The organism is Bacteroides luti, from assembly GCF_900128905.1.
Taxonomy (GTDB): Bacteria; Bacteroidota; Bacteroidia; order Bacteroidales; family Bacteroidaceae; genus Bacteroides; species Bacteroides luti.
This window is the reverse complement of record NZ_FQTV01000007.1, coordinates 57,672-173,014: the sequence shown is the minus strand read 5'-3', so window position 1 is coordinate 173,014 and position 115,343 is coordinate 57,672. Positions and strand designations below refer to the sequence as shown.

At 36.5% G+C, this 115,343-nt stretch carries 79 protein-coding genes, 4 tRNA genes and 1 pseudogene (2 of these 84 cut by a window edge); 52 read left to right on the top strand and 32 right to left on the bottom strand.

Annotation, left to right across the window (positions count from 1 at the left end; genetic code table 11):
• Positions 1-268: the final stretch of a glycosyltransferase gene (locus tag BUC21_RS08300; protein WP_073401139.1), read on the top strand. 1,001 nt of this gene lie to the left of the window's left edge; 268 of the gene's 1,269 nt are visible here — the last part of the coding sequence; the start codon falls outside the window, past its left edge; its stop codon occupies positions 266-268.
• Between the two features lie 18 nt (positions 269-286).
• Positions 287-1,687, top strand: coding sequence for a glycoside hydrolase family 57 protein (locus BUC21_RS08295; protein ID WP_073401137.1), 1,401 nt, complete (start codon positions 287-289; stop codon positions 1,685-1,687).
• Positions 1,688-1,741: 54 nt separating this feature from the next.
• Here the strand turns inward: BUC21_RS08295 and BUC21_RS08290 are convergent, their stop codons facing one another.
• Positions 1,742-2,560, bottom strand: a complete 819-nt coding sequence (locus tag BUC21_RS08290) for a glycogen/starch synthase (protein ID WP_073401135.1) — start codon at positions 2,558-2,560, stop codon at positions 1,742-1,744.
• A 249-nt stretch (positions 2,561-2,809) separates the two neighbouring features.
• On the opposite strand from BUC21_RS08290, the gene panC reads away from it, so the two are divergent.
• The gene (panC, locus tag BUC21_RS08285) at positions 2,810-3,658 is read left to right on the top strand and encodes a pantoate--beta-alanine ligase (protein ID WP_073401133.1); all 849 of its coding nucleotides are present in this window, start codon (positions 2,810-2,812) and stop codon (positions 3,656-3,658) included.
• 17 nt (positions 3,659-3,675) lie between these two features.
• Positions 3,676-4,029 (top strand): aspartate 1-decarboxylase, encoded by a 354-nt coding sequence (gene panD / locus BUC21_RS08280; protein ID WP_073401131.1) that lies wholly within the window; start codon positions 3,676-3,678, stop codon positions 4,027-4,029.
• A 74-nt stretch (positions 4,030-4,103) separates the two neighbouring features.
• Here the strand turns inward: panD and BUC21_RS08275 are convergent, their stop codons facing one another.
• Genes BUC21_RS08275 through BUC21_RS08255 form a run of 5 tightly spaced genes read right to left on the bottom strand, consistent with a single transcriptional unit; the run spans position 4,104 to position 7,416 of the window.
• On the bottom strand, positions 4,104-4,676 hold the full coding sequence (locus BUC21_RS08275; RefSeq protein WP_073401129.1) for a manganese efflux pump MntP: 573 nt from the start codon (positions 4,674-4,676) through the stop codon (positions 4,104-4,106).
• A gap of 2 nt (positions 4,677-4,678) precedes the next feature.
• On the bottom strand, positions 4,679-5,395 hold the full coding sequence (locus tag BUC21_RS08270; RefSeq protein WP_073401127.1) for a DUF6048 family protein: 717 nt from the start codon (positions 5,393-5,395) through the stop codon (positions 4,679-4,681).
• Entirely contained in the window at positions 5,364-5,843 is a 480-nt protein-coding gene (locus BUC21_RS08265; protein ID WP_139261340.1) for a DUF6452 family protein, read from the bottom strand. Before BUC21_RS08265 ends, BUC21_RS08270 begins: the two co-directional genes overlap by 32 nt.
• A gap of 18 nt (positions 5,844-5,861) precedes the next feature.
• Entirely contained in the window at positions 5,862-6,812 is a 951-nt protein-coding gene (locus BUC21_RS08260) for a glycosyltransferase family 2 protein (protein WP_073401123.1), read from the bottom strand.
• 4 nt (positions 6,813-6,816) lie between these two features.
• Entirely contained in the window at positions 6,817-7,416 is a 600-nt protein-coding gene (locus tag BUC21_RS08255) for a DUF4199 domain-containing protein (RefSeq protein ID WP_394332754.1), read from the bottom strand.
• Positions 7,417-7,755: 339 nt separating this feature from the next.
• Between BUC21_RS08255 and BUC21_RS08250 the strand changes: the two genes are divergently transcribed.
• The 18 genes from BUC21_RS08250 (at position 7,756) to BUC21_RS08165 (ending at position 27,665) form a co-directional block, all read left to right on the top strand.
• Positions 7,756-7,829, top strand: a tRNA-Thr gene (locus tag BUC21_RS08250).
• Positions 7,830-7,894: 65 nt separating this feature from the next.
• Positions 7,895-7,968: transfer RNA gene (locus BUC21_RS08245), tRNA-Thr, on the top strand.
• Positions 7,969-8,095: 127 nt separating this feature from the next.
• The gene (gene crcB / locus BUC21_RS08240; protein ID WP_073401121.1) at positions 8,096-8,473 is read left to right on the top strand and encodes a fluoride efflux transporter CrcB; all 378 of its coding nucleotides are present in this window, start codon (positions 8,096-8,098) and stop codon (positions 8,471-8,473) included.
• Between the two features lie 2 nt (positions 8,474-8,475).
• Positions 8,476-8,844 carry a DUF190 domain-containing protein gene (locus tag BUC21_RS08235; RefSeq protein WP_073401119.1) on the top strand — a complete coding sequence of 123 codons (369 nt, stop codon included), beginning with the start codon at positions 8,476-8,478 and terminating at the stop codon, positions 8,842-8,844.
• Positions 8,845-9,216: 372 nt separating this feature from the next.
• Entirely contained in the window at positions 9,217-9,426 is a 210-nt protein-coding gene (locus BUC21_RS08230; protein WP_073401116.1) for a DUF6132 family protein, read from the top strand.
• Positions 9,419-9,664: a hypothetical protein gene (locus tag BUC21_RS08225; protein WP_073401114.1), complete on the top strand. Its 246-nt coding sequence runs from the start codon at positions 9,419-9,421 to the stop codon at positions 9,662-9,664. Before BUC21_RS08230 ends, BUC21_RS08225 begins: the two co-directional genes overlap by 8 nt.
• Before the next feature lie 203 nt (positions 9,665-9,867).
• A complete protein-coding gene (locus tag BUC21_RS08220; RefSeq protein WP_073401112.1) occupies positions 9,868-11,940 on the top strand; it encodes a VapE domain-containing protein in 2,073 nt (690 codons plus the stop codon).
• A 349-nt stretch (positions 11,941-12,289) separates the two neighbouring features.
• Positions 12,290-12,685: an HU family DNA-binding protein gene (locus BUC21_RS08215; RefSeq protein WP_073401110.1), complete on the top strand. Its 396-nt coding sequence runs from the start codon at positions 12,290-12,292 to the stop codon at positions 12,683-12,685.
• A gap of 83 nt (positions 12,686-12,768) precedes the next feature.
• Positions 12,769-15,306 carry a DEAD/DEAH box helicase gene (locus tag BUC21_RS08210; protein WP_073401109.1) on the top strand — a complete coding sequence of 846 codons (2,538 nt, stop codon included), beginning with the start codon at positions 12,769-12,771 and terminating at the stop codon, positions 15,304-15,306.
• A complete protein-coding gene (locus BUC21_RS08205; protein WP_139261338.1) occupies positions 15,257-15,625 on the top strand; it encodes a hypothetical protein in 369 nt (122 codons plus the stop codon). Before BUC21_RS08210 ends, BUC21_RS08205 begins: the two co-directional genes overlap by 50 nt.
• Positions 15,626-15,771: 146 nt before the next feature.
• A complete protein-coding gene (locus BUC21_RS08200) occupies positions 15,772-18,651 on the top strand; it encodes an SNF2-related protein (protein ID WP_073401105.1) in 2,880 nt (959 codons plus the stop codon).
• A 2-nt stretch (positions 18,652-18,653) separates the two neighbouring features.
• Positions 18,654-20,570 carry a DNA methyltransferase gene (locus BUC21_RS08195; RefSeq protein ID WP_073401103.1) on the top strand — a complete coding sequence of 639 codons (1,917 nt, stop codon included), beginning with the start codon at positions 18,654-18,656 and terminating at the stop codon, positions 20,568-20,570.
• A gap of 209 nt (positions 20,571-20,779) precedes the next feature.
• Positions 20,780-22,516, top strand: coding sequence for a hypothetical protein (locus BUC21_RS08185; protein ID WP_073401099.1), 1,737 nt, complete (start codon positions 20,780-20,782; stop codon positions 22,514-22,516).
• A gap of 51 nt (positions 22,517-22,567) precedes the next feature.
• On the top strand, positions 22,568-25,264 hold the full coding sequence (locus BUC21_RS08180; RefSeq protein ID WP_083547648.1) for a DEAD/DEAH box helicase family protein: 2,697 nt from the start codon (positions 22,568-22,570) through the stop codon (positions 25,262-25,264).
• Between the two features lie 279 nt (positions 25,265-25,543).
• Positions 25,544-25,726 carry a hypothetical protein gene (locus BUC21_RS08175; protein WP_073401097.1) on the top strand — a complete coding sequence of 61 codons (183 nt, stop codon included), beginning with the start codon at positions 25,544-25,546 and terminating at the stop codon, positions 25,724-25,726.
• A gap of 131 nt (positions 25,727-25,857) precedes the next feature.
• A complete protein-coding gene (locus BUC21_RS16460; protein WP_175550501.1) occupies positions 25,858-26,028 on the top strand; it encodes a hypothetical protein in 171 nt (56 codons plus the stop codon).
• 204 nt (positions 26,029-26,232) lie between these two features.
• On the top strand, positions 26,233-26,565 hold the full coding sequence (locus BUC21_RS08170; protein ID WP_073401095.1) for a type II toxin-antitoxin system RelE/ParE family toxin: 333 nt from the start codon (positions 26,233-26,235) through the stop codon (positions 26,563-26,565).
• A gap of 11 nt (positions 26,566-26,576) precedes the next feature.
• Complete coding sequence (locus BUC21_RS08165; RefSeq protein WP_073401093.1) at positions 26,577-27,665, top strand: ImmA/IrrE family metallo-endopeptidase; 1,089 nt, start codon at positions 26,577-26,579, stop codon at positions 27,663-27,665.
• A gap of 91 nt (positions 27,666-27,756) precedes the next feature.
• Here BUC21_RS08165 and BUC21_RS08160 read toward each other — a convergent pair whose 3' ends face one another.
• The 4 genes from BUC21_RS08160 to BUC21_RS08145 all read right to left on the bottom strand — a co-directional run bounded on the left by BUC21_RS08160 (position 27,757) and on the right by BUC21_RS08145 (position 36,274).
• Positions 27,757-28,095, bottom strand: coding sequence for a hypothetical protein (locus BUC21_RS08160; RefSeq protein ID WP_073401091.1), 339 nt, complete (start codon positions 28,093-28,095; stop codon positions 27,757-27,759).
• A gap of 815 nt (positions 28,096-28,910) precedes the next feature.
• On the bottom strand, positions 28,911-30,485 hold the full coding sequence (locus tag BUC21_RS08155; protein ID WP_073401088.1) for a glycoside hydrolase family 43 protein: 1,575 nt from the start codon (positions 30,483-30,485) through the stop codon (positions 28,911-28,913).
• 134 nt (positions 30,486-30,619) lie between these two features.
• Positions 30,620-32,071, bottom strand: a complete 1,452-nt coding sequence (locus tag BUC21_RS08150) for a DUF4153 domain-containing protein (protein WP_073401086.1) — start codon at positions 32,069-32,071, stop codon at positions 30,620-30,622.
• Between the two features lie 117 nt (positions 32,072-32,188).
• A complete protein-coding gene (locus BUC21_RS08145) occupies positions 32,189-36,274 on the bottom strand; it encodes a hybrid sensor histidine kinase/response regulator transcription factor (protein ID WP_073401083.1) in 4,086 nt (1,361 codons plus the stop codon).
• A gap of 177 nt (positions 36,275-36,451) precedes the next feature.
• Here BUC21_RS08145 and BUC21_RS08140 point away from each other — a divergent pair, with 177 nt between their 5' ends.
• The 5 genes from BUC21_RS08140 (at position 36,452) to BUC21_RS08120 (ending at position 46,584) form a co-directional block, all read left to right on the top strand.
• Positions 36,452-37,888 carry a hypothetical protein gene (locus tag BUC21_RS08140; protein ID WP_073401081.1) on the top strand — a complete coding sequence of 479 codons (1,437 nt, stop codon included), beginning with the start codon at positions 36,452-36,454 and terminating at the stop codon, positions 37,886-37,888.
• Positions 37,889-37,905: 17 nt separating this feature from the next.
• Positions 37,906-40,923 carry a SusC/RagA family TonB-linked outer membrane protein gene (locus BUC21_RS08135; RefSeq protein WP_073401079.1) on the top strand — a complete coding sequence of 1,006 codons (3,018 nt, stop codon included), beginning with the start codon at positions 37,906-37,908 and terminating at the stop codon, positions 40,921-40,923.
• 11 nt (positions 40,924-40,934) lie between these two features.
• Positions 40,935-42,566: a RagB/SusD family nutrient uptake outer membrane protein gene (locus tag BUC21_RS08130; RefSeq protein ID WP_073401077.1), complete on the top strand. Its 1,632-nt coding sequence runs from the start codon at positions 40,935-40,937 to the stop codon at positions 42,564-42,566.
• A 92-nt stretch (positions 42,567-42,658) separates the two neighbouring features.
• Positions 42,659-44,248, top strand: a complete 1,590-nt coding sequence (locus BUC21_RS08125; RefSeq protein ID WP_073401074.1) for a glycoside hydrolase — start codon at positions 42,659-42,661, stop codon at positions 44,246-44,248.
• Positions 44,249-44,256: 8 nt separating this feature from the next.
• Positions 44,257-46,584, top strand: coding sequence for a beta-galactosidase (locus tag BUC21_RS08120; RefSeq protein WP_073401072.1), 2,328 nt, complete (start codon positions 44,257-44,259; stop codon positions 46,582-46,584).
• 282 nt (positions 46,585-46,866) lie between these two features.
• Here BUC21_RS08120 and BUC21_RS08115 read toward each other — a convergent pair whose 3' ends face one another.
• Positions 46,867-47,334, bottom strand: coding sequence for a hypothetical protein (locus BUC21_RS08115; RefSeq protein ID WP_139261336.1), 468 nt, complete (start codon positions 47,332-47,334; stop codon positions 46,867-46,869).
• A 223-nt stretch (positions 47,335-47,557) separates the two neighbouring features.
• Between BUC21_RS08115 and BUC21_RS08110 the strand changes: the two genes are divergently transcribed.
• The gene (locus BUC21_RS08110; RefSeq protein WP_083547646.1) at positions 47,558-48,184 is read left to right on the top strand and encodes a class I SAM-dependent methyltransferase; all 627 of its coding nucleotides are present in this window, start codon (positions 47,558-47,560) and stop codon (positions 48,182-48,184) included.
• Positions 48,185-48,356: 172 nt separating this feature from the next.
• Here BUC21_RS08110 and BUC21_RS08105 read toward each other — a convergent pair whose 3' ends face one another.
• From BUC21_RS08105 to BUC21_RS08050, 12 genes are all read right to left on the bottom strand, one after another.
• Positions 48,357-50,696 (bottom strand): glycoside hydrolase family 2 protein, encoded by a 2,340-nt coding sequence (locus BUC21_RS08105; RefSeq protein WP_073401068.1) that lies wholly within the window; start codon positions 50,694-50,696, stop codon positions 48,357-48,359.
• Positions 50,697-50,792: 96 nt separating this feature from the next.
• The gene (locus BUC21_RS08100; protein ID WP_073401066.1) at positions 50,793-52,403 is read right to left on the bottom strand and encodes a RagB/SusD family nutrient uptake outer membrane protein; all 1,611 of its coding nucleotides are present in this window, start codon (positions 52,401-52,403) and stop codon (positions 50,793-50,795) included.
• A 21-nt stretch (positions 52,404-52,424) separates the two neighbouring features.
• Positions 52,425-55,589, bottom strand: coding sequence for a SusC/RagA family TonB-linked outer membrane protein (locus tag BUC21_RS08095; protein WP_245797078.1), 3,165 nt, complete (start codon positions 55,587-55,589; stop codon positions 52,425-52,427).
• 140 nt (positions 55,590-55,729) lie between these two features.
• On the bottom strand, positions 55,730-59,668 hold the full coding sequence (locus BUC21_RS08090; protein ID WP_073401210.1) for a hybrid sensor histidine kinase/response regulator transcription factor: 3,939 nt from the start codon (positions 59,666-59,668) through the stop codon (positions 55,730-55,732).
• Between the two features lie 145 nt (positions 59,669-59,813).
• Positions 59,814-63,185 carry a glycoside hydrolase family 2 gene (locus tag BUC21_RS08085; RefSeq protein ID WP_073401064.1) on the bottom strand — a complete coding sequence of 1,124 codons (3,372 nt, stop codon included), beginning with the start codon at positions 63,183-63,185 and terminating at the stop codon, positions 59,814-59,816.
• A gap of 260 nt (positions 63,186-63,445) precedes the next feature.
• Positions 63,446-65,839, bottom strand: a complete 2,394-nt coding sequence (locus BUC21_RS08080; protein ID WP_083547644.1) for an alpha/beta fold hydrolase — start codon at positions 65,837-65,839, stop codon at positions 63,446-63,448.
• Between the two features lie 10 nt (positions 65,840-65,849).
• Positions 65,850-67,883, bottom strand: a complete 2,034-nt coding sequence (locus BUC21_RS08075; RefSeq protein ID WP_073401061.1) for a beta-galactosidase — start codon at positions 67,881-67,883, stop codon at positions 65,850-65,852.
• 20 nt (positions 67,884-67,903) lie between these two features.
• The gene (locus BUC21_RS16455) at positions 67,904-70,471 is read right to left on the bottom strand and encodes a carboxylesterase family protein (protein WP_073401059.1); all 2,568 of its coding nucleotides are present in this window, start codon (positions 70,469-70,471) and stop codon (positions 67,904-67,906) included.
• A gap of 1,045 nt (positions 70,472-71,516) precedes the next feature.
• Positions 71,517-73,868 carry a beta-galactosidase gene (locus tag BUC21_RS08065; protein ID WP_073401057.1) on the bottom strand — a complete coding sequence of 784 codons (2,352 nt, stop codon included), beginning with the start codon at positions 73,866-73,868 and terminating at the stop codon, positions 71,517-71,519.
• A 9-nt stretch (positions 73,869-73,877) separates the two neighbouring features.
• Entirely contained in the window at positions 73,878-77,159 is a 3,282-nt protein-coding gene (locus tag BUC21_RS08060; RefSeq protein ID WP_073401207.1) for a DUF5107 domain-containing protein, read from the bottom strand.
• A gap of 19 nt (positions 77,160-77,178) precedes the next feature.
• Entirely contained in the window at positions 77,179-80,019 is a 2,841-nt protein-coding gene (locus tag BUC21_RS08055; protein WP_073401055.1) for a sugar-binding domain-containing protein, read from the bottom strand.
• Positions 80,020-80,082: 63 nt separating this feature from the next.
• Positions 80,083-81,471: a sugar porter family MFS transporter gene (locus BUC21_RS08050; protein ID WP_073401053.1), complete on the bottom strand. Its 1,389-nt coding sequence runs from the start codon at positions 81,469-81,471 to the stop codon at positions 80,083-80,085.
• A gap of 135 nt (positions 81,472-81,606) precedes the next feature.
• On the opposite strand from BUC21_RS08050, the gene BUC21_RS08045 reads away from it, so the two are divergent.
• The 3 genes from BUC21_RS08045 to BUC21_RS16705 all read left to right on the top strand — a co-directional run bounded on the left by BUC21_RS08045 (position 81,607) and on the right by BUC21_RS16705 (position 83,263).
• Complete coding sequence (locus BUC21_RS08045) at positions 81,607-82,503, top strand: AraC family transcriptional regulator (RefSeq protein WP_245797081.1); 897 nt, start codon at positions 81,607-81,609, stop codon at positions 82,501-82,503.
• A gap of 169 nt (positions 82,504-82,672) precedes the next feature.
• The gene (locus tag BUC21_RS16450) at positions 82,673-82,810 is read left to right on the top strand and encodes a hypothetical protein (protein ID WP_175550500.1); all 138 of its coding nucleotides are present in this window, start codon (positions 82,673-82,675) and stop codon (positions 82,808-82,810) included.
• A 318-nt stretch (positions 82,811-83,128) separates the two neighbouring features.
• On the top strand, positions 83,129-83,263 hold the full coding sequence (locus BUC21_RS16705; RefSeq protein WP_262483233.1) for a hypothetical protein: 135 nt from the start codon (positions 83,129-83,131) through the stop codon (positions 83,261-83,263).
• 427 nt (positions 83,264-83,690) lie between these two features.
• Here the strand turns inward: BUC21_RS16705 and BUC21_RS08040 are convergent, their stop codons facing one another.
• From BUC21_RS08040 to BUC21_RS08030, 3 genes are read right to left on the bottom strand one after another with little or no spacing between them, the layout of a single operon-like run.
• On the bottom strand, positions 83,691-84,635 hold the full coding sequence (locus BUC21_RS08040; RefSeq protein WP_073401049.1) for a DMT family transporter: 945 nt from the start codon (positions 84,633-84,635) through the stop codon (positions 83,691-83,693).
• 3 nt (positions 84,636-84,638) lie between these two features.
• Positions 84,639-86,012 (bottom strand): aminopeptidase P family protein, encoded by a 1,374-nt coding sequence (locus BUC21_RS08035; protein ID WP_073401047.1) that lies wholly within the window; start codon positions 86,010-86,012, stop codon positions 84,639-84,641.
• 24 nt (positions 86,013-86,036) lie between these two features.
• Positions 86,037-87,863 carry an LTA synthase family protein gene (locus BUC21_RS08030; RefSeq protein ID WP_073401045.1) on the bottom strand — a complete coding sequence of 609 codons (1,827 nt, stop codon included), beginning with the start codon at positions 87,861-87,863 and terminating at the stop codon, positions 86,037-86,039.
• A gap of 140 nt (positions 87,864-88,003) precedes the next feature.
• On the opposite strand from BUC21_RS08030, the gene BUC21_RS08025 reads away from it, so the two are divergent.
• The 5 genes and pseudogenes from BUC21_RS08025 to BUC21_RS08005 all read left to right on the top strand — a co-directional run bounded on the left by BUC21_RS08025 (position 88,004) and on the right by BUC21_RS08005 (position 93,334).
• Positions 88,004-90,094, top strand: a complete 2,091-nt coding sequence (locus BUC21_RS08025) for a M3 family metallopeptidase (RefSeq protein WP_394332753.1) — start codon at positions 88,004-88,006, stop codon at positions 90,092-90,094.
• Positions 90,094-90,546: a DUF4847 family protein gene (locus BUC21_RS08020; protein ID WP_073401043.1), complete on the top strand. Its 453-nt coding sequence runs from the start codon at positions 90,094-90,096 to the stop codon at positions 90,544-90,546. The genes BUC21_RS08025 and BUC21_RS08020 overlap by 1 nt, the downstream gene beginning before the upstream one ends.
• A gap of 49 nt (positions 90,547-90,595) precedes the next feature.
• Positions 90,596-91,042 carry a dCMP deaminase family protein gene (locus tag BUC21_RS08015; protein WP_073401041.1) on the top strand — a complete coding sequence of 149 codons (447 nt, stop codon included), beginning with the start codon at positions 90,596-90,598 and terminating at the stop codon, positions 91,040-91,042.
• A 27-nt stretch (positions 91,043-91,069) separates the two neighbouring features.
• A complete protein-coding gene (locus BUC21_RS08010; RefSeq protein ID WP_073401039.1) occupies positions 91,070-92,725 on the top strand; it encodes a S41 family peptidase in 1,656 nt (551 codons plus the stop codon).
• 52 nt (positions 92,726-92,777) lie between these two features.
• A pseudogene (locus BUC21_RS08005) lies at positions 92,778-93,334 on the top strand (5-formyltetrahydrofolate cyclo-ligase).
• Here BUC21_RS08005 and BUC21_RS08000 read toward each other — a convergent pair.
• Both BUC21_RS08000 and recF read right to left on the bottom strand, forming a co-directional pair.
• A complete protein-coding gene (locus BUC21_RS08000) occupies positions 93,321-93,611 on the bottom strand; it encodes a DciA family protein (RefSeq protein ID WP_073401037.1) in 291 nt (96 codons plus the stop codon). The pseudogene BUC21_RS08005 and the gene BUC21_RS08000 sit on opposite strands and share 14 nt — an antisense overlap.
• A complete protein-coding gene (gene recF / locus BUC21_RS07995; protein WP_073401203.1) occupies positions 93,598-94,719 on the bottom strand; it encodes a DNA replication/repair protein RecF in 1,122 nt (373 codons plus the stop codon). Before recF ends, BUC21_RS08000 begins: the two co-directional genes overlap by 14 nt.
• Before the next feature lie 192 nt (positions 94,720-94,911).
• On the opposite strand from recF, the gene BUC21_RS07990 reads away from it, so the two are divergent.
• From BUC21_RS07990 to secG, 15 genes are all read left to right on the top strand, one after another.
• The gene (locus BUC21_RS07990; RefSeq protein WP_073401035.1) at positions 94,912-95,595 is read left to right on the top strand and encodes a tetratricopeptide repeat protein; all 684 of its coding nucleotides are present in this window, start codon (positions 94,912-94,914) and stop codon (positions 95,593-95,595) included.
• 84 nt (positions 95,596-95,679) lie between these two features.
• Positions 95,680-96,174 carry a 6,7-dimethyl-8-ribityllumazine synthase gene (ribH, locus tag BUC21_RS07985; RefSeq protein WP_073401033.1) on the top strand — a complete coding sequence of 165 codons (495 nt, stop codon included), beginning with the start codon at positions 95,680-95,682 and terminating at the stop codon, positions 96,172-96,174.
• A gap of 30 nt (positions 96,175-96,204) precedes the next feature.
• Positions 96,205-96,287, top strand: a tRNA-Tyr gene (locus BUC21_RS07980).
• Positions 96,288-96,300: 13 nt separating this feature from the next.
• Positions 96,301-96,376, top strand: a tRNA-Gly gene (locus BUC21_RS07975).
• 131 nt (positions 96,377-96,507) lie between these two features.
• Positions 96,508-97,539 carry a dual-specificity RNA methyltransferase RlmN gene (gene rlmN / locus BUC21_RS07970; RefSeq protein WP_073401031.1) on the top strand — a complete coding sequence of 344 codons (1,032 nt, stop codon included), beginning with the start codon at positions 96,508-96,510 and terminating at the stop codon, positions 97,537-97,539.
• Positions 97,540-97,613: 74 nt separating this feature from the next.
• Complete coding sequence (pdxA, locus tag BUC21_RS07965; RefSeq protein WP_073401029.1) at positions 97,614-98,714, top strand: 4-hydroxythreonine-4-phosphate dehydrogenase PdxA; 1,101 nt, start codon at positions 97,614-97,616, stop codon at positions 98,712-98,714.
• A 16-nt stretch (positions 98,715-98,730) separates the two neighbouring features.
• Positions 98,731-100,281: a sugar phosphate nucleotidyltransferase gene (locus BUC21_RS07960; protein WP_073401027.1), complete on the top strand. Its 1,551-nt coding sequence runs from the start codon at positions 98,731-98,733 to the stop codon at positions 100,279-100,281.
• Positions 100,265-101,173: a CDP-alcohol phosphatidyltransferase family protein gene (locus tag BUC21_RS07955; RefSeq protein ID WP_073401025.1), complete on the top strand. Its 909-nt coding sequence runs from the start codon at positions 100,265-100,267 to the stop codon at positions 101,171-101,173. Before BUC21_RS07960 ends, BUC21_RS07955 begins: the two co-directional genes overlap by 17 nt.
• 11 nt (positions 101,174-101,184) lie before the next feature.
• The gene (locus BUC21_RS07950) at positions 101,185-102,210 is read left to right on the top strand and encodes a lysylphosphatidylglycerol synthase transmembrane domain-containing protein (protein WP_073401023.1); all 1,026 of its coding nucleotides are present in this window, start codon (positions 101,185-101,187) and stop codon (positions 102,208-102,210) included.
• Positions 102,194-102,910, top strand: a complete 717-nt coding sequence (locus tag BUC21_RS07945; RefSeq protein WP_073401021.1) for an HAD family hydrolase — start codon at positions 102,194-102,196, stop codon at positions 102,908-102,910. The genes BUC21_RS07950 and BUC21_RS07945 overlap by 17 nt, the downstream gene beginning before the upstream one ends.
• Positions 102,911-102,967: 57 nt before the next feature.
• Entirely contained in the window at positions 102,968-104,266 is a 1,299-nt protein-coding gene (locus tag BUC21_RS07940; RefSeq protein ID WP_073401019.1) for an inositol-3-phosphate synthase, read from the top strand.
• 134 nt (positions 104,267-104,400) lie between these two features.
• Positions 104,401-105,621, top strand: a complete 1,221-nt coding sequence (locus BUC21_RS07935; RefSeq protein ID WP_073401017.1) for a sigma-54 interaction domain-containing protein — start codon at positions 104,401-104,403, stop codon at positions 105,619-105,621.
• Positions 105,605-106,129: an LPS assembly lipoprotein LptE gene (lptE, locus tag BUC21_RS07930; protein WP_073401015.1), complete on the top strand. Its 525-nt coding sequence runs from the start codon at positions 105,605-105,607 to the stop codon at positions 106,127-106,129. Before BUC21_RS07935 ends, lptE begins: the two co-directional genes overlap by 17 nt.
• Before the next feature lie 5 nt (positions 106,130-106,134).
• Entirely contained in the window at positions 106,135-106,908 is a 774-nt protein-coding gene (locus BUC21_RS07925) for a hypothetical protein (protein WP_073401013.1), read from the top strand.
• 4 nt (positions 106,909-106,912) lie between these two features.
• Positions 106,913-107,338, top strand: coding sequence for a preprotein translocase subunit SecG (gene secG / locus BUC21_RS07920; RefSeq protein WP_073401011.1), 426 nt, complete (start codon positions 106,913-106,915; stop codon positions 107,336-107,338).
• Between the two features lie 544 nt (positions 107,339-107,882).
• On the opposite strand, the gene secA is transcribed toward secG, so the two are convergent.
• From secA to BUC21_RS07900, 4 genes are all read right to left on the bottom strand, one after another.
• Positions 107,883-111,173, bottom strand: a complete 3,291-nt coding sequence (secA, locus tag BUC21_RS07915; protein WP_073401009.1) for a preprotein translocase subunit SecA — start codon at positions 111,171-111,173, stop codon at positions 107,883-107,885.
• 94 nt (positions 111,174-111,267) lie between these two features.
• Complete coding sequence (locus tag BUC21_RS07910) at positions 111,268-112,857, bottom strand: alkaline phosphatase family protein (protein ID WP_073401007.1); 1,590 nt, start codon at positions 112,855-112,857, stop codon at positions 111,268-111,270.
• Positions 112,854-114,068 carry a lipoprotein N-acyltransferase Lnb gene (gene lnb, locus BUC21_RS07905; protein WP_073401201.1) on the bottom strand — a complete coding sequence of 405 codons (1,215 nt, stop codon included), beginning with the start codon at positions 114,066-114,068 and terminating at the stop codon, positions 112,854-112,856. The genes BUC21_RS07910 and lnb overlap by 4 nt, the downstream gene beginning before the upstream one ends.
• 2 nt (positions 114,069-114,070) lie before the next feature.
• Positions 114,071-114,787, bottom strand: a complete 717-nt coding sequence (locus tag BUC21_RS07900; RefSeq protein ID WP_175550499.1) for an archaeosortase/exosortase family protein — start codon at positions 114,785-114,787, stop codon at positions 114,071-114,073.
• A 170-nt stretch (positions 114,788-114,957) separates the two neighbouring features.
• Between BUC21_RS07900 and BUC21_RS07895 the strand changes: the two genes are divergently transcribed.
• Positions 114,958-115,343, top strand: the 5' portion of a protein-coding gene (locus tag BUC21_RS07895) for a type III pantothenate kinase (RefSeq protein ID WP_073401003.1). It continues 346 nt past the right edge of the window; only the first 386 of its 732 coding nucleotides appear in the window; its start codon is at positions 114,958-114,960; its stop codon lies off the right edge, out of view.

Below are 115,343 nucleotides of genomic sequence, written 5' to 3'. Positions count from 1 at the left end.
TATCTCTCCACTGGAAGCAATGCAGGTTAGTGTACCAACAATTATCTCGAAACAATCGGGATGTGCTGAGATTTTAGACAATTGTATCAAAATAGACTATTGGGATATTCATGCTATGGCCGATGCTATTTATTCCATCTGTACCTATCCTGCTATGTATGAATACTTAAAGACAGAAGGTAAAAGAGAAGTTGATGCAATAAAATGGGAAAACGTAGGCTATAAAGTACGTTCCATTTACGACAATATTTTACAGAATTATAGATAATAAAAAAATATAATCAATATGAAAACAATCTGTTTATACTTTCAAATACACCAGATTTTTCATCTGAAGAGATATCGATTCTTTGACATAGGCACTGATCACTATTATTATGACGATTACGCCAATGAAACTAAATTAAGTGATACTGTTGAGCGTTCTTATAAACCTGCAATCGACACATTAATTGAGATGGTTAAAAGCTCAAACGGAGCTTTCAAAGTAGCCATTTCTCTATCCGGAGTAGCAATGGAGCTATTGGAAATGCATGCTCCCTGCGTTATCGACAAACTAAAAGAATTGGGCAAAACAGGCTGCTGCGAGTTCTTGGCCGAAACATATTCCAACGGACTCTCTTCATTGATCGATGAACAAAGTTTCCGTGAGGAAGTTCAGCACCAATGCAGAAAAACAAAACAACTCTTTGGTCAGGCACCAACTGTATTCAGAAATACAGGACTTATTTATTCAGATGAAATTGGCAGCACAATCGCCGATATGGGATTTAAAGGAGTGCTCACTGAGGGAGCAAAACATATTCTAGGATGGAAGAGTCCTCATTATGTATATCATTGCAATCAGGCACCCGAGCTTAAAATATTATTCAGAGACTACAAGCTTTCAGATGATATCAGCCTTCGGTTCTCCAATCATGAATGGAGCGAGTATCCTCTGTTTGCTGATAAATACATCAGTTGGATTGACTCACTGCCAAAAGAAGAAAAAGTGATCAATATCTTCATGCCTTTAGATGCTATAGGTATAGCACAGCCTCTATCTTCAAACATTCTGGAATTCTTGAAAGCGTTACCGGGTTGTGCCAGTGAAAAAGGAATAACATTCTCTACTCCTTCTGAGATTATTTCCAAATCCAAATCAATCTCTCCTATTGAGGTTCTATATCCAATATCCTGGCTGGACGAAGAAAGAGATATAAGTGCCTGGTTAGGAAACGGTCTTCAGCGTGAGGCCTTTAATAAGCTATATAGTTTATCAGAGCGTGTAAGACTATGCCATGATAAAAGGATCAAGCAAGACTGGGACTATTTACAGGCTTGCCACAACTTCCGTTTCATGTCAACTAAACATACCGGTCTTGGTATCGACAGAGATAGTTACGACTCAGCCTACGAGGCTTTTTCAAATTATATGAATGTTCTGGCCGACTTTATCAACAGAGTAAACTCCCTTTATCCGGAAGATTTGGATAATGAAGAATTGAACTCCCTGCTTACAACGATAAAAAATCAAGGAGATGAGATTGAGACCTTACGTAAGAAGATTGATATGCTGGAACTTAGTAAAGTGAATAAAGAAACAACAGCAACTAATACAACTAAGGAAAAGAAAGAGAAGAAAGAGAAGAAGGAAAAGAAAGAAACTAAAGAAAAGAAAACTAAAAAAGTAGCGAAGAAAGAATAGGAAAAACCAATCATAAAAAAAGCAGCTCAAATTGAGCTGCTTTTTTTATGATATCTATTCATTATCATAAACTTTATCGTAAAACTCGTTGAAAGCATCAATGTAATTATCAGGAGACTGAAAATCAAGAACCGGAATATTCTTACTGCGAGCATAGTTCATCACTTCTTCATTTACATTCTCACTGTTTTGAATAACCCCGTCGGAATAATCGATAGCAAGCTTAATCAAACCAGCATAATCAACATCACCCTGAACAGAAGATAAATCAATGCCTGCTAAGTCTTTCATCATTATTTTAGAGGCAAAATCCTGAGAAAGTTTATTTTTAAAATCATCCTCATATACAGAGAACACAATCTTCACATCACGAAACGAAGGTTCATCTTTGTATACAGTCTTAATATATAATGGAGCCAAAGCCGACATCCATCCATGACAGTGAATAACATCAGGACACCAACGGAGTTTCTTTACCGTTTCAATTACACCGCGGGCATAAAATATAGCTCTGCTGTCATTATCATCATATTCATTTCCATCTTCATCAGCAGCTTGTAATCTGTGTTGAAAATAATCATCATTATCAATGAAGTATACCTGCATTCTGGCAGCCTGAATCGAAGCCACTTTTATAATCAACGGATGATCTGTATCATCAATGATCAGGTTCATTCCCGAAAGGCGAATCACTTCGTGCAATTGATTTCTGCGCTCATTGATATTACCCCACTTAGGCATAAATGTTCTGATTTCTCTTCCCTTTTCCTGAATAGCCTGAGGAAGATATCTTCCAACATTAGCCATTTCGGACTCGGGCAAGTAAGGAGTAATCTCTTGTGTAATAAATAAAACCTTGTTAGCCTTCATCATTTTATTATCTTTCTCATAAATATTCTGCAAAGATATAAAAAAAAAAGCGCATTTATGCAAGTTTTATCCTTCAATAACATCTCGCTAATTATTAAGTTTCTATTAATCAGCACATAAGCATTAAAATCAAATTAAAACAAGCAAGAGCATTTCATTATATAAATTTCAAATAATTCTTCGTTATGTGATAAATATTAGCTTATTTTGCACCGTTTTTTAAAACAACAGATCAAACAATCAAAATTAAAAATGAAAATTGTACACACTATCAATGAGTTACAGTCAGAGTTATCTGCACTAACAGCTCAGGGTAAAATGGTTGGGTTAGTCCCTACTATGGGCGCTTTACATGCAGGACATGCCTCTTTAGTAAAGCGTTGCGTAAAAGAAAATGATGTAACCGTAGTGAGTGTATTTGTAAATCCCACTCAGTTCAACGATAAAAATGATTTAATAAAATATCCACGTACTCTGGATGCCGACTGCAAATTATTGGAAGCCAATGGCTGCTCTTTTGTTTTTGCCCCATCGGTAGAAGAAATGTATCCGCAACCAGATACTCGTCAATTCAGCTTTGCACCGCTGGATACAGTTATGGAGGGAGCTTTCCGTCCAGGGCACTTTAATGGTGTAGCACAAATTGTAAGTAAACTTTTTTATGCAGTAAAACCAAACCGCGCATACTTCGGAGAAAAAGATTTCCAGCAGCTGGCCATCATTCGTGAGATGACTAAACAGCTGAACTTAGATATTGAAATTGTAGGCTGTCCAATTGTTCGTGAAGTCGACGGATTGGCTCTAAGCAGCCGCAATTCATTATTATCTGCTGAAGAACGTGAAATAGCATTAAAAATATCTCAAACATTATTTAAAAGTCGTACCTTTGCAGCAGATCACTCAGTGAGTGAAACAATTCGCTTCGTAGAAGAATCAATTGCCGCTGAGCAAGGGCTACGCCTGGAGTATTTTAAGATTGTTGATGGTTACACATTACAGGACTTGAAAGACTGGGCAGATACAAATTACGCAGTGGGCTGCATCACAGTATTCTGTGGACAAGTCCGACTGATTGATAACATAAAATATAAAGAGATTTAATTAAAAAGACCAACCTTATGATGATTGAAGTAATGAAGTCAAAGCTACACCGTGTACGTGTAACAGAGGCTGATTTAAATTACATGGGTAGTATTACAATTGACGAAGATTTAATGGATGCGGCCAACCTCATCGCCAATGAGAGAGTACATATCGTAGATAACAATAACGGTGAACGTTTCTCAACTTATATTATAAAAGGCGAACGTGGTACAGGTAAGATTTGCCTGAATGGTGCAGCTGCCCGAAAGGTACAAGTTGGAGATATCATTATTATCATGTCTTATGCCATGATGGATTTTGAAGAAGCTAAAAGCTTTAAACCGACAGTGGTTTTCCCCGACACCATGACCAATAAATTAGTTGAATAAATTACATTCCTGATTTATATAGCATAAAAAATCCTGCTACAGATATTCTCTATAGCAGGATTTTTTTATATCATTTATAAACAAAGATGTTCTATCAGCACTTTTGTTCCAATACCTATCAATATAAGTCCGCCCCACAGTTCCACTCTCATATTGTGTTTGCATCCAAAGAATATTCCAAACAGTAAGCCAAAGACAGATATTACAAAAGAAACAAGACCAATAATCAATATCGGTGAAATAATGCTATTAACGGTTCTCATCCCCATAAAGGCGAAAGACACACCAACCGCAAGGGCATCCAGACTAGTTGCTATGGCCAATGTAAAAACAACCTTTAAACAAGCCGGATTAAAGTCACTCCTGCACTCTTCGTCCTTAAACGATTCCCAGATCATTCTTCCACCAAGAAAAGCAAGAATAAGGAAAACCAGCCAATGGTCTACATTCTCTATCAAATGACTGAACCTACTAGCACCGAACCATCCCAGGAAAGGCATTAAAGCCTGAAAAAAACCAAAGAAGAAAGCCATTGTAAGGATATTGCCCCAGTGAACTTTCTTAAAAATAATGCCACTTGCTATCGACACAGCCAGGCAATCCATTGCCAGCCCCACAGCAAGCAGCCAATTTTCTAAATTTGTCATTATTATAAAGGTAACTTATAAATCAAAGAGTATGTAATCCCAAAGTTAGAGGACTTATTCTCTCCGAACCCCGGAATGTACCAAGGTGTTGAATGAACATTATCTTTCACGCTAATCTTAGCTTTGTATCTCAAAGACCATCCCATTAAAACGTTTTTAAAGACCTCGGCCCTGATACCACCAACCAATTCCATCCAATGAGCAGTAGTGTTCTCTCCTGTATATTCAAAAGGTACTTGTCCCGAATAAATATCATCATCAAGTCCGACACTTTTCACATCATAACTCAAAGCTGTAAAACCATATCGGGCTCCAATATACATGTGACTTAAGTTCTTTTTCTTGAACATTAAGTTGTAATCCATACCTATTCTGAAATATGGAGCCGACGATTTATAGGAAATACTATTATTATCTTTATCTACTTTACCATAACCTAATTCCACAACCGGGAAAAAGCGGTTCTTCAGATTCACATCAACACTAACCTCAGAACTTAAAAAATCACCTCCAAACGCTTTGCTTCCTATTCCGTACAAGTCTACCCCAACAAAAGTACCATTATACAATGGAAACACCTCTTTGGGTATCTTACTAATTACTTTCTTCTGTCCTTTCCTCAGCACTTGGCGTTGTTGTTGCTGTTGAGCAAGAGCAGGAAAAGAGAACACGAACAAAGCAAGTGCACTAATAATAGATGCGAATATTTTCTTTTTCATTGATATTAACTTCCGAATTTACTATTGCGATAGAATCTATTAAATGTTTGGTGTGTTCCACTTTGTTTATGTGATAAAACATAGCTACCCCACGATCCATAGAAATAAAATGCTCAGTATTAGTATGAGTAACCCAAACCGTATCAATCGTATCTTTTGAATATTTAAAGACCAATGCTGTTATGGTGTCAACATAACTAAGCGGAAGATTGGCAGAAGTAACTGTCTTTTGGTTATCAATAATTATCGAGTCACCCCGAACAGTATTAAGAGCAACCACAGTGAGCGAATCAAACGACTTTTCCTTCAGCGTACTTTTAGTTACAAATTTAAATAGCGGCGAAAGTCGTCCCACTGAGGACTCGGAAGCCTCACCACATGCCATAAAAAAGCTTACGGCACAGCAAGTAAACACTGTAAAAAACAAGAGTTTCAATAGATGTCTCATAATTTTTCCAAACAGTTTTTACAGTTCTTTTTCTACTTTGTAATTATTACGTTCGGGAGCGTTACGTGTAACAAGTTCACCTACAAATCCGGCCAGGAACAGTTGAGTACCAATAATCATACAGGTTAGAGCCAGATAAAAATAAGGAGATTCAGTTACCAGTCTGTACTCTAATCCAGAATACATAGAGTAAAGTTTAGATGCCCCCACAACAATAACAGATATGAAACCAAAGAAGAACATCAATGAACCCAGCAATCCAAAAATATGCATTGGTTTTTTCCCGAATTTAGAAAGGAACCACAAAGAGAGTAAATCCAGGTATCCATTCACAAATCTGCTCATACCAAATTTAGTAGAGCCATATTTACGAGCCTGATGCTGAACCACCTTCTCCCCTATTTTTGAAAAGCCGGCATTTTTAGCCAAATAAGGTATATAACGATGCATTTCGCCATATACTTCAACATTCTTCACAACATCTTTTTTATAAGCCTTTAGTCCGCAATTAAAATCATGCAGATTCTTAATGCCCGAAACAGAGCGGGCTGTAGCATTAAACAGCTTTGTAGGAATTGTTTTCGAAAGCGGATCATATCTCTTTTCTTTCCATCCGGAAACCAGGTCATACTTATCCTCTGTAATCATTCTGTAAAGTTCAGGAATTTCATCCGGACTATCCTGCAAATCAGCATCCATAGTAATTACCACATCCCCTTGCGCTTTTTTAAATCCACAAAACAAAGCAGGCGACTTACCATAATTACGACGGAATTTAATACCTTTTACAGTTTCCGACTTTGCACTAAGTTCTTCAATTACATCCCATGAACGATCGGTACTGCCATCATTTACAAAGATCACCTCATAAGAAAAATCGTTTTCTTTCATCACCCTATCAATCCATGCATAAAGTTCTGGAAGAGATTCTTCTTCGTTATACAACGGTACTATTACAGATATATCCATATTTCTATTCTTTATTTTCGTCTTGATTATTATCGTCTTTACTATCCTCCTCGCTATTATCTATAGGAAAAGCAGCCCTTTTTTTAACGAAAAGAGCAGTAGGAAGAGCCAGTAAAGATCCGTATATTACATTTTGTGAAAGCAATTGCATAGTAATTTCAATCGGGCGAAGACTACCAAGCGTATTTATGGTTTCTTCGAATTGCTTAAGCGAGCTACCCAGTCCGGCAGAAGCAGCCTGATTCTTGTCTACCGCATGAAGCATATCAAGATAAGAGGTTACAATAAAGCCATTATCCATGAATCTGAAGTATACGAAGTGCCCTACAGCCGTAAGCAATGCACTAAACATATACATAAAAGTAGCAAATACCCATGCATGACCAAAGGTAATAGACCCACCACAGATTCTGTCCCGGTACATTTTCGTGAAATAATATCCTACAAAAGGAACCAGTAATGTCAGTAAAAGAAAGAAGAACTCCAGAAAAGGTACTGTAAACCCAAGCGGGAATAAAGTAAATTTTATAATCCAAAAAATCCCCATGTAAGTGCCATACTGCATGGCATACTTATTCATAAAGCTTCTGTTCTCCATTATCATCTTTTATATTTGTGCACAAAAATACAATTTTTACATCAAGAAGTAGTACGAAATGAAATGAAAATTATTAAAATGGTATAAAGATTCCGGCTTTCCATGTACATTCTTACCAGCCACAAAAAAAAATGATTTTTTTTCGTTCTTTTAAGTAACTGAAAAGTAGCCGCTTAGTCCATCCACCCTAAAAAAAGTTTCGGGGAGGTATTGCAGGGTAAAATAAAATATCTACCTTTGCACCCGGGTAAGTCCTATACGGCTAGCTCCCAGCAAATCCTCCAGGGCTTGATCGCAGCAAAGGTAGTTGGTTGTAGCGGCGCGATATAGTAAGCTTACCCACCCGCCTCTTTAGCTCAGTTGGCCAGAGCACGTGATTTGTAATCTCGGGGTCGTTGGTTCGAATCCGACAAGAGGCTCAAAAAGCAAGGCACTTCTTTATAGAAGTGCCTAAAAATAAAAAATTGAAAAAATATATATCTTCGCCTCTTTAGCTCAGTTGGCCAGAGCACGTGATTTGTAATCTCGGGGTCGTTGGTTCGAATCCGACAAGAGGCTCAAAAGTAAGGCACTTCATTATTGAGGTGCCTTATTTTTTTACTTTCAGTAATAAAAATCTTTCCTCAAGCTGTATTTTATTCCTCCTTATTCTTACATTTGTAAAGACCAAAAATCTAAAGTCAATATGATAAGAATATTATTCATCATTGGTTCCGGAAGTTTTATCGGTGGAATATTACGCTATCTCCTGTCAAGAGCTATGCAAAACAACATCTTCTCATCCTTTCCACTCGGAACATTTGTTGTGAATATATTAGGATGTTTCCTTATCGGACTATTTTACGGACTTTTTGAACGGGGCAATCTGGTAAATAACGAACTGCGAATATTTCTCACTATCGGATTTTGTGGTGGGTTTACAACCTTTTCAACATTTGCCAGCGAAAACATGTCTCTGTTGAGAGATGGCAACTTTTTCTATTTTGCACTTTACACAAGTCTCAGCATTTTCCTTGGATTAATAGCCACCTATTTAGGTAATCTAATCACTAAAATATTTTGAATATGGAAATAAAAGGGGAAGCAAAGTTATTGCGGATATTTACCAGCAACACAGATAAATTTAAGCATTCACTTCTTTACGAAACAATTGTTTTCGCAGCAAAACGCTACGGACTTGCCGGAGCAACAGTTACAAAGGGAGTTATGGGATACGGATCAAGCAGTATTATCCGTTCGGTTAAATTCTGGGAAATCACAGAGAAACTACCTGTCGTAGTGGAAATTATAGACGAATCTCAAAAGATTGATGCTTTTATCGAAAAAATACTTCCCTGGTTTGATTACCTGCCCACCGGCTGTCTTATTACAACAGAAAACACCACTATAATTTTAAATAAAGAGGGTAATGGAAAGAATAAATTGAAAAAATAACGACAACATACTTAACCAAACCAAATATTTATTAAAATATGTTGTAAAGCATCCAATTTTATTTCATTTGTTTGCAAATTAAATTATAAGTCGTACATTTGTAATGTGTTTTTCATAGTATTAGATTTAAGGTTAACAAAGATTGGTTGTCGTGATGACAACCATTTTTTTTGCCCATACCCCTCAAACAATATTCCCCACATTAATAATATATACCACCTGATTATATTTTTTATTCAATTTAACTCTTTTCGTTATTGTTTTCCATAGGAAATTTGTTTTATAAGAAAATATATATATCTTTGCACCGAACACCTAAGGAATATATTTCCATAGGAAATTTAAAATCAAAAGAACTTAATACAGCTTACAATGATAAAAAAAGTATTCACACAATATTGGCTCGTATTACTGGGAGTGGTAATCGGAGCATTGGGAGGCTATCTGTATTGGCTATTCATTGGCTGTTCAAGTGGTAGTTGTCCTATCACCTCCTCACCCTTATTAAGTTCATTGTGGGGTGCAGTTATGGGAGGATTATTGTTCAGCATCTTTAAAAGAGAGGAGAAAAGCAATGAATAATCTATTAAAGAATTGGGATTCCGGTCGTATCATCCGTCTAATACTCAGTATCGCACTTAGCATATACGCCATCGTATCAAAAGACTACGGTTTCTTTTTCCTGGCCGGATTATTTTTACTACAAGCAGTCTTCAACCTATCGTGTTGTGGAGCAGGTGGATGCGCATCTTCCGGAACAGACAGTCAGAATCAAGTCTTTAAAGGCGAAATAGAAGAATACAAACCTGGTAAAAAATAAAAGAACTTACTATACCTAACCAAATCAGGCAAATCTTTCGGTAAGCGTTGTTTCACAACAACTGTTTATCGAAAGATTTTTATTTTCACGCTATTTCAACCATCCGCAACCTGTTTAAATATATAATTTGAAAATTATAGACTTTTGGCACGACTTTTGTAATAGAATAGATTCTATATATATAAATTTTAAACCAAATCTCTATGAATGTTTCACACTACAAAGGTGGAAATAAAGGCCGCCCTACATTTCTTGAAAACAGTCCGATGGCAGAAGTAATCAACTCTTTCAGCAGTTTAAAATATGCAAGCCTCGTCGACGATATCCGAAACAACAACGCAGACGCAACCAAAGCATGGGAACAACTCCCCTCTTTCACATTTGGCGCCACTTTCAATGGCGGACGTACTAAAACCAATATGGAGCAGTACAACGGAATTGTTCAGCTTTGCAGCACAAAACTGGAACCGGAACAAGCCGAAACCCTTCGGGATAATGCAGCTAAAGAACCCAACACCCTCGCCTCTTTCATAAATACAGAGGGAACAGAAGTTATCATTCTTACACCTGTATCTCGTCCGGATAATTCACAACCTCAGACAAATGAAGAGATTGCGAAGTTTCACGAGCAGGCATTTGCAACCGTCAGCATCTATTACGAATCATGCTTATACGCTGATTTCAAGAAAAGTACACACTCACTGGCACAACTAACCACCGCCACCTACGATCCAAAATTATTCTTTAACCCTGAAGCAGAAGTGTTTCTGGTAGCCACCAAAAAGGATTACGAAAAGAAACCGGAAAAGTTACTTCGCAACATGGAGGGAGACCCCATTTCATTTGCACATCTGCCAATTGGCGAAGCACGGGATCTTGAAATAAAAAGAGCATTCGACCGCGCTTATTCTAATACACTCAACAAGGAATCTTTCCTGGAAGAAAACCGGTCACAATTTGTGTACGGTTTGGCATACTTTTGCTGCCTGGCAGGAATTCCTGAAGCAGAAACAGCCAAACTGGCACTTCCACGCTGTATTACCAACCATTTTACTGCCGATGACCTCCGCCGCACCATCCGAATTAAGTACAAAGAGTACGAAAATGCGTTTGGTACTGACAGCGGACTGACAAAAGTGGAGAAGGAGACACACCTGCTCGAAGAGTTTATAAAACGCAACTTCATGCTGCGCCGCAATGTAATACTGCAAGGCATTGAATTTCGTTATGCCGATCATACCAGTCATGAGTGGACCGAACTTCGCGACCATCACCTCAACACCATTTATATCCGGGCACACAAAGAAGGAATAAACTGTACCCTGAATGATGTAAAGGCAATGGTAGATTCCGAGTTTACCCCCTCCTACCACCCTTTCAAGGATTTTATCTTTGTACCTTTCACCGAATGGGACGGGCATGACTATATTGCCGATGTGGCAGCCACCGTACCAACCAAAGATCCTGAATATTTTGAATGGTGCTTCCGCAAATGGTTCGTTGCATTAGTTGCTTCATTGATAAACGACCGAGTAATTAACCACCAGATTCTGGTATTGATTGGCGGCAAACACGGTATGGGAAAATCCACCTGGCCGGAACGTCTGTTGCCTCCCGAGTGGCGAAAAAGTCATTTCGATGCCAACGTATTTTCCAACAATGCCAACGCCACCCGCATGAAACTAAGCACCAGTGCCATTCTGAATATCGACGAGCTGGACACCATTCAGCGCTACGATCAGGAAACGGTAAAAGAGTTGTTCACCACGTTCAACATCAATATACGCACCTCGCCCGATCGTCCGCCGCGAAATTTCACGCGTCATGCCTCCTTCTTCGGCACAACCAATCACATGGATATTCTGAGAGATTATACAGGTAGCCGTCGTAACCTATGCCATGAAGTAACCGGTCCTATCAATTTCGATTTCACCATAGACTACAAGCAACTCTATGCTCAAGCATGGAACATGATTCTGAATGGATTCCGTTACTACTTCAATTCAGAAGAAAATAGCATTGTGGAACAGCACAACCAGCAATACATGGAAACGGACGCGGATATGGAACTTTTCTATGAGTACTACCGCAAACCGGAAGGTGAAGAGGAAGGTATATTCCTTTCTGCTGCAAAATTGGCGGAATATATTAAGAGTAAAACGGGGATTGCTATTAGTAAGAAGATGATATGGAAACTAGGCAGAAATCTTAAGTCCCTGAATTACAGCTTCAGAAAATCTAGAGGAATAACCCAATATGAAGTAGTACTCAGATAAAGTGGTGTACATGGTGTACATAAATCGTTCTTTTTTCGTTCTGCAAAATATTTTTTTGAAAATTCTGCAAATTGCGGAATTTTCAAAATTTAATTTCCAGAAAGCAAAAATAGTCTTTTTAAGTACACCATGTACACCACTATTCAATCAATAAAGGAAGCCCAAAGTCACATAAGACATTATAATTCAAACATATAGGCATATTAGCAAATATGACTATATGAATTAGCAAAAACAAAACGAGACATCATATCGATCATGTACACAATCGACTATCGAACATGTACATGTTCGTATTCAATCTTGTACATGTTTGTAGAAACCATAAACCAATAAAACATTAATTACCATGGGCATACCATATAAATTCAAGGAGATAAACGATAATTTAAGTAAAGACACAAAGAAAAAAGGCGGTGTTCATCCTATAATAAAAAGCAGAGAAAAGCTAAACACAAAAGCATTAGCCGAATACATTGCAGGAAACGACCCAGTACTACGTACAGAAATGGAGCTAGCAATAACTAAAACATTCAGTGCAATAGAGAAAGCATTAAAGAATGGTTACACCGTTGCCTTAAACGATTATGGGGCTTTCCAACTTTCTGCACAGTTCCGTGAAGATTTTGATCCCGAAGAACCTCATCGAGCCGAGAGTATTGAGGTGAAGAGTGTAAATTTCCGTGCTTCTACCAAGATGAAAAAGAGGATTAGTGCAGCTGGGTTTGAGAAGAGTGATAAGTAAAAACCAGAGATAATTAATAAATTTTACTTTAAATAATATTCAAAGTTAGAATTCAAGTACATTTGTATTAATTTAAATAAAACATGAGTGAAGATGCAGATTTTTTAAGGAGTCTTGGATTACTTCCTATGGAAGAAAAGAAATCCAAAACTTCATCAGGAGCTAATAATAAAAAAATAATAAAAGATAAAATCATTAAACCTATTTCATGTGAGAGTATTCTCTCTATTGACTTTAATAACTTATTTCAAAACAATGAAAACTTACGCGACTATCAAATAAACGCTAAGAAAAACATCTATAAAAAATGGACAGAGATTAACAATATAATGTTCCAAATGCCAACTGGTACAGGAAAAACAGTCCTTTTCACTTCCATAATTAAAGATCTTCTTTCTTTGAATATATCACTAAAAATTTTAGTGATAGCACATCGAGTAGAACTAATAAATCAAATTAGCGAAACTTTAAATCATAAATATTGTATAACGCATGGTATCATTCAAGGAAGTACTGAACAACATTTAAATCGTTCTGTTCAAGTCGCATCTATCCAGACATTCATGTCTGAAAAAACTCAGGGTCGATTAAATAATACTAATTTCGACTTTATAATAATTGATGAAGCTCACCATTCAGTTGCTGCCGGATACAAAAAACTATGGAGACTCTATCCTAATGCCCGCAAATTAGGCCTTACAGCTACCCCTTGTCGTCTTAATAAACAAAGCTTCACCGAATTATTCGACGATATAATAATCTCTCCATCTATTTCTGATTTTATAGAAAAAGGACATCTATCTTTATATGATTATATTTCGATTCGTCCAGATAGCACCATTCAACAAGAAATTGAATCTATTGACCATTTTATTGGAGGCGATTATGCAGACAAGGAGCTTGAAAAGCATCTTGACAAAGACAAAATACGAGCTAAATTATGGGAAGCTTATACTCAACATGCAAAAGGTAAAAAAGGAATTATTTACGCTATAAATCGCAAACACTGCGAAAACATCTGTACACTTTTTAAAAACAAAGGAGTAAATATTGTCCAGATTGATAGTAAAACATCATCAAAAGACCGTACAATGTATGTTCAGCTTTTCAAAGCAGGAGAAATAGATGTGATTGTTAATGTCGATATTTTTTCTGAAGGATTCGATTGCCCCGAAGTTGAGTTTATACAGCTTGCCCGACCAACCAAATCTCTGGCAAAGTTTCTCCAGCAAGTTGGAAGAGGATTACGGCCTACCCACTTAAAAGAAAAGACAATTATTTTAGATAATGTAGGGCTTTACAATCGCTTCGGTCTTCCTGAAGCAAAACGTAAATGGCATTATCACTTTCTTGGTAAAGATATCCCTGAAGAAAATTATAGTAATATCAAGAAAATGACTTCCAGATACAGAGAAAGTGATCTTTCCGAGGATAACGAAGAGATGATCATTGTGCGCAGTTCAAAAAAGTTCATCCAGGATAAAAAAGAGGCTCAGCTTATTAAAGAAAGCCTACCTATACCATTCACTCAAAATGGTTTGAAAGGTTTGAAAGACATTTTAGGGAATATAATATTGGAAGCACGTTATATCAAAATCTCTCAATTTAATAATGGATATGCTATTTTTCAACCACAAAATAAAAGATATGGCCTTCTTAATAGTGCCGGTAAAATATACTTATTAGCAAACTATTATAATATAAAATTTAACAAGAAAGCTTCTTGTTATATGATTCAAGAGACAATATATAGTTATCCATATTTTCTTTTTGGAGAAAAGTTACAGAAATTTGATTCTTGTGAAAAATGGGGTAAATATAAAATATTTAATGATAAGTATCTTTTTCGAGAAAACGAAAAAGATATAGAGGATATATCCCATTTTTCAGAAGATCGTAAGAGAGTATTCATTGAAAAATCTTGCTCTATTGTACATATTGATGGACGAAATGAATCATTTATTAAATATCAAGATTTAAGCCCTAATAATTGGTTTTTCTCACTAATCGACAGTTCTAACCACTTAAATCTATATAACCAGGATCTTCAATTTATTACATCAGATTATAGCGAAATTACCTCTTACAAATCATGTATTGTACTAAAAAAAGGAGAGTTATCAGGAGTATTCAATCCTATTTCTCTTGAGAATATTATACCTCTGGAAGAAGGAATATTAAAAGTTCTTAACAGCTACATTCAACGTATGAATAGTGAAAATTTATTTATTTACAGACTTAATCTAGATAATTATTATGAAGATAACAACTATTATAGTCTTGCTGAAACAGCTGATTTAGTTGCAATATTTTCAAGAGACTCTGATGCTTACTTAAGGGCCTCATCATTAACGAGCATTAATGAAATTGATGATCATATAGAGTTTATAAATAAAGATACTACTTATTCGATGTTTAACAAAGAAGGAAATCTAATATTAGAAAATTACATACCAATTAAAGTAGCAGGAAAACAAAATAACAATTATAGAATTTTGCAATATAAAGACTATACGATTGTAAAATACTATAAAAGTAATATAACGAAAAGGATTGAAGGTATCCCTACTAATGATGGTAAACGATATGCTTATTCTTTCAACAACTACAAACATTACTAATTGCATTTTAAATAATGAAATAGTATATTCAAATAATTCAAAATATTCCATTACTTTTGAAGTAGGGGTTTATATTATTCGAATTCCTAATGTAAGTATAAACATTTACGATAATACTGGTAAGCTAAAATTAGAACTTCCTGATATGCAACGACGGTTAATAAACAATATGCAATTCATGCTTAAAGAAAATACTCTTTCAGTATATAGCCTTCCAGAACTGGAAGTTATTGTAAAGTCTAAGCAACTATCGCCAATTGAAGTTAAAGCATTTAAAGCCAATAAAACATCACAAATATTATCTTTAGTCAATAACTAGATCTGTTATTATTCTCGTAACCTCAACAGTCTGGAACTAAATTTTGAGAAGACAGATAAATAGCAAAATACAATTTAACTTTTCAATTATAAATTTTGCCATAAAAATAATTTAACTATATTTGTACAGCATAATTTATAATTGAGATGTTAACCTTACAACAACAAAAATATATTGCCTGGAAACTTTCCCGTAAAAAAAGTGCTTCAGATGATGACAAACTAACAAGTGTTCTTTCTGAAGCACGTGTTGATTTAAATCCACATCAGGTTGATGCTGCTTTGTTTGCCTTTCGTAGCCCTTTAAGCAAGGGTGCTGTATTAGGTGATGAAGTTGGGTTAGGAAAAACGATTGAAGCCGGACTTGTAATAAGCCAGCATTGGGCAGAGCGAAAGCGCAGAATACTTATTATTTCTCCTGCAACCTTACGAAAACAGTGGAACGCAGAAATGGAAGATAAATTTTTTATTCCTTCAATCATTTTGGAAAGTAAAAATTTTAATTCCATATTGAATAATACTTATCATAATCCATTTGAACAAAAAGGCCGGCTAATTATTTGTTCTTATCAGTTTGCAAAAAAACAGATAATGCATATTAAGCGTATTCAATGGGATTTGGTTGTTATAGATGAAGCGCACAAACTTCGGAACGTATATAAAAATAGCAATGGAATGGCAGGTATAATAAAAGAAGCCTTACTGCCATTTAAAAAAATACTTCTTACAGCTACACCTTTACAGAATAATATTCAGGAACTACATGGACTGATTAGTGTTATTGATGATAATTATTTTGGTAGCATTGATAGTTTTACTGCACAATATAGTAAAGTCAATCTAAGAAATGAAGATACCTATGTAGAACTTAGAAAGCGTATTCAACCTGTTATTCACCGTACACTGAGAAAGCAAGTACAGGAATATGTAAAATATACCCGTCGTATTCCGATGGTTCAGGAATATTATCCTACCGAAGATGAAGCAAAACTATATGATTTAATCAGTGAATACCTTCGTCGCGATGATGCATACGGGCTACCCAAAAGCCAACGTAGCCTTATTACATTAATACTAAGAAAGCTTCTTGCTTCTTCTACATTTGCTGTAGCGAATACCCTTGCTACTATTATTGCAAGATTAGAAAGCGTTGTTAAACAGCATGATCATCAGTATAGTTTGTCCGACAAATTATCCGAGGACTATGAAGGATATGGTGAAGAATCTGACGAATGGAGCGAAACAGAAGATGAGGATAATAATGAAAAAGAATATTCTGAAGAAGAAATAGAGAATATAAAAGATGAGATTGAAGAACTTAAAACCTATCTTCATTTAGCTTTAAGTATTGCATCTAATTCAAAAGGAGATTGTTTATTATTGGCTCTGAAGCTTGGTTTTGAAAAAATGGAGCAACTTGGAGCAATGCAAAAGGCCTTAATTTTTACTGAAAGTACCCGTACTCAGAAATACATTTATGAACTATTAGAAAATAGCGGCTATAAGGGAAAAGTTGTACTGTTCAATGGCTCAAATAATGACTCACAATCTAAAGCAATTTACAAAAGTTGGTTAAATAAGAATGCTAATACCCAACAGGTATCCGGTTCTCCAACAGCCGATAAACGCCAGGCGTTAGTTGATTATTTTAAAGAAGAAGCTTCTATTATGATTGCTACGGAAGCTGCAGCCGAAGGTATCAATCTTCAGTTCTGTTCTCTCCTGGTTAATTATGATTTACCATGGAATCCTCAACGTGTGGAACAACGAATTGGCCGTTGTCACAGGTATGGTCAAAAATATGATGTTGTGGTTGTGAACTTTATCAATAAATCGAATGCGGCTGATGTTCGTGTTTATCAATTACTAAGCGATAAGTTCAAACTCTTTGACGGTGTATTTGGCTCTAGCGATGAAGTATTGGGAAGTATTGAATCAGGGGTAGATTTTGAGCGCAGAATGCTGGAGATATACCAAACTTGTCGTAGCGAAGAAGAAATAAACAATGCATTTAATCATCTGCAGGAAGAACTTGATGAAAGCATTAAGCAAACAATGAGTGACACAAAGGTTTCTTTAATGGAAAACTTTGATGAAGAAGTAATAGAAAAACTTCGTATCCGGCAGGAAAAAGATGAGTTGCGATTATCTAAATTCCAGAAAAATCTATGGGAATTAACAAAAGCTCGTTTACAAGGATATATCACAGTAGAGAACGAAGAGCAATCTATTTTTGTATTGAATCATGTTCCAAGTGGCATTAATGTTCCACTCGGGCGATATCGGTTAGGCAAACAAAGCGGATTGTATTACAACTATCGTATAAGTCATCCTTTGGCAAAATGGGTAGTAGAACAATGTAGAAAACTTATAGTTCCTGTTTCATCATTGACTTTCGATTATAAGAAGTACCCGTTTAAAATATCAATGCTAGAGGTTGCCAATGGCGCTCATGGCTATTTAATGCTGAAATTAGTTCGTTTTTGTTCATTGAATGATATTGAAGAACAGTTACTTATCACAATTTGTGACAAAGATATGAATCCGTTGGAAGAAGAGTTTGCCAAACGCTTGTTAGAACTTCCTGTTGTTTCAAGTAATGAAATAACAATAAATACCGATATTGAAAAGAATTTAATAACTATCTTTGACGAACAGAAAACGCAATTAATAGAACAATTAGAAGAGCGTAATTCTAGCTTAATGGATGAAGAAATTCAGAAAATTGAGCATTGGACAGAAGATAATAGGCAGGAACTTCAGAAATCTCTTATTTCTCTGGACGAAGAGATTGAAATAAAAAACAAAGAGTTTATGCAGGAGCGCAATATGAAAAAGCGTTTAGCTATTCAGATTGAAAAGAATGCATTGGAGGATAAACGAGATAATGCATGGAAACTCTTTGATCAGAAGAAGAAGGAATTAAAAGAGCAGAAAAATTTATTGATAGCCAGATTGTACGAAATGGCAGAGAATGAAATTAAAGTGGAAGATGGTTTTATTTTGGAATGGAGAATTAAAAATTAAATATGACAACAAACCTATTTACAGAGCTGGAAGCCCTTTTGGCATCCGATTCACAATATGCAGGAGAAGATGGAAATCTTCTCAAAAATAAAATCGTTGAAGCAGCATTGCAGCTAAAACCGGAATTTATAAAACTGCTTTTAAGCAATGAAAAACTAAAAAATAATTTCTTTACGGAAGTAGAAGGTATTCTTATCTTCGATAAAGTAAAGTTCCAGAAATTTGTAAGTAACAAGCGTTTCTTGCCAGATAGCTATACCTCTTTTAAAAATAAAATTGGGCTGGTGGGTGATGAGGGCGACTTCCTTGCCGAAAGTAAAGAAGTAGTTCTTTCATGGCCTTACAAAGATTGTGTGCTCGAAGGAGGACAAACAAAAGAGGATGCAAAACGAAATGAAGTTTTTTGGAATGAGATACTTGCTCCCGATGAAATAAATCGTTTAACAGAACCAAAAACACTTACTAATTTCGTAAAATACGACAGCGAGGGAGAACACAACGTTGAATCTATATCTAAAAATGACAATTTGATAATAAAAGGTAATAACTTACTAGCATTGCATTCTTTAAAAGAAAAGTATGCAGGGCAAGTCAAATTGATATATATTGATCCTCCATATAATACCGGAAATGACAGTTTTCAATATAATGATAGTTTTCAACATTCAACTTGGTTAACTTTTATGAAGAATAGATTAGAAATAGCATTTATTCTTTTAAAAGATAATGGAATCATATTCATCCAATGCGACGATAATGAACAAGCTTACTTAAAAGTGCTATGCGATAGTATTTTTTCACCAGAATCTTTTGTCGATACATTTGTTTGGAAAAATACAGATAATGCTCCAACTTTATCTAAGAAAAGTAGAAAGAATATAGAATTCATTCATTGTTATGAAAAGAAACAAAATAAATCATTGAGTTATCATGGTAGAGAAAGTGACAATTCTGATGCTCCTTTATTAAATAGTGGAAATCCCATAAAAAATTTGACTTTTCCTCCTAACTCTATTCATTTCAATATACCTGATGGAATATATAAAAAAGGAATATATGAATCACTTCAATTATTAACAGATATAGAAGTTTTAAATTCTACAAACAATAATAGTGTAACACTAAGTGGCAGGTTCAAATGGGGACAAAATACTGTATATGATGAAATATCTAATAAGACTTATTTCATCATAAAAACAGATAAAATGTCAATTAGATATCAAAGAGAAGATGCATCAATTATTGCACCTGACAAATTCATTGATGGACTATATTTATCAAAAGCAATAGGAATTTCTACAAACGAAGATTCCAAAAAAGAAATAGATAACCTTAAGTTACCATTTCCATCTTTCCCTAAACCAGAAACTCTCATAGCCTTTTTAGTTAAAGCAGTAACCACAGAAGGAGATTTAGTGATGGATTTTTTCCTGGGAAGCGGAACTACAGCTGCTGTTGCACATAAAATGAATCGAAAATATATTGGGATTGATCAGATGAATTACATAAAAGAAGTTGCAGTAAAACGTCTCTGTAAGGTTATCAAAGGTGAAAATGGAGGGGTTTCTAGTACTGTAAATTGGAAAGGTGGAGGTTCTTTCGTCTATTGCGAATTAGCCAAATCTAATCAAAATTTTGTAGATCAAATACAAACGGCTACAACAAAAAATGAATTGCAAACCATTTGGCAATCAATGCAAGAAACAGGATTTCTTAGCTGGAAAGTAAATCCTAAAGAAATCAATGATAAGATTTCAGATTTCACAGATCTGGATCTTGATGACATGAAAAGATTCCTTATAGAAGTACTGGATAAAAACTTACTATATGTACCTTATTCAGAAATAGACAATGAAGAGTTTGGAATTAGTGAGGAAGATAAACGCCTGAATAAGATTTTCTATGCAAAGAAAGTCTAAACAAAATAAAGAGAGGCACCTTAAAAAGATGCCTCTTGGAAATATCGTAGGGAGGTTGGTCACTTTTGCGGAGCGTAAGCTCTCAATTACAAGAAGGACGTTCTCCCTTTATATGTTTATTCTGTTGAATTCTTATTATTTACTGCACAAAAGTACTCCTTTTGTATTTAAAGAACAAACATTTTCTCAAATAGTTTAGTAAACATGTTATGAAACACACAAAATTACAACAGTTTTTTAAAGAAAGGCTAAAAGAGCTATTTCATAAAGAGACCATTGATAGTCACAGAGTTAGGTTTCATAACACCAATTCTCTATTAAAAGAATTAAGGACTTTGATTGTGGATTGGAAGAAAAATAAGATTAAACAATTTGAGACAGTACGTTTATGTGCACAAGAATTAATTGATTCGTTGAAGAATGATGAGTATATATCAATGGGCATATATAATAAAGAGTTATTTCTCAAAGATCTTGAAACAATGGTAAAGTGTGATGGCACTAAATTTAATGGTAGTCATGAACTTTTTATTCTTGATAAACTAATTAATGAAAATAAAACTAAGTATTTAGCTATCTTGTTTCAAAATCTTGAACAGCTTGTGCTAAGTGGGAATGAATTCCCCGATGACGAATTTATTCCGAAAGCAAATAAAATAGATAATGTAGTTTCATTATTAGGAACTGAATTAATAAACTGTGGATTTTCTAAAAGTTATATTTATTCATGTGTTGCTCAACTCTGCTTTAAACCTCATTTTGTAGATCAGTTTCAGATATTTAGAGATAAATTCCTTTCAGAAGAGGTTCCAACTTTCGTTGTTGTATATAAAATATGGACTGGCGATATTAAACTTTCAGAATGCGATATTCCTTATATTTATGAAGAAACACCTGATAAATATTTAAGTGATAATGTAAAGGAAAAATACATTAGATTTCTTCAAAAAGAAGAAAATTTCTGTTTCTTTATCTGGAAAGAAGAGGCTAAAGATTATTATAGTGCAATTAAGAAAAGTAAAGCGAAATTATCATTCTTGTTAGATCAGATTCACTTAGGAGTATATACCACTAATATTAGTATTCCAGAAAATGCATTAGTGATTAATTTAGCGAATAAAGAAAGGGGCACAGATCAACCAACTAATTATTTTACTGACGGTAAATATGGGAGTGACATTACATTGTTTCAGGAATATAATAAATTAATCCATCGGATTGAAGAAAACAAGAATGTTCAACAAGATGTAAAAGATCGATTAAACTCGGCATTACGTTATTTAAGATTGGGTAATACCACTATTGAAATGGAACAACGATTTATTAATTATTGGATTGCTCTTGAATTCTTGTTCTCATCACCGGAAACAAAAGAAAACACCTTTACAAGGTTGAAAAATAATTTGGTGAATGTATTGTTTTGCAGCTATGCAAAACGTAATCTTATGTTGTTAAATGAAGTACTAATAAAGAAAGGATATGTAGACTCCGGTTCCCTTTATTGGGAGGTTGCAGCTGAAGATCAACAGAATTTAATTAATCGCATAAACAAACCTTTATTGAGATATCAAGTACAAAAAATGAAGACACATATGTTTGTGAGCTCAGATAAACGAAAAGAATATTTAAATAATCACGAGACTAATTTAAACCAGCATATAGTAAGAATATACCGGTTAAGAAATGAACTAATTCACGAAGCGGCTATTAAACAAGATATAGAGAATATCACGAGCAATTTGCGCTACTATCTGGTATTTTTATTAAATCAAATGATTGTGTATTTTGCCAATATACCAACAAATAGTGATATTTGCAGACATGAAAAAGCAGGTATGGATGATTTGTTTAATGAATATATTTTATGGAAGAAACAAATTGCACAGCAAAAATATGATAAAGACATTCTCTTGGCAATTCCCTTAGAAATGGATTTGATTGTTTAATCTCGTAATGAGGTTAGTAATCAATCTAAAAAGTTAGTGATAAAAAATAATATGGCAAAAAAATATAATACACCCGAACAACAGATGCATACCTTACAGGATACATTGCGGGAAGAATATGGAAGAAAACAAATAGAAGAAAGAACTGAACTGCCTTCTTATTTTAAGCAAAGTTTGAATCCAAAATTTGCATTGCGTCCTTACCAGGATCAATGCTTTAAATATTTTATTAATTACTGGGAAAATGATTTCTCAGAAAAAGAACAGTGCCCGCAACTGCTTTTTCACATGGCAACCGGTAGTGGTAAAACTCTTATCATGGCAGGTTTGATGCTTTACTTGTTTGAAAAGGGGTACCGTAATTTTTTATTCTTCGTTAACTCTACCAATATTATAGAAAAAACAAAAGATAACTTCCTGAATATGGCTTCTTCCAAATATCTTTTTGCTCCCAGCATAAAGATAGGTGAAAAGCGTGTAGAAATAAGAATGGTAGATAATTTTCAGGGGGTAGAAGATGATTGTATAAATCTTTGCCTGACAACTATTCAAGGGTTGCACACCAGCCTTAATACCCCACATGAGAATGCTCTTACTTATGATGATTTTGGAGATCAGAAAATTGTGCTTATATCAGATGAAGCACACCACATGAACTCTTCCACAAAGAAAGGGAAAAAAGTAAAAGAAGATACACAGCTCTCTTTTGATATGGATATTGAAACATCTGATGACTGGGAAACTACCGTTATGCGTATTTTTCAGGCAAACACAGATTCGGAACATCCAAATGTATTGCTGGAATTTACAGCAACTGAAGATTTATCGAATGAATATATTCAAGAAAAATACAAGAACAAAGTAATCTTTGACTATCCACTGAAGAAGTTCAGAGAAGATGGTTATTCAAAAGATATTGAAGTTGTACAATCTGACCTGTCTCCTATAGACCGGGCTATGCAAACTGTGGTATTGAGTCAGTATAAACGGAAATTATTTAATGCCATTGGTCAGGATATTAAGCCGGTAATGATGCTGAAATCAAAAACAATAAAAGAAAATAAAGAGTTTTATCTCCTTTTTATTGATACCATTAAAAAGCTTTCTACAAATGACTTAGCGAAAATAAAAGATGTAGCTGCTCAGGATATTAAAGCTGCATTCGTTTTTTTTGAAGAGAGGAAAATTACATTAGAAAACTTGTTACTGGAAATAAAAGAAGACTTCAAAGAAGAGAACCTTCTTATTGTAGATGGAAATACAATAACGGCTGAAAAACAATTGCAACTAAATTCATTGGAAGCTAAAGACAATGAATTCCGCTGTGTATTTGCTGTAGATATGCTTAACGAAGGATGGGATGTACTAAACTTATATGACATTGTACGTTTATATGAAGGACGTGATGCCAAAGATGGTAAACCCGGTAAAACTACTATGGCAGAAGCACAGCTTATTGGTCGAGGTGCCCGGTATATGCCTTTTGAAGCTCCTGAAGAACACAAACCCACTGGCCAACGCAAATATGATGACGATATAACTAATCGATTAAGAGTAGTAGAAAAACTGCATTATCATAGTTCATATAACCCTAGGTATCTGGATGAATTAACAACAGCAATGGAGGATACGGGAATTATTGCCAAACGAAGCAAGGTTATCTCTATGAAGCTGAAAGATTCATTCAAAAAAACAGCACTATACAATGATGGTTATATTTTTGTAAATGAAAAAGAGCCTTATGAAAAAGAAAATATAACTAATTCATTCACTCCGGACATACTGGAAAAAATATATAAAGTGAGAATACGTTCCGGACAAATGAAAAGCAGCCTTGTTTTTGAAAAGACGGAAAATAATAACGTTGATGATACTACCAGAACTCATGAATTTATTTTAAAAGAGATGGGCAATCATGTGATTCGTGCTGCTATCAATTCGCTGGAAGCCTACAAATTCTCAAGCCTAAAAGAGGTATTCCCTACTCTACCTTCTATTCGCCATTTTATTGAATCAGAAAACTATCTGGCTAATATACATATAGCAGTTGCCTCGAAAGAGGAAGTTCTTGAAAATTTGACTCAAAAGCAAAAATTAGGAGTAGTAACAGAAGTGCTAAAACAAATTGAGCCTCAATTAATAAAAAGTGCAGTAGCATTAAGAGGAAGCAAAAGATTCCGTCCAAAAGTCTTGAAAGATTTTATAAAAGACAAAGAACTGAAAGTGTCTTTAGATAACTCTGAAGATAAGGAATTCGGTCGTTCTATGAAAGAACCTAATGATCTGTTTTTATCACTTGATCTATCAAAACATAATTGGTTTGCTTTTGATGATTTCTTTGGAACTTCGGAAGAAAAACATCTGGTTAAATACATTGAACAGCTATATCCGAAACTGCAAAAGAAATACGAGGATATCTATTTGGTACGTAGCGAACGAGAAGTTCGTATCTTTGATTTTGAAACAGGAAATGCTTTTGAACCAGACTTTCTTCTTTTTATGAGAGAAAAGAAGCAGGATAAATATGTAAATATGCAGATCTTTATTGAACCCAAAGGTGATCATCTAAAGCAACACGATGAATGGAAAGAAAAATTCCTACTGCAACTAAAAGAACGTTCACTAATTTCATTCGAAACAGAAACTAGCGAATATCGCATTTGGGGCATGCCATTCTATTCTGAATCAAGTAAAATACACTTTGATAAAACAATGAAAGAAAACTTCGATGTATCGGGCTGGGGATAATAACTTTCTTTTTTCTATTATCAAATGCGTACCCGATTCTGTATTTTCGGGTACACATCCATTATAATTTCATATTAGAAACAAAAGGGACGAGTTTTTTAGGATAGCTTTGCCCGTCAGGACAAAAAATGATATGCAAAGAAACATTTTAAAGTTGTAGGCCTTGAAGTTAAAGTTTCTGCTCCAGTAAAGGATGGTAGAAAGTGGTTGAGTAATTTATAAATGGGTAAACATACATATTTTAAAAATGAAAAAGAAAGCTATGATTATTCATGAATCTTGGATTTAAGAAAAAAGACTTCACCTGATCAAGCGTATAAGAATACATATAAAGGTCTTACGTTTCTTAAAAATGCAGGCTATTTAATTGATCAAGCTATTGATCAAGCTATTGACCAAGCTATTGACCAAGCTATTGACCAAGCTGTTGACCAAGATAAAGATTGGAAAAGCGAAACATAAATACTTAATTATCAGATTAATTGAATAAGCTAAAAATAGAGAGACAATGATAGCTAAAGAGATTTGGATACCCTGCTTTCTTAGCTGATTTTGCCTCATTATACTATCAGGCAAAAGACTATTCTGGTTCAATGAATATTTTGCAAGAGTTACTCTCTCTAATAAAAAAATCATCTGGTGAAAAAAGTGAAGCATATACCATTGCGATAAAAAAGATTATAGATTGCTCGGAGAAAGCCGGATTTTCTAACCAAACTAAAAAATATAAAGAAGAGTTGAAACGAATAGAAAAGCTGCAATGAATTCAATAATGGATTTGGACCTATAATTACAGACGGAGGTGGTTCAATTAACCACATAGGTGGTTCAATTAGCAACAGAGGTGGTTCAATTAGCGATGGAGGTGGTTCAGTTATTCGGAAATTCCGAATAACTGAGTTATAAATTACCAAGCAATTTTAACTAAAAATAATTACCCTATTTCAGTAATAATATATATCTTTGCAATGAAAATAAAATATAGTTCAAATAAACTTGAAAAGCAATTAACTATACCCAAAGAGCTTAGCAAGAAGTTTGGAACAATGGCAAAAAAAGTTGCTCAACGAATATCTGAATTAAAAGCAGCAGAAACGCTCGAAGATATGCGTTCACTACCAGCAGCTAATTGCCACGAACTAAAGGGTAATAAAAAAGGAAAGTTAGCAGTAGACATTTCAGCTAATTACAGACTAATTTTTGAACCCTGCCAAAATCCCATTCCACAAAAAGAAGATGGCGGAATGGAATGGATTCTAATAACAGAGATAGAAATAATTACTACGGAAGACTATCATTAATAGAAAAAATCATGAATGCAAATTTAATTTTAGCTAAAGAGTTGTTATCACCTCCAGGAGACACAATTCAGGAAACTATTGATATGATGGGAATGCGTCAAAATGAATTAGCTGAACGCATGGGTAAAACCGAAAGTAAAATTAATGATATCATAAAAGGGAAAGAACCTATAACTGTAAACACAGCTCTACAATTAGAACTTGTTTTAGGCATTCCTGCTAAATTCTGGCTTGCCAGAGAAGCTAATTTCCGAGAAGAGCTTGCACGTATTGAGCAGCAAGAAGCACAGGAATTAATGATTGACTGGATTAAGAAATTTCCTTTGGCGCAATTAAAAAAGTTGGGATATTTAAGCAAGAATAAAACAATAAAAGAATTAGTGCCTGAGCTTCTTAAGTTTTTTGGTATTGCAACACAAAAGGGATGGGAAAAGATTTATCTGAACGACAAGATGTCTGTAGCATTTCGTGTATCTTTAACTAGCACAGCAGATCCTTATGCCATTTCTTCATGGTTGCGAATGGGAGAATTACAATCAAGAAACTTGAGCTGTGCTGAATTTAACGCTAGTAAATTTAAAGCCTGCCTTCCGCAAATAAGAGAAATAGCAATTAAACAACCAGAGGATTTTCTACAAGAGCTAAAATCTATCTGTGCCAATAATGGCGTAGCTTGTGTATTTACATCTTGTTTACCTAAAGCTCCAATAAGCGGAGCTACAAGATGGTTCTCAAATAAGCCATTAATTCAGCTATCTGACAGATACAAAACAAATGATCACTTTTGGTTTGCTTTTTTCCATGAAGTAGCTCATGTATTACTTCATCCAAAGAAAGATATTTTTCTGGAAAACTTAAAAGGTGCTGAAATAGATAGGCAGAAAGAGAAAGAAGCTGATGCATTTGCTTCCGATCTTCTTATACCAGATAAGTACCTTAAAAACATAAAGGGTAAAATAACGAAAGAAGAGATTCTAGATATCGCTCATAAAGCAAACATTCACCCTTCTTTTGTAGTGGGGCGCTTGCAACATAATGAGATGTTACATTTTAGTAGATTTAATGAAATGAAGATTCCCATTTCTATTAATCAAATTTAAACATTGTAATTGCCTCACCAGTGTTGAGACAATTACAACAATATAATTCAGGTGGCAAATTTCGGTTCTAAGGTGCCACCTGAAAATAAAACTAATTTTTCTTCTCCACTACTCTATTATATTCATTATACTTTATTGAAGTTGTTTTATCTTGCATAATTTGCAACCCAATTTCTTGGTAATAATGTTGCGTAGAGTAAGGCTTAATTAAATAATTACCTACATTAAGAGGCATATCTAAAGTGCCGTCCCATTCAGGAGTTACTTCATAAATAGGTGTGTCTTTATCCTCTAAAGAGTAGATTGTTACCGTCAGATCTGCGGGATGATTATAGAAAGTAATCTTCAGATTTCCTTGTAATGATAATACATCCTTTTCACAACCAGAATTTAAACAACAAACAAATAGAATAATAAAGATCCTTTTCATTAAGGATGTAAGTTTAGTTTTTTGCATTTTTATTTTAAATTTATTTTCGCGTTTTAGTTTCTAGACAAAAGTAATTGCTTTTCCGAAAAGAAGCAACAACAAAGTAATAATATATTCATTATTTCAGGATGGATTTGTAAAAAGTAAACAGCAAAAACATTTTATCAACGTTTTACAGGTTTTCAAAATAAAATATCTGCATCAAAATAAAAATGAATTGAATATCTCATTTTATCCTTACATTAAAAAATATTATATATTTTTGCCTTAACAAGATTTATAAAAAATGAAAAAGAAAACGGTTATAAGAATTTGTATTGTAATTGCTTACTGCATCTTTATAAAAATAATGTTCAGAATAGGAGTCGTAAAGAAATACGATGACTTATTTGCCATATTATTTGTATTACTACCTTTATTTTTCAAATTCTTGGTTCAAAGAAGCAAGATTTAAAGACCAATATTCTTTCATAAATTACAAGAAAAATACAAGTTTTCATGTATCTTTACTTAAGAAATATAGCTTTCTATTTAATTAATGTCATTTTGTAAAATCTAAACATGTTCATTAAATTTGCGTGTTCATTGGCACTGAACACACTGTTTTATTGAACAAGATTTATTCACTAAGTATTCTAAAAATGATTATATTCACAACATAGTATAGCTTTAAAACACATATATTACGAGAAGAAAATGGAAGAAAACAGATAGAAATTAAATCAAATCCTTACCCAATTTTGTCTTTTCGGGTACATATCAATTATAATATGTACCCAAAATAAAACTTTTGGGTACACATCATCTATAACAGATTAATCAGCCTCAGCTAAATACTTAAACTCACTAAAATCTCCATAAGCTTTAGACTTATTACTGCTAGATACAGCATACAATCCTAAGTAAACACCCGTAAAGCCACCGGCTGTTTCAGAGCTCAGGTACCTCACATTCATCTTTCCTAATGGCTTGAAGTTCTTGCCATCTGTGGCGTAGAAGAATGAATAAAGCTCTTTGCTTCCTTTGACTTGCAACGTGATTTTGCCTTTTGGCACTGCTATTTCACATTCTGTGTGGTTCAATTCGCCCATACGATACTGCAATACCACTGTTTGTTTGCCTTCGGATGCTTGCTTAAGGTATAAATCGTAATGCGCATCGTTGTTCATGAATACGGTCAATCCGGCTTTATCGCCGGGTTGTGCATTGTTTAGTGTCAGCATGGTTTCTGCTGTAAAGTTTATATGCTCTTGTCTGCGCCCTACAAAAGTGGGGGAATCGGTATCATCTAATGAGATTGGAGTTGCTTTAAGGCGCAAGGCTCCTTTCTTCTCCTTTAATGAGTAGTTTTCCATAAAAGGGTTGCGCAGATAGTTCCATTCAAAACCTAAGCCTGATTCTTTGAAATCTGTAATACCCGACTTTTCTTTAACTGAGTACAAAGGCAAAGTGGGTACATTCATATCCAAATTGACTGTTCCATCTCCATTGACCACTGGCCAGGCTTCTTTGTCCCATCTCACCGGAGCAAGGAATGTTTCACGTCCCAACACATGGTGCAAAGCGCTTTGCGGACGAAATGCGAGAAAAACAATCCACCAGGAACCATCATGGGCCTGAATAATATCTGCATGTCCGGTTCCTTGAATGGGATTGGACTGCGCATTCATATTGATATGGGTCAGAATTGGATTGGCTGGATTCGACTGGTACGGACCATCAATATTCCGGCTTCGTGCAATGGTTACTTTATGTCCGTATTCAGTACCTCCCTCTGCTATAAGAAGATAGTACCATCCATCTTTTTTGTATATGTGCGGAGCTTCGGGATAACGGCCACCTGTTCCGGTCCAGATAACTTTGCTTTGTGTAAGCTGTTCACCGGTTTTGGGATTTATTTCACATAAACAGATTGAGTTGTTGGGGTTTGAGGTCATGTAACATTTGCCGTCTTCAAAGTAAAGCGAAGGATCTATGCCCTGTTGTTTCAGCCATACAGGTTCCGACCACTCTCCTGCCGGATTGGTTGTATATACGATGAAGTTTCCTTTGGATGACACATTTGTTGTGATCATATAAAAGGTTCCTTCATTATATCGAATAGTTGGTGCATATATACCTCCTGATAACCAGCATTTATTTAACGATAACTGTGAAGGACGTGTAAGGCAATGTCCTATCTGCTCCCAATTTACCAAGTCTTTGCTATGAAAGACGGGCACTCCGGGGAAATAGGCAAAGCTACTGGTTACCAGATAATAGTCGTCTCCTACCCTGCAGACACTTGGATCGGGATGAAAGCCTGAAATAACGGGATTTTTATATCCTGCCGGAGTACTTCCCCAGCATGTACTTGCAATTACTAATAATAACAATAAAACTTTTTTCATAGTTATAGCATTTATTTCGTGTTTACATTTATAACGAAACAAAGCTAGAACTTATTTATCTGAAAAAGAAAGGTCGCAAGGTATAAAAAAGGCTATTATGTTTCGGATATAGGGCTAATATGTTTCAAACAGGTTTATTTCTTAAGATAGAACTCTGGTGTTATATTTGATACTTTATAAACTGAATCGTGACGTAGACTAAGCTCTCCTAAAATAAGCAAAGCAGATTTGAGTTCTATTTTCAGCAAAGCAGAATAACGGGATTTCGGTATAGTGTCTGACTGAGTAAGACCGGCCTTCTTTATTTGTGCAGTTAATAATGAGTCCCGATTAAAGCTGTAAAGCATTGCGCCTTTTTCTGAATATAAATCTAGTGAGTTATCTTCGTTAATGAAATACATACCGTCTGAGGTTTTATAGTCGTAAATTTTATTCAGAGAACGATATCCTTGCAATGAAACTGGTTCCAATAATTGTATATCAAAATATGTGGTAGGTGGCGCAACTTCTACCTGAGGTCTGTTACTTTGAGAGATCCGTTCTATGTCAAGCGCTCTTATACCGGGTATATAAGTTACTACTCCAAACAGCAGAATGGCAAGCAACATTACATACAGATAACGACCGGTTCGTTTGGTAAGAAACAGAATTGCGGTCAAAGATATCACTAGTCCGGCTATTAGCAAGTACACTCGCTCTTCGGTAAATCCGTATTGATTAATTCTGTATATGGTAGCTATCCAGAACATGATATATGCAGGAAACACAATAAAGCTGGCTTTGTTATAAAACCATTTATAGGGACATTTATTTGCTAGCAGCACACATCCTTTAAGGAAAAACAGACCGATAGAAAATGCCAGAACAATGGCTGCAACACCTCCCTTAGGAAGCGACCACACAAATGCTATCTTGATAAAATAGAGATAAAGTATGACTGTGTAGATTAGTAATACCGGAGATAATACATAATTGAGCAATATATCTGTAAGCTTATTAGCTATTATCTTATCTGATTTATCGTAATGAAAATAGATGAATAAGGATGGAAAGATAACCATACTTACAAAATACCCCGAATAATGAAAGTATCGGGAATCTCCGGACTTCCATATTTCAAATATATATTGAATAGAAAAATAGACAGACGTAAGCAATGCATAGGTTATTCCGGATAATACAAATGCATAAAGCAATGAGCGTAACAATTGCAAGACGCTATCCATGAAAGAAGCATTTTCTTTCTGCCACCCTGAAGCCAGATAGGTTCCGGTGAGAACTCCAATAGTTACAAACAAAAAGAGCTCTTCACTTTCCGGCTTATGGAGCCACAGCAATGGAATAATTAATAGTAAACACCCGTAATATATCCACCGTATCTGTTTTTTATCGGCAAATTTATTCAGCGTATACGCTATAATCATCAGCATTGGGAAATAGTAATAAAGTGATTCTCCCAGCTTTATCACTTTTTCGAACAACAAAACATTGATTACGTAGCAGATTAGTGCAATAAGTAATTCTACCGGATTAGAGCGTACTGCCTCATGCCACTTAGACAAAATGTTTCTCATAGACTTTTTCATAATACAGCGTGTTATTTCTATTGTGTTTAAATACGAAGTAACGAATAATTATACAGAAAACAATAAAATTCTTCACATTTAACACAATAGACGTTGCTTATAAGATGATGAATAACATCACCTTTGTCGCTTCACATATTCTGACGGAGATACTCCATATTCGTCTTTAAAGCATTGTCTGAAGTACACTACATTATTGAATCCTACTTTATATGCTATTTCCGAAATCTTGCTTTCTCCCTCCAAAAGTAATTTTACAGCATTCTGCAACTTCACTTTGCGAATGTATTCATTGGTAGACATGTTAGTCAATGCTTTCATTTTACGATAGAGTGTAGAAGCACTCATACACATTTTATCGGAAAGGTAAGTTACATCTATTTTATCGGAACTAAGATCTGCCTCGATATATTGAGTAACTTTATTGATAAATTCATTATCTAATTTATTTAATGTATTGCTTACCGGTTCTTGCTTTATAACGATGTTTTTATTCCCGGAAAACAGCACAGCCAGTTGCTTTCTCGATTCCAACAGGTTATTAACTCTACTCCGCAACAAACTGGCACTAAATGGTTTGGTTAAATATGAGTCAGCTCCTACGGTGTAACCATATTCTTTATCCTGCATAGAATCTTTAGCAGTAAGTAAAATGATGGGGATATGACTGGTACACACATCTTGTTTCAGCTTCTTACATAACTCAACACCATCCATTCCCGGCATCATAATGTCACTGATAACAAGGTCCGGAATAATAGTGAGAGCTTTTTCCAAACCTTTTCTTCCATCTTCGGCAGTTACTACTTCAAAATCTTCAGAAAAAGTATCACTTATGTATTCACGGATATCCTGATTATCTTCAACTACCAAGAGTATTTGTTTTTCTGTATTAAAGTCTTCTTCTGCAGCTTCTTCCACGGCTTCTGCAACTTCCGGTTCTTCTTCTACTTCCGGCTCATCTGTACGCAAGGCATTTGGATATGTGTTATTAGTCTGGAGTCTGACGAAAAAATCGCTTCCTTTACCCACTGTACTTTCTACCCATATTTCTCCCTGGTGCAATGTAGCAAGATTCTTCACTAAAGCTAGTCCGATTCCTGTACCCGAAGCTTGATGCTTACTATTTACCTGATAATAACTTTCGAAAATACGGGATAAGGCTTCAGCCTCTATTCCATGTCCGGTATCGCTGACCTTTATTTCGGTATATTCCACTTCATCTTTAACTGTTGAGTATAAAGATATGATTATAGAGCCTTTTTCAGTATATTTAATGGCATTCGATATAAAGTTGTCGAGGATAATGGTAATAACCTCCCTATCGAACATCAGCTGCATATCCTCTTTCTCTATAACGACATTAAACTCAACATCTGGATTACGATTCAGTTCCTTATATTTGAGTCCAATCTCCTGAATTAGTTTTGCTATGTTATTTCTGGATACACATAGTTTGCGGTTCTGGGTTTCTGTCTTTCTGAATTCTAGTATCTGATTGATCAGATTCAACAGACGAATAGCACTTTGATGTATAACAGAAATCTTGCGAAGCTGTCTGGTTTGAAGAGATTTTTCTTTCATCAGATCTTCAAGCGGACCTAAAATAAGGGTTAAAGGAGTACGTAATTCATGCGTGATATTGGTATAAAATCGCAATCGTTCGTTATTAAGTTCCTGTTCCTGTTCATGCTTCTTTCTCTCCATTTGGTAGGAACTTCTCCAGCTAATTCTTCTTTTATAGGCATATAAGGAAATATAAACCAATGTGATAAAGAGTATAAAATAGAGAGACTTTGCCCACCAGGTAAGCCAGAAAGGAGGTGCTATGTGAATAAATACAGAGATAGCCTCATTACTCCAATCCTGATTATGAAGGCGTGCTTTTATCTGGAATTCATAATCTCCGGGAGCCACATCTAGGAAAGTAACACTGTTGTGTCCTTCCTCTAATGTATACCAGGAATCATTTACCCCCTTAAGTATATAAGTGTACTCTACCTGATTGTTCAATGAATAGTCCAGTTCATTAAAAGCAATGCTGAAACTGTTTTGTTTATAATTTAGATCTATATGTTTATTGCCTCCCAAAGGGATAACCTTTTCATCATGCTCCAGGGTGGAAAGCTTATTGTATATTTTCACCTCCGAAATAACCGGATGAGGATATTCTCTGCCATCAGTAAACTGTTCAGGATTGAAGTAACAAACTCCACCCAAAGAACCAAAATAGATGAATCCGTCTTTGTCTTTTGTAATAGATCCACTCATGAAATTACCTGCAGGAATGCCATCTGAGATATCGTAATTCTCGAATTTGTTCTTTGCTTCGGAATATTTACTGAGTCCCTTATTGGTACTAATCCAGATATTCTTTTTATTATCTTCAGTAATGGCTCTGATATGGCTATTGACAAGTCCGTCACTTCTTTTAAATGTTCTATAATTATAATTGCTTATAGACGGAAACAGAACCAAGCCATCTCCTGTAGCCACCCAGATTCTATTTCGTGAATCTCTGAATATGTAATTGATTGTATTTGAGCAGAAACCGGAATAATCATCAAACTTCTTCAGAAGTTTCATCTTTGGGGAATAAATCCCAAGACCGTTTCCAAACGTACCAATCCACATCCGTCCTTTAGAATCCTGAAAGATGCTTCTTACCAAATCACCCTGAAGTCCGCTGTTCTTTGAATTATAAGCAGTTATTTTCTGCTGATCCTGCAAATTGATGCAGTAAATACCCTCACTGCTTCCAATCCAGAGATTATGATGTAAGTCCTCGAAGAAGCAACGAATATCCAGTCTGCTTTTTCCTCCCAGAACAACTTGCTTGAACTGCTTACTCTTGTTGTTATAACAGTTAACACCTCCAAGATAAGTTCCAATCCAGATATTATTCTGAGAATCATTGAACATGGACAATACAGCATTGTCACTCAATTGTCCGCTCTCTTTATTATAAATGGCTATACGTTTCCCTTTCTCAAAAACATTAATACCTCCGCCATCGGTTCCAATCCATGTTTTACCTTGTCTGTCGGTACACATTCCCCAGGCCACCTTATAGCTAAGCTTACTGTTTTTACCTAGTACAGGATTGTAGCTTAAAGTATTAAATAAAGGAGGATTATTGCTTATAAAATTAATGCCGCCGCCATAGGTACCAATCCAGATGTTATGGAACGAGTCCTGAAAAATACTGCGAACTGTTGAAGCGGATAGCTGGTATTCATCATCTCCGGAAGATATATGCCTAAAGCTTACCTTATCTGCTGACATGATAGAGAGTTGGCGAATATCGAGAATAAAGATGCCTTCAAATTCTGTAGCTATCCATAACTGGTTGCTATTTATTTGCTGAATGGAGTAGATGGAACTTAGTTTGGGGGCAAAGAATGCTGAATTGTTATTTCTAAAGACCGTAAAATTGTTCCTATCCGGATTAAATAAAGCCAATCCGCTATTTGTACCTACCCAGATATTATTATTACTATCTCTGAAAATGCATCTTACTTCATTACCGGGAATACTTGTGGGGTCCTGAGGATTATTCTTGAAATTCCGGACTCTTTTATTTCTCAATGAAAGGATACTTAAACCTTCATTTACATGACCTATAAAGAGGTTACGGTCATTGTCTTCCATAACGGTCCACACATTTTCATTTGTCAGTCCTGACAATGTGGATTTATTATAATGGGTAAACTTTTTGGTTTTCTTATCGAAATAATCTACTCCACGATAGTAAGTGCTGATCCATAAGTTACCATCGGCAGCGTTGGTTACAGAGGTTACATCGTTTGTTATAAGACTATTCTTGTCTGCCGGATTCTTTTTATAAACGGTAAATGTGTTATTATTATAATTATAAGCATTCAGACCGGAGCGTTGGGTTGCAATCCAGATAATGCTATCTACCTTATCGGCATAAACACGATTCAATTCATTGCCACTGATGCTTGGAGATTGTGTGGAGTATTTATAATAATTAATAAAGCGGGAACCGTTAAACTTGTTCAGTCCCTCTTCTGTAGCAAACCAAAGAAAACCTAATTTATCTTGGGTAATACTTACCACATTATTGTTTGATAAACCTAGTTCGACCCCTAAACGTTTTATGGAATAGGGTTGAGCGGCAGAAATTGTTGGCAAGCTTACCAAAATTAGATATAGAATTTGTATCAGTCTGTTTTTCATATATTTCGAATCATTAGACTTCACAAAAATAGCAATAAAATCTATCAAAATAGAACAATAAATCGTGCATTGCACGATTTACAATCTATCAATGCACGATTTTTTATATATCGATTTATTCGCCTGATCTATATTTGCCGCAAAACAACTAAGAGTTAAATCTTAAATTAATGTATTATGAACAAAAAACAGCTAACTGGCTTAATGTCATCTTTCTTGCTGTCCTGCTTCTTGGTGGGTTGCAGTAGTGACGATTTTAAAGATGTAGATGGAAAGGCACCTACTATTGAATTAGTAACTGATCACATCCAGAGCGAAGTAGGCAGAGCATTTAAAATCTCTGGTACGATTACCGACAACGATGGTATTCAAAGCATTCGCTTACAGAATGAAGAATTAGATTTGGATAAAACGATTGATTTATCTGATATTTATGAAAAAACACTTACCTCCTATGATTTAGATTATTCATTTAAAACTCCTTCTACTTTAACAGGGGATAACTTTGCAATTAGAGTTACTGTTACAGATTTAGGAGGTCGTAGTACAGAACAAACTATCCTGCTTACAATGGATGGCGACTTCACAAATCCTACATTTACTACAGTACCTGATGCTAACATTACAGTGTTGATTAAGAGTCAAACAAAACTTAATCTACGTTTCAGCGTACAAGACGATAAGGCTTTGGATCACATTAGTGTTTCAATTCCTTCATTGAATTATTCTAAAACAGTAGCTGTAACCGGCAAAACTTACAATTACAGTGATGTTGTAGTAATGCCATCGCAAGTTGGAACTTATGCATTATCAATTTCTGCAGTAGACAAGTTCAATTTGACTACTACTCAAAATTGTACTATCAATGTTTCCGAAATGCCTGATTTTGAGAAGATGTATCTGACAGATGTGGAAGATGCTGCTTTACTGAACAGTGATGTATTCGGTGTTCCTGTTTTAATTGATCATACCGGACCATATACTTATACAGCTCGTTACTATTCCGAAGCTGCAGGAAGTAAAGTTCGTTTCATTCCTCAAAAGACAGACTTCTCTCCTATCTGTTTCGGTGTTGATCCTGACAACGCTAATCTGTTGACTGATGATCCAGACGTATCTAAACCGATCGTTCTGCCTACCGGAAAAGAGTATTACGAAATTACTTTCAATGTAAAAACGGGAGAGTATAGTTACAAAACTTATGTACCAGCAAATCCATTACCTCAGGCTATAGGATCTGATTATTATCTGGACCCTGCACAACCTCAGTATATTATTCCATTCCAGATTGGTTTGGTTGGTAAAGGTTTACCTGGCAATGATTCATGGAGTCCTTCTAACATTACTCCTCTAAATCAGGATAAGGATAATCCGTATTTGTTCTCTACAACAATGAGCTTAACAGCCGGTACAAAGATGGAATTCATTATCCACAACAAACACGATTGGGGCTGGTGGGATTACTGCTTCTGGAGATTCGACAGCAAAACTGATATTGAAAAGTGTGTATGGAAAGGTGGAGATAATGCAAGCATTACAATCAAAACAACAGGCAATTACATGTTTAAGTTTGATGCTCATTTGAAGCGTGCTAAATTTTATCCTATTAACTAATTGAAAACACAATTAAAATGAAAAAGTATTTATTTATCATACTATCAGTCATATCAATGAGTGTTTACGCTCAGAAAATGACAGTGACAGGAAAGGTTACTTCTGTCAAAGATAAAGAGCCCATTATTGGAGTTACTGTTTTAGTCAAAGGAACCAATCAGGGAACAATGACCGATTTGGAGGGAAATTATTCCTTATCAAATGTTTCTGGTAATGCTACTATCATTTATTCGATGGTAGGTTTCAAAAAACAGACTGCTAATGTAAATGGGAAAGCGGTAATCAATGTTAGTCTTGACGAAGATGTTTCTGTACTTGATGAAGTTGTTGTAGTTGGTTATGGTGCTGTTAAAAAGAGCGACCTTACCAGTTCTATCTCAACTGTAAAAGGAGAAGATATAAAGACTTTGTCGAGCGGTAACGCCATGAACGCCCTTCAGGGAAAGATTAATGGTGTGCAGATTTCAAGCAGTGGTGGTCCTGGTGATGCTCCTCGTGTAATTATTCGTGGTGTTACCACAACAAATGGATCGGACCCTCTATATGTAGTAGACGGAATGCCGGTAGGAACTAACATTAATTTCTTAAGTCAGAATGATATTGAAAGCATTGAAGTATTGAAAGATGCTTCGGCTGCAGCTATCTATGGTACTCGTGGTTCTAATGGTGTTATACTTGTAACTACTAAAAAAGGAAAAGCCGGTAAAACTCAATTCCAGATAAATACTTCTGTAGGTTTGCAGACTATTGCTGATCCTAAAATGGCTAATGCCAGTGAATATGAAAAAGTATTCAAGGCTCGTTACACTAATGATGGCAGTACTCCTATCTGGAACACTCCGGAAGGTTCAACAGGAACTGACTGGTGGAACCAAGTGGTTAATAAGACTGCTTTAATCCAGAATTACAATATTAGTTTTCAAGGTGGTACTGATAAATATACGTTCAGCGGTAGTGTAGGTTATTTCAAACAAAACTCTCAGTTTGATACTGGTTTCTGGGATAAGCTGACTGCTCGTTTCAATACTGAATACAAATTCAATAATGTAGTTAAGACAGGTATTGATTTAGCTCCTAAATTAGAACGTTGGGACGATACTCCATCCGGATTATTTAGTTCTGCAATGAGAATGGACCCTACTACACCTGTATACCGTCCTGAGGAAGCATGGGTAGATAACAAATACAATAACTATCAGCGTTCTTACAACAACCAGGTTTGGAACCCAGCCGGTTCATTGGCCAGACAAAACTATTCAAGTGATGAATATGGTTTGTTAATGACTCCATATATTTCTGTAGAACCTATCAAAGGTTTGACTTTACGTTCACAATTTGGTGTAAACGCTACTTTCCGTATCTCTGATACCTTTATTCCTAAATTCTATATTGATAATCTGGAACAACAGGAATTAAGTTATGTAGAACGCAAATTCAATACTCAGGTTGACTGGAACTGGACAAATACTGCCAATTATATGACTACCATCAATAAAAAGCATAATATTAATGCAATGGTGGGTTATACAATGGAAAAATTCTCTAACTACTGGCTAACAGGTTCTCGTGAGAACACAGCAAGTAACATCATTGAATTGCAACAGGTAAATGCCGGTACACAAAGTCAAAAGGCTAGCGGTACGGATCAATATACTACATTGCTTTCATATCTTGGACGTGCAATGTATAACTATGATAACAGATACTATCTAACAGCATCTGTACGTGTTGATGGTTCTTCTCGCTTCCCTAAAGGAAGTAAATATGCCACATTCCCTGCTGTATCTGCTGCATGGAGAGTGTCGGGCGAAGATTTCATGAAAGATCAGGAATTTATCAACAACCTGAAGTTCCGTCTTGGATGGGGACGTGTTGGTAATCAAAATATTGCAAACTCTGCTTATCTTACATTAATGGGCAATGCCGATTATGTACTTGGTGGCAATCGTATTATTGGTAGTGCAGTTAGCTCTGTAGGTAATACTTCTCTGCGTTGGGAAACTGTAGAAGACCACAATATTGGTCTTGATATGAGCATTCTTAATAATCGTTTGAGTATGACCGTTGATCTTTTCCAAAAGAAATCGACCGACATGCTTTTGCAAAAGGAAAACTTATTGATTTTGGGTTACCCAGACTGGAATAGCCGTGTATGGACAAATGTTGGTAGTATGAAAGCTACCGGATGGGAAGTTTCATTAAACTGGAATGATAAGAAAGGCGACTTCAGCTATGACCTTGGCGTTAATCTGTCTTCTGTAAAAAACAAGATTATTAAACTTACAGGACAAGCTCCTCTTTATACTAAAGAACTGAACTCAGGAAACTACATTATTCGTAATGAAGAAGGTGGAGATCTAAGTGGTTTCTACGGATATACTTGTGACGGTATTTTCCAGAACAAAGCAGAGGTTAATGCTCATACCGACGAACATGGTACATTGATACAACCTTATGCAAAACCAGGAGATCTTATCTTCAGAGACAGAAATCATGATGGTGTGCTGAATGCAGATGATAAAACTTTCATCGGTAATCCATTCCCGGATTTAATGTTAGGTTTCAACACTCGTTTAGGATATAAGAACTTTGATCTTGTTGCTAACTTCTATGGTACATTTGGTAATGACATCTTCAATACTACCAAATCACTTTATGCAGGTACATCCGGTTCAAACGTATATGCAGGAACTTATGATAAGGTTTGGCGCGAAGACAATACAGGAGCATCGATTCCACGTCTTTCTGTAAACGACCTTAACAACAACTACACAACTGTATCCAGTTTCTTTGTAGAAGATGGTTCATATTTCCGCTGCAAATTACTGCAACTTGGTTACACTTTACCTAAGAACATGATAAAAGGTCTTGGTGTAAGAGTTTCTCTTTCTGCTCAGAACTTGTTTACCATCACAAACTACTCAGGTATGGATCCTGAACGTGCTGCAATGGGTGGTGTTACAGAATCTGGTGTTGATAATATCGGTTATCCGAATCCAAGAACATTCTTGCTTGGAGTTAATTTGAACTTTTAATTGATACTAAAATGAAAAGATCTATTATAGCTTTATCATTGTCTGCTTTACTGACAGCAGGCCTTAGCAGTTGTTCCGACTTTTTGGAACAACCTGTATTGGGACAGGAAAACCTGGACACATATTTCCAAAGTGAAACTGATTGTACAAAGGCAATTACCGGTTGTTACCAATCTATTTTTTACGATGACTGGTGGCAGATTGCAAAATTCTGGAACCTTACAGGTATGTGTACCGATGATATGTGGATGGGTAACACTTCACAGGATCAGGGAGACTATCTTTCACTGGCTCATTACACCAGCGGTGGTTCCAGTAACGGAGCTGCTCAGAACTTCTGGCAATTTCGCTACAAAGGCATTTATCGTTGCAATGTAGCTATTAACCACATACCCGATGCTCCTATTGCTAATACAGAACTACAAAAGCGATTGATTGGCGAAGCTAAATTCCTTCGTGGTTACTTTTACTTTGACTTAGCAAGAAACTTTGGCGGATTGCCACTTATATTGAATGAAGCAATGCCTTCTGATATTAAAGGTATTACCCGCAGTAGCTTGGCTGACACTTATGCTCAGGTGGAGAAAGATTTGAAAGATGCTATTGAAGTTCTGCCAAAACGTAGTGCTTTAAGTTCTTCTGATTTGGGTAGAGCTACCAAAGGTGCTGCTCAGGGCTATTTAGCAAAAGTTTATCTGTATCAGGAAAAATATGCTGAGGCTGAAGCTTTGTTGAAGGATATTATTGCTTCTGGTGAATATGAATTATTAAGCGATTTCGGTAAAGTTTGGGCTATTGAATCCAACAACAGCAAAGAGGGACTTTTCGAGGTACAGTATACATACGATGCAACTTATGGTCTTGGAGCTTCTCTTCCAATTGTCAGCGGATCACGTGACGACTCAGGATGGTCATGGGGATTACCTACAGCTAATCTTGAAAAGGCATTTATTGATGCTGGTGATAATGTTCGTTTAAAATGGACTATCATCAAACATGGTGCTACAGAGATAGCTGGTGAAGATAATTTTGCAGGACTATTGGCTGGATACTCTGAAGCTATAAAGAGTACTTATCCAAATATATTCGTTGCTTCTCCGGGAAATCATAAATCAGCTCGCGTAAGCCGTAAATTTTATATCCCTGTAAACCAGCGTCCGGCTACATTTAACAAAGGATATATTCCACAAAACCATCGTCTGCTTCGTTATGCCGACATCTTATTGATGTATGCCGAAGTAGAAAATGCACTTGGAAAAGATGGCGAAGCACTTATTTATCTGAACAAGGTGCGTAACCGTGTACAATTGCCTGATCTGACTCTTACAGGTAACAAACTTCGTGATGCTATTCGCACTGAACGCCGTTTAGAACTTGCACTGGAAGGTGAACGTCTTTATGATATTCGTCGTTGGAAAGGTGATGATAACAAACCTTTGGTATGTAGTATTATGGGACCAAACGGTTCTTTTGTAAAAGCTAATACAAATCAGGCTACTGCCGATCCTTTTGAATGGGCTAACCAGAAAGAAAATAGCAATAAAGGTTATTATTTCGATGAAAAGCGTGACTTGCTTTTCCCAATTCCTATTTCAGAAGTAACTATGTCTGAAGGAACTATTGAACAAAATCCGGGTTATTAATTAATAATAAGGGTGTAAACTAAGATTGTTTTTATTTCACAAAAATGCTCCTTTCTCTGGAGAAAGGAGCATTTTTTAACTAACGAAATAATATGAAAATGAATATATTACTTTTAATAGGTATGTTCTCATTAGCTTCATGTGGAGACAGTGGGGTTGATTCGCCTCCGAAAGATGATGTTAATGTAGACATAACAAAGAATGTGACTATTGATGCCACTGTTACTTATCAAACGATAGATGGTTTTGCTGCCTCTGATTGCTGGGTTCCTAATTATATTGGAAAATATTGGAATAATGACGAGAAAGAGGCTATTGCAAATCTTCTTTTTTCAAAGGAGATAAAAAACGGGGCTCCGCAAGGAATTGGTCTGTCTATGTGGCGCTTTAATCTAGGTGGCGGAACAGCAGAACAAGGTAGCAGTAGTGACATTACAGATAAATCTCGCAGAGCAGAATGCTTCCTGCAACAAGATGGAACGCTAGACTGGAGCCATCATCAGGGACAGCAATACTTTTTAGAAAAAGCTAAGAGTTTGGGATGCGAATCTTTTGTTATGTTCAGCAATACTCCTCCTGTAAACTATACTGTAAATGGTAAAGGTTATTCTGCAAAAGGAGCTTTTGCTAATTTGAAGGATGATTGTTATGACGATTTTGCCAAATACATGGCAAATGCTCTCTCCTACTTTAAAGAACAAAAAGGTATCAACTTTAATTATATCAGTCCTGTAAATGAACCTCAATACAATTGGGCTTCTCCTTCACAAGAAGGAAGCGGATGGCAAAACAGTGAAATTAAACGTCTGGCTGTTGAATTGGACAAAGCACTTACTGACAAGAACCTAAACACTAAAATTTTATTGGCCGAAGCCGGTGACTGGGAATATCTTTATAAAGTAAAGAATGATGCCGGACGCAGCGACGTTATACAGAATTTCTTTAATGAGGGTTCTGTAAATTATGTAGGAAATTTAACTCATGTAGCACCTATTATTGCAGGTCATAGCTATTGGACTGATACAAACTGGGCTACTATGTATGATGTTCGCAGTCAGGTAGCAACCGCTGCAAAATCTAAAAACCTGAAGGTTTATCAAACAGAATGGAGTATGATGAGTGATAACTATGAAGATTATCCGGGACACGATAATGCTTCTTATATGGACATTGCTCTCTGCATGGCTAAAGTTATTCATCACGATTTAGCTACAGCCAATGTATCTTCATGGTCATACTGGACTTCTCTGGATGTGGAACGTTGGGGACACAAAAACAGATTCTTATTAATAAAGACTACTCCAGCTGATGGAGCGTATGGAGATATTGAAAAAAGCGGTACTCATGAGGCAACAAAGACTTTATGGACTTTAGGTAATTACAGTTTATTTATTCGTCCAGGTTACCAGCGAGTGAATTTAACAGTACAGAATGCTTCAAATTCATTCTTTGGTTCTGCTTACCTCTCACCTCAAAAAGATAAATTGGTAGTAGTATACACTAATCTTACTACTAAAATAATTGGAGTAGATCTTTCGTTGAATGGATTATCCAAGAAGGCTTCTAGTGTGAAACAATACACAACTAATGCTTCATCTGATTTATCAGAAAAAGAATTAAGCTCTAATAACAGCTCTATTCAGCCAAAATCTGTTGTAACAGTTGTTTATGATTTTAAATAATATATGCGATGAATAGAATAACATCTTTTATACTCACCGTAATTCTTTTAATATCCTGTGCAGCTAATGTACAATCTCAATCGGGAGGAACATTCAAGGCTGGCAAGAATACATTCCTGCTGAACGACAAGCCTTTTGTTATTAAAGCAGCAGAGATACACTATCCGCGTATTCCCGATGCTTATTGGGAGCAACGCATTGAGATGTGTAAATCGCTTGGAATGAACACCCTTTGTCTGTATGTATTCTGGAATCTGCACGAACAGAATCCCGATGAGTTCGATTTTACAGGCAACAAAGATATTGCCCGCTTCTGCCGCTTGGCTCAGAAACATGGTATGTATGTCATTGTTCGTCCCGGTCCGTATGTATGTGCTGAGTGGGAAATGGGCGGACTACCCTGGTGGTTGCTCAAGAAGGACGTAAAGCTTCGTACGCTCGATACTTATTACATGGAGCGTGTGCGTAAGTTTATGAAGGAAATTGGCAAGCAGCTGGCTGATTTGCAGATTACCCGCGGTGGTAACATTATTATGGTTCAGGTAGAAAACGAATATGGTTCTTATGGCACTGACAAGCCTTATGTAAGTGCAATCAGAGACATCGTTCGTGAATCGGGCTTTACCGAAGTACCTTTGTTCCAGTGCGACTGGAGTTCTAATTTTACCAATAATGCGTTGGACGATTTGTTGTGGACTGTAAACTTCGGAACCGGTGCCAACATTGAGAGTCAGTTCAAAAAGCTGAAAAGCCTTCGTCCGGAATCTCCGCTGATGTGCAGTGAGTTCTGGTCGGGATGGTTCGACCACTGGGGACGTAAGCACGAAACCCGCGATGGTGCAACAATGGTAGCCGGCTTAAAGGATATGCTCGATCAGAATATCTCTTTCAGTCTGTACATGACTCACGGAGGAACCACCTTCGGTCATTGGGGAGGTGCCAACAATCCGGCATACTCTGCCATGTGTAGCTCTTATGATTACGATGCTCCGATCAGTGAAGCCGGATGGACAACACCTAAGTTCTGGCAGTTGCGTGAACTTCTTTCCAAATATGTAGCTCCGGGAGAGAAACTTGCTGATGTACCTGCAGCCTATCCGGTTATTGAAATTCCGGCAATCAAGTTCGAAGCTGCTGCTCCTTTGTTTGCAAACCTTCCTGCTCCTAAGAAGAGTGTGGATATCAAGCCAATGGAACAGTTCAATCAGGGATGGGGAACAATTCTGTATCGCACTACTTTGCCTAAAGTAAAAGCCGGAACAACCTTGCTTATTACTGAAATGCATGACTGGGCTCAGATCTTTGTCAATGGCAAACTGATTGGTCGCCTGGATCGCCGTCACGGTGAGAACAGCGTTACACTTCCTGCCTTGAAAGCGGGTGCCAGACTGGATATCCTGGTGGAAGCTATGGGACGTGTAAACTTCGATAAGTCTATCCACGACCGTAAAGGTATTACCGAAAAGGTAGAATTGCTTTTAAATGGCAATGCCGTTAACTTGAAAAACTGGACAGTCTACAACTTCCCGGTTGATTACAAATTTGTTCAGAATAAGAAATATACAGCAAAGGGCAAACAAACTATGCCTGCCTATTACCGTGCAACGTTCAATCTGAAAGAAACTGGAGATACCTTCCTTGATATGCAAACTTGGGGTAAAGGTATGGTTTGGGTAAACGGACATGCCATGGGAAGAATCTGGGAAATCGGTCCACAGCAAACACTTTACATGCCCGGTTGTTGGCTGAAGAAAGGTGAGAACGAGATTATTGTTCTCGACCTGAAAGGTCCTCAGCAAGCCATCGTGAAAGGTTTGAAAAAGCCAATCCTGGATATGCTTCGTGAAAAAGCTCCGGAAACCCACCGTAAGAGTGGTCAGAAGTTAGATCTTCAGAACGAAACAGCAGCAGCACAAGGAACGTTTACACTTCGTAACGGCTGGCAGGAAGTGAAGTTCGACAAGCAAGTGCAAGGACGCTATTTCTGTCTGGAAGGACTATCTTCTTTTGATGGCAGCAATATAGCTTCTGTTGCAGAGCTTCACGTATTGGGAGCCGATGGTCAGCCACTATCCCGTGAAAACTGGAAGATTCTTTATGCAGATAGTGAAGAGACCAGAAGTGGTAACCGCACTGCCGACAAGATATTCGACCTTCAGGAATCTACATTCTGGAGTGCAGTAGACAATGCAGCTTATCCTCATCAGGTTGTGATAGATCTTGGAAAGGATGCAGTCGTTACTGGCTTCAGATACCTGCCACGAGCAGAAAAAGGTTGCCCGGGAATGATTAAGGATTATAAAGTCTACGTTAAAGCCGGAGCTTTTAAATACTAACACAAACACAAAATCTAAACAAGGGGCAGAGGGAGATAATTCCTCTGCCTTTTTTTATGAAGATTTATTTACACAATGTTATAGCATTATTTACAGGCTTTTAAAGTTTAGATATTATTCAAATTATCAACCAAGTATTCTTTTAAAAACTGTTTTTCAGAAATATAGATCTTTGATTATCAGAGACAATAGCTGTTTAATGGTACCCAAAAAGTATTTGCCACCCTCAATTGTTTATGTAACAATATAATCTATTTTCTTTGTGAGCAGTTACTTAATAATTTACTTCCATTTCCAATCCAGCTCAACCTCCCACACAATACCCAGATTGCTGATCAGTTTGCTCAGATCATTTTTAAATACAGTATAATCAGGCATCTTGGAAGGAATAGCCATTGTTTCACCATTCTTCATTCTTATAAACAGATTATCCTTTATTTCATAGATGAATTCAATCTCGGTTAGCCTGACTTTCTCTTCTCCTGATTTATCTTTCGAAATTATAAATCCATCTTCGAATCCTATTTCAGTAATAACTCCAATTCTGTTTTTATAATTTTGCTGAATAAATTTCTCATAAAATATCTTATATCTCCACCGATAATAAAGAGGATAAAAGAAGAGGCAAACAGCTCCAGATATGAAAAAGTAATAAGCCAGAAACTTGTCTTCTTTTTGAAAAAATAATAGTCCAAGACCTAAAATGACCAATGTAGTCAGTACCCAACTCCGAATCCTTTTATTTTTCATTCGCTTGGATTTAGAAGCTGTAAAAAGCATAAATCTTAAAAAGTCATCCTTTTCTAATTTAATCTGATACATTCACTGTCCTTTTTTTAGTTATTGGCAAATATAAGCTTTTAATTGAATAATTAAAATGCAATATCAGGTAAAAACTGTAAAAAGAAGATGCACTTAATGAATAATTTCTTAACATTGCAATCTTTAAAAATAGTCATAACTTGCAAACAAAATGAATATGAAAATAAATGAATTTGATAATAGAGCGCGTGAATGGGATAAAGAGACCATTCATTGGGAACGTTCAAAAGCAATAGCGGAAAGAATGATTGCAAAAATTCCATTCAAGCCTGCTATGAAAGCGTTGGAGTTTGGAGCCGGAACAGGAATTCTAAGCTTTATGTTATCTGATACTTTTGCAGAAATTACACTGATGGATAACTCTTCGGAAATGATAAAGGTTATTCAGGAGAAGATTGCTGCGTATCATTCCACAAACTTGAAACCGTTACTTTTTAATCTTGAACAGGAAGAGTTGAGCAATGATTCTTTTGACTGCATATTCACACAAATGGCATTGCATCATGTGGTTGATACAGAATTAATAATCAACCGATTCAACAAAATGCTTAATCCCGGAGGCTATCTGGTTATAGCTGATTTATACTCAGAAGATGGTTCTTTTCATGGAGAAGGATTTACCGGTCACAATGGTTTTGATGTGAAACTACTCAAAGAAAATCTGGAAAAAGTCGGATTTACAAATATCACTTCAGAGGAATGCTTTGTGATGAAAAAAGGAAGAGCTGATGCATTGCGTGAATATCCTGTCTTTCTTTTAGTTGCCGAGAAGGGATGAAGTTGTTCTGACTAAGATATAAAAAACCGTCGAACAGATAAAATGTACACTTAAAATCTGTTCGACGGACAATCTATCTACCTGTTATTCAAACCAAACACCCATTAGCTGTGTATTAAAGTCATTCTTCTGAAACAGATTCTTTATTCTCATAGCACTTAATTAAAATAGATCATTCTGGTTTTATCAATAATTCTGCAGACTGCAACTTATCAGAAAATGCTTTTATCTTTATAATTTCCTTCTTATTACCTAAACGAAGCAGAATAGGTGCAATACCAGCTTCTGTTACAGGTTGATTATTTCCAATAATTTGAGCATCACCTTCCACTACAAAACTAACAGGTATTTTTGTATTAGTAACAGTGAAACCCTGCTTATCTTGTAAACTGGCATAAATAAATATCACGTCATTGCAACCAGCCTGTGGCTTACGCCCTGCAATATTGCATGAAAGAGCTAAATGATCTGCTTTCCCTGCTGTTTCAACAATCTGGCTGACAGATCTTTTATTTTTTATATAACCAACAGCTTCCAGTTTGCCAGCTTTTAAACAACTTACGCTAAATGTAAATGGTGGATGCTTCAGGTCTGATGACAATAAATCGGTGTCTGGTTTGCGTTTTTCAAGCAATTTACCATCTACATATAGCTCTACTTCATCGCAATTACTAAATACTCTCACGTTTTTTGATACCCCTGGCATCCATTCTGAAGCAATAAAAATCATTGGTTTTGAGAAACATCCTTCTCCCTGCGCTGAACGCTGACTTTGGAAAAAGTATGATGCATACTTAGGAAGTCTGAAAATATCCATTGCACCGGAATATTCCAAGTCATTACTATACCCTCTGTTATAATCAAACATAGCCCAGTAACCATCGGCAAAGGCATGTGTGGAAAGATTGTCGTTATGTGCTTCCTGTACATTCCTAGCTTGTTGTAACAATCTTATTTCTCCGGCATCACGGGGCTGGCGACTGTTTCTTTCTTCACTCTTTAAATCAGCCCAGCTATCCTGATTAAATCCGGCATTTTGTGCATAATACTCCCAATCTCCGTATTCAGATACAATAAGAGGTCTTGTTTTATCCTCACCATGACGGTGTTGGCGAGCTTGAATATAAATATCATATATTTTATTTATCCATCCTGCAGAATAAGGTTTTCCATAGGGATATTCCTCACTGACAATCTGATGTGCCTGCTTCATAAAAGATTCAGGCATTGGAGATTCATTGATGGACAGTTCCCATGCCAGAACGCAAGGATGATTGCGATCTCTTCGAATTAATTGGCGTGAAGAATTCAGCACATGTTGTGCAAAAGCCTCATCACCAAAATACTGCCATCCAAGTACTGCATCAAGAACCAATATTCCAAGTTCGTCGCAAGCCTTAAGAAAAGCCGGTGAAGGAGGATAATGCGAACAACGAACATAGTCGAAGCCACTTTGTTTAATGATATAAGCATCTCTGTACTGGGCATTATCAGAAAGTGCATATCCGATATAAGGATACTCCTGATGTCGATTGACTCCCCTAAGAAATGTTTTCTTGCCATTAATCCAGCAACCTTCGTTAGTTATCTTAATATCCCGTATTCCAACTTTTATTTGTTCTTCGTCAACTTTCTTATTATCTGCCAAAACGGTTACATGTAGTGTATATAACGATGGAGAATCGGGCGACCAGAGTGCTGGTGACATTATTTTAGCGTCGGATTCATAATAATTACTTTCTCCTGACGGAATAGTTTTCTGTGCAGATTGAAAAGTAGCAACTTTAGTATTTTTATTATCATATAGTGAATAGTAAACCTTTACTTTTACATTTTTCCCGGATTGATTTCTGACGTGTGTTTTTGTGTGTATTGTGGCATTAGCAGATGAAATATCTGATGCGTGAAAGAAAACTCCTCCTCCGGCTGTTTCATTTTCATAATTTGCATCAGTTATATATACTGGAGATTTTACTATCAGACTTACATTCCTGTAGATACCTCCATAGGTATTAAAATCGAGAAGTTTTAATGGCTTCGGACCAGTTACAACATTGTCTCTGTTGTCGAGCTTTACAGCAATTGTGTTTAATGCACCAAAACGAACTTTTGAAGTTATATCTATACTAAATGGTAAATATCCTCCTAAATGACTCCCAGCTTTTATTCCATTTATCCATACTTCTGCGGCATTCATTGCAGCATCAAACTTTATAAACAGAATTTTTCCCCGATCCTTTTCAGGCAACTGAAATGTTTTACGATACAGACAATCTCCCTGCCACTGATTGTTCACAACTAACGGCTCAATACGGGGAGTATGAGGAATTGTTACCGATTCCCATGCAGTATCATCAAACGCATTTGAAAAAAACGGTTCTTTTACAGATGAAGTAAGTGAATCACAACGAAAGAATTTCCACCCTTTATTGAATAGATTTTGAGCTGTAACAGTTTCCGATTGAATACTTATTAAAAAGAGAACAAACAATATAGTAAGGAGCCTTTTCATAATTATTTTAATATTGAATTTACTTATAAGAGTTAATTAAGGTAGTTATCTCAGTTATTTGAAATAACTACCTTATTAATCAATTTCCAAGTCTGTTTATTTAGCAGATCCATCATAATCAGTACGAGTAAAATACTGTGTTAAAGTAAATCCTGATTTTTCTGCCTGTTCAACAGCATAGTTAGGTAAAGGGAAATACTGACTAGACGGAGTACGTCCATAGGCTGTCATTATTGTATTATACTTGTTGAAACGAATCAAATCTACTTTTCGTCCACCTTCATACATCAGTTCATGTCCACGTTCCGTGAGCAGAGCATCAAGGAATGCACTTGGTGAAGATGTTTTGTCGGCAGTCAGATTTGGTAATCCTGCACGATTACGAACCTGATTTACACAACTGATTGCTGATGAAGAAACTGCGTTCTTCAAACGAACGTCAGCTTCGGCATACATTAAAAGAACATCTGCCCAACGAGCCAAAGGGAAATCTGTTCCCTGAAATGAAGTTGCAGTCTCAGCTGGATATTTATTGATAACATAACCATTCCATTTATCACCAATATCGGAAGATTTTACCAAACCATAATTGTTACTGTAATAAGAAGTCAGAATTGTTTGTGCTCTTAAGTCTCCTGATTCAAATGTTGCATAAAATTTTGGATCAATATTAAAGCACTGTCCCCAGCCTCCTCCTTGAAAAACAAATGGAGTAGCTTTTCCATCGCCATCATATTTGGTTGCATTGCCCGGAACAACATACCAGGAAAGAGGATTAAAGTTTCCTTCATTTCCATTACCTGTAGCATTGCTATTACAAGAAACAGCCATGATAACCTCACTATTGAACTTGTTTGCTATTTTAAACTGATCGGCATAAGGGTTAGTACCACTCTTATATAATGAATAGCTACCAGTGAACTTACTGAACATATCATAAGCCTTCTGGTAATAACCGGACATGTGGGCACCTTCATTCAGATAATGACGCATCAAACAGAAACGAGCATAATCTGCTGTATAACGTCCTTTTTCTGACTGTTTTTCTGGACAATTCTCTGCTGCATATTCCAGATCGTCAGTGATATACTTAGTCATATCATCCAATGAAGGACGAACTAAATTGGCTTCAGCATCCGCATCACCTATATAATTATCATCCAATATCACTGGTACTGGTCCATAAAAATGAAGCAGGTAATACATAACCATACCCCGACATAAACGTGCTTCACCAATAAATTCTTTTTTCTTTTCATCACTTAGAACATTAGAAGGCGCATTTTGAAGGGTAGCTATCACTTTTGTCATACGGGTTACATCACGTACTTTTTCGAAATGAGAAGGAGTACCGCCTGTGGCACGACCTGCATATTTAAGATCATCAAATTTTCCTTGTGTCATACGCTGCCAGTCACCACCCCATGTTGAGATTGTCCAGGGAGCACATAAATCGGAAGTAGAATCGAGCATACGGATAGTGCCACCTTCTGCTACATAAAAACCTTCCTGCCAGGAAGAGAAAGAATAACCCCAATTAATACAGAACGGGATATAACAATCCATCATATAATTTTCATAGTCGGCTTTGGATGAAGGAAAATTAGTCGTTGACAGAGAACCATAGATTTTTGCATCAAAGTCATTTTCACAACCAGAGAAGAACAAAGCTCCTGATGCCAGTAAAGCAAATATTATCTTTTTCATATTATTTGTGTCTTTAATTGATTAGAAGGAAACTTTTACACCCATTGAGAAAGTACGGATCTGCGGATATTCTGCTTTTCCGGCTTTATAACTGTTTCCTGTATAAACTTCGGGGTCGAAACCTTTGAAGCTTGTTATTGTTAATGGATTCTGAGCATCCGCATAAATACGTATTGTATTAAAATACTTGCTCAATACTCCCAGACTTTTTTCGTTGAAAGTATAACCTAAAGTTATATTACGAACTCTAAGGAAAGAAGAATTCTGATATCCAACATCTGTACCACAACTACCTGGCAGAGATACTGAAGATAAATAATATGCAATACCAGGAAGGTTACCATTCTGATTATCAGAAGTCCATGCATCTTTTATATAAGTACTTTGGTTCAAGGTTTGGTTAGCTAACTGAGTTCCATTACACCAAGAATATATATAATTATATTTCTTCAAACCAAGTTGTGAATACACGAAAACGTTCAAATCCCAGTTTTTGTAGTAGAATGTATTTCCAAAACCTAAATAGATATCAGGCACTACATTTACCATATCAACATCTCCAACTGTAATTGTACCATCACCGTTTAAATCTTTGATAATTGGGCAACCCGGTTTCTTATATCCATCCGGCTGATAATCCGGGCAATTGCTCATCGTTGCATTTACAAGACCATCGGTGCGATAAAAATAAAGTGCATTAACAGGTTCATCCTTGCGTACCTGATATTCTGCATAATCATAGTTCGGCATTCTCTCTTTCCAGATAGCATTGTAGTGAGACAATGTAAGCATACTATTCCAACGGAAATTCTTTGTTATTATATTCTTAGTATTAATAGTGGCATCCCATCCATAACGGCGGATATGTCCTCCATTAATTGGATATGTTCCAAACATGGATAGTCCGTTAGAATTTGCAGTGCCCAGCATATCTGTTACATCATTCCAGAAATAATCAAAACTGCCGCCAATACGATCTTTAAAAATTGAGAAATCAAGACCAACATTTTTCATAACTGTTTTCTCCCATGTTACATTTGGGTAATCCTGACTGTTTAAAATAAATGGTATATACTTGGTACTATTCTGATCAAATTCTACATAATGACCAAAAGCACCATAAGATCCATATAAAGTAGTTCCCAGATTGTCATTACCCGTTACACCATAAGAAGCTCTTAATTTAAGCAGATTTACCCACTCAATGCTCTTCATGAATTTTTCGTTGAAAATTTTCCATGCTAAAGAAACTGAAGGGAACCATGCATATTTCTTATCTTTAAAAAACTTATCAGTTCCGTCGCGACGAAGGCTACCAGCTATAACATAACGGTCAAGAATATCCAGACTAAAACGACCAAACTGAGAACGTTTTTCATCTGCTGCTTTATAAGATGACTGTGCAACACTGCCTGTAGCTGCTGAGATATTATAATTCTGAATAACATCATTAATATCAGTGTAAGAAACACCCAGACCATTATAATTATTGAAATAACGTCCCATTCCTACAACTGCATCAAATGTAAACTTATCCAGGAAACTTTTATTAAAGGAAATAGTAGCCTCCATAGTACTGTTATCACGAACATTTTTCTGCAAACTACCACGTGACTGAAATACCTGGTCATAATAAACGTTTGATGGAATATAAACACTACGATCAGAAGTTTCACAGTTATAACCATACAGAACTTTTGCCGCCAGCATATTCTTTATAATTTCAAAATCCATTGTGAAATTCATATTATAACCTTCCGAAACAGAGACATCATCAATATCAAGCATTCCTACAGGATTGGGAATAGTAAGGAATGTGCTATATTTCCCATCGGCATCCTTAATAGACATATTAGTAGGATAAGACAATGCTGCTGCTAAAGATCCGGAAGCCTGTCCACCACGGCCATTAGATGAACCACCTACCGTACCATTATTATTCCGGTTTTTATTAAAGTTGATAGCTGCCGTTAATTTTAGGAAACTTGTAAGCTGAGAAGCTATATTACTTCGTAAAGTAAAACGCTCCATGGCTGAGTTCTCTACCGTGCCTACCTGGTTGAAGTAATTTCCAGATAAATAATATTGCAAAGCGTTCGATCCTCCCTGAACTGTAACATTGTGATTAGAGATGCTTCCGTTACGAAGAATCATATCACGCCAGTTTGTTGTTTGTGCTGAAGCTATTTGAGAAGCAGTGAACACTTCAGAACTACCACCATCATAAGCAGTACTACCATACACACCCTGACCATTATTATATAAATACTGTTCCTTTTTGAATACATTGACATAACTCATGTAGTCCTTAGCATCCAAAGATTGGATATATTTATAATTAGATACAGATGACAAACTACCATCATAGGTAACTCTCATTTTGCCTTCCTTACCTTTTTTGGTAGTAATTAAAACTACACCATTGGCGGCACCAATACCATAAATAGAAGCTGATGCATCTTTCAGCACTTCAATAGACTCAATGTCATCAGGATTCAAGCCAGCCAAGCCAGAACGGTTTACATTCGATGGAATAACAGTTGTACTACCTCCTGAATTCGCTTCCAAAGAAGAACCAGGCATTACAACACCATCAACTACATAAATAGGTGCACCTCCACCACGAATGGTAATGTCAATACCTCCGCCCGGTTGAGCACTGGAAACAGTTGCCTGCAAACCAGCAGCACGTCCCATCAACATTTGAGACATGTTACTATTAGCAGCCTTAGGAACATCATCTGCTTTTACTTTAACAATAGAAGTTGTAAGGTTTTTCTTTGATACAGCACCATAACCAGTTACAATTACTTCGTTAAGCACCTGATTGTCCTCTCGCAAAACAATATTGATTGTTTTCTGACCTTTTACCGGAACTTTTTGTGATACAAAACCAATAAATGTTACTTCAAGAGTTTTGTTTGGCTCTACATTAATAGAGAACTTTCCGTTTATATCGGTTACCGTACCGACTTTTTGCCCCGAAACAGTTACTGATGCGCCAATAATAGGATTGCTTCCTTCATCAACAACAGTACCTGCAACAACTGACTTCTGTTGAGCAAAAGCTGTTGTTATACAAAAAAATAATAAAGCTGTAATTAACCCTTTAAAGAAGAATTTGGGTACTTTCAGCAGATTCATTTCATAATAGGAATCTCTGCGTCCAAGATTGTGTTTTTTCATACTTTTACCGATTTTAAAGTTTCTGTGCAAATGTAATATCCTTCTATTTTTAAGGTTAGATTATATCAGACCTGGATAGAAAGAAATCAGACATTATAGAAACAAATCGGATGAATATGAATAAAAATCAGACAACAGTACTAAGAATCAGTTGATTCCATGAATTCTTTGGGCGTTTTCCCATATTTTTCAGAGAAGCACTTCGAAAAATAAGAATGATTAGAGAACCCTACCATATACATAACTTCTGCTATAGTGAACTTCTTCTGTCCCAAAAGTATTGCAGCTTTTTTCAGACGAATGAACTTAATATAGTCTACTGCCGTATGTCCGGTAAGCAATTTAATTTTCCGATACACTTGCTTTGCACTTATCCCGGTGCTATCTGCGAGATATTGCACATTAAGGTCGGGCTCTGCAAGTCTGTCTTCAATTATCTGAGTTATATTCAAAATAAACTTCTCATCTTGCGACTGAATATCAACAGGCTTATCTTCCAAGACAGTAGCCTGACGAAGCTTATTTATCAATAGCTTTTTGCTATTAATTAATTGTTCAATCCGGGTGGTCAGTTGCTTTATATCAAATGGTTTTGAGATAAAAGCCTCAACACCTGAATTAAACGCCTGTGTCTCTGTTCTTTTATCGTCTTTTGCTGTCAGCATAATTATAGGAATAGTCGCAGTAACTATATTCTGTTTTAACAAACGACTCATTTCAAGGCCATCCATTACAGGCATCATCACATCTGCAATAATTATATCCGGCTGATGCTTAATAGCCATTTCTATTCCCATCTTGCCATTATGAGCAATCATAGAAACGCCATTTAGCAGGTTCTCGGAAATAAATCGTGCTATTTCAACATTATCCTCAACAATGAGTATTTTATACTTTTGAATTTCGTTCTGTATAATGCCCTTCCAGATATCTTCTTTTGGAATATTTAAATCACTGCTTATAATTGGCAATTCAATTATAACAGCAGTACCTTCTCCTTCTATGGATGATATTTTAATGTGACCGTGAAGAAGTTCAATATAATTCTTGACGATAGCAAGTCCAATACCGGAACCTTCACTATTCATATTCAGATTCTCTTTGGATTGATAGAATCTATTGAAAACATAAGGCAAGTCTCGTTCAGGTATGCCACATCCATTATCAATAACACTAATCTGAAGTTTCTTAGCCAGATTATCATCCTCACTGACTGACAATTCAACTTTTACAGTTCCATTTTCTTTTGAAAATTTGTAGGCATTAGAAATCAGATTATTGATAACTGATTCCATTTTCTGAATATCGGTATCTATATATAAATCTGAAACATTCGTTTCAAAAGCCAATGCAACGTGTTTGGAATCAAAAGCTTCACGATGTACTTCAAGGATACTTTTTATAAATTCAACAATTTCCAGGTTTGAAAGAACAACATCCGATTGTGAAGGGTCAATATCGCGAAAATCAATCATCTGATGAACAAGATTATTCAACCGTATCACATTCTTATGAATCATCTGAAGATGACTTCTTACTTGTGGATTCCTTGTCTCGTCCAGTAATTTACTAACGGGGCTCAGAATAAGGCTCAAAGGAGTTTTTAATTCATGAGAAATATTCGTGAGGAAATCCATTTTCATGTTAGATAATTCCAACGTTTTCTCTCTTTGTATCCGTTCTATCTTTAATCTGTTTCTAACATGATAATAATTTAAAGCCCACATAAAAAGCCACACTAAAATACTAAAATAGACAATCTTAGCAAGAATAGTACTATACCAGGGATGGAGAATAACAATACTTAAAGTTAAAACTGTTTCGTTGGCTCCATTATCATTGTTTTTTTGTATATAAAGAGTATAATCACCAGGCGAGAGATTTGAATAAGATATTTTGTAGGGTGAGGCATCAAGATTGCGCCATTCTTTATCACTCCCATCAAGTTTATAAACATAGCGAGATTTCACTGCTTTACCATATAATAAATCAGAGAATTCAAAAACCAGATTGTTTTGATTATTATTGAGTACTATATTCTTTGTATATCCTATACTGTTTTTCAGAATCACATTACCATCATAACTCTGACCAGTATTAATACGTTCATCGTTTACATACACAGAAGTGAGAATTGCATGAATATGTCCGGTAGTTTCTTTCAATATTTTATCAGGTGAGAATTCTATATAATGGTCTATACCTCCCAACAGCATTTTTTTTGTAAAAGCATCATAAAAGCCAGAAAAATAGAGTTGTTCACCTAAATTTACGTGCTTTACGGTAAAGTCTGTTTTATTAATAAGGAAAACGCCCTCAGAAGCAGTTATCCATATATGATTATTTTCTTCAGTCATTGAAGATATATTCATATTCTGTAAAAGTTTGGTATCTATTGATTGAACTTCTCCAGTCTCTATATTCAGTCGGTCAATAGAGCCTTTCATTCCAAGCCATAAGAAACCGTCCTTATCAAATAAGGCACAAACAACTGCACTCTTTGGCTTATAAGGAATCCGTTCAACGGAATTTTGCATTACATTGATTCTGTTTATTCCTTTATTCCCAATAATTAAAACAGGATTTTCTATTTTATCTTTCAAAGTGATTAGAACATCATTTCCTAACAAACCATTTTTGCCTCCATTCATATAATAATTTCTGTCTGCCAAATATGTATCACCGCCACTGCTTATAAGCTTTTGCTTATCAACCATAAACAACCCACCTAGATAGGTTCCAATCCAGAGTTTGTTCTTACTATCATCAAATATACCATACGCCCAGTTTGCATTCCGGGTTGCAGATTTATCCATGATACTATAATGATTGAAACGTCCCGTTTGGTCATTATAATGATTTACACCACCATCCGTAGCTACCCATATATTCTTATTTCTATCTTCATAGATAAATCTAATCCGGTTATGAGAAATGTAGTTATTGCCACCTCTCATTTTATACCATACACTTTTTTGTTTATCAGGATTATAGCATGCAACTCCGTTAGTTCCACCTAACCAATAGTTTTTATGAGAGTCTCTAAAAATACAAGTCAACCTGTTACCTTCATCAGCTCCAGTAATTTCATCCCAACGATGAATTTTAAGACTACTATTTGTTCTGTATAAAGAGATTCCGCAATCTGTTCCAAGCCACATATTATTTTCTTTGTCCTGGAATACAGTCCAAACAATATTGTTTATAAGAGATTTGCTATTTCTAATGCTATGAACAAAATATTCATAACTTTTATCTTTTGGATTATATAGATACAAACCATTGTCTGTTCCCATCCATAACCGTCCTGAGTAATCTATAGAAATAGATTTTATTGAATTGTTTGAGAAAAAAGGCACTAGCTCTATTGTTCTCTGCTTTAAATTGAATTTAAATAATTCTCCCTCCGTACCTATCCATATACATTTATTATGTATGTCTTCGGTCATTGAAAGTATTAATAATTTCTTTTTGCCCGACTGAGGAAGAGAGATAAATGTAACTTTGTTGGATAATGCATTTAATTGATATATTCCATTACTGCTACTTATATAAAAGTTCATTCCTGGCTTTTTTATAATAGAATAAACAGGCAGATAAGGTATCATTTTCCTTTCAACTCTTTTAGAAGTATTATTAAGAGTATTATACATTATCAGTCCCCGCATTGTTCCGGCCAATATTGTATGTTTGTCTAGCCAAACCATTGAACGGACATCATTTGATGACGTTGCAGGCAACAAAGTATATCTGCATTTTTCAATATCAAATAGCAGAATGCCGGAATTACAGCCTAAATAGAAATGAGTAGAATCAACTTTTAGCGAGCAGTTAACAGCCATATTTATAACATCACCTGCTGCCTGAGGAATATTCTTGTCCAACGAATATCCATTATATGAAAAAAGGCCCCGGTTGGTGCCCACCCAAATTAAGCCTCTATAGTCCTGAAAGAAGCAGTTTACACACTCATCTCCCCGACTAATATTTTCAAATTCCTTTATTGGTTTTATTTGAGAATTAGATTGAAAACAGAATAACTGAAAGACAATAAGAAGAAAAAAGAACTTTCTGTTCATAGTAAGTGCAGATTTATATCTTATAAGGTTAATTACAACATCACAAATATAAGTGTTTAAATCTGCATACAAATAATATTCTCAAAAATAAAAAGGATCTTGCACTTTTTAATGCAAGATCCCGTTTAACAATTTCTTATTGTAATTACTTACCAGAATATTCTATAAAATTACAAAGCAGCTTTCTTGCCACATTGGCCGATGAGTCATCTGAAGTAAGATTTCCACAAATATCCAGCGTAGAGAATATGATTTTACCTTTACCACAAGGGATAACACCTACAGCCGTTCCCAATTTAAGAGGATAACAGTGATAAGCTCCGGCAACCAGTTCCTCTCCTTCTATTTCAAGTCCATATCTTTCGGCACCATCTTTTACAACCGCCTGATAAGGCCAGTTCATACTGTCATTAGTAGGCAGTCCGTTGAATAGCGGATGTTGTTTCACGAAATGAACGCCACCAAGCCAGGCTGTACCAACCTGGAACTTACCGGAATAAGTTACCTGGGTATTTTTAGTAATCAAGTCCATCCACGTGTCGGCATTATCAACCAGAATAAGCGTTGTACCGTCTTTTGCTACACGGTCTATTAACTTCTGCGGATCAGCTGCATTCGTTTCCGGTGCCGACCACTGCAAACGGCATAATCCAGCTATGTTTTTAACCTGAACCAGATTTAGACTCAATTTATGTGGCTTTCCTTTTGTGAAATTCACCAAAACCTTATCACGGCCACCACTATTTTTTGTTATATCAATAATAGTAGCACCATCAATACTTAGTTGACTGGCTCCACTTGTCTGCAATTCAAGAAAATATGCACCACTCAGTGTCGGTGTAATTTGTGTTTCCCAACGGGCGTTATATCTTTCAGTACTGGTTACTGTAGGATCTGGAGTAGCTCCCATCGCCACGTTGAAATTAATATCCCGGTCAGTACGTTCTGATATCTTGTCCTGAAACTTATTGTCTCTGTAGAATGAAACGGTAACTCCCTGTTTTCCATCGGAAGTAAGAAGCTGATCTGTTGGTACAACTCTCAGATTGCCACCCATTGGTGGACGAGATACCACTACCCAATCAAGACGTTTAGCGTTATCTGAGTAATCCGTTACAGAAAGTTTTTTATCATTATTCAAGAAGTTCTTCAGACTATTGTTATGTTCCCATACTGCTCCGTTACAAGCGAGCTTGGCTGAACGCCAGTCGACCGCCAAGAACTGATCACTACCAGAAGCTTTATTGTTGCCGGCATTATCAGAAAGGATTACATCAATACGGTGCATTCCTGCTAAAGTAGAAGTCGGAATCTCAATTCCTTCGGCAATCAACTGTCCGTAAACATCACCTCCTGAAATTGCAGTTTCAACGTCTTTACTGAAAACCACCTTTCCTTCCGGATCTTTAACGGAAATTGAAAGCTTATGAGGCCCTTGCAGATTCTTCTCGTTGATAATATAGAAATCTGTCACAACCTTGTCATTCATTTCAACAATCTGTTTACGCACTTTCACAGCTACATAAAGTGGTTGGTTATAACGTGCTATAAGCGCAGTATCACCTTTCAGGTTCCGGAAACAATCTACTACTCCTGAATGGTTTTCAATAATCTGAGCCTCCCAGCCGTTAATAGCATAACCGTCTGTATAATTATCAAGGCGGATAGTTTCTATTTTACGCCCCTGGTGTTCAATGGAAATATTTCCCATAGACACAGTAAACGCATCAATCGTAGGAAATGCCGAACGAAGGCTCTTACGTGTAAGGAAGTTATCAAATGTTTTGTACCAATCAAGATACATGGCACCATCCCACCCCAAATTGGGTGAAGCTTCGAGCTCACTCTTTATCTTTTCCAGACGCGGAGGAGTAGAAATAGCTCCCTCTTCTCCCCAGAAAACAATATCCTTTTTATTTGCAGTATAGTTGTAATAATCAGTAGGACTCTTATAAAGACTTTGGTTCCATACATGAGGACCACCCGCATGATGAAAATCGTACCAACCTTTCCAGTAGACTGTTGAATCATTAGGGCGAAGATGAATGCGTGCCTGTTCGTTTTCTTCTGCCCTGCACCATGCAGAAGTGCGGGTAATAGTGCGCGTAGGATCCAGTTTATGAGCCTCCTGTATATCGCTGATGTTTAATTTCAGGATATCTTCGCTAACCGGTCCGGCTTCATTAATCATGTTAAACATTACCAGACTTGGATGACTCCTATCACGCTTCACCATCCGCATTACTTTTTCATGCATCAAAGTATGACCAAAGGGATTATCAGGACTTTGTCCGCTACGGTAATTACCCGGCTCTTCATAGTAGAGTAATCCCAGTTCATCCGCTTTCTCCAAAACAACCGGAGCACCAATGCATCTGTGGAAATTCAGCATATTCAGTCCCATGGCCTTAGCAATACGAATCTGCTTCTCAGCCAATTCCTCCGTTGGATAAATACCGTTTATAGGCCAGAATCCCCAGCTGATTGCTGTACGCAACACAATTCTTTTTCCATTAAGGCGAAACATAGCATCAGAGCCTTGTCCCATAGGTTCAAACCAACGGAATCCAAAAACTCTGCTGTCTTCATCTATGCTTTTCTTTCCATCTATTATAGAAACCTTGCAGACATACAGGTTCGGATTTTCCGTATCCCATAACTTTGCATCGGGAGCAAATATCTTTGCAGAAACAAGGTTTTCTCCCGGTTTCAACTTTACTTTCTTAAGTTCCTGACGAGCTATTTCTGTATCGGGATTTTTCTTATCAACAACCCGAACTACAATATTCCTGACAATCTCTTTGGCTGTGCTGTTTACAACACTTATTTGCGGATTTACTTCCGTAATGGCAGGAGTATTCTGAACATAAATATCATCCACATAAACTGGAGCGCAGGAAACCAATTTCACACGACCGGTAATTCCACCAAAAGCATGACTACCGGGTATTTTATATTTTCCCCAATTAACTACATCACCGTCTCTCCAATCATAATTACCGCCCGGATCGGTAACACGCAAAGCCAATTGCACAGTCTCACCCGGTTTGGCAAAGTTGGTAATATCAACTTCGAAAGGAGTATTTCCTGTTAAATCATAACCCGCAAGTTGTTGATTGATATAAACCTCCGAACGATAGCGTGCAGCTTCAAAACGAAGCAGCAACTTACCTCCTTTTGCAGTAGCTGGAATGCTGACAGAACGGAACCACCAGCTTACCCCCTGAATATCCCCTTCCGGTCCCGGTTTAACCTGCAGATATTCTTCCACCGTACCAGGAACACTTACATCTTTCGCTCCCAGAAGCGAATTCCAACCACCGGTTGGCAAAGCAGCAGGCATCGATTTTATGTCTGTTGAAGGAAGAAATAGCTGATCATTCTTCCACGAAGCATCCTTGTCATACCAAAGTTTCCATCCTTTTCCCGACAAGTCTGTTTCAATTCTGTTTTGAGAATGCACTACAAAGAGCGGCGCACAACACAATAGAAATAATAGTTTTAGTGATTTTTGCATAGTATTATTGCTTAATTATATATAATCTCTGATTTAAAATCTATGCAATATTAGTGCATCTATTATATCTTAACGTGTACTTTTTATTATAATAAGTGGATTATTTATGAGGGCTTATCTACTTTCTAAAGAATAATATATAAGAACAGACTCCTTTATTAATTTATTTGCAATCAGAACATTTTCTCTCTACCCTGGCAAATACTTATTTTCTTTCCTTTAATGTATGCATTCGTAGGTAGAGACTTCTCAGAATTTTTTTATTTCAGAAAATCTTCCATCATCATAATTGATATTTTAAGCTCTTCGGATTTGAATCCATGACCGGCTCCCGGAATAACTTTCAGCCTCGCATTCTTATAAGTATTCTCAGCTCTCCGTGAATAGGAAAGAGGAACTACGGGGTCCTTGTCACCGTGGATTATCAGTACAGGACCACTATATTTGCCAATCGTTTTATATACATTGATATCATACAGTTCACTAAAGAAACGTTTACCTATAGGCACATTCCATACCTGTGTGGTATCAGGAATGTTCTCGGATTTAGGGTATCGCTCTTTCCAATTGTCAGGGATGCACAATGCTGGATATACAAGGATGAGCCGGCTGATATCTTTGGCACAATCGGAAGCCGTGAGTGCCGATACTAAGCCGCCTTGACTTTCACCAAGAAGAATGATATTCGAAGCGTCCACATCACTACGACTTTTAAAGTAGTTTATGATGGTCTTCAGGTCATTCACCTCGTCACGTATTGACATGTTAACTGTATTGTTGTCACTGCGACTGGAAACTGAGCCACATCCAAAATCAAAGTTGTAGGTCTGGTATCCCAAAGCGTTAAATGCTTTAATATAATTCTTGCCGAAGACATGAGTTCCGTTGAATCCGTGCGAAACAATAACTAAAGGCATTTTCCCAAAAGTATTAGTAGGTCGGCTAAGCAATCCATAGAGATGTCGGTTACCATTACTGATCCATAAGTCATCAAAATTAGAGTCAGCCTGCTTGATAGCCTCTTTCAAATTTGGAGATACAAACTTCCAATCATGACTTCCGGCAGAAACATGCATCTGGTATGGAATACCTTTCTCCCGGAAAGCCTTCACCATGTCCATATTTCCTTCGAGGGTAAAGTCTTGATCACCAACCGAAACCATCCATCTTACCTGAGACCAATTTTTCACGTCAGCCTTCGATCCTTGTTGGATGCATTTTATAGGATTATTATTTTCTATTATCTCTTGGCGCCACTCAGCAGATGGATCTTTTTTCAGAAAGTCAAGCTCTTGGCGACGAAGGTATCCACTGATATCATACACCATAGAGAAGAATTCCGGATGATGAACGCCATAAACAATTGCGGCTCCACCACCCATGGAGAATCCGGCAATGGCACGGCCACCCTTATCAGTTCTGATGCGATAGTTCTTTTCAATATATGGGATAAACTCCTGGAAAAAGAAATCCTCGTATTTCCACTTTGGTGCGTTGAAGTACATCATATTATTTTTGTTGGCCTCCGGACATACAAGAATAAAGTCACGGATATAGCCTGCATCTATAAGACTGTCGACAGTCTGACGAAGAGATCCATAAGTCTCCCAATCATCACACGATCCACCTCCACCATGCAATAGATAGAGCACGGGATATTGTCTGTTGGTGTTCTCTTCATATCCTCCCGGCAAATAAATGGTATACTCTCTTTCTGTTACTCCTTCAAGCATATTACATGGCATAGTGGCATGTATCGTCTTGCCAACATGGGCTTTAAAATTTTTATGTTGAAAATTCCACCCAGGATAACTTTTAATATTGCCGGCGAGGAAAACATCGCTTTTGCCTTTTTTCCCCTTGAGTTGCCAATCAAGCCAGTCTAACATCAATCTGCCGAAACTTCCACCAAGCTTTTCTTTATAGGTAGCTCCATGGCCAGCTGTCGGCATATCGACATGAATGACAGGCACTTTGTCTATACGTTCATAGTCGAGACAAGCATTCTGGTAAGCAACGTCGCCTGTACCACCTGTCATATATATAATGGGTGCATGAAGCGAATGGAGCGATTTGCTATCGGCTCCTGCCATCGTCATGTTTCCCATTCCTGCATTCAAGATTATGTATGACTTCAGGCGGGTATCGGCAGCATTGCACAACACCTGAGCACCTCCGCAGGAATGCCCGGCTGCGGCTATCTTTGTGGTGTCAATAAAACTGTAATAATCGCTATTCTTATCGCGTGCCTGACTGCATATCCAGTCGAGTGCTGTAGTAACCACGGTTGACGGTGTGGAGTGTTCTTTACGATCAAAAAGCACCATTTGCATTTCACCCACTGCAATGACTACATAACCATGTGATGCAATATCGGTAAGCATGCGCTCATAATGAATGGGGGCATCCATGCAACCGCCATTGCAAAAGATGAGTATGGGCAAAGCATTTTCGCGTGCTGCTGCCCAACTGAGATTCTCGGGGCGGAAAACAGTGAAGCCGGGTAAACTTTTCTCTATAACTTCATAAGCCTTGAACAACCCTGTACCTCCATTGTCAACGATCTTTTGCCGACTTATTAGCGAATCAGCAGATGTTGCATGGGAGCATAAAGTTGCCATACAAAGTAATGACGAAAGCAGTAATTTTTTCATGTTAAATCATTTATCTTTTGAACACATTTATATTGATTATCTTCTCGCCAGAAGTGGTATCTGCTTCGCGAGGAAAATAGATGGGAGCATCCTTTTGCAACGGCAAAATGCGGAGCTCCAATTGCTCGCAATTCTTTGGCAAACGCCAAAGTGCATATTGGAAATGACGACCATTATAAAAGTTGTCATCAATGAGTTTTCCGTCAGCATATAATCGAGCACAGTCGCCCTGATATTCTACATCGAGAATATCCTCATGATTTGGAACTGTGAAGGTGTATACAGCAGCATCATTGAAGTCAGAATCTACGGGTTCTTCTGTTACTCCACCAAAACCTATCGTAATTTTCCTGAGAGTCCCAGCTTCTTGTATTTTATTAAATGTAACTGCTTGCATCTTTGTTTCATGAGGCTTCTCATTTTCATTCAAGAAGAGCGTACTGGCATCAGAACTGCTGAGTAAGTAGATATTCTTATATACTGGCTTTGCCAAACCGAGTGCCTTAACATTCTTCAGCACTTTACCCGAAACGGATATTTCTGTAAGCACGCCAGCAATCTGTTCTAAATAGATTTTATCATCGCGTTGGGCAATGATCTGGGCTGTAGCATATTTGATACCTGCAATATTTACAGGAAATATACACATTGTGCCTGCAGGTATCACAGTTGGATTCTCCGGAAATTTTACTCCGCATACGTTGAACTGTATATTTTTCTTCGCTGTAAGATTTTGGAAACGCTCATAATTATTGATAAATACGAATCCTTGATTGCCTTGGCTACGGTAAGACCATCTCAGATAGCTGTCAACACCTTTACTAATCGGCTTGTCGGCTTGTGGAAATGTAGTTTCCATTGACGCTAGCACATCTCCAAAGTCTTGAACGAAAAGGTGTATCTTGCGAAGCAAATAGTAATGCGGATTGCGATATCCCACCTCGTTAAGAGGAGCTTGAAAATCGTAGCTTTTCACAGGCAGATCGTTCCAGTTGGTTTCAATGGTGCGCTGCATCTCGTTCAGATAGTTGAGTTTTCCGTCTGGATTAGTTCCTCCATGATACATATAGTAGCCCAGCAGATTGCTACCGCTGCCCAACTTTACGATGGCAAGCGAGTAAGCATCCTCTGGATACAGATATACTCGGCGGTGATAACTTGTCATCATGCCACCTCCCAATTCGCAGGTAAAGTATGGATATCCTTCCTCACCTTTGTTCATGTTATCGCCTGTGTACTTCAACTGTTCTGAAGCTATCGCAGTTGAGATTCGGAACGGACGGAAATTGAATGCTCGCCAATATTCGCCAGCTGCTTCTTTTATGCTTCGATCCCAGAATCCGTCAGCATAATCACCATAAAGAGGAATCATCTCTCCCAATGGTATAGGCGTGGCTAACTGAGGCCAACCAGTTCGGGTATAGAAAGGCAAGTCGAAACCGATCTCATTGGCAATCTTCTTGAGGTGCATCAAATATTCACTTCGTCCACGATATTCATTATCAAACTGCATCGCCATAACCGGTCCTCCGTCTTTCCATTGCAAGCCTTGAACTTGTGTATAGATTTGCCTATACAAACGAGTTACATACTCTAGAAAAGCAGGATCTTCACTACGCGTCTTACAACCTTTTGTAAAGACCCAGTCAGGAATGCCACCTAGTCGGACTTCACCATGGCAGAACGGTCCTACACGCAGGATAACCGGTAGGTTTTCATTCTTGCAAATTTCTAGGAATGAGCGTAAATTACGTTGACCACTCCAGTCGAATTGGTTTTCTATTTCTTCGATGTGGTTCCAGAATACGTAGCAAGCAATAACGGTTACGCCACCCTGCTTCATTTTGCGTACAGCCTCAGTCCATTCATCTGCTGGTACCCGCGAATAGTGGATTTCACCCATCACAGGACATACTCTTTTTCCATTGAGGATAAGGCTTTTCTCATCCCATTTTACTTCACGTTCTGTTGCATGCATGCCAACCGTAGCTAATAAGCTCAACACCCAGCATAACATTACTTTTCTTATCAGATTATTATTCATTTTATTTATGTATTCAGATGTTACTTATTTCGAAGTATTTTAATCAACTCGGCATCATGGTTTGTAGCCAGTCTGCAACTTGGACAATTCCAAATCATGGTATTCATTTCAGAAGATGTAACAGGCTTCCATTCTGGGAGTTCCAATGATGAAGGTTTCCCTGTTCGGGCAAAGTTGATAAGAGTTGTACTCATGATTTCGCCCAATTCTATACCTTCTGGAGTTGCTCCCGTCATATTTGCAGAACGGATTACATTATCAAAATAGAAGGCAATATCGGCATTATGTCCTGCATGGAAGCCGCTATCCTCGCTTGGCAACTGATAGCTAAACAAATAATTCCATACCGGAGCACCACCATCAGCTACGCGAGTTTGAATCTGTTCTATGGCAGCGGGACGTACCATCGTGTCAAGTCGGTAAAGTGCATCTACATCATCGTCTGGATAAGAATGGCGGAAAGCATCTACGAAGTTGCTTGCCTTTTTACCCATAGTCTTTTCTAAGTCAGCTTTGGCATCATCCCATGTATTAATATCTTTACCATGTTTGTGCCATGCAGAAAACTCATTTAGGGTAGAACCTATGATTAGTGGAATATCCTTACTTATTTTTTCAGAACCATCCATAAAAAGGCCAGCAGGCAAAGCATCACCATCGATTACTGGCTCCCATGTTAAAGAACGACCAAAAGAACTGTTGTTAGGATTTTCTGCAGCAATTTCTTTCATTGCCTGAGAATTCGCTTTTAATACAGTTCCATAATCTAGAGTCTGAATCTTGTCTATATTGTCTTTGTTTAATCCTAATATTTGAACCGTACGCTGTCCTATTTTCTTGGCTAGATTTTGTTTCATGCCCCGCATGAAGCCAGAACCACTCATCACCATAGCACGATGGAAAAGTCCCTGTGCCATTGGCATGCAAAGCATACTGGATGTCTTGGCGCCTCCACCACTCTGTCCGAAAATGGTTACACAATCAGGGTCACCTCCAAAATTTTGGATATTATCATGAATCCATTTCAAAGCCTGCACGATGTCGATATTCCCTGCATTGCCAGAATATTGGTATTTATCGCCGTAATCAGACAGATCGGTATAGCCTAAGGTATTTAAACGGTGATTGATCGTTACTACAACAACATTTCCTTTATCGGCCAGATTATGACCGTGATAACCAGGGTGATCTTGTCCGCAGCCTTCCACGAATCCACCTCCATGAAGCCAAACTATTACAGGACTTTTCTTTCCGTTATGAATATCTTTTGTCCAGATATTCAGACGAAGACAGTCTTCGCTTTGGTCGCCTTCATTCCATAGATAAAAAAAGGCACTGGCGTCATTTTTCCACCTATCCGTCTTAGGTTGAGGAGCCGAAGGACCATATGTGCGACAGGAGCGGATGCCTTTCCATGCATCTGGCTCCTGAGGTACCTCAAAACGTTTTGCCTTTGCATAGGGAATTCCTTTATAGGTGTAAACTCCTTTATATATATAGCCGCAAACTTTACCATACTTCGTATCTGTAGTAGAAGCAGCTGTTGAACTGTTGATAATAGAACTTTCGCTACGATTGCTTTCTTCGGTAAAGGCATCCATGATTGCTGTCGGTCTGCAATTTTTGAAAGCGCCTAAAGGATATTCTCCCTCAAGCTCTGGTGCCCAATAAAACACTCCTTTGCAATGGCCGTTAGTAAGATTTCGTGTAGCCCTGATGAGTTTTCTCATAAACAAATGTCCTTCATTGGGGCGATTCACTTCATATCCTGTCTCTACAACAATGCAGTCGCATCCATATTTGTTACACAATGCATTCATATTGGCTATGGCATCGTTGAGAGTGCCGTCATCTGTGGTTTCCACTTTGGCTTTCTGATCCCAGTAAGGATATACACTCATTCCTATCAAATCCCAATGGGCATTGTACTTTTTTAAACCATCGAAAATGAAGTTGTATCGCTTGGCATCACAGCCACAGTCAAGATGTACGATTACCTTTGCTTCGGGATAAATATTCTTGGATGCCTGATAACCAGCCTCTGTGAGACCTGCATATTGCTTCATGTTTTCTTTTGCCTGTCCCTCAGGCCAGAGCATTCCTTCAGTGGTCTCATTACCGACTCCAACCCATTTCACGTCAATGCCATTATCCTTGAACAGCTGAAGCGTTTCTTTCGTATGTCTGGCAACAGCCTGCTTCAGGTCTTTGTAACTGTAGTTTTTCCACTCTACAGGAGGTGTCTGATGAGAGGGGTCAGACCATGTATCGCTATAGTGGAAACTCACCATAACAGGCATTCCTAAGGCTTTTGCTCTTTTAGCTATCACAAGTGCATCTTTTTTGTTGCACCATCCGCTTGGCGGATTAACCCAGATTCGCAGTCGGATAGCATTCAACCCAAGTTCTTTCATGAGAGTAGTATTCTCACGTTCCTTGCCTTGTACATTATATACCTTGCCTCCATTCTTCTCCAACATGGTAGTACCACTGATATCAGCACCGAGCCAGAATGGATCTTTTGATTGTGCTGCCATAGGGAGAAACGACATTAAAAAAAATATTTGAGCTATTAAACGTGTTTTCATTTTCTTTAGTTTTTAATATTTATTCGGCTAACTTCTATATTTATAAAAACGGGCAATAAAAAACTTAATTTCATTGTACCTCGTATTACCAGTATACTTTCTAGAACTAGATCTAATATAATCAATAGGAGAAAAAAGGTTCTATAATTAAACTTCAGCAGATAGTCCTTAATTTATATTAATAGAATAATTTCCATCTATATTGGTTACTGCGCCAAGGAAAGTTCCTGAAAAATTAACGTAAACACCGATCAACGGTTATTTTTATTAATCAACTACGATACTTGTTACTTGTTTGGATTTACGCAAATAATATTGTCGATGCAAGAGAAATTTTAATAGTAATTTTTTTTGTTTCATATTCGTGTTAGTTTTTAAGGTTATAATTTATTTAATTGAATTTTTAGGTTGTAATTTTATTGCTTGTTTCTTTATACTAATTTGACCTCGATTGCAAAAGTAAATTAAATGGTAGAAACACGAGGTTACATTTTAGACAAATGGAAATACAAAACAGACATTATTCTGCATATAATTGATTTTATACACTATTTTTTATAGACATAAACCTAATAAGGTTTCACCAAGTATTTATCTAATATGTTTTTCTTATCTGGTTTATAAACAGATCTAATTTATACCAAACATTTATTACTCAACTTTATAAAAGCTTCAAAATTCTCTCTTAATTTAATTTATTTACAACCAAAACTTTCCCAATACACCCGGGTGTACCCACCTCTTCCACCCGGGTATAAAAACAGTCTCCACCCGGGTGGAGGAATCCTGTACACCCGGGTGGAGACTAATTTTTGTTTCTACAAATGCTATAAATAGCAACGTAAAGTCCAAAGAATAAAGGCTTTACACAAAGAAAATCAGCAAGGTGCTAGATCGCTAGATCACTGCTAGATCAAATTTAATTGATCTAGCGGTGCTATACTGCTTATTTATAAAATATTAAGTAGTAAGTGCTAGATTGCTAGATCAATTTTGCATTTCTATTTTTTATGAGAGAATGATTGAGAATTTCTCAAAGCATAATCTAAAAAATTATTTGAGTACGGTATTCTGGCAACACGTTAACACTGTCAATTGACAGAACACTTTTTTTATTATTCCAATCTCTGAGTGCAGATTGTGGCAAATCCTTCAGATATGGCGCATCTTTCATTAACGGACGGAAATAGAAATCCATACCTTTTTCAGCCATTCTGCTCTCAAAACGTTTTAAACCGATAGTCCAGGGAGCTCCGTAATAGAAATGATCTAAAACCATGGAATTATTAATGAAGGCCATAGCTACATCACCCACGTAATTTATTTGCAGGAAGTATTCCTGAACTTGTTTGTTGTTATTAGGTTCAACAGTCACCGTCATACGACGAGATCCTGCTTTATCGACCTTAAATACCGGATTAACAGCAGGGACTTCGATAGTTTGCTGCTTCCATCCTTTTGCCGAGGGATAAAGTACATAATCGAACTTATTCTTGCCCAAGTTAAGCAAGGTACATTTTCCTTTCTCCGGTAAAACAGTGGCATCCGTTATTAGAATGTGTCCGTCGACTTTAGCTGTTTGCAATGCCTGCTCACGGGTTAATGTGGTGATTAATATCTTCTCGCCGCTCTTTGCTGTTACAGAGAAGGTACTCTTATAACCGGCAACAGGCGTAACTACGGATTTTCCACTTTTCAAGGTTGTTTTGTCGAATACAAACTCCGGTTCTATGCCGGTTGGTGCAAAGAAGAAGTAATGAGACTTTCCGTTATCATCTATCTTTGTAAGCAACTGTGCTGTTGCATATTTCAGCAATGCACCATTCATATTGAGGTTAAACGGAAGAATCACGCTTTCGTCCTTTTTCAATGTAAATGTTTTGCTGGCAGGAATCATTATTGATTCGTTCTTTAGATTCAGCTTAAACTGCAAACCTGTCTGGTCGATACGGACAGTATCATGATCCTGAAAATTAGTCATAAAGATAAAGCCGGAATTATTCTTCATACGAGCCGCAAAACGCAATGTTTCTCTGTTATCGGGAGTAATCTTCTCATAATCCTGCGGAAGAACAGTCTCCATTGGTGCCAGTAAGTTGCTGAAATCATTCAGGAACAGATGAAGTACCCTGAGATTCCTGTAAGAATCACGAACAAGACCAAATTCACCGATTGGAGCCTGAAAATCGTAAGATATCTTTGGAACGCCCATCGGTTCGTCACTAAAAAAGCCAATATCATCTTTCATTTTGGGAGTTGAACCACCGTGATACATGTAATAGCCTATTCCGTTGGAACCACTTCCTAAAGTACGGATCATCAAAGCTTCGGCAGCCTCAGCCGTAACTATTGGTCGGCGGGAATATATCATCTGAATGCCGACTCCCATCTCTGCACAGAAAGAAGGAAACTTATCCGTGTCATAACGAACCGGAGAGTAATCGGGCTTTTTCTGAATATCCTTAAACAGGCAGAAAGGAGACATATGCGGTTCTGCCCAGAATGGATATGTATATGCTGCCATAACAGGGATTGCTTCATCACCGATGACTGCTGCATTTCCCCATCCGGTTGCCGTATACAAAGGAGTTATCATTCCGGCATCAACAGCCATTTTTTTCAGAGTCTTCATGTGCAAATTCCCAAGTTCTGCATAGGTAATCTTTTTATCCTGCACTCCTACTCCCACCATTGTAATGGAAGCATCATAAGTGGCCGATGTATGATCCTTTGGAGCGCCGGGATATGTTATAGCCCATGGCGCAGCAGAATGCTGATGTTCGTTTTCAATCTGGATACCGATAACCGGACCTCCGTCTTTATAATATAATCCTTGCAGTTGTTTTGCAATCTCTTTATAAAGCCGGTCTACATAGAACAGATATTTAGCATCATTGGAACGGACTTCGAGTGGTTTTGAGAATAACCAATCCGGGAATCCGCCGTTGCGAATCTCTCCATGACAGAACGGACCAACACGAATAATTGACTGCATACCATGTTTTTTACATAGCTGCAGAAATGTACGAAGATCTTTATCTCCGCTCCAATCAAAAACACCCTCCTTTTCTTCGTGAATATTCCAGAATATATAAGTCGGGATAACCGTCAGTCCACCAGCCTTCATCTTAAGAATCTGTTCTTCCCATTGTTCATGAGGATAACGAGAATAGTGAAACTCACCCATTACAGGAATAACTGGTTTCCCATTTTCGGAAACATAAAAGCTGTTCACTTCTATCTTTTCTCCGGATGGATTAGCTCCACCCAGCTTAAGGTGTCCCGTATAAATTTTCTTTTCCGAAGCAGGAGCATTTATCTCATATAACTTTTGTGCATAAGCGGAACTTAATCCGCTTAGTATGAATAATGCTAAAAATGCCGGTATCTTTTTCATAACTTCAGTTTAATAAATACTACTTTTCATGGCAATAATTCCCTGATGATTAGGATCCAGCAATGCTGCTTCATCCAACAAATTCAGGGCCCTCTCTTTATTTCCCAATCCGAATTGCCCCAACGCCATCATATACTTGCAATGAATAACATTTCGTTGAGTTAAATCGTCTTCCCAAATCAATAAGTCGGGTAAAGATAAAGCAAAATAGTCCATTTTAATCTGATCAAAAAGATGTTTTTCTCCGTAACTTACCAAGCGGTGAAAGCGACTGTTTGCTTCAGCAATACGATTCAGTTTCAGGAGAGCAAGTCCCTGATAGAATATCTTATCCGGTTTTTGGTCGTTATAATAAATAGCTGCAGCAGGTTCCGTAATACCATTTTTTGCAAGTTCCCAGTAATAAACAGCCTTTTCATTATCTCCCAAAGCCTCATAAGCGCATCCCAGATAATAGTGGAAATCGTTTTCCTGAGCACCGTAGAGTTTGCCTTCTCCCAAGTGATGAGGATATTCAAGGCATTCTTCCAGTAACGCAATTGCTTTATGGCTATCGTTGTTTTTCAAAGCCTGTTTAGCCAATTCAACTCGAGCTATTTGATATTGTGCCGAAACTTTTCCTTCACCTCCTTCCCAAGGATGGAACTTATGTTTATCGAGCATTTCCTTTGCTTCCTCATATCGTGCCAACTGATTAAGAAGTGTAATCTGTTCCAGATAAAGGTCATCACGTTGAAGCACTAACGAGTTATATTTTTCAAGGAATGCCAGACGCTCAGCATGCGGACGGTTCAATCGTTTATACAACTGATCTAGCTCCATTAGAATTCTGGCATCGGTAGTATCCAAAGCAAAAGCTTTTTCCAGACAAGCAATTGCCTCATCTACCTTATCTTGTTTATTGAAATAAGCAAGCGATAAGTTACGCCATGCCGTAGGGAAAGCAGGATCGAGTAAAACTGATTTTTCCCAATTAACAATAGCCTCATCGTACTGACGTTTATCGTACCACAAATTACCTAAGTAATAAGGTGCTTTAGCATCTGCTGGATTTTTCTCCTTTGCATATTCCAAAGCTACTATAGCTTCCAGTCGGTTTGGAAAACAGAATTCGGGAGCATGGCCGGCTGCTTTTGCGAAACTATCCACAGCCTCCTCTTTATTTGCCAAAGACTGAGCCCAGGCCATATAGTAATAAGTCATCGGTGTAGTGCTTACCTTAGTTGCTTCCTGCCACACCGCAATTGCTTCTTCATATAATCCGGCTGCTACATAATCGAGTGCAATTTCATCGTAATTAAAAGAAGCACCACGCATCAGCTTTGTCATTAAAGCCAAAACTTCCATATCATCTGTGAGCAGGAATTTCTCGAAGATACAACCATAATTAAAACGGTCTATCTTCAAAGAATCTTCAATCCAGCTCAAGGCTTCTTCTTTTCTTCCGGCAAGGCGGAGTAAAGCTGTCTTTAAATGACGGGCACGATGGTTGTGCCAGTTACGAATCAAACTTCTTTCCACTTCTTCCAATGCATCTTCCAAATTGCCTTGCAAAGATGAAATCTGTGCACAACTAAAATATCCCGCATCTTGCCAGGCAGCATTCCAGCAAGCCTTATAGAAAGAATCGTAAGCTTCCTGATAGCGTCCCTGATACTTCAAAGCCAGTCCCAGGTTATATAATGGTTCGCCATCATAAGGATTCGGGTTGCGTTGCAATTGTGTATCAACTGCTGTTTTTAAGTAGGTTTCGGCAATTGCAAAACGTCCGCGGCGCAAATACCATAATCCCAGCGCATTATTATTCTGAACATTTCCGGGTTCACGTTTCAATGCCTCTTTATAGTAATCTATAGGATTGTAAGTAGCATGTCTGTACTGTTCCAAATGCAGTCCGGTTAAATAAAGTTGTTCCACTGATGGCGTATCTTGTGGGGAAAGAGCTGGCTTAGCCGATTCCGGCACCGGTTTTATTTCCTCTTTTTCAGGCATCCAGTTAAGAACTTCCTTACCCTGCTTATTAAATACAGACAGTTGAAGTTCCTTCAGGGAATTTCCATTCATGGAAATAGTTTTTTCGTATACCTCTTCCGGAGATAAAGTTTTTTCTTCTGCAAACACCACTCCTTCTTTTCCCGACAATTTAATAGTAACAGGTTGAATTGAAGTAGCAAACAGTTTAACGACAACTTTTCCATCGGCAACTTCGTCAATGTTCAGCAATAAGTCTTTGCTGGCATTCTTAACAACTCCCAGTTCACGATAAGGAAGAAAGTATTGCACAAAGCTTTTCTCTTCGTAAGGTTGAAGCCATGAAAAGTCTGGTTGGTTATCGGTATAAACCCCTGCCATCAATTCAATGTACGGACCGTTATTATCTGTCAGATTACGATCCCACGCTTGGCCAAAATCGCCGTTTCCCCATGTCCACTGTTTCTTTCCCGGAGATACGTGATGATTGGCAACGTGCAGAACTCCGGCACGTGTATCATTTTCATAACCACCCACAAAATTAAAGCGGCTTTTAATAGCCATATAGGAAGTTGGCACAGGAATGTTCTTATAATTGGAGATATCTACACCTGCCGAGTAGTCCATTTTATAATAAGTTCCGGTTGCTATCGGGAAAGTAGAAACATCTCTTTTTCCATGGTCGAACACAGCATTCACATCGGGTGGAAAAACACTTTGGTAGTGATCGTTCACCGCAACAGCCGGATTTGCCCACCATAAGAATGTTTGTGGCATCGGAGTGCGGTTATATAAGCGTCCTTTGATTTCCAGAAAAGCCTTTCCAGGTCTCAAAGTAAATCCGGCCATTCCTTTTTGATGAAACATCCGTTCCATTTCGCTCACCCAAACGGTTACGCTACCATCGAAAAATTCCTCGATGCAGTAATCTACCGGAAGGAAAGTACTGGGGCGGTGATGCTGCGGCCAGTTAAACTCTATTCCACCGGAAATCCAGGGACCGGTCAGTCCAACCAAAGCTGGTTTTATTACCTCGTTATAATAGATAAAATGGCGTTTCTTAATCTTATCATAAGCCATTTGTACACGTCCTCCCAGCTCTGGCAGAATCATTATTTTTATATATTCATTTTCAAGGAAGACCGCATTATAGGTTTTATCAACTTTCTCGTCTGCTATTTTTTCAATAACAGGGTAAGGATACACAACGCCGCTGCTTCCCTGATAAACACGTTTCTCCAGAAATATAGGGTTCTTCTCAGGTTTTCCAATCTCGTATGTAGGGATTACAATATTCTCTTCCCAAACTTTTACTTGCATATTATTTTGTTTTTGGAAATTATTCAATTATCATATTTTGAATTACACTAGCAGGCAATGAAACTGTTGGGTTAAATTGCTTTCCTGCCATATAGTGCAGTAAACTTTGTTTAAGTTGCAAAGCTTCAGGTCTGCTTTGTATATCCTGATTTAAGTCAATACCGGAAACAAGTAACTTTCCTTTTCCTATTTTTAATTCAAAAAGCAATGCTAGCGGTCTGTTTGTAACCCAATCATCTATTGTACGAACAATAGGCTTAATTTCCGGAGAAAGCTTATTCAATTCAATAGCATTAGAATGACTCATAGCATCCCACCATTGCCAGTTACTGTAATATTCGGTAGGGAAATTAGCTAATGCAGGATGTTCCGGATTACACAAAATGCCTAATGTATTAGGAGCCTGACCATGTGTCCATGCCGTATTCCAAAAAATACTGGAGAAACCTATTTTTACATCTCCTCCAAATTCGGGTTTCAAGGTTCCTTTTTTAAGAGACAGAAGTACCGACCCGCCATTTTCAAGGTAGTTACAAGTTGCAGGGTCGAGCGTAGATACAATCTTTATTTTATCTACTCCGGTAATTTTTTCCTTCTGAGTTGGATAAACCCAAATATCCCAGCTGTTGGAGAAAGAACCTGCTGAAACTTCCAGAATAAGTTTTTCTGCTTTTTCAACAGAAGATAGTGGTACAGAGATTTCTCCGAGTGGAATACAATTACCCAATGGAATGTCTTTTTGTGGAAGCTTACCCGAGAATATTACTTTTCCGTATATATCGCTGATCTTCCATGAAGGAATACAAGCCAGTAGTGGAGCATCACCATAATGAGCAATTTCAATACTAGTAGAAAGCGTATCACTATTTATATAAATATGCTTTTTCAAACGAGCCAATGGAACTGTAGAATTACAAAAACGGCTATATTCTTTAGGAGAGATATATCCCTTTTCATCCCAAAAAGCATCCAGCACTCCTACCAAAGCCGTTCCCTGACCTGGGAAATCATGTAAATCGAGTAACTGAAAACCTCCAAAACTACGAGTACGTAGGGCTGCTTCAATATCTGCCTTGTAACACAACGCTTGTAATTTACCGGAAGCTAACAGAAAACTATCAGCTTGCTGCTTCATTCCATTTTCTGTTAAAGTCTCACTAAATATTTCAAAATTCCGGGCACGTAAAACACCATCGTACTTAGCTATCTCTTTAAAGTTTGGATAAACACACCACTGCCCTATTTCATGGCTAACTACCGGTTGTTTGAATGATGCTATTTTTGAATTCCAATCATAGTCTGAAGCGGGTGCAGATCCATTAATTATACTCTTTAATTCTTCTCCCCAAGCCTGAATGCGAGGATTTGGAGTACTCTGATAATCATTTTCATCTACGTTTGGCCAGCCAGATCCTGTAGTATAAATTCTTCTGGAATCTTTATTTTTCCAGTAAGTGACAAATTTAGTGAGGAATTGAGTGTAATTTTTCCCACCCGGTTCGTTGCCATAAAGCATCAGGCAGAATGAAGGGTGATTACCATAAGCTTCCACCATTCGTTCACTCTCTTCGTAAACGTATTTATCAAAAGGTTTGCCATCTCCAATAGTAGTAGACTGGTTTGCCCACGATGAACATTCCACCTGGAGATAAAATCCCAGTTGATCGGCAGCATCGAAAGCAACCTGAGGCGGACACCATGAGTGAAAGCGTACGTGATTTAAACCATGACTGCGACAGATTCTGAAAATACGTAACCATTCATCTATTTGTGTAGGAGGAAATCCTGTTTTCGGGAAAATAGCACATTCAAGTGTTCCACGCAGGAAAAGAGGTTTATCATTAATTTCTAATTGTGTACCGTTAGCTTTGATTTGACGCATACCAAAAGATGTTTGAAAAGTATCTTTCACATCTTTCTTAGGAATATTTAATGAAGCTGTTAACTGGTAAACATTAGGATGAAATTCACTCCAGAGTTTTACATCATTACCCATAGGGTATTCTAATAACAAGGTATCCACACCAGCAGCAACATCTACATTGAAATTTTTGCTTTCAGGAGTAGTTGTACCTGTTGCCAATAGAGTAATAGCAGCTTTTTGTCTTTTCTTTGTTGAGTTCTCTATTCTAACTTTAGCTACAATTTTCTTTTGGTGAATATCAGGAAAAACCTGAATATTTTGAATTGAGATCTTTGGACGTGCTTCCAGATACAGCTGGCCAATCATACCATTCCAGTTGGTTTGAGTATGATCTGATATACTATGAGAATTTATACCCGGATCAATATCTTTTACACGGTTATCAATGCAAATTGAAAGAATATGTTTTCCAGGAGTAAGCGCTTTAGATAAATCATATAAATGTGGAGTACCTAATGAATTTCGCATACCAATTTCTTTATCATCTATCCATAATCGACTTTCCCAATGGCATCTTTCAAGAAATAATCTAATATCCTTATCTTCCCAGTCTTTGGGTATATTCACTTCTTTTTGATACCACGCTGCACCTACATAGTATTTTAGCGGTTGTAACCAAAAAGGAACTTTTATATTTCCAGGCACACGGTATTTTGCATATTCGGGTTTGTAATAATAACTACTATCCACAATTTGTCCCGTCCACTTAGTAGAGAGCGTTACATCAAAGCCTTTTCCATTTGTTGCCATAGAGCCAGGAAGAGTCACAGTTTCGGGAAGTGATTTACTGAACCATCGTTCTATAACTCCTTTATCTTGATTATCTATCGCAAATCTCCATACACCACAAAGATCTATCTTGGGTTGAGACGCTCCTAAAACAACAGCACATGGAATTATTAACATCAAACTGAATAGAATAATATATTTCTTCATTAGAATATAATTTTAGCTACACAATATTTTATCAACAAAATCTTTCTAAAAAACAATTATGCTTTACTGTTTATGGATTAATTCTTTTTCCAGTTCTTCAAGAGATTTTCCTTTAGTTTCCGGTAAAACACGGAACATAAAGATAAAGCCGGAAGCACAAATCAGAGAATAAATCCAGAACGTACCACTACTTCCAAGAACAGAGTTTAGCAGTGGAAAAGTATAGGTAAGCGTAAAACAACCTATCCATAAAGCTACAGTTGCCGCAGCCATAGCCATTCCACGAACACGATTCGGAAATATTTCAGAAAGTAGCACCCAGGTTACTGGCCCCAGAGACATGGCATAACAGCCAATAGCCATAACTACAAGAACAACCATAAACCATCCACTTACCTGAAAGAAATAACAAGTTCCCAAAATGAGATAAATACCTGCCAGTCCTCCGGCGCCAATCATCATTAAGGCACGCCTTCCCAGTCTGTCTACGGTATGAATAGCTACAAAAGTGAACACTAAATTTGCAATACCGGTTACTACAATATTAAAGAGAACATCATTCAGACTGTATCCTGCCGATTGAAATATTTCCTGGGCATAGTTAAAGATTACATTGGTTCCACACCATTGCTGGAACACGGCTATTACAATTCCAATGATTACCACTTTGCTTAAAGGGCGTCTGAATAATTGTTTTATTGTAGCCTTTTCTTCATCAGCAGATGTTTCTGCCATCGATGCCAATTCCGCTTGGGCATAGTCTTCTCCTCCAATCTTTCTAAAGACAGACAAAGCTTGTTCTCTTCTACCCTTTAAAGATAACCATCGCGGACTTTCGGGAATAATAAACATTAGTAAAAAGAAAGCAGCAGCAGGAAAAGCTGTTGCCCAGAACATCCAGCGCCATCCCATCTGTCCGTTCCATGAGTCAAGAATCTGCGAAGTAGTAAAACCAGCAGGAACTTTCTCTGCAATCAGCCAGTTAGCTATCTGCGCTCCAAGAATTCCAAGAACGATGGTTAGCTGATTGAGCGAAACTAGTTTTCCACGTATATGATGAGGGGCTATTTCGGCAATATACATGGGAGAAAGATTGGATGCAATACCAATTCCTATTCCTCCGAAAAAGCGTGCTATGAGAAAAACTGTAAATGACGTTGCAGCACCTGTACCATAAGAAGAAACAAGAAATATCAAGGCAGATGCAATAAGTAGTTTTTTACGACCATACTTATCAGCCATCATACCTGCGAGAGTTGCGCCAATTAAACATCCAAGCAATGCCACGCTCATAGCCCAGCCTTGCATTGAAGGAGAATCAACGATATTAAAATATACCTCATAAAAAGGTTTGGCTCCGCCGATTACTACCCAGTCATACCCAAAAAGTAATCCTCCCATAGCAGAAACCAGACAAATAAAATAAATAAAACTTTTGTTGTAGTGTTCCATTGATATAATGTATCAGATTTATTAATAATGCAAATATACAGCTACTTAGGTAAGCATAAAATAGAATAATTTCAAAAAAAGATGGATTATTCTACTATTTATATACTTTTGTACTTTACAAAAGTAAGTTCTATAATTATGAAACTAAAAGAGGGCTTTAAAGGACAACGGGCTATTGTTCTGCCAGAAACAATAGTGAATACAATGGAACATAATCCGCTTACTTCTCCACTGTATATTACAGATATAGGTTATTATCCCAATGCAGAATCTCACTTTCGGGAACGTAAAGAAGGTATTTCACAGAATATTTTTATTTATTGCGTAAAAGGAAAAGGTTGGTTCAGCATTAATGGAGTGACTAAAAATATAAATAAAAATCAATTCTTTATTCTTCCGGCTGGCATCCCGCATGCATACGGAAGTGACGAAACTGAACCGTGGACTATTTACTGGATTCATTTTAAAGGATACAATGCTCAGTTTTGTTTGGAAGAACAACAAGTCTATCCTAAAAATATAATTCCCGGAGAGCATTCCCGAATAGAGTATCGCAATCAGTTATTCGAGAAAATATATTCTACTCTTGGAATGGGATACAGTATGGAGCATCTTCAATATGCAAGTATGTGCCTACATTATTATATGGCTTCGCTTATGTATATTAATATATTTCGTGACGATACTTTCAGCGAAAATAGTACCAGAGAAAAAGATCTGGCGAATTCCGCTATCCATTTTATGAGGGAAAATATAGAAAAGAAAATAATGGTGGAAGATATAGCCTATGAATTACATCTGTCAACCTCCTATTTTTCCACTCAATTTCAAAAATCCACCGGATTTACTCCCATTGCTTACTTAAACAATCTGCGAATTCAGGAAGCCTGCCAGTATCTAGACTTTACGGATATGAAGATAAATCAGCTTTGCCACAAGATAGGCTATGATGACGCATATTATTTTAGTCGGATATTTACCAAAATAATGGGAATTTCACCCAAAGAATATAAGAAGAGGAAGAAGGGATAAGGATATAAAAAGTTTGCATTTTGCAAATAATCGTTAATTCAAAGCTTTTTTCACACAATTTATATGTTACATAACATATTATTCAAGAATTGGTCGTATCTTTGCAGCGTAAAAAGAAAATAAAAACAATCGCTTATCAAAAGGTGATAAGCACAAAAAGATGCAAATTATGAAAAAAGAAAAAATTAGTGAGATTTCAATGCTTCAGTATCAGATTAAAAGATACCAAGCAGCAGGTAAAGGTACAATGTGCCAAAGTTTAAATGCAAGACTGCAAAAGTTGATAAAACAACAAGCAGAAGCATAATAAAAAAGGAGTAGTTAATTCATGATAGATTGGGCTTTCTTCGCAAATGAGCGATGATTGCCTTTTTTTTGCACAAAAGCCATTTGTATATTCTTAACTCTCACAAGATAATATCTATTTCTAGCAAATAATTTCTACATAAAACTCCTTCCTCTACGCATTCTATTTTATAAATATTCGTTAAAAAGCGCTCTTTTTATACTATTTTATATGTTTTACAACATAATATCAAAGATAATAGTGTATCTTTGCATCATAATTAAAAAGTAAAAAAACAAACTGTTTATCAAATCGTGGTAAACACAAAAGATGCAAATTATGAAAAAAAGAATCGATGAGATTACAACGCTTCAGTATCAGATTAAGAGATACCAAGCCGCAGGTAAAGGCGCAATGTGCCAAAGTTTAAATGCAAAGTTGCACAAGCTTATGAAAAAGCAGTCAGCTGCATAATAGTTAGAAAGAGTAGTTTTTCACGATAGATTGGGCTTTCTTCGCAAACAGGCGATGATTGCCTTTTTTTTTATTACTTCCCTTTGTATTTTAATTCTTCTCCGTTAGTTTTAAAAGAATAACCAGACACTTATAAATCCTTGTACAAAAGAATTAATTCTTCTGTACAAAACATTGTTTTCTTTTGTACAAAACAATTCAATCTTTTGTACAGGAGATTTATAATATTACTAGATGTTTTTCTTTTTTATTTCTTCATTTAAAAAGCAAAAACCCGTCTTTTAAAAGATGAAAGAGTGAGGGATGCCCACAAAAGTGAGGGTTTGGTGATGGATCAAAACGCTACCATCACCGAGCAATATATTGTATTTTAGCGCATTACAAGAAATAGTGACGGAGTGATGGTTCGTTTGATTTTTTTACAGAATCAGCTGGAATAAGCTCTATGAGTTATGCGATATTTCACTATTGTTCTATAAAGCTTCATTGTAATCTTATGAGCAAAATACTGATTAAAAACAATGCCTCCTACTATTAAAATAAGACCTATATATGTAGAGAGAAAAATTTGTTCTCCTAAAACAATAGATATAAAGAATAAAGACATAAAAGGAGACAAATAACAAAGTTGATTAACTAATGCGGGGTTATTAGTCATACGAATAGCCATACCAAAACAAATAAAAGGAATAGCAATTTCGAAAGCGCCAACATACATTCCAGCCAAAAGACTTGTTGTATTTTCTATATTAACGCCTACGAATAAAGCTGCAACCAACAAATAAATTGTACCAAAAAGAAATCCCATAAAAAGAGACACTGTACCATCTATATCTTTATTTTTATTATTTATCATCCAATAAGTTGCCCACATAACAGCACTGAACAAAGCTAAAAGGATTCCCAAAACAGAAATTCCAAAAACATCAGATTTACCTGCGCCCAATGATATTAAAACAACTCCCAACAATGAAAATATCAGCCCTATATATTTAGGTATCGGAATTGGTCTGCGTGTAAATATTGCTAGCATAATCAATAAAAGAATAGGCCATGTATAGTTTATTGGTTGAGCTACTTGTGCTGGCAATAACGAATAGGATTTAAACAATACAAGATAATACGCAACTGGATTCAACAACCCAATTCCGGCAAAACGTAACCACTGCTTACTACTAAAAGAACTTATAACAACCAGCTTCTTTTGAGCAATAATTACTATCGTAAAAATAACCAGCGCTGTACAACTGGCAATTAGAATCAATTCAAAATAGGTCAGACTTTTCAAACCAACCTTAAAAGCAGTAGCAACTGTTGACCAACTTAGCACAGCCACACTCGCATAGAGTATAGCTTTAGAATTCTTCTCCATAAATTATCTTAGCGCTTCAACTTCATCTGTTGTCAATGGAATTTTCTTACCTAATCGACGGGCTCCATCTTCTGTAATCAGATAATCTTCTTCATTACGGATACCACCAAAATCCTTGTAAGTTTCTAATTTATCATAGTTGATAAATTCTGTGAACTTCTTCTCACCTTTCCACAAATCCATTAATTCTGGAATAAAATAAACACCCGGTTCAATAGTCAGAACAAATCCAGATTCCAGTTTCCGTCCCAGGCGAAGAGACTTACGCCCAAACTGAGTACTCTTTGGTTCACCGTCATATCCTACAAAAACTTCTCCCAGGTTTTCCATATCATGAACATCAAGTCCCATCATATGTCCCAATCCACATTGGAAGAACATTGCATGAGCACCTTCACGAACAACATCGTCAGCATTACCTTTCATTAATCCTAAAGATTTCATTCCATCAACAATTACTCTCGACGAAAGTTCATATACATCTTTGAACGGAATACCTGGACGGAGAGCCTCAACAGCAGCAAGATGAGAAGCTACCTGAATATCATAAACATCTTTTTGGCGACTAGTAAATTTCTTATCTACAGGAATCGTAGATGACATATCTCCGGCATATCCCATTGCAGTTTCGGCGCCAGCATCCAAAAGCAACATATCACCTGGTTTTACAATATTCCCATGATAATGGTTATGCAATGTTTGCCCATTTATTGTAGCAATAGTTGGGAAAGAAAGATTTCCACCAGCAGACAAAGCTACATCTGCAAGCGCACCTGCAATTTCACTTTCATTCATTCCCGGACGAAGTATTTGCATCGCTTTAATGTGCATATCAGCAGTAGTATTGCATGCTTTTTCTATCTCAACAATTTCTTCTGCAGATTTGTAATTTCGTTGATTTACAACAGCACGAATAAAAGGAACAGAAGCTTCCTGAGCCGCCGGCATATATCCAAGCCAATCCATTAATTTCAGTTTATGTTCTGGTCTGTAAGTTGGCAAAAAATGAATTTGTTGCCCTTTACTTTGTGCATTTTTTAAGTAAGATTCAATACTCTTAGATGACTGAGTACATAAAACGCCTACTCTTTCGCTCTTTTCTTTCAGAGTAGGTTGTGTGCCCATCCACACAATATCATCAATAGTCAGTTCATCTCCAAAAATTATTTCCTTGTCATTATCTATATCAATAATGGCAGAAAGACCGGCATAAGATAAACCGAAAAAATATAGAAAAGTAGAATCCTGTCTAAACGGATATGTATTATCAGCATAATTCATTCCACACTCATCGTTACCCAAAAATAACAAGATTCCGGAAGCAACAGTTTTTTTAAGCTGCTCTCTTCTATTTATATAAGTTTCTTTTGTAAACATAGCTATTACATTATTGATTAATTATTATCGTTTAGCCAAATCATCATATAACTTTTGCATATAAGCTTTTGCAGGTTTTTGATTTAAATTCTTTTTCTTTCCACGATCTAGAACAACTTTATTTGCCTCACAGTCAAATATTAACTGATTCTGAGAAGTAGTCATACCAAATCCATTTGGAAAACTAAAGTAGCCAAAATGAGGAGATTTAGAATTTAGAATATTCTTGCTAAAGGTAAAATCTTTATGAGGCAATCCCAATTGATAAAGAATTGTTGCTGCTATATCAATCTGAGAAGCATAAGTATCTATTTTTACAGGTTTTTTAATGGCTCCTCCAATAAGTATCAGAGGTATCTGAAAGCGTTCAATCTCATGGTTGGTAATTGAAGCAGGATAGCGCATTGCATGGTCTGGTACAAGTACAAATACTGTATTCTTCCAATATTTAGTTTGCTTGTATCTATCAATAAATTTACCCAAACAACTATCAGTATAAAAAGCCGAATTAAGGAACGGATCTTTAAACTTATGAGACGGAACATCAAAAGGTTCATGACTACTTGACGTTTGGATAGTTTTAAAAAATGGTTCCTTTTGCGCTCCTAAGAAATCAGACAGAGCACGATTAAACAAATATTGATCAGGAGCGCCCCACTTCGAGAGTCTTTCTTTTAAAGGAAAATCTTTATCACAGACAATTCGATCATATCCTTGTGATAATAAATAAGAACGCATATTTGTAAAATTAGCATCTCCACCATAATAATATTCTGTAGAGTAGCCAGCTTTCTTCAATGACTTAGATATAGAAGGTAATGACTGACTACGTTGAGGATATTTCATTATTGAGGTTGTAGGCTGAGCCGGATAGCCACTTAGAATTGAAACTAATCCACGATCTGTTCGAAAACTGTTTGCATAAAAATTAGTAAACAATATTCCTTCTTTACAAAACGCATTCATATTAGAAGCTACATCAGGTAACCCTCCTAAAGGTTGAACTATTTTCGACGTAAAACTTTCAAGAACAATTATAATAACATTCGGTCTCTTTGTTGTTAACAGAGTCGGGATACTATCAGTTACTGTAACATCTTTGAGTTTATCAAATTCTTTAACAGCTTCATCGTCCTTCAAAAAACGATATTGCTTATCAAAAGCTTGTTCACGTGAAAGAGACTCCATCAAACTAAAACAAGGATTTATTGCCGCGTGGTTAAGTTCAATTTTATCACTATAATATGCCCATCCGGTATTCATTGTCGAAACCGAGAACCCACCACGAATGGGAATGAAAAGGAATCCAGTTACTAAAAGTAATACTATTGCTGTTTTTCTACGGTAATATGGTTTCTTTATTTTAACCTCTGGCTTAATCAAAATTAGATTAAACAAATAAATAAGCGCTGATATAATTGCAATAATAAAAAATAGAGCTAAAATAATAGTTATAAGATCAGCACTTGCAAAAGCATCTTTCGGCGTTTTTAAATAAAAAAGAGGTGAAGAATCAAGTCTGAAGCCCCAATATTTATAAAGAACAATATCAGATATAAAAACGCATCCAATAACAAAAGCAACTATGCCATAGTAAATTTTAAAGACCATATTGGTCACTGTAGAATTTAGCCATAAAGAAGCGATTAGAAATAATCCTGGAAGTATGGTAAAATAGCCGGCTATTGAAGCATCAAGTGGTAAGCCATGCCAAATAACGCCCAAATAATCCAACAATGAACAATCATGATATAAATCATGATAATACAACATAAATACAGGCTTTTGGACTACAAAAAATAAGATGAAAAACAAATATGTTTTTAGCAATAAGAAAAATCTATCCTTCATTATATACACAATTATTTTGCTCAATTTCAAATGAAAATCATACAAAAGTAATATACTTTGTTAAAAACTCCACTATTCTTCATAAAGTAATATTTTTTTTTAGCACTTTTGTAGTTGATTATTATTATATAACCAAATAAATGAAAAAAGTAATATTAACATTCGCTATATTTTGTATTATGAACATGATTCAAGCTCAGAATCCATTTCTGGAAAAGTATACTACACCACATGGCACAGCTCCTTTTGATAAAATAAAAAAAGAACATTTTGAACCCGCTTTGGAAGAAGGAATGAAACAACATATGGCAGAGATTTATGCCATAGTTAATAACCCTGAAGCTCCTAACTTTAAAAACACAATTGTAGCGCTAGAGAAATCTGGAGCATTACTTAATAGAGTTCAAAGTGTATTTAGTAATTTGCTCAGCGCAGAAACAAACGATGACCTTCAGGCAATAGCTGAAAAGATGGTGCCACTTTTATCAGAACACTCAAATAACATCAATCTTAATAAAAAATTATTTGAGAGGGTAAAAGCTGTTTATAGCCAAATGAATAAATTAAAACTGAACAAAGAGGACAGTAAACTTCTACAAAACACTTATGATAGTTTTGTACGTAGCGGAGCTAATCTTGAAGGTGAAGCTAAAGCTAAATACCGGGCTTTAACTGCCGAATTAAGCAAACTAACTTTGCAATATGGTCAAAACATTCTGAAAGAAACTAATAATTATGAATTAGTTATTACAGACAAAGCAAAACTTGCAGGACTACCGGAAAGCACCCTTGAAGCGGCAGCCTTAACAGCAAAAGAAAAAGGTAAAGAAGGCTGGGTATTTACACTGAATGCACCAAGCTATATCCCTTTTATGACTTATTGTGAAAATCGTGAGCTAAGAAAAGAACTTTATACAGCTTTTAGCACTCTTTGTACTCACGACAATGAATACAATAATTTTGCAAACGTGAAAAGAATAGCCAATATTCGTCAGGAAATAGCACAATTATTGGGTTATAAGAATTATGCTGCATACACTCTTGAAAAACGTATGGCTGAAAATAGTGATGCTGTATACAAGCTACTTAATCAACTAGTAGATGCTTACAAACCTACTGCTGAAAAAGAATTGAAAGATGTGCAAGAACTTGCAAGCCAGACTCAAGGTCCTAATTTTCAAACAATGCCTTGGGATTGGGCATTCTATTCTAACAAATTAAAAGACCAGAGATTCAATATCAATGACGAAATGTTGCGTCCTTACTTTGAATTAAGTAAAGTTAAAGAGGGTATATTTGGATTGGCTACAAAATTATATGGAATCACTTTCAAAGAAAATAAAAATATACCTGTATACAATCCAGATGTTGAAGCATACGAAGTATTTGATAAGGATGGAAAATATTTAGCTGTGTTATACACAGATTTTCATCCTCGCGCAGGGAAACGTGCAGGAGCATGGATGACTCAATTTAAAGAACAATGGAAAGAAAATGGGAAAGATAGCCGTCCACACATCTCTTTGGTTATGAATTTCACAAAACCAACAGAAAATAAACCAGCCTTGCTTACTTTTAGTGAAGTAGAAACTTTCCTGCATGAGTTTGGTCACTCTCTTCATGGAATGATGGCTAATTCGACTTATGAAAGCCTAAGCGGAACTAATGTTTACTGGGATTTTGTTGAATTGCCTTCGCAAATAATGGAAAACTTTGCAATTGAAAAAGATTTTTTGAACACGTTTGCAAAGCATTATCAAACTAACGAACAATTGCCTCGGGAACTAATTCAACGCATTGTTGACGCGTCCAATTTTAACACTGGATATGCTTGTCTTCGTCAGGTAAGCTTAGGATTATTGGATATGGCATGGTATACTATAAATACCCCATTTGAGGGAAATGTGATTGAATACGAGCGACAAGCTATGACAAAAACTAAACTACTGCCAGTTTTGGATAGTGAATCTATGAGCGTACGATTCTCACATATATTCTCCGGAGGTTATTCTGCCGGCTATTATAGTTATAAATGGGCGGAAGTTCTGGATGCTGATGCTTTCTCATTATTCAAACAAAAGGGGATTTTCAATAAAGAAGTCGCTACTTCTTTCCGTGAAAACATACTTTCTAAAGGTGGAACAGAACATCCGATGAAGCTATATAAACGTTTCCGCGGACAAGAACCAACTATTGATGCATTATTAATTAGAAATGGTATTAAAGAATAATGAAAACAAAAATCTTATTTATACTATTAGCTATCCTACCTTTCTTGGGTGGATGCAGCGATAATGAAGATGATATAAAAGAACTAATCGTAGGTAAAACGTGGCGTTTGGTTGGTTTCTACGAGAAGAATGATAATGAAATACATTTCACAGATGACGAAACTATTTTCAACAACAACAAAGATGGCTTTTATTTGAAATTCAATCAAGATAGTACTTTTTACGGAAAAGGTGTAAAGGATGCTTTCAACGGTAAATGGAAAAATGAGAATGGATACAATTTATCTATGAATATAACAAATGAATCTGAAGATGAAGAGCTTGATATTGCTATTGAATACATCAATGCAATTAAGGGGGCATATTCTTGTAGAGGAACAGATGAAAACATTATGGTCATAAAATATAAGAGTAGCCAAGGTGACAGATATATGTTATACCGTATAAAGTAAACATTTTAGACAAATCTCAAATATCATATAAGAAAAGAATAAAATAACAATGAATGCTATAGAATTAAAACAACAGGAACTAGACACGCGCTATATACGTATGGCTAATATCTGGGCTGAAAATTCATACTGCATCAGGCGAAAAGTTGGAGCATTGATTGTCAAAGACAAGATGATTATTTCTGACGGGTATAATGGAACACCATCCGGATTTGAAAATATATGTGAAGATGAACAAAATCTAACGAAACCATACGTACTACATGCTGAAGCAAATGCTATTACTAAAATTGCCCGTTCCAATAACAGTAGCGAAGGAGCAACATTATATGTAACAGCATCTCCATGTATCGAATGTGCCAAGCTCATTATTCAGGCAGGCATTAAAAGAGTGGTTTATTCAGAAAAATATCGTTTGGAAGATGGAATTAATTTATTAAAACGCGCCAATATTGAAGTTGTCTATTTAGATCCTATCAAACAAAACCAATTATAAAAAGAACTATTTAAAATAAAATAACTCATGAGTACAAATAAATCTTCACGCTTTACTCCTATTATTATTGCGGTAAGTATTGTGGTCGGAATATTAATCGGTACATTTTACACAAAACACTATTCGGGAAGTCGATTGGGTATTATAAACAGTTCGTCAAACAAACTAAACGCACTGCTCCGAATTATTGATGATCAGTATGTGGATACAGTTAATATGGAAGAATTGGTCGAAAATGCAATGCCTCAAATTCTGGCAGAATTAGATCCGCACTCCAAATATATTCCTGCAAAAGATTTGGAAGCTGCAAATTCCGAACTTGAAGGAAGTTTTAGCGGAATAGGAATTCAATTCCGCATTCAAAATGATACTATACATGTTAATAGTGTTATAAAAGGTGGTCCTTCTGAAAAAGTAGGATTAATGCCTGGCGACCAAATTATCCGAGTTAATGACACTCTTTTCGTTGGGAAAAAAGTGACAAATGATGTCGCTATGAGTAAGCTGAAAGGTAAAAAAGGAACAGAAGTTAAACTTACTATAAAACGTTTTGGTGAGAAAAAACTACTTTCGTATACAATTGTTCGTGGAGATATTCCTGTTACAAGTATATACGCAGCATACATGATAAGCAAAAACATTGGATATGTATATATTAATAAGTTTGGTAGAACAACTCACGTGGAATTACTTAGTGCATTAGCATTACTTAGCCAGCATAATTGCCAGGGACTTATTATTGACTTACGTGGAAACACAGGAGGATTTATGGAAGCAGCTATTAGAATGGTAAATGAATTCTTGCCTGAAGGAAAATTGATTGTTTATACAGAAGGACGGAAATATCCAAGAACAGAAGAATTTGCAAATGGAACAGGTAGTTGCCAAAAAATGCCAATTGTAGTTCTGGTTGATGAAGGTTCAGCTTCAGCTAGTGAAATCTTTTCTGGAGCTATCCAGGATAACGACCGTGGTATGATTATTGGAAGACGAACTTTTGGAAAGGGATTAGTACAGCAACCTATCGAATTTAGTGATGGGTCAGCTATCCGTCTTACTATAGCTCGATATTATACTCCTTCAGGAAGGTGTATTCAGCGTCCTTATGTGAATGGTAACGACGAAGATTACGAAATGGACTGGTTAAATCGTTATGATCATGGTGAATTTTTCTCAAAAGACAGTGTTAAATTAGATAAAAGGTTGCGTTACTCCACAGGTTTAGGAAGACCGGTATATGGTGGCGGAGGTATTATGCCTGACATTTTCGTTCCTCAAGACACAATTGGATCCACTTCTTATTATACTTCAGTGATGACCAAAGGACTCGACATTCTATTTGGATACAAATACACAGATCAGAATAGAAATAATCTGAAACAATTTAAAGATGCCAATTCTTTGGTTAACTATCTGAGAAGCCAGAATCTTGTAGAACAATTTGTAAGATATGCTGATAGTAACGGAGTTAAAAGGAGAAATCTTTTGATTCAGATATCCCACAAACTAATAGAAAAGAGATTGTACGGACGTATCATTGATAGTATGCTGGGTCAGGAAGAATATATTAAGTTTATAAATAAATCTGATAATACCGTTCTAAAGGCAGTAGAGGTTCTACAAAATGGACAAGCATTTCCTAATGCCCCTGCAAAACCTAAAATTTCAAAAAAGAAAAGATAATTCTATTCCCCGGTAAGTAAAAGCACCGGGGTCTTTTTTTTATTTTTCTAGCATGAATCAATCAAAAAAACAACAAATAAGGAAAGCTATTTCTGAAAGAAAAAAAGCACTAAAAGAAAATTCATTCATAGACTTCTCCAGTAAATTGTTTATCCACCTAGAATCTCTCCTAGTTTTTCAAAATGCAAAAACTATTTTGTTATACCATTCCCTAAAAGATGAAGTTAGGACACATGCTTTTATTGAAAATGGAAGAATGAGAAACTAATAATTTTGCCGGTAGTTAATGGCGAGGACTTAATACTAAAAAAATATAATGGTTCATCTGAATTAAGAGCCGGTGCATATGGTATACAAGAACCAACTGGCGAATTATTTTCTGATTACAATAAAATAGATTTAGCAATAATCCCCGGCGTTTCATTTGATAAAGTTGGCAACAGACTTGGAAGAGGAAAAGGATATTATGATCGTCTTTTACCTAAAATTAGAGCTTTTAAAATAGGGATATGTTTTGCTTTTCAACTTTCAGAAGAAATTCCAACCGAAACACATGACACAAAAATGAATCTAGTTGTGACTGAGAATGGAATACTTAACGAAAAATGATATTCGTAATAACTTGTGCTCCGACCTGACGATTCAGGTTTTTTACAAGCAATTCTCTTCCCATCATTAATTCCTGACGTAATGCTGCAGAAGTAAGATGTACATAGAGTATCTGGTTTTTAATAAATAATCCATCTGTATAAGAAGCAATCCCTGGCCCTAAGACTTCTTTCCATGCATTAATCAGCCGTTGTTCATTAAGCGGAGATTCAAGACGTTCATCCCGCAAGAATTTACGGATAGCATCACCTATTGATACAGCATTATTCCTTTTCATTATCAAGATTCTCCTTACTACTTATATTACCATTATTAACTTCGAACATTTTATAGTCACTTCCCATCTTTTTCAAAATTTTATCCAGATGTTCACGATTAGTATCGGTAATAAATATCTGACCGAAATTATCACCAGCAACTAATTTGATGATTTGTTCCACTCGGGAAGCATCCAGCTTGTCGAAGATGTCATCCAATAAAAGTATCGGCGTATTGTCTCCTGTACGTTTTAAGAAATCGAACTGCGCCAATTTTAAAGCAACCAAATATGTTTTATTCTGTCCTTGTGAACCTTCACGTTTTATAGCGAAATCACCTAATGACATAACTAGTTCATCTTTATGAATTCCTCTTAAAGAATAGCCCATAATACGATCCTTTGCTCTAGATTCCTTTAATATATCTAATAATGGGGTTTCCTGAGCATGAGATACATAAGATAATCCAACCAATTCCTGTCCTTGAGAAATGAAAGAATAAAAAGACTGAAAAATAGGAATAAATTCTTCAATAAAAGATTTTCGTTTACTAAAAACCACTTCACCTGCAGTTGCCATCATCTCTTCCCACACCAAAAAAAGTTCTTCGTCGATAGGGAGTTCACTTTTCAGTAAAGTATTTCGTTGCTGCAATGCTTTATTATAACGAATCAAAGCATCTAAATACCCTTTGTCGTATTGCGAAATTACAAGATCAATAAATCGACGGCGTTCCTCACTTCCACCTGCAATCAAAGCAGAATCAGAAGGTGAAACCATTACAAGAGGTAAGAAACCAATATGATCAGAAAGGCGACTATATTCCTTTTTGTTTCTTTTAAATTGCTTCTTTTGATGACGTTTCTGTCCACAATATATTTCTTCTGGGGAGCCATCAGCTGATTCATAAAAACCTTGAATCATAAAAAAGTCCTCATCATGTCGTATATTTTGTGAATCAACAGGATTGCCAGCACTTTTGCAAAAAGAAAGATAGTAAACAGCATCAAGAAGATTTGTTTTACCCATACCATTTAAACCAAAAAAACAATTTAGTTTAAAAGAAAAATCCAATTCAACTTGTTCCAGGTTCTTATAATTTAGTATGGAAATATGTTTTAATACCATGTAGCTAATCTTTCTATTTATAAATGCAAAATTAGAAATAAAATTGGGATTAAAAGCAAAAACAAAATAAACCAGAAATATAAAAAAGAGAAAAGAAAAAAATATGGCAATAAATTTCATTTATAAATATAAAAAAACTACTTTTGCTCACCAAATAAGTAAAATTGTTAATAATAAAAGAATCATAATAAAATGGCAGAACAAGACAAACATGAACAGAAACTAAATGTGGGAGATGCGCTTGATAGATCTGAAGCATATTTAGTTAAAAACAAAAAGGGAATTATTGGAGGTATCGCCGCGGTTATAATTATTATTGCTGCATTCTTTGCTTACAAGTATCTTTATTTAGCTCCTAGAGAAGAAAAAGCAGAAATTGCAATTTTCAAGGGAGAAGAGTATTTTGGACAAGATGCTTATGAAATCGCTCTTAATGGTGATAGCATTGGTTACAAAGGATTTATTAAAATTGCTGATGAATTTAGTGGCACAAAAACCGCAAATCTAGCTAAAGCATATGCAGGAATCTGTTATGCTCAGTTAGGAAAATATCAAGAAGCTGAAAAATATCTTGGAGATTTTGACGGTAATGATCAAATGGTTTCTCCTGCCATCTTAGGTGCATTAGGAAACTGTTATGCCCAGCTAAATCAATTAGACAAGGCTGTTTCTACTTTACAGGATGCTGCTAAGAAGGCCGACAACAACACATTAAGTCCTATTTACTTATTGCAAGCTGGTTTAATAATGGAGCAACAAGGAAAATATGCTGATGCTCTTGAAGCATATAATACCATTAAAGATAAATATTTTAATTCTTATCAGGCTATGGATATCGATAAATATATAGAAAGAGCCACTGCATTGAAAAAATAAAATTTACTCCTTATATATAAAGTAGAGATATTGTGTCGCAGTATCTCTACTTTTTTATTTAAAACAAAATAGAAATTAAATATTATGGCAACAGCTTATCACAACTTATCTGAATACGATTTTAATTCTGTACCTAGTGCCGAAACTATGAAATTTGGAATTATTGTTTCTGAATGGAACAGTAATATCACAGGTGCTCTTCTTGACGGAGCAGTAAATACCTTAATAAAACATGGAGCAAAAAAAGAAAATATAATAGTAAAATTCGTTCCCGGAAGTTTCGAACTAACTTTTGGAGCCAATCAAATGATAAAAAATGGCACAGTTGATGCAATTATTATTTTAGGATGCGTAATTAAGGGCGATACTCCACATTTTGATTATGTTTGTATGGGAGTGACACAAGGTGTTACAGAATTAAATGCAAAGTTCAATATACCAGTTATTTACGGTCTAATCACCACTAATAATATGGAACAAGCAGAGGACCGAAGCGGTGGCAAATTGGGCAACAAAGGCGATGAATGCGCAATTTCTGCAATAAAAATGATCGATTTTATTTGGAGTTTAAAAAAATAGTTGTACCTTTGCATCGCAATCGGAAATAAAGGGCAAATACCAGAGTGGCCAAATGGGGCAGACTGTAAATCTGCTGTCTTTCGACTTCGGTGGTTCGAATCCATCTTTGCCCACAAAATTTCTAATGCGGAAGTAGCTCAGTTGATAGAGCATTAGCCTTCCAAGCTGAGGGTCGCGGGTTTGAGTCCCGTCTTCCGCTCCATCAAAAAGAGAATCTAATAGTTTAGATTCTCTTTTTTTATTTATTCCACACCAAAAAAGGTTATCTGGATTAAATACAATAATTTATGAATTGTATTATCTTTGTAACCCAAATTCAAGATAACAAACATCATGAACAAGCAACCACTCCTAGGGATGACTCTCAGCGAATTACAAGATATAACTCGTAATCTGGGAATGCCCAAATTTACTGCGAAACAAATAGCAACATGGATCTATGATAAAAGAATAGATTCTATAAACGAAATGACGAATCTTTCGTTGAAGCAACGAGAGAAGCTAAATGAAGAATATGAGATTGGTGCAAGCGCTCCTATTGAAGCAATGCGTTCTGCAGACGGTACTATAAAATACCTATTCAGAACTCCAGATAATAATTTTATTGAATCAGTATATATTCCAGATGATGATCGTGCAACGCTATGTGTATCTTCGCAGGTTGGTTGCAAAATGAATTGTAAGTTTTGCATGACTGGCAAGCAAGGTTTTACTGCAAATCTTAATGCTAACCAAATTATTAATCAAATTTATTCTATTCCAGAAAGAGAGAAGCTAACTAATATAGTGCTAATGGGAATGGGAGAGCCTCTCGATAATTTGGATGAAGTACTTAAAGCTCTAGAAGTTTTAACTTCTGATTACGGCTATAAATGGAGTTCAAAACGAATAACAGTATCTACCGTTGGTTTACGTAAAGGACTCAGGCACTTTCTGGAAAAAAGCAATTGCCATTTAGCCATTAGTATTCATTCACCACTTCCAGCTCAACGATCAGATTTGATGCCTGCAGAAAAAGCTTTTTCAATAACAGAGATGGTAGACTTGCTTCGCAATTACGATTTTAGCAAGCAACGCCGCCTTTCCTTTGAATACATTGTATTTAAAGGAGTAAACGATTCTCTTATCTATGCAAAAGAACTGGTAAAGCTTTTAAGAGGACTGGATTGCAGGATAAATCTTATTCGTTTCCATGCGATTCCTAACGTTGACCTGAATGGTGCTGATATGGATACAATGATAAAATTTCGCGACTATCTTACAGCACATGAACTTTTCACAACAATACGTGCATCACGTGGAGAAGATATATTTGCAGCTTGTGGTATGTTATCCACAGCAAAGGAACAAGAGAAAAACAGTTAAAAACTTTAATATTTCAATTTAATACTTTACCTTAGTTACCTATTTAAGTAAAAACGAATATCACAGATTAAAGAATGGAAGATAATAATAAAATACGTATTGGTATTACCCAAGGGGATATCAACGGTGTAGGATATGAAGTTATTTTAAAGACTTTTTCCGATCAGGCAATGCTTGAACTTTGTACTCCTATCATTTATGGTTCGCCTAAAGTTGCGGCATATCATCGCAAAGCATTGGACTTATCTACAAACTTTAGTATAATCAATACAGCTGCAGAAGCAGCACATAATAAACTTAGTGTTGTTAATTGCACAGACGATGAAATTAAAGTAGAGTTTACCAAACCTACCCCAGAAGCAGGTAAAGCAGCATATGAAGCTTTAGAAAAAGCTGTAGAAGAGTATAAAAATGGATTAATTGATGCAATTATTACTGCACCCATTAACAAAAACACCATTCAATCAAAAGATTTCTATTTCCCCGGGCACACAGAATACCTTGAAGATAAATTGGGCGAAGGAAATAAATCGCTAATGATCTTAATGAAGGATGATTTTCGTGTGGCATTGGTTACCGGACATATACCTGTAGCAAATATAGCGAAATCAATTACTAAGGAAAAGATCATTGAAAAAATAGAAATATTTAATCGATCTTTGAAACAAGATTTCAGAATAGACAATCCTCGAATAGCTGTACTAGCTCTTAACCCACATGCGGGAGATAATGGATTGATTGGTAAAGAAGAAGAAGAAATTATTATTCCCGCCATTAAAGAAATGTCCGAGAAAGGTATTCAGTGTTTTGGACCTTACCCAGCTGACGGATTTATGGGAGCCGGTAGTTTTACTCATTTTGACGGAATACTTGCCATGTATCATGATCAAGGATTAGCACCTTTCAAAAGTATTGCAATGGACGAAGGTGTAAATTATACAGCAGGACTTCCTGTAATAAGAACTTCTCCGGCTCACGGCACAGCTTACGACATTGCGGGACAAGGATTGGCTTCAGAAGATTCTTTCCGTCAGGCTATTTATGTTGCTATTGATGTATTCCGTAACCGTCGTTTTGATAAGGAAATACATGCTAATCCTCTTCGAAAGCAGTACTATGAGAAACGTGATGATAGCGACAAACTGAAGCTCGACACTATTGATGACGAAATTTAAAGATTAACAACAACTTATGAAATTTGCTATAATCTCTGCCGGAGAAGGTTCCCGTCTGGCACAAGAAGGGATAAAACAGCCTAAGCCTCTGGTTCCTCTTAATGGCATGGCTATGATTGATCGTCTCATAGATATTTTTATGAAGAATGATGCAACTTCCATTGCTATTATAATCAACAACGAGCACGAGCAGACAAAGAAACACCTGGCAGAACTGCAAAAAAAATATCCACTGGAGATTATTATTAAAAGTACTCCTGGATCAATGCATAGTTTTTTTGAACTGATGCCACTGCTCAAAGACGATAAATTTTGTTTAACTACTGTTGATACAATATTTAATGAAGCCGAATTTACTGCATATATAGAAAACTTCAAAGCATCTGAAGATGACGGTTTTATGGCTGTAACAGATTATATTGATGATGAAAAGCCATTATTTATTACAGCGAACGATTCACTTGATATTACCGGATATTACGATACAAAAACACCCGAATGCAATTATATTTCGGGCGGTATTTACTGCCTTACTCCGTCTTGTCTTGAAACCTTGCAACATTGTATGGATAAAGGGTTAACCAGAATGCGACAGTTTCAGCGGGCATTAGTAGAAGAAGGCAAAAAACTGAAAGCATATCCTTTTAGTAAAATTCTGGATGTAGATCATGCAGAAGATATTGCAAAAGCAGAAGCTTTTCTTAAAGAGCCTTTTCCTATTGTCGGTATAGATCGAGGAAACAAATATTCTCCAAATAAGGCTGGAAGTGATGCATTAATATTCAGTAGAGTAAAAGAGAGTCTTGAAAAACGCGGTTATAGAGTACGCACATATACAGAGAGTCATTTTATTGATCAGCCAATGTTTGCACCTGTAGTTTTTACAATGGCTCGTAGCAAGATGATGCTGGATATTCTTGATTTACTAGAGCAAGAAGATGCACTGATTATCAATTCTCCCAAAGGTATACGAAATTCCGGAAGATTAGAAATGACATCTTTATTACTCTCCGCAGATATTCCATCCCCAGTTAGCACGATTCTTTTTACTAATAAAGATATCGAAGAACAAGAAGTTCCAAGCTTTCCATTCTGGATTAAACGTGGAGATGGACATGCACTGGTTAAAGAAGATGTTAGTTTTGTACAAAACGAGCAAGAAGCCTCTGCAGTTTTATGCGATTTCAATAACAGAGGTATTAAATTGGCTGTGGCCAACGAACATCTGGAAGGAGATTTAATTAAATTATATGGTGTAGCAGAAAATAACTTCTTTTACTGGTTCTACCCCTCCCCTACGGTCAACAGTAAATTTGGCCTGGAAGCAATTAATGGAGAAGCAAAAGGCTATCCTTTCTCAGAAGAAGAATTAAAAGGTTATTGTGAGGAAGCAGCCAATAAGCTTGGACTTTCTGTTTATGGAGGAGATTGCATTGTTTCTTCAACCGGAGAAATACGAATTATTGATTTTAATGACTGGCCCAGCTTTGCACCATGCAGCAACCAAGCAGCAGAAGCTATTGCCGATCTTATAGTAAAAAAGATGCAAGATGGAAAAAGAAATTAGAAAAATGGAGCTGGAAGCTTCATTAAAATCGCTGGATACCGAAGAATTCATTGATATTCATTTTTACCGACCAATAGGATATCGTTGGGCTTTATTTTTCAAACGATTAGGAATTTCTCCAAATACCGTTACTGTAGCAAGTATATTTCTTGGAGTTGCTGCAGGAATTCTTTTTTATTTCGAAGATATTAAGATGACGCTCTGCGGAATTTTTTTATTAATATGGGCTAATTCTTATGATAGTGCAGACGGACAACTAGCTCGCCTTACCGGACAAAAATCCGAAATCGGACGTATTCTTGATGGCGTTAGCGGTGATTTTTGGTTTATTACAATTTACGCCTGCATTTGTTTACGCCTCACTCCGGAATGGGGAATATGGATTTGGTTGTTAGCTGCAATTACTGGATTCTTTCATAGCAAGCAAGCTGCGATGGCCGATTACTACCGCAATATTCATTTGTTTTTCCTAAAAGGAAAAGCCGGAAGCGAACTCGATAATTCAGCTCAACAGAAAGAATTATTTAAATCACTGTCATGGAAAAATGATTTTATCAGAAAATTATTTATATTCTTCTATAAAGATTATACAGCTTCTCAGGAAAAATTAACTCCTAAATTTCAGTTACTATTCAACAGTATAAAAGAAAAATACGGAGATAATATACCCCAAACTTTTAAAGATGAATTTAGAGCTTTAAGCAAGCCATTGATGAAATACACCAATATATTATCATTCAACACCAGAGTTATTGCTTTGTTTATCAGCCTTCTCATTAACAAACCGTGGATCTACTTTGTATTCGAAATAACGGTACTCAATATCTTACTAGTATATATGATAATGAGCCATGAATCATTCTGTGGTATGTTAAATAAAAAAACATCTTAATATCTTTTAGTGTGAATAACAACTATCGTAACATATTCTTTTTAGTTGGTATAATTGCTATCGTAATTATGTTCTCCACTTTTGACATGAAGTTTGATGAACTTTTAAGCAATTTAAAAAGAGCAGGATTATGGTTTCCGATAGTAATGTTATTATGGGTGTTTATTTACATGATAAATGCACTTTCCTGGTACATGATCATTAATGATGATGGAACAAGAAAAGTACCCTTTCTAAAAGTATATAAATATACAATTACAGGTTTTGCGCTTAATTATGCTACTCCAGTGGGATTAATGGGAGGCGAACCTTACCGAATTATGGAATTAACCCCCTACGTTGGAGTTAGTAAAGCCACATCTTCCGTAATATTATATGTAATGATGCACATCTTTGCACATTTCTGTTTCTGGTTTTCATCCATTTTTCTGTTTATTATTCTTTATCCGGTAAATATACCGACTGGAATTATGCTGATCTTCGCCACTATTTTTTGCCTTTTTTTTATTTACTTTTTTGTTAAAGGGTACAAAAATGGAATGGCAGTAAAGGCACTTTGTCTATGTAAAAGAATTCCTTTCCTTAAAAACTGGGCTATCCGCTTTGCAACAGAAAAGAAAGAAACTCTAGAACGAATTGATAGCCAGATTGCAGATTTACACAAACAACGAAAAAAGACCTTTTACACCTCTTTATGCCTGGAATTTACAACCAGAATTATCGGTAGTCTGGAAGTTTTTTTCATTCTAAAGATTCTTACTCCTGATGTTAATTTTCTGAATTGCATTCTCATTATGGCGTTTACAACGTTGTTTTCTAACTTATTTTTCTTCTTGCCCATGCAATTGGGAGCACGAGAAGGAGGAATGGCTATTGCAACCGGAGAATTAGGATTGACAGGAGCCTTCGGTATATATACAGGTTTAATAACCAGGGTACGAGAACTAATGTGGATAGGTATTGGTATGCTGCTAATGAAGGTAGGCAATAAAAACAAGATACTCTCAAATAATAATATAAATGAAACAATTCAATAATATAAAAGGAATAATTTTCGATTACGGAGGCACAATTGATACAAATGGAAAACATTGGGCCGAAGTACTATGGAGCAGATATAAAGGACTAAATATTCCTGTAAATAAAGAAGAGTTTAAAAAGGCGTACATACATGGTGAACGAACATTGGCTACTCAGCCATTAATTAAGCCATCTCATGATTTTTATGACGTTTTGCTAATTAAAGCAAAAATTCAAATTGAATATTTAATTCAGCAAGGTTTTCTATCAAGCTCAGAACAAACAGATAAGTACCCTGAAGAGATAGCTAAAGGCTGTTATAACTTTGCCAAAGAGGTGGTCAATAAGTCCCTTTTTGTAGTCAAAAGGTTATTAAATAAATATAAATTAACTCTTGTTTCGAACTTTTACGGAAACATCAATAAAGTACTGGAAAACTTTGGTTTACTTTGTAATTTTAGTAGCATAATTGAATCTGCTGTTGTTGGAGTGAGAAAGCCCGATCCGGCTATTTTTACTCTGGGTGTTCGTGAGCTTGGATTTGAAGCACATGAGGTTGTTGTAATTGGCGATTCTTTTTCAAAAGACATTATTCCCGCAAAGGCCGCAGGTTGTCGTACCATTTGGCTAAAAGGAGAAGGATGGGGTGAAGAAACAGATGATTCTGTTCCTGATGCTATTATCACAGACTTGGAACAATTATTAAATATATTATAATTTTTAAACCTAAAAATAGAAAAATATAGCCCACTAAGCTATAAAAGAATTGTAGTTATGGAAAATGTAAATGTAAAACCGGCAACGGGGAAACTAGGTGTATTGTGTGTAGGTTTAGGTGCAGTTACTTCTACTTTTATTGTAGGAACATTAATGGCTCGTAAAGGTTTAGCTAAACCTGTTGGTTCACTTTCGCAATTGGCTACTATGCGTGTAGGAAAAGGAAAAGATAAGCAATATAAGAAAATTACTGAAGTAGTTCCTTTAACTGACTTAAATGATGTAGTATTTGGCGCATGGGATATTTTTGCCGATAATGCTTATGAATCAGCTATTCATGCAGAAGTTCTAAAAGAAAAAGATATCAATCCTGTAAAGGATGAATTGGAAGCAATCAAACCAATGCCTGCCGTATTCGATCAAAATTTCGTTAAACGCTTACATGGAACACACGTTAAACCAGAAGCTTCACGTTGGGATTTAACTGAACAAGTTCGTGAAGACATCCGTAACTTTAAGGCTGCAAACAATTGCGAACGCGTTGTTGTTATCTGGGCTGCAAGTACAGAAGTTTATTTGCCATTGAGCGACGAACATATGACTCTTGCTTCTTTCGAAAAAGCAATGAAAGAAGACAATAAAGAATTAATTGCTCCAAGTATGTGTTATGCATACGCTGCTGTTGCAGAAGGATGTCCTTTCATTATGGGTGCACCTAATTTATGCGTTGACACTCCAGCTATGTGGGAACTTTCTAAGAAAACAAGTACTCCTATTGCCGGAAAAGACTTCAAAACAGGACAAACATTGATGAAAACTGTGCTTGCTCCAATGTTGAAAACTCGTATGCTTGGTCTTGACGGTTGGTTCTCTACAAACATCTTAGGAAACAGAGACGGTGAAGTTCTTGACGATCCAGATTCATTCAAGACAAAAGAAGTTAGTAAGCTTTCTGTTATCGAAACAATCCTTGACGGAGAAGAACATCCTGAACTTTACGGAAATATCTTCCACAAAGTTCGTATCAACTATTATCCACCACGCAACGACAACAAAGAAGGATGGGACAATCTTGATATTTTCGGATGGATGGGTTACCCAATGCAGATCAAAGTAGATTTCCTTTGCAGAGACTCTATTCTTGCTGCTCCACTTTTGCTTGACCTTGTATTATTCTCTGATCTTGCAAAACGTGCAGGACGTTATGGCATACAAGACTGGTTGTCATTCTACCTAAAGAGCCCAATGCACGATTTCGAGCACAAACCAGTTCACGACTTATTCCAACAATTCACAATTTTGAAAAACAATCTTCGTGAAATGGGTGGATATGAAGCTGACGAATGCGTAGACTAATATTTTACTAAGAAATAACTTAAGCGGATAGTGCTGAACAAGCACTATCCGCTTTTCTTTTTAACCTTATTTCTGCCAAAACTGCTTGTAAGCTCAAAACAAATTTGTAATTTTGTCATATAATTAAAGGAAATATGACTAGATCTGAGATTCAACAAGTAAAGCAACGATTCGGTATTATCGGTAATACGGAAACACTGAATAGAGCCATCGATATTGCTATCCAAGTGGCTCCGACCGATTTATCTGTATTAATCACAGGAGAAAGCGGTGTTGGTAAAGAAAGTTTTCCTCAAATTATACATCAGTACAGCCGTCGGAAACACGGTCAATATATAGCAGTAAACTGTGGAGCTATTCCTGAAGGAACTATTGATTCTGAGCTTTTCGGACACGAAAAAGGAGCTTTTACAGGAGCTATAGGCGAACGTAAAGGTTACTTCGGTGAAGCTGATGGCGGTACTATATTTCTTGATGAAGTGGGAGAATTACCTCTCCCAACCCAGGCACGCCTGCTACGAGTACTGGAAAGTGGCGAATTTATTAAAGTTGGCTCATCGAAAGTGCAAAAAACAGATGTACGCATTGTTGCGGCTACAAATGTAAACCTGCGCGAAGCAATTTCTTCGGGAAAATTCCGTGAGGATCTTTATTACAGACTAAACACAGTTCCAGTGCAGATTCCTCCTTTGCGCGAACGCCCTGAAGATATTGTACTTTTATTCCGCAAATTTGCTTCAGACTTTGCCGAGAAATATCGCATGCCAGCTATTCAATTATCCGAAGATGCTAAACGAGTACTGGTATCTTATTCCTGGCCTGGAAATGTGCGACAGCTAAAGAATATTACAGAACAGATATCAATTATTGAAACAAACCGCGAAATTACCCCGGCTATTCTTCATACTTATCTTCCTGAACAACCAGGAGAGAAGTTACCTATGCTTTTTGGAGGCAAACAGCAAGGCAAAACTTTTGAAAGCGAACGGGAAATTCTTTATCAGGTATTGTTCGATATGCGACAAGATGTTACAGAACTAAAGAAACTGGTACATGATATTATGACGGATAAGGCACAACCTGTTGCAACACAAACAGTAGTCAACCATGTACCTACCATCAATATTCCTTCAAACAACAATATTTCATCCGTACACTCAATTAACGTGGAAGATGATATTCAGGATACAGAGGAATATGTGGAAGAGTCTCTTTCTTTAGACGATCTTGAAAAGGAGATGATTAGAAAAGCACTGCAAAAGCATCATGGTAAACGTAAAAACGCAGCTAAAGATTTAAATATCTCCGAGCGCACACTATACAGAAAAATAAAAGAATATGGATTGGATAAATAAATTAAAACAACCGCTCGCTTTACTATCATTGCTTATATTGATGAGTTCGTGCAAGATTGGATATAAGTTTAACGGTTCGTCTATCGACTATACCAAGATAAAGACTATATCTATCGCAACCTTTCCTATAAAGTCAGATTACGTATATGCACCATTGGCTACTAAATTCAATGACGATTTAAAAGATATCTTTATCCGTCAGACTCGTTTGAGCCTTGTTCCACGTAACGGAGATTTAAACATTGAAGGAGAAATTACCGGTTACCAGCAACTAAATAAAACCGTTAAAGCCGACGGATATGCATCTGAAACAGAGCTTCGTATCACTGTCGTTGTACGTTTTGTCAATAACAAAGATCATTCGCAGGACTTAAACGACCAACAATTCACGGCTTTCCGGAATTATAACTCATCTCTGATGCTGACGGCTGTTCAGGATCAGTTGATTGCTGAGATGACAAAAGAAATAACAGAACAGATTTTTAACGCTACAGTAGCAAACTGGTAATTTCAATGAACGCTCAGAATCTGCAACAATGGATTTCTCATCCCGAAAGTCTTAATAGAGATACGCTTTACGAGCTGAGAACAATACTGGCACATTACCCGTATTTTCAATCAGCCCGATTGCTTTATCTAAAGAACTTATATTTACTCCACGATCTTTCATTTGGTCAGGAGTTACGAAAAGCAGCACTTTATGTTGCCGATCGTCGTGTTCTTTTTAACTTGATAGAAGGAGATAAATACGTTATTGAGCCAAAGAAAAAAGAAGATCCTTCTTTAATGAATGATGAGCCAAATCTGGATCGTACATTATCACTCATTGATTCATTTCTTTCATCACTGCCGGAAGAGCCGCTTCCTGTAAAAATGGAGTATGATTTATCGACTGACTATACAACTTATCTTCTTCACGAAGACAGCGATATTACTCCTGATGAATCTACCGATAAAAAAGAAGTACCAACGCCTAAATTAAGAGGTCAGGAATTAATTGACGGATTCATAGAGAAAGCAGAGAACGAGGATATAACAAAATTGCAAATTTCGGAAGAAAAAGAAGAAAAAACTACTGAGCTCATAGAAAATGTAACTGATGAAAATGAGGACGATGAGAGTTATTTTACCGAAACTTTAGCAAAAATATATGTAAAACAACAAAGATATTCCAAGGCACTTGAAATAATTAAAAAATTAAGTTTGAAATATCCGAAAAAAAATGCTTACTTTGCAGACCAAATAAGATTTTTGGAAAAATTGATTATTAACGCTAAATCAAAATAACGAAATGTATTTATTATTAATTATCCTAATTGTCATAGCAGCAATACTATTGAGCTTTATTGTTTTGATACAAAACTCAAAAGGTGGAGGCCTTTCTTCAGGCTTTTCATCATCAAATCAAATCATGGGTGTTCGTAAAACGACAGACTTCCTTGAAAAAGCTACATGGGGATTAGCTGCTGCCATCGTAGTATTAAGTATCATTACTTCTTATACTATGCCAGCTAATACAGCTGAAGGCTCTGCTATTCTTGAACAAGCACAAAAAGAAGAAAAAACAAATCCGATGAATACACCGGCTGGTTTTGCAACTCCAAAGACAGAAACAGCACCTGCTGCTGCTCCTGCACAAGCTCCGGCTGCAGGTTCTTCAGAAGCTACTCCTGCTGCCGCTCCTGCTCAACAAGCACCTGCTAAACCTGCAAAATAAAAAGATTATCTAATAAAAGATATAAGGAAGAGGTAAGCTGTATATACAGTTTTACCTCTTTTTTTATTCTATCAACCAATAGCCTTATCTCCTTTTCTAGCTAAACCGCAAAGCTACCTTTCATTTGCATAAACTTTTGCTACGTATCAATCTATATAATAGCATACAAAACTGCACTGCAGTTCTCCTGCCATAAGATAATGCAGTTGACTACACGATTACTATTAAGGCCCTATGAAAACAATCGAACCTCCTGCCATAAGATAATGCAGCTTACTATCCTTTGAATATACCAGATAGTTCGTACCCTACAGAAGAGCATTTGCTTAAACATCAGTTGATTGAGATTATTTAATATGGAATAACTGGAAACTATAAAAAACATATCCAGGTATAAAAGAATTATTGTACAAAAGAATGTAATCTTCTGTACAAAAGAAATAATTCCCTTGTACAAAAGATTGCATTCTTTTGTACAAGGGAATAAAAAAACTCCCCGAAAGAATTATAATTCATTTCGGGGAGTTTCTGTTATATCTATTAATTACGCCTCACGTCCGTGGCAGTTTTTAAACTTTTTACCGCTACCACAAGGACAAGGATCATTACGTCCTACTGTTTTCTCTACACGAATTGGCTCTTTTTTAACCTCACGTGTATCATGCTGAGCTGCAGCTTGCTGATTAGGATCAGTTAAATCAGTCTTTTCAGTACGATACTTACTGTAATCCTGTTGAATTTCCGGAGCAGCCTGCTTTACTTCTTCAGGTTCCTGGAAAGGAATCTTACCACGCATTAAAGATGAAACTGTGTTGTTATTAATCTTATTAACCATCTCGTCAAACAAGTTCACAGATTCAAGTTTATAAATCAATAACGGATCTTTTTGTTCGTAGCTTGCATTCTGTACAGAATGTTTAAGTTCATCCAGTTCACGAAGATTTTCTTTCCAGCCTTCGTCAATGTTATGAAGAAGAATAGTCTTTTCGTATGCAGTTACCGCTTCTTTACTTTCATTTTCATAAGCTGCTTTCAGATTACAAGTGATGTTATACATACGCTTGCCATCTGTAATTGGAATAAGAATGTTTTCAAAACGATTACCTTGTTCTTCGTACACCTTCTTAATAACCGGATTGGCAACATTAGCCATACGTTCTGTTCTACGTTTAAAGGTAGCCATAGCAGCATCAAAAGTACGATCTACAAGCTTTTCAATTTTTGTATTTCTTGATTCTTCTTCAGTATAAGGAATATCCATTGCAAATGTTTGGAGGATTTCCATTTTAGAATCTTCGTATTCTTTACCTTCAATAGCGTTGGCACAACGATCCCATATCATATTTACGATATCCATACCAATACGTTCGCCCATTAAAGCGTGACGACGTTTAGTGTAGATTACTGTACGTTGTTTGTTCATAACATCATCATACTCAAGCAGACGTTTACGAATACCGAAGTTATTTTCTTCAACCTTCTTCTGAGCACGTTCTATTGAATTAGAGATCATTTTGTGTTCAATCATCTCACCTTCTTTGAATCCTAATTTATCCATTACTCCGGCAATACGATCTGAAGAGAACAAACGCATCAAATCATCTTCCAAAGAAACAAAGAATACTGAAGAACCCGGGTCGCCCTGACGTCCTGAACGGCCTCTTAACTGACGGTCTACACGACGTGATTCATGACGCTCTGTACCAATGATAGCCAAACCACCGGCAGCTTTAACTTCCGGACTTAACTTGATATCGGTACCACGACCGGCCATATTTGTAGCAATAGTTACTGTACCTTTAAAACCTGCCTGAGCAACAATATCAGCTTCCTTCTGGTGAAGTTTTGCATTCAACACGTTGTGTTCAATCTTACGCATGGTAAGCATCTTACTCAACATCTCAGAAATTTCAACCGAAGTAGTACCCACCAATACCGGACGACCAGCATTTACCAAAGATTCAATCTCTTCGATTACAGCTTTATACTTTTCACGTTTTGTTTTATATACGCGGTCGTTCAAGTCTTTACGGAGAATTGGACGGTTTGTTGGAATAACAACCACATCCAGTTTATAGATATCCCAAAGTTCACCCGCTTCTGTTTCGGCAGTACCGGTCATACCAGAAAGCTTGTGATACATACGGAAGTAGTTCTGTAAAGTAATAGTAGCAAATGTTTGTGTAGCAGCTTCAACCTTAACACGTTCCTTAGCTTCAAGAGCCTGGTGAAGACCGTCTGAATATCTACGACCCTCCATGATACGCCCGGTTTGCTCGTCTACAATCTTCACTTGTCCATCAATAACCACATACTCATCATCTCTTTCAAACATAGTATATGCTTTAAGCAATTGGTTGATGGTATGAACACGTTCTGACTTAATAGCGAAGTTAGTCATCAATTCATCTTTTCTGATCTGCTTTTCTTCATCGCCCAGATTTTCATTTTCAAGTTCTGAAAGCTGAGAAGCAATATCAGGCAACACGAACAATGTCGGGTCGGGAGAATTACCTGTAAGTAAGTCAACACCTTTATCAGTAAGGTCTACACTATTCAGTTTTTCATCGATAACGAAATACAATGGTTCAACAGCTTCAGGCATACGCTTGTTATTCTGTTCCATGTAGATTTCTTCAGTTTTAAGCATTCCGGCTTTAATTCCCGGTTCACTTAAGAACTTAATCAATGCTTTATTTTTAGGCAAAGCTTTATGACTGCGGAACAAAGCAAGGAAACCTTCTTCCTGATCTTTCTTATCTTCAGATGCAATTAAACGTTTTGCATCCGACAAATATTTTGTAGCTAATATTTTCTGTACATTAACAATCTTTTCTACTTCAGGACATAATTCCTCAAAAAGCTGATCTTCACCTTTAGGAACCGGACCAGAAATAATAAGAGGAGTACGGGCATCATCGATCAATACAGAGTCAACCTCATCGACAATTGAATAGTTATGCTGACGTTGCACTAAATCTTTTGGACTAACCGCCATATTGTCACGAAGGTAGTCGAAACCAAATTCGTTGTTTGTTCCGAAAGTAATATCAGCAAGATAAGCTTTACGGCGAGCATCTGAGTTTGGTTGGTGTTTATCAATACAGTCAACGCTTAATCCGTGAAACATGTATAGAGGTCCCATCCATTCCGAGTCACGTTTTGACAAATAGTCATTTACAGTAACCACGTGTACACCATTTCCGGTCAATGCGTTAAGGAATACCGGTAAGGTAGCCACCAAAGTTTTACCTTCACCAGTTGCCATTTCGGCAATCTTACCTTTATGAAGAACCACACCACCAAAGAGCTGAACATCATAATGGACCATATTCCAAGTTATTTCAGTACCTCCGGCAATCCAGTGATTCTGGTAAATAGCCTTATCTCCTTCAATACGTACAAAATCTTTAGTAGTTGCAAGTGTGCGGTCAAAATCGGTAGCAGTGACTTCTATCGTTTCATTTTCTGAGAATCTCTTTGCAGTTTCCTTCACAATAGAGAAAGCTACAGGAAGAACCTCATCAAGAGCTACTTCATATTTATCAAGAACAGCCTTTTCAAGCTTATCAATTTGCAAGAATAAATCTTCTCTTTCTTCTAGTTCTGTTGTTTCAACAGTAGCTTTCAGCTCTTCAATCTTTACTCTTTCTTCAGTAGCTGAATCGTATATATATTTCTTTAGTTCTTCTGTTTTAGCACGAAGCGCATCATTGTCCAGTTTTGCAACATCTTCATACGCTGCTTTTATCTTATCTACCCATGGTTGGATCTCTTTCATATCCCTAGTGGATTTATTACCAAAGATAGCACTTAAAAATTCATTAAATCCCATTTTATTTTTGTTGTTAAATCATTATTAATCTTGTTTTTATGGCTGCAAAGATACATTAAAATGCTGACTTATTTAATTATAGCCAGCTGTTTTTTTATCTTAATATATTTGCAAGAGGAGCAGAAGAGCAGCCATTCGGTGCTCTGATTCTCATAGAACGAGCAATAGTAGGCGCGAAACAGTCAATATTGACCGGAGTATTTATAATTTCAGGCTTTACATTTCCTCCTAAGAAAATAAGTGGAGAAGGAACATAAGCTTTACGTACAACTTTACTTTCTGAAGGAGAATCAGAATTAACAACAGTCCATCCCGGTAAAATTTCAAGAGTTAAATCACCAGAACGATTACGATTATATGAATTTCTCATCTTTTGAAGCTCGGGAGTCCAGGCTCCTTGCAACAATCGATAAGATGAATAGACTTCTTTTACACCACTAAACTGAATCAGGAAATCAGAAGCTTTGGCAAGAACGTCGTTTAAGTTCAGCTGCTTCTTTTCAATCAGTTTGTGATTCAAATATAATTGCAAGTCATTATGCGCTTCAATATACTGTCCTTCGCCATAAACAGCCATAAGATACATGTTAAGAAGTGCAGCGCAACGATCTAAATAAAATTCACCACCAGGAATACGGTATCTTTCCAGTTCAGGGCCTTCAGCATCCACATATCCGGTAGAATTAATGCAAAACAAAACATTGTTTAGCCCTACCTTTTTATCTATAATATCCAGAAGTTCGCCAATACTTTTATCTAGTCTCACGTAGGTATCCTGCATCTCCAAAGCGCACTCTTTAGCACTTTTATGATCGTAATTACCTGCATAATAAGTTAAAGAAAGTAAGTCGGGAGTTTCGTCCTGCCCCATAGTACTGTTTGCAAGTATATCTAAAAGGAAGTTGTTGATTTCTTCATTAATAAATGGACTTGTTTTCAGTTTTCTGAACTTACTTTTCTTTGCTTCATCAAAGTTATAAGAGAATGTTTCCTGAGCAAACTGAGACGTCAGGTATTTATAATCTGCAACAGGACGAGTTGGTGTCCAAACCATTCCGCTAATACGGAAATCAATAGCTTTCCTATCGTTATATTGACTTACAAACCAGGGGAAATCATTATAATAGGTAGATCCGCACCATTTGCCTGTATCATCATTCAACCAGAAAGCACCATTACCAGCGTGCCCTGCTCCAAAGATTGCAGCTTCGCGATATGGGGCAATAGAATAAACCAGACCTTTACCCTGAGTAGCAACTTTCAGTTCATCGGCAACGGTAGAAACCATTAGCTGAGAAGCAGAGGTTGTTTCGGTAGTGTAATTACCCATAAAATTGCGGTCATCCACGCAATTCTTTATCCGTAGTGTAGAAATATCAAGCCAATCCTCTCCTGTTATTCCATTAACAGTTGGAACTGTTCCGGTATAAAGAGCAGCAACAGAAGATGCCCTGTCCGGATTTGAAAAACCAAACTCTGCATTTCTGTATACCCGTCCATCTTTCCATAAGCGCTTAAAACCTTTTTCTCCATAAAGAGAAGAAAAAGCTTCAATATAATCGGTACGAAGCTGATCAACAGTCAGGCCAACAACAAGTTTAGGTGTTGTTAGCTGAGACGGAGTCTGAGCCTGGAGTCCCGTTATAGTTAGTACGGTTATTATTGATGTGAGTAAACTTCTCATTTATTTCTTTTGTAATTCAGACATACATAGTTCAAGGAACGTATCCACAAACAGAGTGCCAAAGGTACAACAGCTAAATTAATTTTTTGGGGTAGTAAGCAGAAAAACACTATAAAAAGTGTTAAAACCGCCAAATTAGCCAATTGATAAGGATCTTTCTTCCCTTTATATGCTTTCCAAAACATAAAAGGTAAATAAAGCAAATGCAAAGGATGAAAAACAATCAGCATATAATTAGGACTTACAGTAGGGTGTTGTGAGAAACAAACAAGAAAAGCAATGATACATCCTGCCAAACCTGCCATACTAAATAAGACAATATCTATTCCCCAGTAGCTCTTTTTCTTTTTATATCCATACGCTGTAATAAGTAACACCAAAACAAATAATACCCAGGCAGTTAATAAAGGAGATGGATATGACGATTCTACAGTTTTTTTATTGGGAGAACGATGAACAATTTCTTCTGCATTAGAAACCAGCATCCGTTCTTTTCCATCATTAGCTTTTATCTTAGCTCCCGTCAAAGCCTCTTTTAAATAATAAGGAGCAAACATCTTTAGTCTATAGTCAATAATTTCATCGGCTTTGCTTCCCAAGCACAAATCTATTCCAAACTCGGCCCAGTCGTGACCGGCAGTAAATTCATGAACAATGTCTCTGAATGATAATGGAGACGTATTTTTAGTGTAAGTAACTTTACCTTTAATACATTCTTCCACACGATCTCTTGGACGCGTGGAACAGTTATCAAAAAAGAAATTATAACGGTAAACTCTATTTTCAGGCAAATAATTCTTTTGCAGAATCTGGAACAATGCATCTTTTTCTTCTGGAAGCAGATTCAATGTCTGTTGGTAAACACTAGAATTACGTTCTGAATATTCTTGCTCAAAATAAAAGTAATCGGTAACACCTAGCTGATAGTCTGTTTCTCCTTTAATATATCTCCATATAAAATGAGGAGCATGAAAATCAAACATTCCGTAATTAAAAACCACATCCATGCCAGTCTTCATATTTTGATACCGCAAAGCAGTATGACCAAAGAGAGCATAAATCTCACTTCCAGGTGAGCAGGTCAGTAAACTTATACGAACAGAATCCTCAGATGAAGCCTTTGATTGAAAAGGAAAGACACACAACAAACTAATCAGACAAAAAGCATATTTAATATACGACTGCTTACAAGCTTTTATTACTTTTTTCATCACTACTTTATGAAATTTTTCCCGGAAAATTTTTCTTCCCATAATAACCATAGCAAGAAAATTAATCCATAAAATAAATATTTAAACAAAATATCGTGTAATATCTCAAAACTTTCGGGGTAAGATTTTATAAACAATGTTATAATACTAATGCGCATTACATTAAACAATAACAGAACTAAACTACCCATTAAGAAATAAATGAATCGTTTCCACCAGATTCCTCTACTGAAAAGGATCACAAGAAAAAGGATATAAAGTTGTTTAACTCCTGTACATCCCCATATAATATTTATTGCCGGACCACGCAATCTGTCAAAAGAAAGAAGCGTACGCGACTCTATATTTTTGTCACTTGAAGAATCCACATAATTCAAAAGACTTAGAGGCTGCCTGCAAACTAAATTTACAACCCAAAAACTAGCTAAAGCGGTCTTTTCAGTCCACGGAACAAACTTCGTCGTCACATTATTATTAAAGAAAGAAATGTATCTGCAATCTTTATTCTGACAATCAACATCTCCTACTCCAATGCCACGCCACACCTTTCCTTTTATATTAGCTATAACAGACGATGAACTATTCTTTGTTAGAATCCTATTACTATATTCCTTATTTTCAATTCCTGTATGAAAAGATATTTTCCAAGAAATATGAGCTATTAAAACAATAGTAATAAAGAGAAAAACTCCACGAAACGGTTCTAATCTTCTTTTCAAATCAAACAACCGTTTATTTGGTTTCACTCTCATATTTCATATATTTTGCGTGCAAAAATACGTTTATTTCTGATTAAACGAGACGAAATCTTTTTTTTTTAGTTATTAGATACAAAATTAATACTGTTGTTCTATTTTTTTTGGCTTACTTTGCAAGCTAAAAGAAGCAAGTGAATTTAATAATAGATATAGGAAACACAGCAGCTAAAGTTGCGATATTCAACAACAATTCATTAGTAGAAGTTTTTCGCAGCTCTAATCAGTATCTCGATTGCCTGCCGGAGATTCTTTGCAGATTCCGGATAAATAAGGGGATACTGGCGTCTGTTATTGACATAACTAAAGATGTTTCTGAGCAAATAAATGCACTCCCCTTCCCTATTCTCAGGCTAAGCCCGGAAACACCTATTCCAATAGAAAATTTATATCATACACCCGAAACTTTAGGCAATGACAGATTGGCAGCAGTAATAGGTGCTAACGAAATTTATCCTAAAAAAGATATATTGGTTATAGATGCAGGAACAGCTATCACCTATGATTTTATTGATGCAAA

What these genes read in the sequence shown, in the direction of transcription:
- BUC21_RS08135 (WP_073401079.1), top strand. Translation starts at nt 37,906, where the DNA reads ATGAAAAAGTATTTATTTATCATACTATCAGTCATATCAATGAGTGTT.
- BUC21_RS08200 (WP_073401105.1), top strand. Translation starts at nt 15,772, where the DNA reads ATGTTAACCTTACAACAACAAAAATATATTGCCTGGAAACTTTCCCGT.
- BUC21_RS07935 (WP_073401017.1), top strand. Translation starts at nt 104,401, where the DNA reads ATGACTAGATCTGAGATTCAACAAGTAAAGCAACGATTCGGTATTATC.
- BUC21_RS08065 (WP_073401057.1), bottom strand. Translation starts at nt 73,868, where the DNA reads ATGAAAAAGATACCGGCATTTTTAGCATTATTCATACTAAGCGGATTA.
- BUC21_RS08140 (WP_073401081.1), top strand. Translation starts at nt 36,452, where the DNA reads ATGAACAAAAAACAGCTAACTGGCTTAATGTCATCTTTCTTGCTGTCC.
- secA (WP_073401009.1), bottom strand. Translation starts at nt 111,173, where the DNA reads ATGGGATTTAATGAATTTTTAAGTGCTATCTTTGGTAATAAATCCACT.
- BUC21_RS07955 (WP_073401025.1), top strand. Translation starts at nt 100,265, where the DNA reads ATGGAAAAAGAAATTAGAAAAATGGAGCTGGAAGCTTCATTAAAATCG.
- BUC21_RS07910 (WP_073401007.1), bottom strand. Translation starts at nt 112,857, where the DNA reads ATGAGAAGTTTACTCACATCAATAATAACCGTACTAACTATAACGGGA.
- lptE (WP_073401015.1), top strand. Translation starts at nt 105,605, where the DNA reads ATGGATTGGATAAATAAATTAAAACAACCGCTCGCTTTACTATCATTG.
- BUC21_RS08295 (WP_073401137.1), top strand. Translation starts at nt 287, where the DNA reads ATGAAAACAATCTGTTTATACTTTCAAATACACCAGATTTTTCATCTG.
- BUC21_RS08050 (WP_073401053.1), bottom strand. Translation starts at nt 81,471, where the DNA reads ATGGAACACTACAACAAAAGTTTTATTTATTTTATTTGTCTGGTTTCT.
- BUC21_RS07990 (WP_073401035.1), top strand. Translation starts at nt 94,912, where the DNA reads ATGGCAGAACAAGACAAACATGAACAGAAACTAAATGTGGGAGATGCG.
- BUC21_RS08100 (WP_073401066.1), bottom strand. Translation starts at nt 52,403, where the DNA reads ATGAAAAAGATAATATTTGCTTTACTGGCATCAGGAGCTTTGTTCTTC.
- BUC21_RS16455 (WP_073401059.1), bottom strand. Translation starts at nt 70,471, where the DNA reads ATGAAAACACGTTTAATAGCTCAAATATTTTTTTTAATGTCGTTTCTC.
- BUC21_RS08030 (WP_073401045.1), bottom strand. Translation starts at nt 87,863, where the DNA reads ATGAAGGATAGATTTTTCTTATTGCTAAAAACATATTTGTTTTTCATC.
- BUC21_RS08020 (WP_073401043.1), top strand. Translation starts at nt 90,094, where the DNA reads ATGAAAACAAAAATCTTATTTATACTATTAGCTATCCTACCTTTCTTG.
- panC (WP_073401133.1), top strand. Translation starts at nt 2,810, where the DNA reads ATGAAAATTGTACACACTATCAATGAGTTACAGTCAGAGTTATCTGCA.
- BUC21_RS07940 (WP_073401019.1), top strand. Translation starts at nt 102,968, where the DNA reads ATGGAAAATGTAAATGTAAAACCGGCAACGGGGAAACTAGGTGTATTG.
- BUC21_RS08160 (WP_073401091.1), bottom strand. Translation starts at nt 28,095, where the DNA reads ATGAAAAGGATCTTTATTATTCTATTTGTTTGTTGTTTAAATTCTGGT.
- BUC21_RS08210 (WP_073401109.1), top strand. Translation starts at nt 12,769, where the DNA reads ATGAGTGAAGATGCAGATTTTTTAAGGAGTCTTGGATTACTTCCTATG.
- BUC21_RS08275 (WP_073401129.1), bottom strand. Translation starts at nt 4,676, where the DNA reads ATGACAAATTTAGAAAATTGGCTGCTTGCTGTGGGGCTGGCAATGGAT.
- BUC21_RS08170 (WP_073401095.1), top strand. Translation starts at nt 26,233, where the DNA reads ATGAAAATAAAATATAGTTCAAATAAACTTGAAAAGCAATTAACTATA.
- BUC21_RS08055 (WP_073401055.1), bottom strand. Translation starts at nt 80,019, where the DNA reads ATGAAGAAATATATTATTCTATTCAGTTTGATGTTAATAATTCCATGT.
- BUC21_RS08105 (WP_073401068.1), bottom strand. Translation starts at nt 50,696, where the DNA reads ATGAAAAGGCTCCTTACTATATTGTTTGTTCTCTTTTTAATAAGTATT.
- BUC21_RS08120 (WP_073401072.1), top strand. Translation starts at nt 44,257, where the DNA reads ATGAATAGAATAACATCTTTTATACTCACCGTAATTCTTTTAATATCC.
- BUC21_RS16460 (WP_175550501.1), top strand. Translation starts at nt 25,858, where the DNA reads ATGAATATTTTGCAAGAGTTACTCTCTCTAATAAAAAAATCATCTGGT.
- ribH (WP_073401033.1), top strand. Translation starts at nt 95,680, where the DNA reads ATGGCAACAGCTTATCACAACTTATCTGAATACGATTTTAATTCTGTA.
- BUC21_RS08205 (WP_139261338.1), top strand. Translation starts at nt 15,257, where the DNA reads ATGATGGTAAACGATATGCTTATTCTTTCAACAACTACAAACATTACT.
- BUC21_RS08040 (WP_073401049.1), bottom strand. Translation starts at nt 84,635, where the DNA reads ATGGAGAAGAATTCTAAAGCTATACTCTATGCGAGTGTGGCTGTGCTA.
- BUC21_RS08180 (WP_083547648.1), top strand. Translation starts at nt 22,568, where the DNA reads ATGGCAAAAAAATATAATACACCCGAACAACAGATGCATACCTTACAG.
- BUC21_RS08110 (WP_083547646.1), top strand. Translation starts at nt 47,558, where the DNA reads ATGAATATGAAAATAAATGAATTTGATAATAGAGCGCGTGAATGGGAT.
- BUC21_RS07945 (WP_073401021.1), top strand. Translation starts at nt 102,194, where the DNA reads ATGAAACAATTCAATAATATAAAAGGAATAATTTTCGATTACGGAGGC.
- BUC21_RS08255 (WP_394332754.1), bottom strand. Translation starts at nt 7,416, where the DNA reads ATGATAATGGAGAACAGAAGCTTTATGAATAAGTATGCCATGCAGTAT.
- BUC21_RS08080 (WP_083547644.1), bottom strand. Translation starts at nt 65,839, where the DNA reads ATGAAAAAATTACTGCTTTCGTCATTACTTTGTATGGCAACTTTATGC.
- BUC21_RS08145 (WP_073401083.1), bottom strand. Translation starts at nt 36,274, where the DNA reads ATGAAAAACAGACTGATACAAATTCTATATCTAATTTTGGTAAGCTTG.
- rlmN (WP_073401031.1), top strand. Translation starts at nt 96,508, where the DNA reads ATGAACAAGCAACCACTCCTAGGGATGACTCTCAGCGAATTACAAGAT.
- recF (WP_073401203.1), bottom strand. Translation starts at nt 94,719, where the DNA reads ATGGTATTAAAACATATTTCCATACTAAATTATAAGAACCTGGAACAA.
- BUC21_RS16705 (WP_262483233.1), top strand. Translation starts at nt 83,129, where the DNA reads ATGAAAAAAAGAATCGATGAGATTACAACGCTTCAGTATCAGATTAAG.
- BUC21_RS08225 (WP_073401114.1), top strand. Translation starts at nt 9,419, where the DNA reads ATGAATAATCTATTAAAGAATTGGGATTCCGGTCGTATCATCCGTCTA.
- pdxA (WP_073401029.1), top strand. Translation starts at nt 97,614, where the DNA reads ATGGAAGATAATAATAAAATACGTATTGGTATTACCCAAGGGGATATC.
- BUC21_RS08130 (WP_073401077.1), top strand. Translation starts at nt 40,935, where the DNA reads ATGAAAAGATCTATTATAGCTTTATCATTGTCTGCTTTACTGACAGCA.
- BUC21_RS08260 (WP_073401123.1), bottom strand. Translation starts at nt 6,812, where the DNA reads ATGGATATATCTGTAATAGTACCGTTGTATAACGAAGAAGAATCTCTT.
- panD (WP_073401131.1), top strand. Translation starts at nt 3,676, where the DNA reads ATGATGATTGAAGTAATGAAGTCAAAGCTACACCGTGTACGTGTAACA.
- BUC21_RS08265 (WP_139261340.1), bottom strand. Translation starts at nt 5,843, where the DNA reads ATGAGACATCTATTGAAACTCTTGTTTTTTACAGTGTTTACTTGCTGT.
- BUC21_RS08095 (WP_245797078.1), bottom strand. Translation starts at nt 55,589, where the DNA reads ATGAAAAAACACAATCTTGGACGCAGAGATTCCTATTATGAAATGAAT.
- BUC21_RS08075 (WP_073401061.1), bottom strand. Translation starts at nt 67,883, where the DNA reads ATGAATAATAATCTGATAAGAAAAGTAATGTTATGCTGGGTGTTGAGC.
- BUC21_RS08025 (WP_394332753.1), top strand. Translation starts at nt 88,004, where the DNA reads ATGAAAAAAGTAATATTAACATTCGCTATATTTTGTATTATGAACATG.
- BUC21_RS08150 (WP_073401086.1), bottom strand. Translation starts at nt 32,071, where the DNA reads ATGAAAAAGTCTATGAGAAACATTTTGTCTAAGTGGCATGAGGCAGTA.
- BUC21_RS08165 (WP_073401093.1), top strand. Translation starts at nt 26,577, where the DNA reads ATGAATGCAAATTTAATTTTAGCTAAAGAGTTGTTATCACCTCCAGGA.
- BUC21_RS08220 (WP_073401112.1), top strand. Translation starts at nt 9,868, where the DNA reads ATGAATGTTTCACACTACAAAGGTGGAAATAAAGGCCGCCCTACATTT.
- BUC21_RS08015 (WP_073401041.1), top strand. Translation starts at nt 90,596, where the DNA reads ATGAATGCTATAGAATTAAAACAACAGGAACTAGACACGCGCTATATA.
- BUC21_RS08000 (WP_073401037.1), bottom strand. Translation starts at nt 93,611, where the DNA reads ATGAAAAGGAATAATGCTGTATCAATAGGTGATGCTATCCGTAAATTC.
- secG (WP_073401011.1), top strand. Translation starts at nt 106,913, where the DNA reads ATGTATTTATTATTAATTATCCTAATTGTCATAGCAGCAATACTATTG.
- BUC21_RS08215 (WP_073401110.1), top strand. Translation starts at nt 12,290, where the DNA reads ATGGGCATACCATATAAATTCAAGGAGATAAACGATAATTTAAGTAAA.
- lnb (WP_073401201.1), bottom strand. Translation starts at nt 114,068, where the DNA reads ATGAAAAAAGTAATAAAAGCTTGTAAGCAGTCGTATATTAAATATGCT.
- BUC21_RS08115 (WP_139261336.1), bottom strand. Translation starts at nt 47,334, where the DNA reads ATGAAAAATAAAAGGATTCGGAGTTGGGTACTGACTACATTGGTCATT.
- crcB (WP_073401121.1), top strand. Translation starts at nt 8,096, where the DNA reads ATGATAAGAATATTATTCATCATTGGTTCCGGAAGTTTTATCGGTGGA.
- BUC21_RS16450 (WP_175550500.1), top strand. Translation starts at nt 82,673, where the DNA reads ATGAAAAAAGAAAAAATTAGTGAGATTTCAATGCTTCAGTATCAGATT.
- BUC21_RS08290 (WP_073401135.1), bottom strand. Translation starts at nt 2,560, where the DNA reads ATGATGAAGGCTAACAAGGTTTTATTTATTACACAAGAGATTACTCCT.
- BUC21_RS08155 (WP_073401088.1), bottom strand. Translation starts at nt 30,485, where the DNA reads ATGAAAAAAGTTTTATTGTTATTATTAGTAATTGCAAGTACATGCTGG.
- BUC21_RS07960 (WP_073401027.1), top strand. Translation starts at nt 98,731, where the DNA reads ATGAAATTTGCTATAATCTCTGCCGGAGAAGGTTCCCGTCTGGCACAA.
- BUC21_RS08035 (WP_073401047.1), bottom strand. Translation starts at nt 86,012, where the DNA reads ATGTTTACAAAAGAAACTTATATAAATAGAAGAGAGCAGCTTAAAAAA.
- BUC21_RS08195 (WP_073401103.1), top strand. Translation starts at nt 18,654, where the DNA reads ATGACAACAAACCTATTTACAGAGCTGGAAGCCCTTTTGGCATCCGAT.
- BUC21_RS07925 (WP_073401013.1), top strand. Translation starts at nt 106,135, where the DNA reads ATGAACGCTCAGAATCTGCAACAATGGATTTCTCATCCCGAAAGTCTT.
- BUC21_RS08125 (WP_073401074.1), top strand. Translation starts at nt 42,659, where the DNA reads ATGAAAATGAATATATTACTTTTAATAGGTATGTTCTCATTAGCTTCA.
- BUC21_RS08085 (WP_073401064.1), bottom strand. Translation starts at nt 63,185, where the DNA reads ATGCAAAAATCACTAAAACTATTATTTCTATTGTGTTGTGCGCCGCTC.
- BUC21_RS08060 (WP_073401207.1), bottom strand. Translation starts at nt 77,159, where the DNA reads ATGCAAGTAAAAGTTTGGGAAGAGAATATTGTAATCCCTACATACGAG.
- BUC21_RS08185 (WP_073401099.1), top strand. Translation starts at nt 20,780, where the DNA reads ATGAAACACACAAAATTACAACAGTTTTTTAAAGAAAGGCTAAAAGAG.
- BUC21_RS08230 (WP_073401116.1), top strand. Translation starts at nt 9,217, where the DNA reads ATGATAAAAAAAGTATTCACACAATATTGGCTCGTATTACTGGGAGTG.
- BUC21_RS08010 (WP_073401039.1), top strand. Translation starts at nt 91,070, where the DNA reads ATGAGTACAAATAAATCTTCACGCTTTACTCCTATTATTATTGCGGTA.
- BUC21_RS08270 (WP_073401127.1), bottom strand. Translation starts at nt 5,395, where the DNA reads ATGAAAAAGAAAATATTCGCATCTATTATTAGTGCACTTGCTTTGTTC.
- BUC21_RS08090 (WP_073401210.1), bottom strand. Translation starts at nt 59,668, where the DNA reads ATGAACAGAAAGTTCTTTTTTCTTCTTATTGTCTTTCAGTTATTCTGT.
- BUC21_RS08235 (WP_073401119.1), top strand. Translation starts at nt 8,476, where the DNA reads ATGGAAATAAAAGGGGAAGCAAAGTTATTGCGGATATTTACCAGCAAC.